Source organism: Streptomyces sp. FIT100 (genome assembly GCF_024584805.1).
Taxonomy (GTDB): Bacteria; Actinomycetota; Actinomycetes; order Streptomycetales; family Streptomycetaceae; genus Streptomyces.
On sequence record NZ_CP075715.1, the window covers coordinates 1,897,318 to 2,011,634 of the forward strand.

The 114,317-nt window shown below is 72.1% G+C and carries 100 protein-coding genes, 3 pseudogenes and 2 riboswitches (1 of these 105 running past the window's edge); of the genes and pseudogenes, 44 read left to right on the forward strand and 59 right to left on the reverse strand.

Annotated elements, in window-relative coordinates:
* The 3 genes in view from KK483_RS08215 to rsmH are tightly spaced (at most 51 nt apart) and all read right to left on the reverse strand, a layout consistent with a single transcriptional unit that may run on beyond the window.
* Positions 1-1,791, reverse strand: the 5' portion of a protein-coding gene (locus tag KK483_RS08215; RefSeq protein WP_262004549.1) for a penicillin-binding protein 2. Its footprint begins 189 nt before the window's first position; only the first 1,791 of its 1,980 coding nucleotides appear in the window; the start codon lies at positions 1,789-1,791; its stop codon lies beyond the left edge, outside the window.
* 4 nt (positions 1,792-1,795) lie between these two features.
* On the reverse strand, positions 1,796-2,317 hold the full coding sequence (locus tag KK483_RS08220) for a cell division protein FtsL (RefSeq protein ID WP_399013665.1): 522 nt from the start codon (positions 2,315-2,317) through the stop codon (positions 1,796-1,798).
* A gap of 51 nt (positions 2,318-2,368) precedes the next feature.
* A complete protein-coding gene (rsmH, locus tag KK483_RS08225; protein WP_262004550.1) occupies positions 2,369-3,322 on the reverse strand; it encodes a 16S rRNA (cytosine(1402)-N(4))-methyltransferase RsmH in 954 nt (317 codons plus the stop codon).
* 323 nt (positions 3,323-3,645) lie between these two features.
* On the opposite strand from rsmH, the gene KK483_RS08230 reads away from it, so the two are divergent.
* From KK483_RS08230 to KK483_RS08245, 4 genes are all read left to right on the forward strand, one after another.
* Positions 3,646-4,206 (forward strand): carbonic anhydrase, encoded by a 561-nt coding sequence (locus KK483_RS08230; RefSeq protein ID WP_262004551.1) that lies wholly within the window; start codon positions 3,646-3,648, stop codon positions 4,204-4,206.
* Positions 4,207-4,404: 198 nt separating this feature from the next.
* Positions 4,405-5,457: a MoxR family ATPase gene (locus KK483_RS08235; RefSeq protein WP_262004552.1), complete on the forward strand. Its 1,053-nt coding sequence runs from the start codon at positions 4,405-4,407 to the stop codon at positions 5,455-5,457.
* Complete coding sequence (locus tag KK483_RS08240) at positions 5,457-6,812, forward strand: DUF58 domain-containing protein (RefSeq protein WP_262004553.1); 1,356 nt, start codon at positions 5,457-5,459, stop codon at positions 6,810-6,812. The genes KK483_RS08235 and KK483_RS08240 overlap by 1 nt, the downstream gene beginning before the upstream one ends.
* Positions 6,809-9,340 carry a DUF3488 and transglutaminase-like domain-containing protein gene (locus KK483_RS08245; protein WP_262004554.1) on the forward strand — a complete coding sequence of 844 codons (2,532 nt, stop codon included), beginning with the start codon at positions 6,809-6,811 and terminating at the stop codon, positions 9,338-9,340. Before KK483_RS08240 ends, KK483_RS08245 begins: the two co-directional genes overlap by 4 nt.
* A 572-nt stretch (positions 9,341-9,912) precedes the next feature.
* Here the strand turns inward: KK483_RS08245 and KK483_RS08250 are convergent.
* The 3 genes from KK483_RS08250 to KK483_RS08260 form a co-directional block, all read right to left on the reverse strand.
* Entirely contained in the window at positions 9,913-10,305 is a 393-nt protein-coding gene (locus tag KK483_RS08250; protein ID WP_262004555.1) for a DUF3040 domain-containing protein, read from the reverse strand.
* A 304-nt stretch (positions 10,306-10,609) separates the two neighbouring features.
* Positions 10,610-11,398 (reverse strand): methyltransferase, encoded by a 789-nt coding sequence (locus tag KK483_RS08255; RefSeq protein WP_262004556.1) that lies wholly within the window; start codon positions 11,396-11,398, stop codon positions 10,610-10,612.
* 126 nt (positions 11,399-11,524) lie between these two features.
* Positions 11,525-12,133: an SAV_6107 family HEPN domain-containing protein gene (locus tag KK483_RS08260; protein WP_262004557.1), complete on the reverse strand. Its 609-nt coding sequence runs from the start codon at positions 12,131-12,133 to the stop codon at positions 11,525-11,527.
* A gap of 163 nt (positions 12,134-12,296) precedes the next feature.
* On the opposite strand from KK483_RS08260, the gene KK483_RS08265 reads away from it, so the two are divergent.
* The 7 genes from KK483_RS08265 to KK483_RS08295 all read left to right on the forward strand — a co-directional run bounded on the left by KK483_RS08265 (position 12,297) and on the right by KK483_RS08295 (position 20,713).
* Complete coding sequence (locus tag KK483_RS08265) at positions 12,297-13,124, forward strand: PP2C family protein-serine/threonine phosphatase (protein WP_262004558.1); 828 nt, start codon at positions 12,297-12,299, stop codon at positions 13,122-13,124.
* 63 nt (positions 13,125-13,187) lie between these two features.
* The gene (locus KK483_RS08270) at positions 13,188-14,153 is read left to right on the forward strand and encodes an MASE1 domain-containing protein (RefSeq protein WP_262004559.1); all 966 of its coding nucleotides are present in this window, start codon (positions 13,188-13,190) and stop codon (positions 14,151-14,153) included.
* A 125-nt stretch (positions 14,154-14,278) separates the two neighbouring features.
* Positions 14,279-15,439, forward strand: a complete 1,161-nt coding sequence (locus KK483_RS35465; RefSeq protein WP_399013673.1) for an ATP-binding cassette domain-containing protein — start codon at positions 14,279-14,281, stop codon at positions 15,437-15,439.
* Positions 15,411-17,498 (forward strand): YhgE/Pip domain-containing protein, encoded by a 2,088-nt coding sequence (locus KK483_RS08280; RefSeq protein WP_262004560.1) that lies wholly within the window; start codon positions 15,411-15,413, stop codon positions 17,496-17,498. The genes KK483_RS35465 and KK483_RS08280 overlap by 29 nt, the downstream gene beginning before the upstream one ends.
* 52 nt (positions 17,499-17,550) lie before the next feature.
* Positions 17,551-18,159 carry a TetR/AcrR family transcriptional regulator gene (locus KK483_RS08285; RefSeq protein ID WP_242334557.1) on the forward strand — a complete coding sequence of 203 codons (609 nt, stop codon included), beginning with the start codon at positions 17,551-17,553 and terminating at the stop codon, positions 18,157-18,159.
* 394 nt (positions 18,160-18,553) lie between these two features.
* Entirely contained in the window at positions 18,554-19,171 is a 618-nt protein-coding gene (locus tag KK483_RS08290) for a DUF4126 domain-containing protein (protein ID WP_262004561.1), read from the forward strand.
* A 60-nt stretch (positions 19,172-19,231) separates the two neighbouring features.
* Positions 19,232-20,713 (forward strand): NAD(P)/FAD-dependent oxidoreductase, encoded by a 1,482-nt coding sequence (locus KK483_RS08295; protein WP_262004562.1) that lies wholly within the window; start codon positions 19,232-19,234, stop codon positions 20,711-20,713.
* A 91-nt stretch (positions 20,714-20,804) separates the two neighbouring features.
* Here the strand turns inward: KK483_RS08295 and KK483_RS08300 are convergent, their stop codons facing one another.
* The 6 genes from KK483_RS08300 to KK483_RS08325 form a co-directional block, all read right to left on the reverse strand.
* Positions 20,805-21,713, reverse strand: a complete 909-nt coding sequence (locus tag KK483_RS08300) for a hypothetical protein (RefSeq protein WP_262004563.1) — start codon at positions 21,711-21,713, stop codon at positions 20,805-20,807.
* 51 nt (positions 21,714-21,764) lie between these two features.
* Positions 21,765-22,682, reverse strand: a complete 918-nt coding sequence (gene metF, locus KK483_RS08305; RefSeq protein WP_262004564.1) for a methylenetetrahydrofolate reductase [NAD(P)H] — start codon at positions 22,680-22,682, stop codon at positions 21,765-21,767.
* Positions 22,683-22,757: 75 nt separating this feature from the next.
* On the reverse strand, positions 22,758-23,408 hold the full coding sequence (gene thiE, locus KK483_RS08310) for a thiamine phosphate synthase (RefSeq protein ID WP_262004565.1): 651 nt from the start codon (positions 23,406-23,408) through the stop codon (positions 22,758-22,760).
* A 112-nt stretch (positions 23,409-23,520) separates the two neighbouring features.
* Positions 23,521-23,886 carry an Rv2175c family DNA-binding protein gene (locus KK483_RS08315; protein ID WP_262004566.1) on the reverse strand — a complete coding sequence of 122 codons (366 nt, stop codon included), beginning with the start codon at positions 23,884-23,886 and terminating at the stop codon, positions 23,521-23,523.
* A 228-nt stretch (positions 23,887-24,114) separates the two neighbouring features.
* The gene (locus tag KK483_RS08320) at positions 24,115-25,365 is read right to left on the reverse strand and encodes an NAD(P)/FAD-dependent oxidoreductase (RefSeq protein WP_262004567.1); all 1,251 of its coding nucleotides are present in this window, start codon (positions 25,363-25,365) and stop codon (positions 24,115-24,117) included.
* Between the two features lie 28 nt (positions 25,366-25,393).
* Complete coding sequence (locus KK483_RS08325; RefSeq protein ID WP_399013683.1) at positions 25,394-25,699, reverse strand: hypothetical protein; 306 nt, start codon at positions 25,697-25,699, stop codon at positions 25,394-25,396.
* Positions 25,700-25,813: 114 nt separating this feature from the next.
* Positions 25,814-25,927: riboswitch (TPP riboswitch) on the forward strand.
* Here KK483_RS08325 and thiO point away from each other — a divergent pair.
* The 6 genes from thiO (at position 25,925) to KK483_RS08355 (ending at position 31,786) form a co-directional block, all read left to right on the forward strand.
* Complete coding sequence (gene thiO, locus KK483_RS08330) at positions 25,925-27,220, forward strand: glycine oxidase ThiO (RefSeq protein ID WP_399013685.1); 1,296 nt, start codon at positions 25,925-25,927, stop codon at positions 27,218-27,220. Its footprint overlaps the riboswitch before it by 3 nt.
* Positions 27,217-27,441 carry a sulfur carrier protein ThiS gene (gene thiS, locus KK483_RS08335; protein WP_262004568.1) on the forward strand — a complete coding sequence of 75 codons (225 nt, stop codon included), beginning with the start codon at positions 27,217-27,219 and terminating at the stop codon, positions 27,439-27,441. The genes thiO and thiS overlap by 4 nt, the downstream gene beginning before the upstream one ends.
* Positions 27,442-27,449: 8 nt before the next feature.
* Positions 27,450-28,244 (forward strand): thiazole synthase, encoded by a 795-nt coding sequence (locus tag KK483_RS08340; protein WP_262004569.1) that lies wholly within the window; start codon positions 27,450-27,452, stop codon positions 28,242-28,244.
* Positions 28,245-28,403: 159 nt separating this feature from the next.
* Positions 28,404-30,320: a Stk1 family PASTA domain-containing Ser/Thr kinase gene (gene pknB, locus KK483_RS08345; protein ID WP_262004570.1), complete on the forward strand. Its 1,917-nt coding sequence runs from the start codon at positions 28,404-28,406 to the stop codon at positions 30,318-30,320.
* A 9-nt stretch (positions 30,321-30,329) separates the two neighbouring features.
* The gene (locus KK483_RS08350; RefSeq protein ID WP_262004571.1) at positions 30,330-31,184 is read left to right on the forward strand and encodes a deoxyribonuclease IV; all 855 of its coding nucleotides are present in this window, start codon (positions 30,330-30,332) and stop codon (positions 31,182-31,184) included.
* Between the two features lie 89 nt (positions 31,185-31,273).
* Positions 31,274-31,786, forward strand: a complete 513-nt coding sequence (locus tag KK483_RS08355) for a DUF4396 domain-containing protein (protein WP_262004572.1) — start codon at positions 31,274-31,276, stop codon at positions 31,784-31,786.
* A 27-nt stretch (positions 31,787-31,813) separates the two neighbouring features.
* Here the strand turns inward: KK483_RS08355 and KK483_RS08360 are convergent, their stop codons facing one another.
* Positions 31,814-32,446: a sulfite oxidase-like oxidoreductase gene (locus KK483_RS08360; RefSeq protein WP_262004573.1), complete on the reverse strand. Its 633-nt coding sequence runs from the start codon at positions 32,444-32,446 to the stop codon at positions 31,814-31,816.
* A gap of 155 nt (positions 32,447-32,601) precedes the next feature.
* On the opposite strand from KK483_RS08360, the gene bfr reads away from it, so the two are divergent.
* Positions 32,602-33,084 (forward strand): bacterioferritin, encoded by a 483-nt coding sequence (bfr, locus tag KK483_RS08365; RefSeq protein WP_242334603.1) that lies wholly within the window; start codon positions 32,602-32,604, stop codon positions 33,082-33,084.
* A 64-nt stretch (positions 33,085-33,148) separates the two neighbouring features.
* Here the strand turns inward: bfr and KK483_RS08370 are convergent, their stop codons facing one another.
* Together KK483_RS08370 and KK483_RS08375 are read right to left on the reverse strand one after the other, a co-directional pair.
* Positions 33,149-33,469 (reverse strand): bacterioferritin-associated ferredoxin, encoded by a 321-nt coding sequence (locus KK483_RS08370; protein ID WP_399013691.1) that lies wholly within the window; start codon positions 33,467-33,469, stop codon positions 33,149-33,151.
* Positions 33,470-33,617: 148 nt separating this feature from the next.
* Positions 33,618-34,970 (reverse strand): class II 3-deoxy-7-phosphoheptulonate synthase, encoded by a 1,353-nt coding sequence (locus tag KK483_RS08375; protein WP_262004575.1) that lies wholly within the window; start codon positions 34,968-34,970, stop codon positions 33,618-33,620.
* A 108-nt stretch (positions 34,971-35,078) separates the two neighbouring features.
* Here KK483_RS08375 and KK483_RS35470 point away from each other — a divergent pair, with 108 nt between their 5' ends.
* Together KK483_RS35470 and KK483_RS08380 are read left to right on the forward strand one after the other, a co-directional pair.
* A complete protein-coding gene (locus tag KK483_RS35470) occupies positions 35,079-35,135 on the forward strand; it encodes a trp operon leader peptide (RefSeq protein WP_078513512.1) in 57 nt (18 codons plus the stop codon).
* Between the two features lie 105 nt (positions 35,136-35,240).
* Positions 35,241-37,220 (forward strand): anthranilate synthase family protein, encoded by a 1,980-nt coding sequence (locus KK483_RS08380; protein ID WP_262004576.1) that lies wholly within the window; start codon positions 35,241-35,243, stop codon positions 37,218-37,220.
* A 57-nt stretch (positions 37,221-37,277) separates the two neighbouring features.
* On the opposite strand, the gene KK483_RS08385 is transcribed toward KK483_RS08380, so the two are convergent.
* The 4 genes from KK483_RS08385 to KK483_RS08400 form a co-directional block, all read right to left on the reverse strand.
* Positions 37,278-38,306, reverse strand: a complete 1,029-nt coding sequence (locus KK483_RS08385) for a 6-phosphofructokinase (RefSeq protein ID WP_262004577.1) — start codon at positions 38,304-38,306, stop codon at positions 37,278-37,280.
* 137 nt (positions 38,307-38,443) lie between these two features.
* Positions 38,444-39,115, reverse strand: a complete 672-nt coding sequence (locus KK483_RS08390) for a response regulator transcription factor (RefSeq protein WP_262004578.1) — start codon at positions 39,113-39,115, stop codon at positions 38,444-38,446.
* A complete protein-coding gene (macS, locus tag KK483_RS08395; RefSeq protein WP_262004579.1) occupies positions 39,116-40,351 on the reverse strand; it encodes a MacS family sensor histidine kinase in 1,236 nt (411 codons plus the stop codon).
* Between the two features lie 80 nt (positions 40,352-40,431).
* Positions 40,432-41,148 carry a 1-acyl-sn-glycerol-3-phosphate acyltransferase gene (locus tag KK483_RS08400; RefSeq protein WP_262009400.1) on the reverse strand — a complete coding sequence of 239 codons (717 nt, stop codon included), beginning with the start codon at positions 41,146-41,148 and terminating at the stop codon, positions 40,432-40,434.
* Between the two features lie 172 nt (positions 41,149-41,320).
* Between KK483_RS08400 and KK483_RS08405 the strand changes: the two genes are divergently transcribed.
* Positions 41,321-42,100, forward strand: a complete 780-nt coding sequence (locus KK483_RS08405; protein ID WP_262004580.1) for a carboxylesterase — start codon at positions 41,321-41,323, stop codon at positions 42,098-42,100.
* The gene (locus KK483_RS08410) at positions 42,093-42,743 is read left to right on the forward strand and encodes a hypothetical protein (RefSeq protein WP_262004581.1); all 651 of its coding nucleotides are present in this window, start codon (positions 42,093-42,095) and stop codon (positions 42,741-42,743) included. Before KK483_RS08405 ends, KK483_RS08410 begins: the two co-directional genes overlap by 8 nt.
* Positions 42,744-42,766: 23 nt before the next feature.
* Here the strand turns inward: KK483_RS08410 and KK483_RS08415 are convergent, their stop codons facing one another.
* From KK483_RS08415 to KK483_RS08440, 6 genes are all read right to left on the reverse strand, one after another.
* Complete coding sequence (locus KK483_RS08415; protein ID WP_262004582.1) at positions 42,767-43,519, reverse strand: endonuclease/exonuclease/phosphatase family protein; 753 nt, start codon at positions 43,517-43,519, stop codon at positions 42,767-42,769.
* Positions 43,520-43,678: 159 nt separating this feature from the next.
* Complete coding sequence (locus KK483_RS08420) at positions 43,679-44,620, reverse strand: ROK family glucokinase (protein ID WP_242334633.1); 942 nt, start codon at positions 44,618-44,620, stop codon at positions 43,679-43,681.
* A 61-nt stretch (positions 44,621-44,681) separates the two neighbouring features.
* On the reverse strand, positions 44,682-45,125 hold the full coding sequence (locus tag KK483_RS08425; protein WP_262004583.1) for a DUF5304 domain-containing protein: 444 nt from the start codon (positions 45,123-45,125) through the stop codon (positions 44,682-44,684).
* A gap of 61 nt (positions 45,126-45,186) precedes the next feature.
* Positions 45,187-46,353, reverse strand: a complete 1,167-nt coding sequence (locus tag KK483_RS08430) for an ArsA family ATPase (protein WP_262004584.1) — start codon at positions 46,351-46,353, stop codon at positions 45,187-45,189.
* Between the two features lie 11 nt (positions 46,354-46,364).
* Entirely contained in the window at positions 46,365-46,823 is a 459-nt protein-coding gene (locus KK483_RS08435; protein ID WP_262004585.1) for an SRPBCC family protein, read from the reverse strand.
* A 63-nt stretch (positions 46,824-46,886) separates the two neighbouring features.
* Positions 46,887-47,648: a metallophosphoesterase gene (locus KK483_RS08440; protein WP_262004586.1), complete on the reverse strand. Its 762-nt coding sequence runs from the start codon at positions 47,646-47,648 to the stop codon at positions 46,887-46,889.
* A gap of 237 nt (positions 47,649-47,885) precedes the next feature.
* Here KK483_RS08440 and KK483_RS08445 point away from each other — a divergent pair, with 237 nt between their 5' ends.
* Positions 47,886-49,682, forward strand: coding sequence for a long-chain fatty acid--CoA ligase (locus KK483_RS08445; RefSeq protein ID WP_262004587.1), 1,797 nt, complete (start codon positions 47,886-47,888; stop codon positions 49,680-49,682).
* Here KK483_RS08445 and KK483_RS08450 read toward each other — a convergent pair.
* Complete coding sequence (locus KK483_RS08450; RefSeq protein ID WP_262004588.1) at positions 49,670-51,295, reverse strand: GMC oxidoreductase; 1,626 nt, start codon at positions 51,293-51,295, stop codon at positions 49,670-49,672. The genes KK483_RS08445 and KK483_RS08450 overlap by 13 nt on opposite strands.
* A 422-nt stretch (positions 51,296-51,717) precedes the next feature.
* On the opposite strand from KK483_RS08450, the gene KK483_RS08455 reads away from it, so the two are divergent.
* Positions 51,718-52,131, forward strand: coding sequence for a hypothetical protein (locus KK483_RS08455; protein WP_262004590.1), 414 nt, complete (start codon positions 51,718-51,720; stop codon positions 52,129-52,131).
* A gap of 193 nt (positions 52,132-52,324) precedes the next feature.
* Here the strand turns inward: KK483_RS08455 and KK483_RS08460 are convergent.
* A pseudogene (locus KK483_RS08460) lies at positions 52,325-52,507 on the reverse strand (transposase); the annotation flags it as partial.
* A 95-nt stretch (positions 52,508-52,602) separates the two neighbouring features.
* Complete coding sequence (locus KK483_RS08465) at positions 52,603-53,748, reverse strand: glycosyltransferase family 4 protein (RefSeq protein WP_262004591.1); 1,146 nt, start codon at positions 53,746-53,748, stop codon at positions 52,603-52,605.
* A 50-nt stretch (positions 53,749-53,798) separates the two neighbouring features.
* On the opposite strand from KK483_RS08465, the gene KK483_RS08470 reads away from it, so the two are divergent.
* On the forward strand, positions 53,799-55,031 hold the full coding sequence (locus KK483_RS08470) for a glycosyltransferase 87 family protein (RefSeq protein WP_262004592.1): 1,233 nt from the start codon (positions 53,799-53,801) through the stop codon (positions 55,029-55,031).
* A 57-nt stretch (positions 55,032-55,088) separates the two neighbouring features.
* Here KK483_RS08470 and KK483_RS08475 read toward each other — a convergent pair whose 3' ends face one another.
* The 5 genes from KK483_RS08475 to KK483_RS08495 all read right to left on the reverse strand — a co-directional run bounded on the left by KK483_RS08475 (position 55,089) and on the right by KK483_RS08495 (position 60,680).
* Positions 55,089-56,306, reverse strand: a complete 1,218-nt coding sequence (locus KK483_RS08475; RefSeq protein WP_262004593.1) for a hypothetical protein — start codon at positions 56,304-56,306, stop codon at positions 55,089-55,091.
* Between the two features lie 53 nt (positions 56,307-56,359).
* Complete coding sequence (locus KK483_RS08480; RefSeq protein ID WP_399013702.1) at positions 56,360-57,424, reverse strand: NlpC/P60 family protein; 1,065 nt, start codon at positions 57,422-57,424, stop codon at positions 56,360-56,362.
* Positions 57,425-57,658: 234 nt separating this feature from the next.
* Positions 57,659-58,687, reverse strand: coding sequence for a C40 family peptidase (locus KK483_RS08485; RefSeq protein ID WP_262004595.1), 1,029 nt, complete (start codon positions 58,685-58,687; stop codon positions 57,659-57,661).
* 343 nt (positions 58,688-59,030) lie between these two features.
* Positions 59,031-60,392 carry an NYN domain-containing protein gene (locus tag KK483_RS08490; protein WP_262004596.1) on the reverse strand — a complete coding sequence of 454 codons (1,362 nt, stop codon included), beginning with the start codon at positions 60,390-60,392 and terminating at the stop codon, positions 59,031-59,033.
* Positions 60,393-60,437: 45 nt separating this feature from the next.
* Positions 60,438-60,680 (reverse strand): hypothetical protein, encoded by a 243-nt coding sequence (locus KK483_RS08495; RefSeq protein WP_262009401.1) that lies wholly within the window; start codon positions 60,678-60,680, stop codon positions 60,438-60,440.
* A gap of 121 nt (positions 60,681-60,801) precedes the next feature.
* On the opposite strand from KK483_RS08495, the gene KK483_RS08500 reads away from it, so the two are divergent.
* Together KK483_RS08500 and KK483_RS08505 are read left to right on the forward strand one after the other, a co-directional pair.
* Entirely contained in the window at positions 60,802-61,506 is a 705-nt protein-coding gene (locus tag KK483_RS08500; RefSeq protein ID WP_262004597.1) for a rhomboid family intramembrane serine protease, read from the forward strand.
* Positions 61,503-61,784 carry an Lrp/AsnC family transcriptional regulator gene (locus tag KK483_RS08505; protein ID WP_242334674.1) on the forward strand — a complete coding sequence of 94 codons (282 nt, stop codon included), beginning with the start codon at positions 61,503-61,505 and terminating at the stop codon, positions 61,782-61,784. The genes KK483_RS08500 and KK483_RS08505 overlap by 4 nt, the downstream gene beginning before the upstream one ends.
* Here KK483_RS08505 and KK483_RS08510 read toward each other — a convergent pair.
* The 7 genes from KK483_RS08510 to KK483_RS08540 form a co-directional block, all read right to left on the reverse strand.
* Entirely contained in the window at positions 61,781-61,978 is a 198-nt protein-coding gene (locus tag KK483_RS08510) for a hypothetical protein (RefSeq protein WP_262004598.1), read from the reverse strand. The two genes, KK483_RS08505 and KK483_RS08510, sit on opposite strands and share 4 nt — an antisense overlap.
* Positions 61,979-62,022: 44 nt before the next feature.
* Positions 62,023-63,462: an aminotransferase class V-fold PLP-dependent enzyme gene (locus tag KK483_RS08515; RefSeq protein WP_262004599.1), complete on the reverse strand. Its 1,440-nt coding sequence runs from the start codon at positions 63,460-63,462 to the stop codon at positions 62,023-62,025.
* 197 nt (positions 63,463-63,659) lie between these two features.
* Positions 63,660-63,777, reverse strand: a riboswitch (SAM riboswitch).
* 317 nt (positions 63,778-64,094) lie between these two features.
* Positions 64,095-65,159 carry an anthranilate phosphoribosyltransferase gene (gene trpD, locus KK483_RS08520; RefSeq protein ID WP_262004600.1) on the reverse strand — a complete coding sequence of 355 codons (1,065 nt, stop codon included), beginning with the start codon at positions 65,157-65,159 and terminating at the stop codon, positions 64,095-64,097.
* Between the two features lie 124 nt (positions 65,160-65,283).
* Positions 65,284-66,909: a cytochrome bc complex cytochrome b subunit gene (locus KK483_RS08525; protein ID WP_262004601.1), complete on the reverse strand. Its 1,626-nt coding sequence runs from the start codon at positions 66,907-66,909 to the stop codon at positions 65,284-65,286.
* Positions 66,906-67,958, reverse strand: a complete 1,053-nt coding sequence (locus tag KK483_RS08530) for a ubiquinol-cytochrome c reductase iron-sulfur subunit (RefSeq protein WP_262004602.1) — start codon at positions 67,956-67,958, stop codon at positions 66,906-66,908. Before KK483_RS08530 ends, KK483_RS08525 begins: the two co-directional genes overlap by 4 nt.
* A complete protein-coding gene (locus KK483_RS08535; protein ID WP_262004603.1) occupies positions 67,955-68,764 on the reverse strand; it encodes a c-type cytochrome in 810 nt (269 codons plus the stop codon). Before KK483_RS08535 ends, KK483_RS08530 begins: the two co-directional genes overlap by 4 nt.
* A 64-nt stretch (positions 68,765-68,828) precedes the next feature.
* Positions 68,829-69,449, reverse strand: coding sequence for a heme-copper oxidase subunit III (locus KK483_RS08540; RefSeq protein ID WP_242334695.1), 621 nt, complete (start codon positions 69,447-69,449; stop codon positions 68,829-68,831).
* A gap of 191 nt (positions 69,450-69,640) precedes the next feature.
* On the opposite strand from KK483_RS08540, the gene KK483_RS08545 reads away from it, so the two are divergent.
* Positions 69,641-70,042 (forward strand): hypothetical protein, encoded by a 402-nt coding sequence (locus KK483_RS08545; RefSeq protein WP_262004604.1) that lies wholly within the window; start codon positions 69,641-69,643, stop codon positions 70,040-70,042.
* Positions 70,043-70,072: 30 nt separating this feature from the next.
* On the opposite strand, the gene KK483_RS08550 is transcribed toward KK483_RS08545, so the two are convergent.
* The 4 genes from KK483_RS08550 to coxB all read right to left on the reverse strand — a co-directional run bounded on the left by KK483_RS08550 (position 70,073) and on the right by coxB (position 74,558).
* Entirely contained in the window at positions 70,073-71,320 is a 1,248-nt protein-coding gene (locus KK483_RS08550) for an Ig-like domain-containing protein (RefSeq protein ID WP_262004605.1), read from the reverse strand.
* A 120-nt stretch (positions 71,321-71,440) separates the two neighbouring features.
* Positions 71,441-71,839, reverse strand: coding sequence for a cytochrome c oxidase subunit 4 (locus KK483_RS08555; RefSeq protein ID WP_262004606.1), 399 nt, complete (start codon positions 71,837-71,839; stop codon positions 71,441-71,443).
* Complete coding sequence (gene ctaD / locus KK483_RS08560) at positions 71,836-73,566, reverse strand: cytochrome c oxidase subunit I (protein ID WP_262004607.1); 1,731 nt, start codon at positions 73,564-73,566, stop codon at positions 71,836-71,838. Before ctaD ends, KK483_RS08555 begins: the two co-directional genes overlap by 4 nt.
* Positions 73,563-74,558 carry a cytochrome c oxidase subunit II gene (gene coxB / locus KK483_RS08565; RefSeq protein WP_399013713.1) on the reverse strand — a complete coding sequence of 332 codons (996 nt, stop codon included), beginning with the start codon at positions 74,556-74,558 and terminating at the stop codon, positions 73,563-73,565. Before coxB ends, ctaD begins: the two co-directional genes overlap by 4 nt.
* A gap of 369 nt (positions 74,559-74,927) precedes the next feature.
* On the opposite strand from coxB, the gene KK483_RS08570 reads away from it, so the two are divergent.
* Positions 74,928-76,310 carry a cysteine desulfurase/sulfurtransferase TusA family protein gene (locus KK483_RS08570; protein ID WP_262004608.1) on the forward strand — a complete coding sequence of 461 codons (1,383 nt, stop codon included), beginning with the start codon at positions 74,928-74,930 and terminating at the stop codon, positions 76,308-76,310.
* Between the two features lie 66 nt (positions 76,311-76,376).
* On the opposite strand, the gene KK483_RS08575 is transcribed toward KK483_RS08570, so the two are convergent.
* Positions 76,377-77,351, reverse strand: coding sequence for a carbohydrate kinase family protein (locus KK483_RS08575; RefSeq protein WP_262004609.1), 975 nt, complete (start codon positions 77,349-77,351; stop codon positions 76,377-76,379).
* Between the two features lie 139 nt (positions 77,352-77,490).
* Here KK483_RS08575 and KK483_RS08580 point away from each other — a divergent pair, with 139 nt between their 5' ends.
* Positions 77,491-77,703, forward strand: a complete 213-nt coding sequence (locus KK483_RS08580; protein ID WP_262004610.1) for a hypothetical protein — start codon at positions 77,491-77,493, stop codon at positions 77,701-77,703.
* 82 nt (positions 77,704-77,785) lie between these two features.
* The gene (locus KK483_RS08585; RefSeq protein ID WP_262004611.1) at positions 77,786-79,237 is read left to right on the forward strand and encodes a hypothetical protein; all 1,452 of its coding nucleotides are present in this window, start codon (positions 77,786-77,788) and stop codon (positions 79,235-79,237) included.
* A 596-nt stretch (positions 79,238-79,833) separates the two neighbouring features.
* Here the strand turns inward: KK483_RS08585 and KK483_RS08590 are convergent.
* Entirely contained in the window at positions 79,834-80,190 is a 357-nt protein-coding gene (locus tag KK483_RS08590) for an iron-sulfur cluster assembly accessory protein (protein ID WP_262004612.1), read from the reverse strand.
* A 263-nt stretch (positions 80,191-80,453) separates the two neighbouring features.
* Here KK483_RS08590 and nadA point away from each other — a divergent pair, with 263 nt between their 5' ends.
* Complete coding sequence (gene nadA, locus KK483_RS08595; protein ID WP_262004613.1) at positions 80,454-81,632, forward strand: quinolinate synthase NadA; 1,179 nt, start codon at positions 80,454-80,456, stop codon at positions 81,630-81,632.
* A gap of 157 nt (positions 81,633-81,789) precedes the next feature.
* Here nadA and KK483_RS08600 read toward each other — a convergent pair whose 3' ends face one another.
* The 5 genes from KK483_RS08600 to KK483_RS08620 all read right to left on the reverse strand — a co-directional run bounded on the left by KK483_RS08600 (position 81,790) and on the right by KK483_RS08620 (position 88,322).
* Entirely contained in the window at positions 81,790-84,993 is a 3,204-nt protein-coding gene (locus KK483_RS08600; protein ID WP_262004614.1) for an efflux RND transporter permease subunit, read from the reverse strand.
* A gap of 149 nt (positions 84,994-85,142) precedes the next feature.
* The gene (locus KK483_RS08605; RefSeq protein ID WP_262004615.1) at positions 85,143-85,841 is read right to left on the reverse strand and encodes a response regulator transcription factor; all 699 of its coding nucleotides are present in this window, start codon (positions 85,839-85,841) and stop codon (positions 85,143-85,145) included.
* A complete protein-coding gene (locus tag KK483_RS08610) occupies positions 85,838-87,088 on the reverse strand; it encodes a sensor histidine kinase (protein ID WP_399013719.1) in 1,251 nt (416 codons plus the stop codon). The genes KK483_RS08605 and KK483_RS08610 overlap by 4 nt, the downstream gene beginning before the upstream one ends.
* Positions 87,089-87,230: 142 nt before the next feature.
* A complete protein-coding gene (locus KK483_RS08615; protein WP_262004617.1) occupies positions 87,231-87,509 on the reverse strand; it encodes a PspA-associated protein PspAA in 279 nt (92 codons plus the stop codon).
* Positions 87,510-87,536: 27 nt separating this feature from the next.
* Positions 87,537-88,322 (reverse strand): PspA/IM30 family protein, encoded by a 786-nt coding sequence (locus KK483_RS08620; RefSeq protein WP_262004618.1) that lies wholly within the window; start codon positions 88,320-88,322, stop codon positions 87,537-87,539.
* 403 nt (positions 88,323-88,725) lie between these two features.
* Between KK483_RS08620 and KK483_RS08625 the strand changes: the two genes are divergently transcribed.
* Positions 88,726-89,325: a DUF3043 domain-containing protein gene (locus tag KK483_RS08625; RefSeq protein WP_262004619.1), complete on the forward strand. Its 600-nt coding sequence runs from the start codon at positions 88,726-88,728 to the stop codon at positions 89,323-89,325.
* An 89-nt stretch (positions 89,326-89,414) separates the two neighbouring features.
* Positions 89,415-90,122, forward strand: a complete 708-nt coding sequence (locus KK483_RS08630; protein ID WP_262004620.1) for a bifunctional 2-polyprenyl-6-hydroxyphenol methylase/3-demethylubiquinol 3-O-methyltransferase UbiG — start codon at positions 89,415-89,417, stop codon at positions 90,120-90,122.
* A gap of 137 nt (positions 90,123-90,259) precedes the next feature.
* On the opposite strand, the gene KK483_RS08635 is transcribed toward KK483_RS08630, so the two are convergent.
* Positions 90,260-90,469 (reverse strand): hypothetical protein, encoded by a 210-nt coding sequence (locus KK483_RS08635; protein ID WP_262004621.1) that lies wholly within the window; start codon positions 90,467-90,469, stop codon positions 90,260-90,262.
* Positions 90,470-90,571: 102 nt separating this feature from the next.
* Between KK483_RS08635 and KK483_RS08640 the strand changes: the two genes are divergently transcribed.
* The 3 genes and pseudogenes from KK483_RS08640 to KK483_RS08650 form a co-directional block, all read left to right on the forward strand.
* On the forward strand, positions 90,572-91,771 hold the full coding sequence (locus tag KK483_RS08640; protein ID WP_262004622.1) for a bifunctional adenosylcobinamide kinase/adenosylcobinamide-phosphate guanylyltransferase: 1,200 nt from the start codon (positions 90,572-90,574) through the stop codon (positions 91,769-91,771).
* Between the two features lie 143 nt (positions 91,772-91,914).
* A complete protein-coding gene (gene cobT / locus KK483_RS08645) occupies positions 91,915-93,075 on the forward strand; it encodes a nicotinate-nucleotide--dimethylbenzimidazole phosphoribosyltransferase (RefSeq protein WP_262004623.1) in 1,161 nt (386 codons plus the stop codon).
* Between the two features lie 116 nt (positions 93,076-93,191).
* Positions 93,192-93,821 (forward strand): annotated as a pseudogene (locus tag KK483_RS08650) (hypothetical protein); the annotation flags it as partial.
* Between the two features lie 35 nt (positions 93,822-93,856).
* On the opposite strand, the gene KK483_RS35290 reads toward KK483_RS08650, so the two are convergent.
* Positions 93,857-94,624: a hypothetical protein gene (locus tag KK483_RS35290; protein WP_313878538.1), complete on the reverse strand. Its 768-nt coding sequence runs from the start codon at positions 94,622-94,624 to the stop codon at positions 93,857-93,859.
* Between the two features lie 59 nt (positions 94,625-94,683).
* Between KK483_RS35290 and KK483_RS08655 the strand changes: the two genes are divergently transcribed.
* Positions 94,684-95,487, forward strand: a complete 804-nt coding sequence (locus tag KK483_RS08655) for an adenosylcobinamide-GDP ribazoletransferase (protein ID WP_399015997.1) — start codon at positions 94,684-94,686, stop codon at positions 95,485-95,487.
* Between the two features lie 67 nt (positions 95,488-95,554).
* On the opposite strand, the pseudogene fusA reads toward KK483_RS08655, so the two are convergent.
* From fusA to KK483_RS08680, 5 genes and pseudogenes are all read right to left on the reverse strand, one after another.
* A pseudogene (fusA, locus tag KK483_RS08660) lies at positions 95,555-96,148 on the reverse strand (elongation factor G); the annotation flags it as partial.
* A 221-nt stretch (positions 96,149-96,369) separates the two neighbouring features.
* Positions 96,370-97,158 carry an endo alpha-1,4 polygalactosaminidase gene (locus tag KK483_RS08665; RefSeq protein ID WP_262004626.1) on the reverse strand — a complete coding sequence of 263 codons (789 nt, stop codon included), beginning with the start codon at positions 97,156-97,158 and terminating at the stop codon, positions 96,370-96,372.
* A 13-nt stretch (positions 97,159-97,171) separates the two neighbouring features.
* Positions 97,172-98,785 carry a hypothetical protein gene (locus tag KK483_RS08670; RefSeq protein WP_262004627.1) on the reverse strand — a complete coding sequence of 538 codons (1,614 nt, stop codon included), beginning with the start codon at positions 98,783-98,785 and terminating at the stop codon, positions 97,172-97,174.
* Positions 98,782-100,332, reverse strand: a complete 1,551-nt coding sequence (gene pelF, locus KK483_RS08675; protein ID WP_262004628.1) for a GT4 family glycosyltransferase PelF — start codon at positions 100,330-100,332, stop codon at positions 98,782-98,784. The genes KK483_RS08670 and pelF overlap by 4 nt, the downstream gene beginning before the upstream one ends.
* Positions 100,333-100,400: 68 nt before the next feature.
* Complete coding sequence (locus tag KK483_RS08680) at positions 100,401-102,605, reverse strand: hypothetical protein (RefSeq protein WP_262004629.1); 2,205 nt, start codon at positions 102,603-102,605, stop codon at positions 100,401-100,403.
* Between the two features lie 304 nt (positions 102,606-102,909).
* Between KK483_RS08680 and KK483_RS08685 the strand changes: the two genes are divergently transcribed.
* The 6 genes from KK483_RS08685 (at position 102,910) to KK483_RS08710 (ending at position 113,379) form a co-directional block, all read left to right on the forward strand.
* Positions 102,910-104,490: a leucyl aminopeptidase gene (locus KK483_RS08685; protein WP_262004630.1), complete on the forward strand. Its 1,581-nt coding sequence runs from the start codon at positions 102,910-102,912 to the stop codon at positions 104,488-104,490.
* A gap of 462 nt (positions 104,491-104,952) precedes the next feature.
* The gene (gene lpdA / locus KK483_RS08690) at positions 104,953-106,341 is read left to right on the forward strand and encodes a dihydrolipoyl dehydrogenase (protein ID WP_262004631.1); all 1,389 of its coding nucleotides are present in this window, start codon (positions 104,953-104,955) and stop codon (positions 106,339-106,341) included.
* A gap of 100 nt (positions 106,342-106,441) precedes the next feature.
* Positions 106,442-108,232 carry a 2-oxoglutarate dehydrogenase, E2 component, dihydrolipoamide succinyltransferase gene (gene sucB / locus KK483_RS08695; RefSeq protein WP_262004632.1) on the forward strand — a complete coding sequence of 597 codons (1,791 nt, stop codon included), beginning with the start codon at positions 106,442-106,444 and terminating at the stop codon, positions 108,230-108,232.
* A 109-nt stretch (positions 108,233-108,341) separates the two neighbouring features.
* Positions 108,342-108,965 carry a GntR family transcriptional regulator gene (locus KK483_RS08700; protein WP_262004633.1) on the forward strand — a complete coding sequence of 208 codons (624 nt, stop codon included), beginning with the start codon at positions 108,342-108,344 and terminating at the stop codon, positions 108,963-108,965.
* Between the two features lie 635 nt (positions 108,966-109,600).
* On the forward strand, positions 109,601-112,294 hold the full coding sequence (gene aceE, locus KK483_RS08705; protein ID WP_262004634.1) for a pyruvate dehydrogenase (acetyl-transferring), homodimeric type: 2,694 nt from the start codon (positions 109,601-109,603) through the stop codon (positions 112,292-112,294).
* Positions 112,295-112,410: 116 nt separating this feature from the next.
* Entirely contained in the window at positions 112,411-113,379 is a 969-nt protein-coding gene (locus KK483_RS08710; RefSeq protein WP_262004636.1) for a YafY family protein, read from the forward strand.
* Here the strand turns inward: KK483_RS08710 and KK483_RS08715 are convergent.
* Positions 113,370-114,290: an SDR family oxidoreductase gene (locus KK483_RS08715; RefSeq protein ID WP_262004637.1), complete on the reverse strand. Its 921-nt coding sequence runs from the start codon at positions 114,288-114,290 to the stop codon at positions 113,370-113,372. The genes KK483_RS08710 and KK483_RS08715 overlap by 10 nt on opposite strands.
* Between the last annotated feature and the right edge of the window lie 27 nt (positions 114,291-114,317).

Here is a 114,317-nt window from a genome sequence, read left to right on the forward strand (position 1 = left end):
AGCGAAGCCCGCGAAGGACGCGGTGTAGCCCTTGTAGCGGCCCAGCTCCGGGTCGACCCTGTTGGCCGTACCGGTCTTGCCCGCGACCCGGTAGCCGGGGATCTGCGCCTTGGTGCCGGTGCCCTCCACGTCGCCGACGACGGACTCCAGCATCGTGCCGAGGGTCCTGGCGGTCTTCTCGCTGACGACCCGGGTCTGCTCGGGCGCGGGGGCGGGGGTGAAGCGGCCGTCGGGGCCCTTGGTGCCGCGGACCAGGGTGGGTTCGACCCGTACGCCGCCGTTGGCGATGGTCGAGTAGACGGACGCCGCCTGCATGGCGTTGAGCGACAGGCCCTGGCCGAAGGGGATCGTGTACTGCTGCGAGGTCGACCAGTCCTGCGGTTTGGCCAGCAGGCCGGGCGACTCTCCCGGGTAGCCGAGACCGGTCGGGCTGCCGATGCCGAACTTCCGCAGATACGAGTGGAGGACCTTGTTGGCCTCCGCCTGGGTCCTGCCGAGCTGCCCGGTGGCCAGGATCGTGCCGATGTTGCTGGACTTGGCCAGCACGCCGTTGAGCGTCAGGTACCAGGTCGGGTGGTCGATGTCGTCCTTGAAGAGCCGGTCGCCGCGGTGCAGCCGGTTGGGGACGGTCACATGGGTGGCGGGCGTCGCCGCCTCCTCCTCCAGGACGGCGGCCATGGACATGACCTTGCTGGTGGAGCCGGGCTCGTAGACGTCCTGGAGGGCCGCGTTGCCCATGGCCGCGGAGTCGGCCCGGGAGATGTCGTTCGGGTCGAAGCCCGGGGCGTTGGCCATGGCGAGGACCTCGCCGGTCCTGGCGTTCTGGACGATCACGTAGCCGCGGTCGGCCCTGGACTTCTCGACCTGGGACGCGATCGCCTGCTGGGCGGCCCACTGGATGTCGCGGTCGATGGTCAGCTCGATGTCCGAGCCGGGGACGGCGGGGACCTCACGGGCCGTGGCGGTCGGGACGCGGCGGCCGCCGGACTGGGCGTAGGTGATCTCGCCGTCCTCGCCCGCGAGCTCCTGGTCGAGCATGGATTCGAGACCGCCGGCGCCGCGTCCGTCGGCGTTGACGTAACCCAGTATCCCGGCGGCGAGATCGCCGTTCGGGTAGACCCGCTTGCTGCTGGTCTCCTGGAAGACGCCCGCGAGGACGTTGGCACCGGGGCCGCCCCTGGCCTTGTCGGTCGTGGCCTTCTCGGCGAAGACGTTCTTGAGGTCCTTGATCTGGTTCCAGACCTGCGGGGTCTGGCGGCGGGCCAGGACGGTGTAGCGGGACTTGGGCGTCTTGAGCTTGTTCGCGAGCTCCGCCGCGTCCTTGCCGAGGATCGGCGCGAGCAGCGCCGCGGCCTGCTCGGGGGCGTCCGGCGCCTTGCTGTCGGCGGGGGTGAACATCTTGGGGTCGGCGATGACGTCGTACGCGTCGACGCTGGTGGCGAGCGAGATCCCGGAGCGGTCGGTGATCTCGCCGCGCTCGGCGGCCAGCTTGTGGCGCATGTAACGGTTCTTCTCGGCCATCGCGGTGTACGTGCTCGCGTCGACGGCCTGCACCTGGAGCAGCCGTACGACGAAGGCCAGCATGGTGAGCGTGAGCGCCAGGCTGACGAGCCGCAGCCGCGGGCGCGGGCTGCCGAGCCGGATCCGGCGGGGGCCGGAGGCCGGGCGCGGGCGGGCCGCAGGGCGCTGCACGGGCCGGCCGCGGCCGGGCTGGCGGCCGCGGTCCCCATGGGGGCCGACGGGGCGCGCGGGCCCGGGGACCCGGCGGCGCGGTGGTTCCTTGGGGGGCACTGCGTCACCTGCCGGGGGTCGTGGGGGGCTGCGGCGCAACGGATGTCGTGGGCGCGGCGGGCGTGGCGGGCGTGGCCTGCGCCGCGGGTGAAACGGGCGGGGTGGTCGCGGGCGGGGTGGTGGCAGGCGGGGTGGTGGCGGGCGGCGGCGACGGCAGGGCGGTGGCCTTGCCCGGCACGCCCTGGACCGTCCCGTCGGGGCCGAGGAACGCGGGGTTGCCGCCCGGCACCATGCCCAGCTCGCGGGCGCGCCGCTGGAGCGCGTCGGGGGCGGAGCGCTGGTCCACGTCCCGCTGGAGCTCCTGCTCCTGGTCGGTGAGCTCGGTGGTGTTCTTCCTCAGCTCGCTCAGCTTGAACGAGCCCTCGTTGAGGGAGGAGTTGAGCAGCAGCAGGGTGATCAGTCCGCCGCCCAGCAGGACGACGACGAGCAGGACGAAGGGCGTACGGGCGGCGGTGCTGGGCCCCGACGGCATCAGCCGCGCGAGTCGTGCGGCGCGTCCCCTGAGCTGTCCCGCGGCCTTCCTCACCACACGCCCTCCCTCAACCGGTCGCTGTCGCCCGCACGTGCGCGGCGGCGGTCACTGCTCGTCCTCGCGGATCCGCTGGGCGCCGCGCAGCCGCGCCGGAGCCGCCCTGCGGTTCTCGGCGACCTCGTCCTCCGTGGGGAGCTCGGCGCCGCGGGTCAGCAGCTTCAGCCGCGGCTGGTAGCGCTCGGGCACGACCGGCAGGCCGGGCGGGGCCGTGTTGGCCGCGCCCGCCGCGAAGACCTGCTTGACCAGCCGGTCCTCCAGCGAGTGGTAGGAGAGGACCGCGATCCGGCCGCCGACGGCGAGGGCCTTCACGGCGGCCGGGATCGCCCGCTCCAGGACCGTCAGTTCGCCGTTGACCTCGATGCGCAGGGCCTGGAAGGTGCGCTTGGCGGGGTTTCCGCCGGTGCGCTTGGCGGCCTGCGGCAGGGCGTCGCGGATCAGCTCGACGAGCCGGGCGCTGTTGCTGAAGGGCTCCTTGTCCCGCTCCCGTACGATCGCCGCCACGATCCGCTTGGCCTGCTTCTCCTCGCCGTACGCGCGCAGGATCCGCACCAGCTCACCGGCCGGATAGGTGTTGAGCACCTCCGCGGCGCTGATCCCGGTCGTCTGGTCCATGCGCATGTCGAGCGGGGCGTCCTGGGCGTACGCGAAGCCGCGGTCGGCCTCGTCGAGCTGCATGGAGGAGACGCCGAGGTCGAAGAGGACGCCCTGGACGCGCGGCAGCGCGAGCCGGTCGAGGACCTCGGGGAGCTCGTCGTAGACGGCGTGCACGAGAGTGGCTCGGTCACCGAAGGGGGCGAGCCGCTCGCCGGAGAGCCGCAGCGCCTCCTTGTCGCGGTCGAGCGCGACGAGACGCACCTCGGGAAAGCGGGTGAGCAGGGCCTCGCTGTGCCCGCCGAGGCCGAGGGTGCAGTCGACGACGACGGATCCGGGCTGCTCCAGGGCGGGTGCCAGCAGGTCCAGGCACCGCTGGAGCATCACCGGGACGTGTCGCTGGCTCAATGCGCCCTCTCAGGTCCGGCGCGGGCGGGGGCCGGACCGTGCGTATGCCGTCGCCGTGCCACTGCCGCACACGCGGGAAATCATGGAAATGTGCAGGATGTGTCCGTGAACTCCGCGTCACTCTAGTCCACCGGCCTGGCCGGTCAATCAACCGACTGGCGCGTCGTACGGGCGGACCGGCGGCACGGCCGCGATCAGCACACCTCACCCGAACGGGCCCGGCGGGCTCACGCCTGTGGGTTACCTCACAACAAGCCTCATTGACGTTCTTTGTCCGCTCTCACAGCGAGCCCCGGACGGTCGTGGCCATTACCGTCGTATCCATGTCGACCTCCGCGCACCTTCCCGCCGAAGCGCACGTCCCCGCAGACGCCGCCCTGGAGGGCGGCACCGTCACCGACCGGCTCGTCGAGGCGAACGAGCGGTACGCCGCGGGGTTCAGGGACCCCGGCATGGACGCACGGCCCGTGCTCCGGGTCGCGGTGGTGGCGTGCATGGACGCCCGCCTCGACCTGCACGCCGCGCTCGGCCTCGAACTGGGCGACTGCCACACGATCCGCAACGCGGGCGGCGTGGTCACCGACGACGTGATCCGCTCGCTCACGATCAGCCAGCGCGCGCTCGGGACCCGCAGCGTGATACTCATCCACCACACCAACTGCGGTCTGGAGAGTCTCACCGAGGACTTCCGCCACGAGCTGGAGGACGAGGTGGGGCAGCGGCCGGCCTGGGCGGTGGAGGCGTTCCGCGATGTCGACCAGGACGTACGGCAGTCGATGCAGCGGGTGCGTACATCGCCGTTCCTGCTCCACAGGGAAGACGTCCGTGGTTTCGTCTTCGATGTCACCAGCGGTCTGCTGCGCGAGATCGATCCCGCCGCGTAGGCGCGAATGACGGCAACCGCAGACATATCGCACCCTGTGGCGTCGAGTTATCCACAGCCGAGTGACACGAAGCGGTAACGGCAACAAGAATGCGGGTGTGACACCTCTGCGGAACCGACCGGAGGGGGTGTCCGTGTTTCGGGGTGGGCCGTGCCGCAGGCAGTGCACCGGCCCATGGAACGGGCCGAGGAGGGCCGGGTGACGACCTATGACGATCGAGCGAGCCTCACAGATCTGACCACCACAGCGGAGCGCGTCCGCAGGTCGGTCGAGGGTGTGATCGAGGGCAAGCCTGAGGTCGTACGGCTTTCGCTGACCGTGCTGCTCGCCGAGGGGCATCTGCTCATCGAGGATGTGCCGGGTGTGGGCAAGACGATGCTGGCCAAGGCGCTGGCGCGGTCCATCGACTGCTCGGTGCGCCGCATCCAGTTCACGCCCGACCTGCTGCCGTCGGACATCACCGGTGTGTCGATCTACGACCAGCAGCGGCGGGACTTCGAGTTCAAGCCGGGCGCGATCTTCGCGCAGATAGTGATCGGCGACGAGATCAACCGTGCGTCGCCGAAGACCCAGTCCGCGCTGCTGGAGTCGATGGAGGAGCGGCAGGTCACCATCGACGGGCAGACCTACGAGCTGCCCCACCCCTTCATGGTGGTCGCCACGCAGAACCCGGTGGAGATGGAGGGCACGTATCCGCTGCCGGAGGCACAGCGCGACCGCTTCATGGCCCGTGTCTCGATGGGGTATCCGACCCCGGAGGCCGAGCTGCAGATGCTCGACGTGCACGGCGCGGTCTCGCCGCTCGACGACCTCCAGCCGGTGGCACACGCCCATGACATCGTGAAGCTGATCGACGCGGTGCGCACGGTCCATGTCGCCGAGTCCGTGCGGCGGTACGCGGTGGAGCTGGTCTCCGCCACGCGCAACCACCCGGATCTGCGCCTGGGCGCCTCACCGCGCGCCACACTGCACCTGCTGCGCGCCGCCAAGGCGTCGGCCGCGCTGTCCGGCCGGGAGTACGCGCTGCCGGACGATGTGCAGTCGCTCGCCGCGCCGGTGCTCGCACACCGGCTGCTGCCCACCGCCCAGGCCCAGCTGAACCGCCGCACCGCCGAGCAGGTCGTGCTGGAGATCCTCCAGCGCATCCCCGTGCCCACCTCGGGCACCGACAGCAGCTACGGCACCGCGGCGCACCGGCAGATGCCCGGCGGCCCGGTCTACGGCCAGCGGCCCGGCACCCGGCGGTTGTGATGGCGGCCGGGAGCCCTGCCGCCGGCGGTGAGGAGAACGGCGGCCTGCGGGCGGCTCTCGGCGGGCTGACCACACGCGGCCGCTCCTTCGTGGCGGCCGGTCTGGCGGCGGCTGTGTGCGCGTATGTGCTGGGGCAGCGGGATCTGCTCCGGGTCGGGCTGCTGCTCGGTGTGCTGCCGCTGATCTGCGTGGCCGTGCTCTACCGCACGCGGTACCGGGTGGCGGCCAGCAGGCGGCTGTCGCCGTCGCGGGTGCCCGCCGGGTCCGAGGCCCGGGTGCATCTGCGGATGGACAACGTGTCGCGGATGCCGACCGGCCTGCTCATGCTCCAGGACCATGTGCCGTACGTGCTGGGGCCCCGGCCCCGGTTCGTGCTCGACCGGGTGGAGCCGGGCGGCCGCCGCGAAGTGTCCTACCGGGTCCGCTCCGATCTGCGCGGGCGCTATCCGCTCGGGCCGTTGCAGCTGCGGCTCAGCGATCCGTTCGGGCTGTGCGAGCTGACCCGCTCGTTCAGCGCGTACGACACGCTGACCGTCATCCCGCGCACCGAGCCGCTGCCGCCGGTGCGGCTCGCGGGCGAGTCCTCGGGGTACGGGGAGGGGCGGCAGCGCTCGCTGGCGCTTGCCGGCGACGACGACGTCATTCCGCGCACCTACCGGCAGGGTGACGAGCTGCGCCGGGTGCACTGGCGCTCCACCGCGCGCTACGGCGAGCTGATGGTGCGCCGCGAGGAGCAGCCCCAGCGGGCCAGGTGCACGGTGCTGCTCGACACCCGCCGGATCGCCTACCAGGGCGCCGGCCCCGACTCCGCCTTCGAGTGGGCGGTGTCGGCGGCGGCCTCCGTGCTGGTGCACATGCTGGAGCGGGGTTTCGCGGTGCGGCTGCTGACGGACACGGGCAGTTCGGTGCCCAGCCCGGGAGCCGAGGGATTCGCCGGGTCCACGCAGGATTCCGCGGACTCCGCGGGGCTGATGATGGACACCCTCGCCGTCGTCGACCACTCGGACGGCGCGGGCCTCTCGCGCGCGTACGACGTGCTGCGCGGCGGCAACGAGGGACTGCTGATCGCCTTCGTCGGCGATCTCGACGAGGAACAGGCGGCGGTCGCCGCCCGGATGCGCCAGCGCAGCGGCGGTGCGGTCGCCTTCGTCCTGGACAGCGGTCAGTGGGTGACGAGCGGCGCCGTGGCCGGCGCGGTCGAGGAGCGGCTGCGGCGGCTGCGCGAGGCCGGGTGGACGGCGGTGGCCGTGCCGCCGGGCGCGGCGCTTGCCGAGCTGTGGCGGCAGGCGGCCCATGAGCGGGCCGACGCCGCCCCGGCGGGCGGTACGGACGGCTTCTCTGGGGGATGGTCATGAGCGGTAGCGCAAGGCTGGCTCTGTGCGCCTACGCCGCCACGCTGATGGCGGCCGGCGCGCTCCAGCCGCTGGTCGATCCGGCGACCTGGATCGTGCAGGCCGCGTTCCTCGTGGCGGTGGTGAGCGGGGTGGGCGCGGGGACCCGTAGGGTGCCGCTGGCCCGGCCGCTCACGGTGACCGCGCAGGCCGTCGTCGCGCTGCTGCTGCTCACCCTGGTCTTCGCCCGCGAGCACGCCGTCATCGGCCTGCTGCCGGGTCCGGACGCCTTCGCGCACTTCGGGGAGCTGCTGACCTCGGGCGCCGATGACGTCGGGCGCTATGCGATACCGGCGCCCGCCACCGACGGTATCCGGCTGATGCTGATCGGCGGGGTGATGCTGATCGGGCTGGCGGTGGATGCGCTCGCGGTGACCTTCCGCAGCGCCGCCCCCGCGGGCCTGCCGCTGCTGGCGCTGTACTCGGTGGCGGCGGCGCTGTACGACGGCGGGACGGACTGGCTCTGGTTCCTGCTGGCCGCCACGGGCTATCTGCTGCTCCTGCTGGCCGAGGGCCGGGACCGGCTGTCGCAGTGGGGCCGTGTCTTCGGCGGTGCGCCGCGGACGCCGGGCAGGGCCACGGCCGGGCTGGACACCGGCGGCGGCGCGGCGCAGGCGCCGGTGCGCATGGGCCGGCGGATCGGGGCCCTCGCCCTGGCCGTCGCGGTGCTCCTTCCGGCGCCCGCGCTGGGCAGCGGGCTGCTCGCCGGATCGGGCAGCGGTGCGGGCCCGGGCGGTGGGAGCGGCGGCACGATCGACGCGGTGAACCCGGTCGTGACGCTGCAGGACACCCTCAACCAGCCGGAAGCGCGCGAGTGGCTGAAGTACAAGACCAACGCGGACGACACCGGCGACCTGTATCTGCGGATCATGGCGCTGGACCAGTTCGACGGCGGCTCCTGGAAGTTCTCGGTGCGGCCGGTCACGGGCGTTCCTGAGGAGCTCCCGCGGCCCGACGGGCTGGGCGACGCGGCGAGCACGACCGAGATCAGGACGAACGTCTCGGCCGCCGGTTCCTACCGGCAGGGCTGGCTCCCCATGCCGTATCCGACGACCCGGGTGACCATCGGCGGCAAGTGGCGCTTCGACCCGGCCCGGCGGACGATCATCGGCGACGGCGGGCAGACGACGAGCGGTGTGCAGTACTCGGTCACCAGCCTCCTGGTGAATCCGACCCGTGAGCAGCTCGCCCGTGCCCCCAAGCCCCCGGCCGCGCTGCTGCGGGAGTACACGCAGGTGCCCGATTCCCTCCCGGCCGATGTGCGGTCCACGGCGGCCCGGGTGACCAAGGGCGCGACGAACGACTACGAGCGGGCGGCCAAGCTGGAGGAGTGGTTCGCTGTCGGCGGCGGCTTCACCTACAGCACCACCGTGAAGTCGGGCGGGGGTGTGGAGGGCATATCCCGGTTCCTGAAGGACAAAGAGGGCTTCTGCGTCCACTTCTCGTTCTCGATGGCGGCGATGGCCCGGGCGCTGGGGATACCGGCGCGGGTGGCGGTCGGCTTCACCCCGGGCACGGCGACGGCGGGCGGCGCGATGTCGGTGACCAACCGTGATGCGCATGCCTGGCCGGAGCTGTACTTCGAGGGCGTCGGATGGACCCGGTTCGAGCCGACCCCGACCCGGGGCTCCCGCCCCGACTACACCCGGGAGCAGACGCCGTCCGGCACCGCGACCAGCCCTGTGGAGCCGGGCGAGAGCGCCTCGGCGGAGGCGTCGGCCGCTCCGTCGGACGAGCCCAGCTGCTCTGCGCAGGACCAGCGGGCGGGCGACTGCGGGGCTGCCGCCCCGCGGGACGTGCTGCCGCCCGAGGACCCAGGTCCTTCGCTGCAGGCGGTGGCGGGAATCGTCCTCCTCGTGCTGGCGCTGCCGGCCGTGCTCCTGCTGCCACTGCTGTGGCGGCTGCGGGTACGGGTGCGGCGGCTGGGCTCGGACCGGCATGTCCCCCGTGCGGCACAGGGATCGGGACCGGGACGGGGACCCGGGCCTGGATCGGGACCCGGGCCGGGATCGGGACCGGAGGCGGAAGGGGCCGCTGCCGGCTCCCCCGGCACGGGGCAGGCGTCCGCGCCGGCGCTGGCCGCATGGCAGGAGGTCTCCGACTCCGCCTGGGACTACGGCATCCTGCCGGACGACTCACAGACCCCGCGCAAGGCGGCCGCCCGGATCGTGCGGCTCGGACAGCTGGAGGGCGCACCCGCCGATTCGGTGCACCGGGTCGCCCACGCGCTGGAACAGGTGCTGTATGCACCGGAGCCCCGGCCGGCCGCGGGCCTCGCCGAGGAGGTCCAGCAGGTCCGCAGGGGCCTGGCCGCGAACGCGACCCGCGCGGCCCGGCTGCGCGCCCTCCTGCTCCCGCGGTCGTCGGCACGGGTCCTGTGGGCCCTCTCGGACCGCTGGACCGCACTCACCTCCCGCTGGGCAGCGACGAGGGCCCAGGCCCTGTCCCAGCTGACGGTCCAGCTGCGGAGGCTCTCGCGCCAACGCGGCTGACGGCCGAAAGCCGGTCACCCCAGGCCATGGGCCCGGGTGACCGGCCCCGGGCCGGGGCGCGGGCGCGCGGCTCGGGTCGCGGATCCGACTCGGGAGTGCGGATGCCCGGCACGGGAGTGCGGGCCCGGCTTGGAAGTGCGGATGCCCGGCACGGGAGTGCGGGCCCGGCTTGGAAGTGCGGATGCCCAGCACGGGAGTGCGGGCCCGGCTTGAGCGTGCGAGCCGTCCTGGAAGTGCGGGTGCCTGGCACGGGCCTGCGGCCCCGGCTTGAGCGTGCGAGCCGGCCTGGAAGTGCGGGTGCCTGGCACGGGCCTGCGGGCCCGGCTTGAGCGTGCGAGCCAGCCTGGAAGTGCGGGTGCCCGGCTCGGGCCCGCACCGGCTTGGAAGTGCGGATGCCCGGCACCGGCCTGCGGGCCCGGCTCGGCCGTGCGGGCGTCCGGCTCACCGGTGTGGGCGGCGATCAGGGCGGGGCCCGGGGATCGGGGCCGGTCAGGGTCGGTCGGCCGCAACGCGAAAGGGGTGACCGCTGAGACGCGGTCACCCCTCACTCGGGTCTGCTGGATGTCGGAGGCTCAGTGGCCACCCTGCTCGTCGCGGCGGCGCTGCCACCGCTGCTCGATCCGGTCCATCATCGACCGGCGCTGTTTGGGCCGATGGCGCGTGGCCTGTGCCCCGGGGTTTTGCTCACCCGGCTTGGGCGCCTTGCGCCAGCCGGTGACCGCGAGGACCGCACAGCCGAGCATGACGAGGAACCCCACCACGCTGATCCAGATCTGCTGGGCGACCATTCCGGCCATGAGGAGCGCGATACCCACCAGGAAGCCGGCGACCGCCTGGTATACCCGTCGCCGGGTGTACGTACGCAGCCCGCTTCCCTCGAGCGCTGTCGCGAACTTGGGATCTTCGGCGTACAGCGCTCGCTCCATCTGCTCGAGCATTCGCTGCTCGTGCTCCGAGAGCGGCACGGAGTCCTCCTAGTCGTCGGTCGCTGGGGGCGACCGGTATGCGGCCCTTTCAGGATAGGCAGGGATTCGCCCCCGTGAAACCCGCCCTCCGCCCGATTCGATGTTCCGGGCCGCCATGCCGGATCGACTGCTGAGGCGTTGATTCCCCAACCGCCTGTCCGTCATGCCGGATGGTGTCCCCCGATCATACGGCGCGAAGGCTCCGTGCGGGTGGTCTGTGACGTACTCCGTCTGCGGCTGCGCCCCTGATCAGCGACGCGCCGGCCGCAACTCGACCGCGCCCCGGCCCTCTCCCGGCCGTCGTTCAGCCGCGCTTCCCGCCCAGGACGTGGAGCTGGGTCGCGACCGAGTGGAACGAGGGCAGCTCGGCGGCGGCCGCCTCCAGCTTGAGAAGGGCGTCGAGCGCGCCGGGCTCGGTGTCCACCAGGACGCCGGGAACCAGGTCGGCGAAGACCCGCACGCCGTGAACGGCGCCGACCTCCAGGCCCGCCGAGGAGACGAGCTCGGTGAGCTGATCCGCCGTGAAGCGGCGGGGCACCGGGTCGCCCTCGCCCCACCGTCCCGCCGGGTCGCCCAGCGCATGGCGGGCCTCGGTGAAGTGCCCGGCGAGCGCGCGGGCCAGCACGGCGCCGCCGAGCCCGGCGGCGAGCAGGCTCAGTGATCCGCCGGGGCGCAGCGCCTCCCCGACGTTGTGCACGCCCTCGGCCGGATCGTCCACGTACTCGAGAACGCCGTGGCAGAGCACGATGTCGAAGCCCTCGCGGTCCACGACGTCGAAGAGGCCGTGGACATCGCCCTGGACACCGCTGACCCGGTCGGCGACGCCGGCCTCGGCGGCGCGGCGCTCCAGCGCGAACAGCGCGTTGGGGCTCGGGTCGACCACGGTGACGCGGTGGCCGAGACGGGCGGCGGGCACCGCGAACTTGCCGGAGCCGCCGCCGGTGTCGAGGATGTCGAGCGCGTCTTTCCCGGTCGCCTTGATCCGGCGGTCGACGGCGTCCTGGAGGACGTCCCAGACCACGGCGGTACGGAGGGACGCCCGGGAGGGAGTGCCCTCGGGGCGAAGCCGTTGAGGGCGCGTCTGGTCCGGCACGGCAGTTGACTCCTCAGCGCGGTGCCGCCCCGGCGGGGCCGGGGCGTGATCGGTGCGGGCTCGCTCCACGCTTGGGTGCGAGCTCGCTCCACCCTATTGCCTCGTCGCCTCCGCCGGGCGCACCGGTCAGCCCACGGCGCCTCCCGCCCCTGGCCGTTCGGCGGCAGGCCGTCCGGCACCGGGCCCGGAGGGTGCCGCTCCGGTCCCCTGCTGCGGCCTGGGCTGCGGCAGCACCGGCTGGAGCACCAGCATCCGCTCGACCAGACGCAGGAACATGGCCGCGTCGCGCAGCAGATCGTCGGCGTCCCGGGCGCTGGCCGCCCCCTGGATGCCCGCCTCGGCGCGTGCCCTGCGCCGGGCGCCGGAGGCGAACAGCGCGCTCCACTCGGTCAGTTCGGGTGCCGTCTCGGGAAGCACCTCCCAGGCGGACCGTATGCGCGCCCGCCTGCGAGGGCTGGTCTCGGGCCGGCCGCGGACGGCGAGCACCGCCGCGGCGGTGCGCAGCGCGGCGAGATGGGCGGTGGCGTACCGCTCGTTGGACGAGTCCAGGGTGGCGGCCTCTTCAAGGCCGGCGCGGGCCTGGGTGAGCAGATCGAGGGCGGCGGGCGGCGCCGACGAACGGCGCAGCACGGGGTGGACATCGCTCGCGGGACCGCCCTGCGAGGGACCGGGCAGTGAGGGGGCAGGACCGTCTGTGCCGAGCCGGTGTGCGGCAGCGGCGTAGGAGCGGGCCATGACGAACCTCCTGTCGTCGTGTGACGGCGCTGGGGCCGTATGTGCCCATCGTGGGGGGTACCACTGACAATCAACTGCGACCTGCGCTTTTGCCCGTGAAGGGTGGGATCGGCCCCCGACGGCTAAGGTGAGTCCAGAGCACCTGGGAACCCTCGGAGCGGTCATGCGTGAACATCGCACCGACCCGCCCGACGACGCGCAGCAACTTCTGGTCACCCTCGGGCGGCTCGTCGACCAGGCCCTGGAACGGATCAAGCTGCAGCAGGCCCGGGTGGAGCTGGCCATGGCCCTCCAGCGCCATATGCTCCCACCCGAACTGCCGGAGCTCCCCGGCGTGCGCATCGCGGCCAAGTACGCCCCCTCACGGGACGGGCTGGCCGTGGGCGGCGACTGGTACGACGCCTTCCTGATGCTGGACGGGTCGCTCGGGCTCGCGATCGGGGACGTGCAGGGGCACGACGTGGAGGCCGTCGCGTTCATGGGGCAGGTCCGCACCAGTCTGCGGGCGCTCGCCGAAGCGACGAGCGACCCCCGGGAGGTGCTCGGCCGCGCCAACGACCTGCTGATCTCGATGGGCTTCGGCCTCTTCGCGACCTGCTGCTTCCTCCGTTACGACCCGGCCGGCCGCGATCTCACCGTGGCCCGGGCCGGCCATGTGCCGATGGTCTGGGCCACGGCCTGCGGGCGTTCCGGCATCGCCCTGGACCTGGGCGGCCCGCCGCTGGGCATCATGCCGGGCGAGCGCTACCCGGTGACCCATCGCCGGCTGACGGAGGCCGGGGTCCTCGTCCTGGTGACCGACGGGGTCGTGGAAGGGCCCACGTTTCCGATGGAGGCCGGTCTCACGGAGGTGCTCCGGCTGGTGCGGGCGGGCTTCGACGCCGACCCCGACGTGCTGGCATCGGCGGTCATCAAGGTGGCGGACCTGACCGGTCACCGCGACGATGCCGCCGTGCTCGTCGCCCGGTACGACGGTCCGTCGCACGACTGAGCGGCGACACGTCGCGGATCGTCTGCGCTCGCCGTGCCCGGCCGGGCGGCGCAGACTGCTGTGGTGCGCAACGAGGAGATCCGGGGGTACGGCTCCGCGGCGCTGCGGATCCTCGCCGTCGCCGCCGTGTACTACGGATCAGCCGAACTCGGGCTCCTGCTGCAGCTGGTGCGCGGACAGGTCACCCCGCTGTGGCCGCCGACCGGAGTGGCCCTGGCCGCCCTGCTCGTCCTCGGACTGCGGATCTGGCCCGGCATCGCGCTCGGGGCGCTTCTGGTCAACCTGCCGATCGGTCCGTCGCTCCCCGCCGTGCTCGCCATCACCGCCGGCAACACGCTGGCTCCGGTGTGCGCGTATCTCATGCTCCGCCGGGCGGGCTTCCGCACCGAGCTGGACCGGCTGCGGGACGGACTGGCGCTGGTCTTCCTCGGCGCGCTTGCGGGCATGCTGATCAGCTCGACCGTCGGCACCGGTGTGCTGGTGCTCGCCGGGGCGGTGGAGGGCGGCGACTTCTGGCCGACCTGGTCGGTGTGGTGGACCGGTGACGCGATGGGCGTACTCGTGGTCACGCCGTTGCTGCTGGTCCTGCGCAGGATCCGGTGGCCGCGGGGGGCCGGTGCGGGCCGCTGGGCGGAGGCGGTGGCGCTGCTGGTGAGCACGCTCCTCGTGATGCTGCTGGCGACGACCGCCAGCGCGACCCTGCTCTTCCTGGCCTTCCCCGTGCTGATCTGGGCGGCTTTCCGCTTCCGCCTGGCGGGGGCCGCGCCGTGCGCGCTGGCGGTGTCGACGATGGCCATCCTCGCCGCGGCCCACGGGCGCGGCCCGTTCGCGGGCCAGGACCTGTTCTCCAGCATGGTCACGCTCCAGGCGTTCAACGGCTCCACCGCGCTGACGGCGCTGCTGCTCTCGGCGGTCATCACGGAGCGGAACGCCACCCACGAGGAGATCAAGCGCGTCTGTGCACGGCTCGAGGAGATCGTGGCCGACATCGAGCCGCGCGACGGGGACGACCGACCGGCGGGCGGCTGAACGGCGTCTGAACGACCCCTTGCCGGGCAACGGTCGGCGGCCGACCCCGAATTGGCGCCGCTCACCCGCACGAGGTAGCTTTTGCACTGACCAGTCAGTTCAATTTCTGAGGGGGTGCGGGGTACGTGGACACGCACGGGGCGGCCGTCACCGCCGCCGGCTTCGGGCTCAAGGGCCCGCGGGGCTGGGCGTTCCGGGGGGTGGACGTCGTCGCCGGGCCCGGTTCACTGATCGCGATCGAGGGCCCGTCCGGCTCGGGCCGCACCTGCCTGCTGCTCGCGCTCACCGGGCGGATGAAGCCGTCGGAGGGGCATGCGGAGGCCGGTGGACTGCGGCTGCCGCGCAAGATGGCGGCGGTGCGCCGCATCAGCGCGCTCGGCCCGGTGCCCGGCGTCAGCGAGCTCGATCCGTCGTTCACGGTCACCGAGCATCTGCACGAGCGGGCGCTGCTCCAGCGCCGGTTCGACGGCTCGCTGCGTGCGCTGCTGCGGCCGCGGGGCGAGCGGGGGGCGTCCGCCCGGACCCGTATCGAGGAGGCTCTGGAGACGGCCGGCCTCGATCCGGACTCCCTGCCGAAAGCAGGGCGGACGGCCGTACGGGACCTGGAGCGGCTGGAGGCACTGCGCCTCTCCGTCGCCCTCGGGCTCATCGGACGGCCGCGGCTGCTGGCCGTCGACGACACCGACCTCAAGCTCTCCGCCACTGACCGGGCGGAGGCGTGGGAGCTGCTGCGCCGAGTCACCGCGACGGGCACGACCGTGCTCGCGGTGTGCAGTGAGGCTCCCGAGGACGCGGTCGTGATCCGTACGGGGACGACGGGGACGACGGGGACGACGGGGACGAGCGGGGCCGCCGGGAGGAACGCGTCGGGCGCGCCCGGCGCGGCGGCCCCGCCCCACTCCGCGGGCGTGCCGGCCGGCACGCCCGCGGAGTCAGGCACCGACACGGGCCCTGAAGACGGACCCGAGGCCGAAGCCGAACCCGAAGCGGAGCCCGAGGCCGACTCCGAAGCCGGGCCGCAGGCCGGGCCCGCGGCCGAAGCCGACGCCGGGCCCGAGGCCGACTCCGATCCGGAGCCCGAGCCGGCGGCCGATCCGGAGCCCGAAGCCGACGCCGCGGTGCCCGAGCCGGCGGCCGATCCGGAGCCCGAAGCCGACGCCGCGGTGCCCGAGCTCGACTCCGACTCCCATCCGGTGCCCGAGCCCGACGACCACACCGGTTCCCAGAACGATTCCGAGACCGAGGAGGGGGCGGCCGATGCGCTCGCCGAAACTGGCCGCGCTTGAGCTCAAGCGTTTCGGCAGGGGCAGGCTGCCCCGCGCCGCGCTCGCCGCGATCCTGCTGCTGCCGCTGCTCTACGGCGCCCTGTACCTGTGGTCCTTCTGGGACCCGTACGGCCGCCTCGACCGCATCCCGGTCGCCCTCGTCAACGACGACAAGGGCGCCACCGCCTCCGGCAAGAAGATCAGCGCGGGCGACGAGATCACGGAGGGCCTGCGCGACAGCGAGGTCTTCCAGTGGCACGAGGTGAGCACCGAGGACGCCCGCGCGGGCGTCGAGGACGGCACGTACTACCTCTCGCTGACCATGCCCGAGGACTTCAGCGAGCGCATCGCCTCCAGCTCCGGCGACGCCCCGCAGACCGGCGCGCTGGAGGTACGGACGAACGACGCGAACAACTACATCGTCGGGCAGATCTCCCGGACGGTCTTCTCCGAGGTGCGCACCGCCGCCTCCAAGGACGCCTCCCGGTCCTTCCTGGACCGGATCTTCATCTCGTTCTCCGACATCCACGACGCCACGGCGAAGGCCGCCAAGGGCGCCGACGACCTCAAGGGCGGCATCGGCAAGGCCAAGAAGGGCTCCGAGGACCTCGCCGACGGCCTCAAGAACGCCAAGGACGGCAGCGGCAGGCTCGCGGGCGGCATCACCCGGCTCAACACGGCGGCTGGGGAGCTGGAGACGGGCGCGGCCAAGGTCGCGGCGGGCACCCAGAAGCTGGCCGACCAGGTCAACGGGATCGCGGAAGGCATCCGTCCGTTCTTCCGTGACAACGGCAGGACGATCGGCGACACCGCCCGCCTGGTCGAGGACCTCTCACGGACGACACGGGGCAATCTCGACCTCCTCGTGGAGCATGCGCCGGGCGCGGCCACGAGGGCGCGCGAGTCCGCCGACGAGCTGGCCGCGATCCACAAGGACCGCTGCGAGAACACGCTCCTGCCCGATCCGGCGTACTGCCCCGCCCTGGAGCGCGCCGTGACGAACGCCGCCGACGCCGCCGAGATCGCCGAGGACGTCAACGCGCTCGTCCAGGACAACCACGGCGACCTGGAGCAGCTCGGCACCCACCTCGACACGCTCCAGGAGCAGGCCAAGAGCGTCGCCGCCCGCTCCCCGCACCTCGCCGAGGACCTGGAGTCGGCCGTCGCCGAGGTCAACCGGCTGAACTCCGGCGCCCACAAGGTCGCCACGGGTGCCGACCGGATCCACTCCGGGCTGACCGGCGCCAAGACCGGCTCCACCGATCTCGACTCCGGTGTCGGCCGGCTGGAGACCGGCGCGAACGACCTCGACGGCGGCATGTTCAAGCTCGTCGACGGCTCCAGCGAACTCGCCGGCGGCCTCAACTCCGGCGTCGACAGGATCCCCGACTACGACAAGGACGAGCGCGACCGGCGTACGGACGTCATGGCCGACCCGGTCCAACTCGCCTCCCAGTCGCTGCACAAGGCGCCCAACTACGGCACCGGCTTCGCGCCGTACTTCATCCCGCTCTCCCTCTGGGTCGGCGCGATGGTGGCGTACATGCTGATCCAGCCGCTCAACCGGCGCGCGCTCGCGGCCGGTGCGTCCGCCTGGCGGATCGCGCTCGCCGGCTGGCTGCCGGTGTCCGCCATCGGTCTGCTCCAGGTCGCCGCGCTGATGTCGGTGCTCCACTGGGGCCTCGGCCTGGAGATGGCCCGCGCGGCCGGGACCGTCGGCTTCCTGGCGCTGGTGGTGTGCTGCTTCGCCGCGATCATCCAGTGGCTCAACGCCCGCTTCGGGGCGGCGGGACGGATCCTCGTGCTCGCGGTGCTCATGCTCCAGCTGACCTCGGCGGGCGGCACCTATCCCGTCCAGACCAGTCCGGCGTTCTTCAACGCCGTTCACCCCTTCCTGCCGATGAGCTACGTCGTCGAGGCGCTGCGCCGGCTGATCACGGGCGGCGGCGTCGGCCCGGTCTGGCAGGCGGTCGCGGTGCTGCTGGCCTTCACCGCCGGTGCGCTCGCGCTCACCGCCGTGTCGGCGCGGCGCAAGCAGGTGTGGACGCTCGACCGCCTCCACCCGGAGCTGAGCCTGTGAGCTCCGCCGGGCGCCACCGGACCCGGGACGGGGACCTGTGAGAATCGACGCCATGAACACCAGCAGCACCCGGAGACAGGCGACGCGCGCCAAGCTCTACGAGGCGGCCGTCACCCTCATCGCCGAGCAGGGTTTCTCGGCGACCACCGTGGACGAGATCGCCGAGCGTGCCGGAGTCGCCAAGGGCACGGTCTACTACAACTTCAAGAGCAAGACCGAGCTCTTCGAGGAGCTGCTGCGGTTCGGCGTCGGGCTGCTGACCGACTCGCTGCAGGCCGCCGCCGACGAGACCGAGGAGCGCGGCGGCAGCAAGGTCGAGGCGCTGGACGCGATGATCAGGGCAGGTCTGGTCTTCATCGACCGCTACCCCGCCTTCACGCAGCTGTACGTCGCCGAGCTGTGGCGCACCAACCGGGCGTGGCAGTCCACGCTCATGGTGGTCCGTCAGCAGGCGGTCGCCGTGGTCGAAACGGTCCTGCGGGAGGCCGTCGAACGGGGCGAGCTGAGCGAGGAGATCGACATTCCGCTGACCGCCGCGGCGCTCGTCGGCATGGTGCTGGTCGCGGCGCTCGACTGGCAGGCGTTCCAGCGTGAGCGGTCGATCGACGACGTGCACGCGGCGCTGTCGCGGCTGCTGCACGGACGCGTGAGCGGCCGCTAGGCCCTGTCCACCGCAGGTCCTGTCCACCGCGCGGACAGGCGCGGACGCGTACGAAAAGTGCCGGTCCGGCGAAGCTCGATCCCCCCGAGCTTCGCCGGACCGGCGTTTTCCCCCGTTCCCCGTTCCCCCGTTCCCTGTGTCCCCCGCTCCCCCGTTGCCCTGTACCACCGTTCCCCCGGGCCCGGGCAACCCCCGTTCGGCCGGTGCGCCGCGCCGTTCCGCCGCCCCGTGCCGGCGGTGCCGGCACAGCGCCCCTTCCGTGGTCTCCACTCTTTCGTCCACGCAGGTGGGAGCCCATCCGCGTACCTACTCATCTCCTCAGGTAGGTACGGATACTCAGACGCCCGTGCTCAACCCCACCCGCTGCCGGCGCGGGCTGGTTACGATCGCGTCCGTGTCCGTACTCCCCCTGGTCTTCACGAGCGGCTGGGCCAGCGGCATCAACGCGTACGCGGTGGTCCTGCTCCTCGGCCTCTTCGGCGCGACCGGGCTCAGCGACGAGGTGCCCGAGGGGCTGCAGCGTCCCGACGTCCTGATCGCCGCCGGAGTGCTGTTCCTGTGCGAGGCGGTGGCGGACAAGATCCCGTACGTGGACTCGGCCTGGGACTCGGTCCACACGGTGATCCGCCCGGTGGCGGGCGCGGTGGTGGCGGCGCTGCTGGCCGGGGAGAGCGGTTCGCTGCCGGAGCTCGCGGCGGGCGCGGTCGGCGGGTCCACGGCGCTGATGAGCCATCTGGTGAAGGCCGGCACGCGGATGGCGATCAACACCTCCCCGGAGCCGTTCAGCAATGTCGCGATGAGCACGGCCGAGGATCTCGGCGTCGCCGGGATCCTCACGTTCGCGATGTTCCATCCGCTGGCGGCGGCGGTCATCGCCGCGACGCTGCTCGTCCTCGGGCTCGTGACACTGGTCTTCCTCGCCTCCCGGATCCGGCGCTTCCTGCGGCGCAGGGCGCAGCGCCGGGAGGAGAGACGCGTGGCGGCGGAGCTGCCGGGGCCGCCGCCCCCGTGACCGCTGCCCGCGTGACCGCCGCCCCCGTGACTGTCAGTGGGGGCCGATACAGTCCCTGACATGGCACGGATTGCGGTGATCGGCGCCGGCATGGGCGCCATGGCGGCTGCTGCCCGGCTGGCCGTGGCAGGCCATCGGGTGACGGTGTACGAGCGCTCGGCGACGTTCGGCGGCGCGGTGGGCGGCTTCGAGCGGGACGGGTTCGCGTTCGACACCGGCCCCGGTCTGCTGCATGTGCCGGCCGTCTACCGGGATCTGTTCCTCAAGACCGGCAAGGAGCCGCTGGAGAGCCGGGTCGCGATGGGCCAGGTCGACCCCGCGAGCCGGCATCTCTTCGCGGACGGCACCGACGTGTCGCTGCCGAACGCCTCGCGCGGGGGCGTCGTCGCCGCGCTGGACGCGGCGCTCGGCGCCGGCACAGGCGAGCGCTGGGGCGGCTTCCTGGGGCGGGCCAGGGACGCCTGGGACCGTTCCCGCAGGCCGCTGCTGGAGGAGCCGCTGTGGCCGAACTGGCAGGTGCTCGGCCGCGAGCCGTATCCGGCGCTCCGGCAGCGCCGGATGCTGCGCACGCGCCAGGCGCGCACGCTGGCCGAGGTGGGCGCCTGGGAGCTGGCGGATCCCCGGCTCGCGGCCCTGCTCGACGCGTGCGCGCTGGCGTACGGACTGGATCCGCGGCACGCCCCGGCGAGCGCCGCCCTGCTCCCGTACATGGAGCAGACGTTCGGCAGTTGGTACGTCCGGGGCGGGATGCGGGCGCTCGCCCGGGCGGTGTACGAGCGCTGTCTGGAGCGCAAGGTGGAGTTCGTCTTCGGCGCCGAGGTGGCGGGCGTCGTCGAGAAGGACGGCCGGGCGGCGGGACTGGAGCTCGCCGGCGGCCGGGTGGTGGACGCGGACCGGGTGGTGGCGGGCGCCGGCACATCCGGTCTCGGCGGCCTCCGTCCCTGGCAGGAGGGCGGTGTGCGGCCCGGGGCGCAGGAGGCTCCCGGACGGTTCACGCTTCTGCTGGCGCTGCGCGGCGCCCGTCCCCAGGGCACGGCCCACCGCACCGTGGTGCACTCCCCCGGCACGGCCGCCGAGGCGGCCGCGGTCTTCGGCGGGGCGCTCGCCGAGCACCCGACGGTCACCCTGCTGCGACCGGACGATCCGACGACCCGGCCCGACGACGCCCATGAGGCGGTCACGCTCACCGCTACGGTCGCCCCGTCCGGGGGGCCCTCCGGCCTCGACTGGACGGACGCGGCGCTGCGCGAGCGCTGCGCGGAGACGCTCGTCGCCGCCGCCCGGCCGGTGATCCCGGACATACGTGAGCGGCTGCTGTGGAGCGAGGTCCTCACCCCGGCCGAGACGGGGCGGGTGCATCCGCCGGCGCTCGCCGGGGACGGGGGCCGGTATCTGCGCCCGTCGAACAGCACCCGGCTCCCGGGGCTGTATCTCGTGGGCGGCTGGGCGCATCCGGGCGGCGGGCTGGCCCACGCGGGCATGTCGGGCGCGCTGGTGGCCGGGCTGATCGTGGAGGGCGAGGACTTCCGCGGCTCTCAGTGAGCCCGCGGCAGGCCCCGCGTCGAGCCCCCGTCGCGCCCCCGTCGCGCCCCCGTCGCGAGCCGACGGTAAGGCCCCGCGGTGGGACCGCGCCTCAGTAGCGGTACGGCTGGCCGTTGTAGCCGTTGCCGTACGCGTTGGGGTCGTAGCCGCCGTTCTCGTGGTCGTACGACGCGGGCTGCTGCGGTGGCATGGGCGGCATCGGCGGGGTCTGCTGGTCGCCGTCGCGCTGCTGCGGCACCCACACTCCGCCGGGCGGCGTCTCGTTGTAGCCCTGCTGAGTGGCGTAGGGGTCGCTGTACTGCTGCTGGCCGCCGTAGCTGTCGTAGCCCTCGTAGGAGCCGTAGCCCTGGCTGCCGATGTACGGGTCGGAGTAGGCCGCGTACTGCTGCTGGCCCGTGCCGTAGTCGTACTGGGCGGCGTAGGCGTCCTGCGCCTGGGCCGCGGTCGGCTGCTCGTACGGGGAGGAGTAGCCGTCGTACCCGCCGTACAGGTACTGGTCCTGTGCGGGGGCGCCGTTCGCCGCCGCGGCGTAGGCGGCGTCGTCGTAGATGCCGTACTGGCCGGTGTCGTCGGGCATGGGCACCGGCTCGTAGACCGCCGAGGTTCCGGCCGCCGACGGCCCGGCCCGCCCGGCGCCGTCGTCCTCGCCCTCATGGGGCTCGTAGGCGAGGTCCGACACCTCCAGTGTGGGCTCGCGCATCTCGGCGGGGCCGTCGCCGGACTTGCGGCGGCGGCTGGACCCCGGGCTGCCGCCGAGCGCCCAGCCGGTGGAGAAGCCCCGCCGGAAGGAGAGGGTGACGTACGTCTGCCCGATCGCGAAGCCGGTCGCGCCGATCGCGATCACGACCACGTTCGGCATCAGCACACCGAGGACGACGCCCAGGAATCCGGCGAACGCGAGCAGCCGCCAGCGCAGCCGCGCCTTGTACTGCAGCAGCACTTCCCCGAGCAGCCACAGCGCGACGATGCCGAACGCGATGTAGAGCACCGTCCAGCCCATGTCCCGCCCCTCTCATCGGCCGCCGCCGGGGGTTGTGGCGGGTGTGGCCGGTCAAGTCTGCTCGTGCAGTCCGAGATTCTCGTAGATTTCAAGCGTCGCCGTGGAGTTGTTGAGCGTAATGAAGTGCAACCCGGGGACACCCTCGGACAGCAGCCGTGCGCAGAACTCCGTCGCGAACTCGATGCCCATGGAGCGTACAGCGGCGGGATCGCCGGCGACCGAGCGGATCCGTTCTTCGAGGGCGGCCGGGAAGGACGCGTTGCTCAGCTGACTGAACCGTTCGATCTGCCGGACGCTGGTGACGGGCATGACCTCGGGGATGATCGGCGTCGCACAGCCGACCTCGGCGACCCGGTCGCGCAGCCGCAGATAGTCCTCCGGATCGAAGAACATCTGGGTGATCGCGTAGTCGGCACCGGCGCGGCATTTGTCCACGAAGTACCGGATGTCGTTGTCCCAGTCGGTCGACCGGGGGTGCATCTCGGGGAAGGCGGCGACGCCGACGCAGAAGTCGCCGGACTCCTTGATCAGCCTGACCAGGTCGGCGGCGTAGGTCACGCCGTCGGGGTGCTTGACCCACTCGCCCATCGGGTCGCCGGGCGGGTCACCGCGCAGCGCCAGGATGTTCCTGATCCCGGCGTCGGCGAACTGTCCGATCATGTTGCGCAACTGGGCCACGGAGTGGTCGACGGCGGTGAGGTGCGCCACCGGCGTCAGGGTGGTGTCGGCGGCGATCTGCTGGGTCGCCTTGACGGTGCCCGCGCGGGTGGACCCGCCGGCGCCGTAGGTCACGGAGACGAAGTTCGGACCCACCGCCTCGACGCGGCGCAGCGCGTTCCACAGGTTCCGCTCGCCCTTCTCGGTCTTGGGCGCCCAGAACTCGAAGGAGTACGACGTCTTGCCGGTCGCCAGCAGGTCGCGCACGGTGCGTGCGCGATCTGTCCTGGTGGAAGCTGTGCCGAGGGCCATACTCGCAGGTTAGCCAGGGCACCGGGGGGACCCAACCAACGTCCACGTATCGGACACCGACTGTTCGCTTTTGGCCTATTCCGCGCGGGCCCGTATCCGCTTGCCGAGACCGGCCGCCGCCGCGGCCGGGTCGTCCGCCTCCGTGATCGCCCGGACGACGACGACCCGCCGGGCCCCGGCGTCCAGCACCTGGTCGAGGTTGCCGGCGTCGATGCCGCCGATGGCGAACCAGGGGCGCTCCTGCGGGAGCGAGGCCGCGTACCGCACGAGGTCGAGCCCCGGGGCGTGCCGGCCCGGCTTGGTGGGCGTGGGCCAGCAGGGGCCGGTGCAGTAGTAGTCCACCCCGGGCTCCACGGCGGCCGCGGCCGCCTCGGCCTCGGTGTGCGTGGAGCGGCCGACGAGCACGTCGGAGCCGAGGATCGCCCGTGCGGCCGGGACCGGCAGGTCGCCCTGGCCCAGGTGCAGCACGTCGGCGCCGATGGCGTGGGCGACATCGGCCCGGTCGTTCACGGCGAGCAGCGTGCCGTGGCGGCGGCAGGCGTCGGCGAGGACCGCGAGGTGCTCCAGCTCCTCGGCGGCCTCCATGCCCTTGTCGCGCAGCTGCACGATGTCGACCCCGGAGGAGAGCACGGCGTCCAGGAACTCGGGGAGATCCCCCTGGCGCCTGCGGGCGTCCGTGCACAGATAGAGCCGGGCGTCGGACAGGCGTGCGCGCAGCGTGGACATGAAGTGCTCCCCCGTGTGGGCAGGTCGGGCGGTGCGCGGACCGGCGCCGTCCCGGGCAGGGACCCACAGCCGCTCCGCACACCGCATCCCTGTGGTGTGTCGTGTGGTGACGTCAGACAGCGAGCGCCTGGGCCCGGCGCTTCACCTCCGTACCGCGATTCTCGCCGAGCGCCTCCACGGGGGTGCCCGGCAGGGTCGGGTCCGGCGTGAAGAGCCACTCCAGCATCTCTTCGTCGGTGAAGCCGTCGTCCCTCAGGAGCGTCAGGGTCCCGGAGAGGCCCTTGACCACCTTGCCGCCCTTGATGAAGGCGGCGGGCACCTGAAGCGTCCGGTTCTCACCCCGGCGCACGGCGATCAGCTGGCCCTCCTTGACCAGCTGCCGCACGCGCGTCACCTCGACATCGAGCTTTTCCGCGATGTCCGGCAGGTGGAGCCAGGCGGGGACGAGAGCATCGGTCTTTGCGTCAATCTCGGTCACGGGACAAGCCTGCCATCCCGGACTGACAGTCGGTAGCCGGACCCGGGGCCTGTCGTTCGGATGCCGGGCGGACAGGGGACGGCCAGGGGAAGGACAGGGGGTGGACAGAGGGGGACAGCGGGGTGGACAGGGGGGTGGACAGGGGGGTGGATTCGGGGCGGATCAGGGGTGGATTCGGGGCGGGCGCCGGACGGATCCGCGAGTCCGGCGAGTTCCCGACGACAGTGCCTAGGCAGCGGCCGCCTTCAGGGGGACCGACGGGTCCGCGGCGCGTTCCGGGTCGAGCCGGGCGCCGGCCTCGATGAGCTTGCGCCCCTGGGCCAGGTCCCGGGGCCTGCCGACGGCCAGCAGCGCGACCAGCACCCCGTCGCGCAGCCACAGGACCGACCAGCCGGAGCCGGCCGCCGGGTCGCCGCGCCGCACGAGCGTCCCGGCGCCCTCGTGGTGGCCCGCGTACTGCACGAAGCGGCCGAACTGCTCGGACCAGAAGTACGGCACCGGGTCGTAGACCGCTGGGACGGCGGGCGGCTGTCCGGCCTCGCCCGCGACGACGTCCGCGGCGACGGTGCGCGGGCCCTGGAGCGCGTTGTCCCAGTGGTGCACGAGGAGCCGTTCCCCGTAGCGGCGGGAGGGGAAGGAGGCGCAGTCCCCGACCGCGTACACATCGGGCAGCGAGGTGCGCAGCCGCTCGTCCGCGGTGATGGAGCCGTCGGGGCCGAGGACGATGTCCGAGCCGGCGAGCCAGCCCGTGGCGGGGCGCGCGCCGATGCCGACGACGACGGCCCCGGCGCGCAGCCTGCGCCCGTCCGCCAGGACGACCGTGCCGGGCTCGGCGCCCGCGACGCGGGCGTTGGTGAGGAGCCGGGCGCCGGACTCGGCGTACCAGTCGGCCATCGGCGCGGCGACCTCGGCGGGCAGGGCGCCCGCCAGCGGGCGGTCGGCGGCCTCGACGACGGTGACCTCGCAGCCGGCCTCGCGGGCGGCCGTGGCGAACTCCGCGCCGATCCAGCCGGCGCCCACGACCACGATGTCGTGCTTGTTCTCGAGCACCGGACGCAGCCGCTCCGCGTCGTCGAGCGTGCGCAGCAGATGGACGCCCGGGACGCCCTCGGTGCCGGGGAGCGCGATGGGCTCCGCGCCGGTGGCGATGACGAGGACGTCATACGGAACGGGCCCGTCCGGCGTGTCGAGCTCATGGGCGCCGGGACGCACCCCGCTGACCTCGCGGCCGAGCTGGAGGTCGACCGCCAGCGCCTCGAAGTCGACGTCGAGGGCGGAGCCCTCCGCGGTGCCGAGCAGGACGGCCTTGGAGAGCGGCGGCCGGTCGTACGGCTGGTGCGGCTCGGCGCCGATCAGGGTGACGGTGCCGGTGAAGCCCTGTTCGCGCAGGGCGACGGCGGTCTGTACGCCGGCCATGCCCGCGCCGACGATGACGACCCTGCTGCGGCCGTGGCCGCTCGGCGTTGTCTGCTCGCTCACGCGGCCACCCTAACCACGTGATGATCCGTCAGGAAGGCAGCTGTTCGACCACGCTCGTGCCGCGGCCCGCCTGCGACTCCCATTCCCAGGTCTCCTCCAGCCGCACCCGCCCGTCGGGCAGCTCGGTGACGGTGGAGACGCAGTGGCCGGAAGAAGTCGTTCCGTCCTGCTTCAGCTGGACGTAGCGGAAGTCGGTCCTGTCGCCGTCGCGCGTGCCGACGAGATACCCGCGGACCACGTCGCCGCCCGCGTAGTCGGCCCAGATCCGGCCGCCCTCCTCGTGGTACGCGAACCGGGTGCGCGTACCGACCTGGCCTGGCGCCTGGTCGGCCACCGGGGCGATGGGGGTCCCCCCAGCCGAAGGCGAGGGGGAAAGTCCGTCGGCGAGCGGGCCACAGCGCGGGCTCCCTTACTGCGAGTTGGGGGCGGGGGTTAGGCTGGCCACCGTACTGCTACTCGCGGGAGCCCGGACGCAGCGGGCTGAGAGGGAGGCTGGAGCGGCCTCCGACCGTACGAACCTGATCCGGGTCATGCCGGCGAAGGGAGGGGCTGAGCGCCCATGCATTCACGTACGTCAACGGAGTCACGTGCGCCTTCAGGGCCGTCGTCCTCACGACCGTCCCCACGTTCGTCGTCCTCAGGGCCGTCGCCCTCGGGGCCGTCGTCCTCAGGGCGGTCGTCCTCAGGACCGTCGTCGGACGTCCTCGTCATCGGAGGCGGCATCATCGGCCTCGTCACGGCCTGGCGGGCGGCCCGGCGCGGGCTGAGCGTGGCGCTCGCCGACCCCGCGCCGGGCGGCGGGGCCGCACAGGTGGCGGCGGGCATGCTGGCCGCCGTCACGGAGCTCCACTACGGCGAGGAGACGCTCCTCGCCCTCAATCTCGCCTCCGTGCGCCGCTACCCCGAGTTCGTCGCCGAGCTGGAGGAGGCGAGCGGCCTGGAGACGGGCTACCGCCGCTGCGGCACCCTCGCCGTCGCGCTCGACACGGACGACCGGGCGGCCCTGCGCGAGCTGCACGCGCTCCAGAGCCGCTGCGGGCTGGACTCGGAGTGGCTCACGGGCCGGGAGTGCCGGCGCCTGGAGCCGATGCTCGCGCCCGGTGTGCGGGGCGGGCTGCGGGTGGACGGCGACCACCAGATCGATCCGCGACGGCTGGCGACGGCGCTGGTCGTGGCCTGCGAGCGGGCCGGCGTGGTCTTCCACCGCGACTGGGCGGAGAGGCTGTCGGTGGTACGGGACCGGGCGGCCGGGGCCGTGCTCGCCGGGGGCCGTGAGGTGGCGGCCGAGCAGGTGGTGCTCGCCGGCGGCAGCCTGAGCGGCCGGCTGCACGGTGTACCGGAGCAGGTACTTCCGCCGGTACGCCCGGTGAAGGGGCAGGTGCTGCGGCTGACGGTGCCCGCGCAGTACGCCCCCTTCCTGTCACGGACGGTGCGGGCCGTGGTGCGCGGCAGCCACGTCTATCTCGTGCCGCGCGAGAGCGGGGAGCTGGTCGTGGGCGCGACGAGCGAGGAGCTCGGCTGGGACACGACGGTCACGGCGGGCGGCGTCTACCAGCTGCTGCGTGACGCGCACGAGCTGGTGCCGGGCCTCACCGAGCTGCCGCTGACCGAGACGGGGGCCGGGCTGCGGCCCGCGTCACCGGACAACGCCCCGCTGCTCGGGCCTACGGAGCTGCCCGGACTGCTGCTGGCCACCGGGCACTACCGCAACGGCGTCCTGCTCACCCCGGTGACCGGCGAGGTGATGGCGGACCTCCTGGCCACCGGCGAGGTACCGGACGAGGCCCGCCCCTTCGCCCCCGGCCGCTTCTCCTCCCGCCATTTCTCCGCCGCACGCCAGGAGGTGTCCGCATGACGGTGTCCGTGAACGACGGGGTGACCGTGTCCGTGAACGGAGAGCCGCGTGACGTCGCGGCGGGTACGACGCTGGACGCGCTGGTCGCGACGCTGACCGGGGCCCCGTCCGGGGTGGCGGCCGCGCTGAACGAGACGGTGGTCCCGCGAGGCGAATGGTCCGCGACGCCGCTCCGCGAGGGCGACCGGGTCGAGGTGCTGACCGCGGTGCAGGGAGGATGACCACAGCCATGGCGGATGACCGTTTTGTCCTCGGCGGGGTGGAGTTCTCGTCGCGTCTGATCATGGGGACGGGCGGGGCGCCGAGCCTCGACGTACTGGAGCGCTCGCTGGTGGCGAGCGGCACCGAACTGACGACGGTGGCGATGCGCCGCCTCGACCCGACGGTGCAGGGTTCCGTCCTGTCGGTGCTGAACCGGCTGGGCATCCAGGCCCTGCCGAACACGGCGGGCTGCTTCACGGCCGGCGAGGCCGTGCTGACCGCCCGGCTCGCGCGCGAGGCGCTCGGGACGCACTGGATCAAGCTGGAGGTCGTCGCGGACGAGCGCACGCTACTGCCGGACCCGATCGAGCTGCTCGACGCGGCGGAGGTGCTGGTCGACGACGGCTTCACGGTGCTGCCGTACACGAACGACGACCCCGTGCTGGCGCGGAAGCTGGAGGAGGTGGGATGTGCGGCGATCATGCCGCTGGGCTCGCCGATCGGCTCCGGCCTCGGGATCCGCAACCCGCACAACTTCCAGCTGATCGCCGAGCAGGCGAACGTCCCGGTGATCCTCGACGCGGGGGCCGGAACGGCGTCGGACGCGGCGCTGGCGATGGAGCTGGGGTGCGCGGCCGTGATGCTCGCCTCGGCGGTGACCCGCGCGCAGGAGCCCGTGCTCATGGCCGAGGCGATGCGTCACGCGGTGGAGGCGGGCCGGCTGGCGTACCGGGCGGGCCGCATTCCCCGCCGCCATTTCGCGGAGGCGTCCTCCCCCACCGAGGGCCGCGCGTCCCTGGACCCGGAGCGCCCGGCGTTCTGAGCCGTCCGGACCCGCCCCGGCACGCCCCCGGACCTGTCCCAGAGCCCCCTCCCCGGACCCGTCCCAGAGCCCCCTCCGAGTCACAGGTGCGCTGCAGTACGGCGGCCCGCTTGTCCGGAGGGGGCGGGAAGGCGCGGCGCGGCTCGTAGACTCGCCTGCGTGGATACGACCCTTAAGGACCCCCTCGTCGGGCAGCTGCTCGACGGCCGCTACCGCATCGACGCACGCATTGCCGTCGGCGGAATGGCCACGGTCTACCGGGCCGTGGACACCCGGCTCGACCGGGTCCTCGCCCTCAAGGTGATGCACCCGGCGCTCGCGACGGACGCGTCGTTCGTGGAGCGGTTCATCCGGGAGGCGAGGTCCGTCGCGCGGCTTTCGCACCCCAATGTGGTGGGGGTCTACGACCAGGGCGCCCAGGGCCCTTACGTGTACCTGGCGATGGAGTACGTCGCCGGCTGCACCCTCCGCGACGTGCTGCGCGAGCGCGGCGCGCTCCAGCCCCGGGCCGCGCTCGACATCCTGGAGCCGGTGCTCGCCGCGCTCGGTGCGGCCCACCGGGCCGGCTTCGTGCACCGGGACATGAAGCCGGAGAATGTGCTGATCGGGGACGACGGCCGGGTGAAGGTCGCCGACTTCGGGCTGGTGCGGGCCGTGGGATCCGTCACCAGCACCACGGGCTCGGTCCTCGGCACCGTGTCGTACCTCGCACCCGAGCAGATCGAGTCCGGCACCGCCGACACCCGCGCCGACGTCTACGCCTGCGGGGTCGTCCTGTACGAGATGCTGACCGGTGCCAAGCCGCACACGGGCGGCACCCCCGCGCAGGTGCTCTACCAGCACCTGCACGAGGACGTGCCGGCGCCGTCCGGTGCCGTTCCCGGCCTCGCGGCGGAGCTGGACGAGCTGGTCGCGGGTGCTACGGCACGCGCCCCCGAGCTCCGCCCCGACGACGCCGTCGCGCTGCTCGCGCAGGTCCGAGCGGCCCGCGCGGCCCTCGGCGACGAGCAGCTCGACGCCGTACCGCCGCAGGCGAGGACCGCGGACCGGCGCGACGGGGCGGAGGACCGCACGAGCGTGCTGCCCCGGACGCTGCCCTCCCCGCAGGAGGAGGCCGTCCACCGGACCAGCCGGCTGGAGATGCCGCCGGCCGGTGCGCACCGGCCGCGCGCGCCGCGCCCGCGCGGGCCCCGGCGCGGCGTGATCGCCGCGGTCGTCGCCGCACTGGTGCTGCTCACCACCGGCGCCGGTGTCTGGTACATCAACTCGGGACAGTTCACCCGTGTCCCCGCCGTCCTCGGCCAGACCGAGGCCGTGGCCACGAAGCGCCTCACCGACGCCGGGCTGGAGGTCGAGCAGACCACCAAGGGCTTCAGCGACGTCTACGACCGCGGCACGGTCATGGACGTCGACCCCGACCCGGGGAAGCGCATCAGGGACAACGGCTCGGTGACGCTCGTGATCTCCCGCGGCCCCGAGATCGTCAGGGTCCCGAAGCTCGCGGGCCTGTCGCTCACCGAGGCGAGGGCCGCTCTGCGCAACGCGGGCCTGGCACCGGGTGTGATCACCAAGGAGTTCAGCGAGGACGTCCCGCGGGGCACGGTCACGGGTTCGGACCCGGCCGCCGGGACCGACCGCCGCGCGGACTCCGCGGTCGCGCTCGTCGTCAGCAAGGGCGCCCCCGTCGACGTACCCGATGTGAGCGGTGAGTCCGTCGAGGACGCCACGAGCACCCTGGAGGAGGCCGGGCTGAAGGTCGCCGTCACCCCCGGCCGTGTCCACTCCCCGCAGGCGGCGGGCACCGTCGCCACGCAGTCCCCTGCCGAGGGCGGGCAGGCGGCCGAGGGCGACACGGTCACGCTCACCCTCTCCAAGGGCCCGCGCATGATCGACGTACCGGACGTCACCGGCCGGCCGGTGGCGGAGGCGCGCCAGGAGCTGGAGAAGGCGGGCTTCGAGGTCAAGGTCGAGCGCGCCTTCCCGTTCCTCGGCAACACGGTCGAGAGCCAGTCCGTCGAGGGCGGCGAGCAGGCCCCCGAGGGCAGCACGATCACCGTCAAGACCAAGGGGATCTAGGTGCCCGCGATGCGCAGCCCCGTCGGCGCCCACGTTCCCGTGGCCGGCGGCCTCGCCAGGACCGGTCTGCCGTACGCCCGCGCGGTCGGCGCCGAGACCGTCCAGGTCTTCGTCGCCAATCCGCGCGGCTGGGCGACGCCCGCCGGGAACCCGGCCCAGGACGAGCTGTTCCGGGAGGCGTGCGCGGCCGAGGGGATGCCGGTGTACGTCCACGCCCCGTACCTGATCAACTTCGGCTCGCACACCCCGGCGACCGCCGAGCGGTCCGTGGAGTCGATGCGGCATTCGCTGCGGCGGGGCCGGGAGATCGGCGCGCTGGGCGTGGTGGTGCACACGGGGTCGGCGACGGGCGGCCGCTCGCGCGCGGTGGCGCTCGCACAGGTGCGGGAGCTGGTGCTGCCGCTGCTGGACGAGCTGACCCATGACGACGACCCGTACCTGCTGCTGGAGTCGACGGCCGGGCAGGGGTTCTCGCTCTGCTCGCGCGCCGAGGACCTGGGGCCCTACTTCGAGGTCCTGGACGCCCACCCCCGGCTGGGGGTCTGCCTGGACACCTGCCACATCTTCGCGGCCGGGCACGACCTGGCTGCGGACGGCGGTGTGAAGGAGACCCTCGATCTGCTGGTGGAGACCGTCGGCGAAGGCCGGCTGAAGCTGATCCACGCGAACGACTCCCACGATGTGGCCGGCGCGCACAAGGACCGTCACGCGAACATCGGGGCAGGTCACATAGGTGCGGAGCCGTTCCGGGAGCTGATGGCCCATCCGGCGGCCGCGGGCGTGCCGCTGATCATCGAGACTCCGGGCGGCAAGGACGGGGACGTGGCGGACATCGCGCTGCTCAAGACGCTCCGCGAGGGATAGGAACACCGGACGCGCACATCCGGGAATACCCCAGGGGGGTATCTGGTTCCCCTGGAGTCAGGTACCGCAACCCGACCAAGGGGCCTCCCATGCAGCACGAGACACACGCGCACCACACCGAACGCGTCGGCCACGTCGGCCACGCAGGTCACGCAGGTCACGCAGGCGGAGCGGCTTGGTCCACTGCCGCGAGGGCCACCCTCCACTGCCTCACCGGCTGTGCCATCGGCGAGGTCCTCGGCATGGTCATCGGGACCGCCCTCGGCTGGGGCAACACCCCGACCATGATCCTCGCCATCGCCCTGGCGTTCCTCTTCGGCTACTCGCTGACGATCTCGCCCGTGCTGCGCGCCGGGCTGCCCCTGAAGGCGGCCGTCGGCGTCGCCCTCGCCGCCGACACCGTCTCCATCGTGGTGATGGAGACCGTCGACAACGGCGTACTGCTGCTGGTGCCCGGCGCGATGGACGCCCATCTCACCGACGCCCTGTTCTGGGGCGCCCTGGCCGCCGCGTTCCTCATCGCGTTCCTGGTCACCACACCGGTCAACAAGTGGCTGATCGGCCGAGGCAAGGGCCATGCGGTGGTCCACCGGTACCACTGACGGGGACGACCGACGGAGCCCCGGGCCCTAGAACTCGGGGCCGTCCCCCGGCCCCTCCTGGTAGGAATAGCGCTGCTCCCGCCAGGGGTCGCCGAGGTTGTGGTACCCCCGCTCCTCCCAGAAGCCCCGGCGGTCGGCGGTCATGTACTCCACGCCCCGCACCCACTTCGGCCCCTTCCAGGCGTACAGGTGCGGTACGACGAGCCGCAGCGGGAAGCCGTGCTCGGCGGTGAGGAGCTCACCGTCCTTGTGGGTGGCGAAGATCGTGCGCTCGGAGAGGAAGTCGGCAAGCCGCAGATTGGCACTGAAGCCGTACTCGGCCCAGACCATGACATGGGTGGCGGACGGCGCCGGCGGGGCGAGCTCGACCACTGTCCGGGCCGGCACCCCGCCCCATTCGGCCCCCAGCATGCTGAATTTCGTCACGCAGTGCAGGTCGGCGACGACCGTGGCGAACGGCAGGGCCGAGAACTCCTCGTGGTTCCAGCAGCGCTTGTCCCCGTCGGCGGTCGCACCGAAGACCCGGAACTCCCAGCGGTCAGGCTTGAACTTGGGGACGGGCCCGTAGTGGGTGACGGGCCAGCCTCGCTGCAGCCGCTGCCCCGGAGGAAGCCCGGACTGCTCTGACTCGCGACATTCCCGGCTCTCCGGCTGACCCATGCCTTCCATGGTGACAGACCAGGAGGGGTGGTCATGACCAGGTCTGGGCCGATTCGGGCAACTCCTACTAAGGAGGCACTTACTGGACGGCCTTCGATCACGGTGCGAGGATGCGCGCACCTGCCCGAGTCACACGCGCGGAAGGAGCCTCTGCGATGCAGGGCGACCCCGAGGTCATCGAGTTCCTCAATGAGCAGCTGACTGCCGAATTGACCGCGATCAACCAGTACTTCCTGCACGCGAAGATGCAGGAGAACTACGGCTGGACGAAGCTCGCCAAGTACACCCGGGCGGAGTCCTTCGACGAGATGCGGCATGCGGAGGTCCTGACCGACCGGATCATCTTCCTGGAGGGCCTGCCGAACTACCAGCGGCTCTTCCACGTCCGGATCGGGCAGACGGTCACGGAGATGTTCCAGGCCGACCGGCAGGTCGAGGTCGAGGCGATCGACCGCCTGAAGCGCGGCATCGAGGTCATGCGGAACAAGGGCGACATCACGTCCGCGAACATCTTCGAGTCGATCCTGGCGGACGAGGAGCATCACATCGACTATCTCGACACCCAGCTGGAGCTGGTCGAGAAGCTCGGTGAAGCGCTCTACATCGCCCAGCTGATCGAGCAGCCGGAAAGCAGCTGACGCGACAGCCGACGCGGCGGCCGAGGCGGAACGGCGCTTCGGGTGCGGCGCTCCGGGTGCGGTCCTAGGCGGCTTCCCCGAGCGCGGCGACCTGACGCTCGGCAACCTGACGCTCGGCGACCTGACGCTCGGCGACCTGACGCCCGGCATCCGCCTCGCTCTCGGCCTCCGCCGCGAGCGCGGGCATACCCTGCTCCAGCAGCTCACGGCGCGGGCAGCTGCCCCTGCCGAGAATCCCCTGGATGCGGCGGACGCACGAACCGCAGTCGGTGCCGGCCTTGGACACCGAGGCGATCTGGCGGGGAGTGCAGGCACCCGCCTCCGCGTGCTCCTTGACCTGCTTCTCCGTGATGCCGAAGCACGAGCAGACGTACACGCGGTTCACCTCCCGGCGGGATCGATCGATTGTGCCCGTCCCGTTTGATCGGTGAGGCAAACCTAACCTTACCCGCCGCCCGGGTGACCCGAAACCCCCGATACGACGGTGGGGCGCGGATCACATCGATCCGCGCCCCACCCTCACAGCGACGTCGTCACTGGTCGCGGTACATCTCCGCCACCAGGAACGCCAGGTCCAGCGACTGGCTCCGGTTCAGCCGGGGGTCGCAGGCCGTCTCGTACCGCTGGTGCAGATCGTCGACGAAGATCTCGTCGCCGCCGCCCACGCACTCGGTGACATCGTCACCGGTGAGCTCGACATGGATGCCGCCCGGGTGGGTGCCCAGCGCCTTGTGGACCTCGAAGAAGCCCTTGACCTCGTCGAGCACGTCGTCGAAGCGGCGCGTCTTGTGTCCGGAGGCCGCCTCGAAGGTGTTGCCGTGCATCGGGTCGGTCACCCAGGCCACCGTGGCACCGGACGCCGTGACCTTCTCGACCAGCTCCGGAAGCCGGTCGCGGACCTTGTCGGCGCCCATGCGGACGACGAAGGTCAGCCGGCCGGGCTCGCGGTCCGGGTCGAGCCGCTCGATGTACTCGAGCGCCTCCTCCGCGCTGGTCGTCGGGCCGAGCTTGATCCCGATCGGGTTGCGGATCTTCGAGGCGAACTCGATGTGGGCGTGGTCCAGCTGACGGGTGCGCTCGCCGATCCACACCATGTGCGCCGACACGTCGTACAGCCGGCCGGTACGCGAGTCCACGCGGGTCAGCGCCGACTCGTAGTCGAGCAGCAGCGCCTCGTGCGAGGAGTAGAACTCGACGGTCTTGAACTCCTCCGGGTCGGCCCCGCAGGCGTGCATGAAGTTCAGCGCGTTGTCGATCTCGCGCGCGAGCTGCTCGTACCGCTGCCCGGACGGGGACGACCTCACGAAGTCCTGGTTCCAGGCGTGCACCTGGCGCAGGTCGGCGTAGCCGCCGGTGGTGAAGGCGCGCACCAGGTTCAGCGTCGAGGCGGATGCGTGGTACATCCGCTTCAGCCGCTCGGGGTCCGGGACCCGGGCCTCCTCGGTGAACTCGAAGCCGTTCACCGAGTCGCCGCGGTACGTCGGCAGGGTCACGCCGTCGCGGGTCTCGGTCGGCTTGGAGCGCGGCTTGGAGTACTGGCCGGCGATCCGGCCGACCTTCACGACCGGCACGGACGCCGCGTACGTGAGCACCGCGCCCATCTGGAGCAGGGTCTTGAGCTTGTTCCTGATGTGATCCGCCGACACGGCGTCGAAGGCCTCGGCGCAGTCGCCGCCCTGGAGAAGGAACGCCTCTCCCTTGGCGACGGAGGCCATCCGGGCGCGCAGCTGGTCGCACTCGCCCGCGAAGACGAGCGGCGGATACGACTCGAGGTCCGCGATCACATCGCGCAGAGCCTCGGCATCGGGGTACTCGGGCTGCTGCGCCGCGGGCAGGTTTCGCCAGGTGTTGCCACCGGTAGCGGTGGTCTTAGCGTTCACGGTCACGACCACCACATTACGGGGTCCGCCGGGTGTCTCCGCCCGCTGCCCAGTCCATGAGACGCCGCACGGACACCGTCTCGGTCCATCCGCGGATGCGTTAGGGTCGGTGCCATGTTCGCGCAGACGACCCAGAACTGGTGGTGGACCGCTCATCCGGCGGCCCACTGACCGATCAACGCGCGCACACTGATCGCAAGGCCGCCCGAGGGGCGGCCTTTTTCGTACCCGTGGCCGTTCCTCTCCCCCGATTCCCGGCTGGAAGGAACCCCACTGATGGACATCATCAGCAGACTGCTCGGTGCCGGTGCCGACGCCGACACCCGGCCCTTCGCCCTGCTGCGCAGGCGCACCCCGGGCCGCGACCACGACACCGTCGAGGTCCTGGTCGGCAGCGTCCACGAGGCGGAGCGGCTCGCGGACATCCCGGTCGCCGAAGGCAGGCCGTCGCTCGCGCTCGTGCCGTTCCGGCAGATCAGGGAGCGCGGCTTCGACGTACACGACGACGGCACGCCGCTGTCGGTCCTGGTCGCCGACGAGTCGTACGAGCTTTCGGTGGCCGAGGCGCTGGACCGCCTTCCCGCCCATGAGGTGCGCGTCGAGGGCGGCGGCTTCGACGTCGGGGACGAGGAGTACGCGCAGATCGTCCGGCGGGTCGTCGAGGACGAGATCGGCCGGGGAGAGGGGGCGAACTTCGTCATCCGGCGGACCTTCACCGGCACGGTGCCCGGCTTCGGCCGGGCCGACGCGCTCGCACTCTTCCGGCGGCTGCTCGCCGCCGAGCGCGGCGCGTACTGGACGTTCGTCGTGCACACCGGGGACCGGAAAGAGCCCGAAGGGCCTTCGGCGGAAGGGCGGCGGCGGGAGCCGGGCGGGCGCACGCTCGTCGGGGCGAGCCCGGAGGTGCATGTGCGGATGTCGGGCGGCACGGTGGTGATGAACCCCATCAGCGGCACGTACCGCTATCCGCCGGGCGGTCCCTCACCCGAGGGTCTGCTGGACTTCCTCGCCGACCGCAAGGAGACCGACGAGCTCTCCATGGTCGTCGACGAGGAGCTGAAGATGATGTGCACGGTCGGCGACATGGGCGGGGTGGTGGTCGGGCCTCGGCTCAAGGAGATGGCGCACCTGGCGCACACCGAGTACGAGCTGCGCGGGCGCTCCTCGCTCGATGTGCGCGAGGTGCTGCGCGAGACCATGTTCGCGGCGACCGTCACCGGATCTCCGGTGCAGAACGCCTGCCGGGTCATCGAGCGGTACGAGCCCCTCGGGCGGGACGGTGCGGGCCGCGGCTACTACGCCGGCGCGCTGGCCCTGCTCGGGCACGACGCCGGCGGTGCGCAGACGCTGGACTCGCCGATCCTGATCCGTACGGCCGACATCTCGGCCACGGGCGAGGTGCGTGTCCCAGTCGGCGCCACGCTGGTCCGGCACTCGGACCCGCTCTCCGAGGTCGCCGAGACGCACGCCAAGGCGGCTGGTGTGCTGGCCGCGCTGGGGGTGCGTCCCGGGCGGCCGGACGAGGACTCCGTACCGGCGCCGCTGGCCGACGACCCGCGGGTGCGGGCGGCACTGGACGCGCGCCGGGCGGCTCTGGCGCCGTTCTGGCTGAGGATGCAGTCCCGGCCGCAGGAGATCACGGGGCACGCGCTGGTGGTGGACGGCGAGGACACGTTCACGGCGATGCTCGCGCACCTGCTGCGAGGCGCGGGCCTGGAGGTGACCGTGCGCCGCTACGACGAGCCCGGCCTGCGGGAGACGGCGCTCGCGCACGAGGGGCCGGTGGTGCTCGGCCCCGGACCGGGCGACCCCTCGGACCCCGCCGACCCGAAGATGCGCCTGCTGCGCTCGCTGGCGGCGGAGCTGCTGGGCGCGCACCGGGGCGGGCTGCTGGGGGTGTGCCTGGGCCATGAGCTGATCGCGGCGGAGCTGGGGCTGCCGATCGCCCGCAAGGAGACGCCGTTCCAGGGCGCGCAGGTGCGGGTCGACCTCTTCGGGCGGGAGGAGACGGTCGGGTTCTACAACAGCTTCACGGCGGTGTGCGACGAGGAGACGGCGGCGGCACTGGGGGCACGGGGCGTGGAGGTCGCGCGGGACATGGAGGTCGCGCGGGACGCGTCGACGCGTGAGGTCCATGCGGTGCGGGGGCCGGGCTTCGCGGGGATCCAGTTCCACCCGGAGTCGGTGCTGACGCTGCGGGGGCCGGAGATCGTGCGGGCGCTGCTGGCGGGGGTGGTGCGCCAGCCGGCGGCGTGACCGGCGGCGCCGGACGGGCTCATGAGGGGCCCGTCCGGCGACGGGAGACGGCCGGCGTCAGCCGAAGAAGACGCCGACCTCCTCGTACAGCGACGGATCCACCGTCTTGAGCTTCGACGTCGCGTCGGCGATCGGCACCCGCACGATGTCGGTGCCGCGGAGCGCGACCATCTTCCCGTAGTCGCGGTCGCGCACCGCGTCGATCGCGTGGAGGCCGAAGCGGGTGGCGAGCCAGCGGTCGAAGGCGCTGGGGGTGCCGCCGCGCTGGACGTGGCCCAGGACCGTCGTCCTGGCCTCCTTGCCCGTGCGCCTCTCGATCTCCTTGGCCAGCCACTCCCCGACGCCCGAGAGCCGGACGTGCCCGAAGGAGTCGAGGCTGCCGTCCTTGAGGACCATGTCGCCGTCCTTGGGCATGGCCCCCTCCGCGACCACGACGATCGGCGCGTACGAGGCGCGGAAGCGCGAGGTGACCCAGGCGCACACCTGGTCGACGTCGAAGCGCTGCTCCGGGATGAGGATGACGTTCGCCCCGCCGGCCAGCCCCGAGTGGAGGGCGATCCAGCCGGCGTGACGGCCCATCACCTCGACGACGAGAACCCGCATGTGCGACTCGGCGGTGGTGTGCAGCCGGTCGATGGCCTCGGTCGCGATGCCGACGGCGGTGTCGAAGCCGAAGGTGTAGTCCGTGGCGGAGAGGTCGTTGTCGATGGTCTTGGGCACGCCCACGCAGTTGACGCCGTACTCGCCGGCGAGCCGGGCCGCGACACCGAGGGTGTCCTCGCCGCCGATCGCGATGAGCGCCTCCACTTCGAGCTTGGCGAGGTTCTCCTTGATGCGGCGGATGCCGTTCTCCTGCTTGAGGGGGTTGGTGCGCGAGGAGCCGAGGATCGTGCCGCCGCGCGGGAGGATGCCGCGCACCGCGGGGATGTCCAGGCGCACGGTGTCGCCCTCCAACGGCCCGCGCCAGCCGTCCCGGAAGCCGGTGAACTCGTAGCCGTACTCCTGGACACCCTTGCGGACGATGCCGCGGATGACCGCATTCAGGCCGGGGCAGTCGCCGCCCCCGGTCAGTACTCCGACCCGCATGGAAGTTCCCTTCGCCGTCGGTGGTGACATATGGGAGCCACGCTAGTAGTGACCCACGTCACTCCGGGACGGTACGAAAGGTGAATTCCGGTACGGCGACCGTCTGTTGTAGCCCGGTGATTCACTCCAACGAGTGGTCAGGCGTCGTCAAGGCCGCGTTCTATCGCGTACCGGACGAGCTCCACGCGGTTGTGCAGCTGGAGTTTGCCCAGCGTGTTCTGCACATGGTTCTGCACGGTGCGGTGGGAGATGACGAGACGCTCCGCGATCTGCTTGTACGAGAGCCCCTTGGCGACCAGCCGCAGCACCTCCGTCTCGCGCTCGGTCAGTTGCGGCACCTTCGGCTCGTCGGGCCCGGCCGCGGGCGCGGGGTCGGCGGCCAGCCTGCGGTACTCGCCGAGGACCAGTCCGGCCAGTCCCGGCGTGAACACCGGGTCTCCGGCGGCGGTCCGCCGCACCGCGTCGATCAGCTCCTCCGTGCTGGCCGACTTGAGCAGATAGCCCGTCGCACCCGACTTCACCGCCTCCAGGACGTCGGCGTGCTCACCGCTCGCGGAGAGGACGAGCACGCGCAGCGCGGGGTTCGCCCCCACGAGCTCCTTGCAGACCTGGACACCGGGCTTGGCCGGCAGGTTGAGGTCGAGGACGAGCACATCGGGGCCCGCGGCCGGGGCGCGGCGCACCGCCTGCTCCCCGTCACCGGCCGTGGCGACCACGTCGAAGCCGGACTCGGCCAGATCGCGGGCGACGGCGTCCCGCCACATCGGGTGGTCGTCGACCACCATCACCTTGATCGGCTGCTCGCTCATCTATCTGCCCGCCTTCCCCCGGGTCCCCCGCGGGACCTTCAGTTCCACTTCCGTGCCCTGGCCCGGCACCGAGATCAGCTCGGCCGTGCCTCCGATGTCCCGCAGCCTGCCGCGGATGGAGAGGGCGACACCCAGCCGCCCCTCCCCCTCGGCCTGGGCGAGCCGCCCCTCCGGGATCCCCGGACCGTCGTCCCGCACCGTCACGATCACCTCGTGCGGCCAGTCCTCGACCAGGATCCACGCCTGAGCGCCGTCACCGGCATGCCTGCGGACATTGTCCAGGGCGGCACCGACAGCCGCCGCGAGCTCCTTCGCCGCATGGGGCGCGAGGGGCACCGGGGCGCCCGGCTCGGACAGCGTGACCCTGGATCCGGCGTACGCCGCGAGGAGGGAGCGCAGATCGCACGGGCCGCCGTCGCCCGGCTCCCCGGCCACCTCGGGTGAGTCGGGCACCTCGACGACGCGGACGACCGCGCCCTGCGTCTCGTCCTCGGAGACGCGCGAGGCGGGCACCAGTCCTCCGGCGACCAGGGTGCGCAGGGCCACCTCCTGCTCGCCCGCCATCCTGCCCAGCTCGGCCGCCTCCCCGCCGAGCGCGGTGCCGCGCCGCTGCACCATCGCCAGCACCTGGAGCACGCTGTCGTGGATGTCGCGGGCGAGCCGCTCCCGTTCGCGGGTGGCCGCCTCGATCTCCAGGGCGCGGGCCAGGGTGCGTTCGGAGGCGCGGGCGACCTCGACCACGTAGCCGATGGCGATGGAGGCGACCCAGACCAGCAGCACGTTGTGGAAGGTGTCCCGGCTCGGCTCGCCGCGCTCGATGATGTTGGCGACGGCGACGAGGGAGGAGGCGAAGCCGGCCCAGCGCCAGCCGCCCTTGATCGCGTACGCGAGGACCGAGCCCGCGGTCCATATCGACGGCAGCGTCGGGCCGTCGATCTGCTGGGCGTGGGCGTCGGCGAGCGGTGTGAGCAGGATGCCGGTGAGGGCGACGGTGAGGTCGGCGACGAGGAAGCGCTTGGTGCAGGCCGCCGCGTTCGCCACCCTGGGAAGCGTGGCGAACGTCCATACGGCCAGGAAGAGCAGAAAGCCGACGGCCACCCAGGGGCGCTCGAACTTGTCGCGGGCGAAGACGAAGAGGAGGACCGCGTAGCCCATCGTCAGTACCCGGTACGCGGTCAGCGCGCGCCACAGCGGCTGCTCGACCGACATGCGTACGACACGCTCGCGCCTGGCCATGATCCCCCGATCCCCCTTTTTTTGCGGCTCTGTTCGCCTCCGGGACGCCTGAGTCGCTGCCGACGCCGCGCCCCTTCGGCTCACTCGCCGGGTCCGCCGGCCTCCTTCGCGGCCTTGGCCGCCTTCTCCGCGTCCGCGATCTGGCGCTTCGCGGCGGTCGCGTAGATGTCCACGTACTCCTGCCCCGACAGCTTCATGATCTCGTACATGACCTCGTCGGTCACCGAGCGCAGGATGAAGCGGTCGTGCTCCATTCCGTGGTAGCGGCTGAAGTCGAGCGGCTTGCCGATCTTGATCCCCGGGCGCATCAGCTTGGGGACGACCTTGCCGGGCGGCTGGATCTTCTCGGTGTCGATCATCGCGACCGGGATGACGGGCGCGCCCGTCGCCAGCGCCACCCGCGCGAGGCCGCCGGGCTTGCCCCGGTAGAGCCGGCCGTCGGGCGAGCGGGTGCCCTCGGGGTAGATGCCGAACAGCTCGCCGCGCCTGATGACCTCGATACCGCTCCTGACGGCCGCCTCGCCGGCGCCGCGCGCCCCGGAGCGGTCCACCGGCAGCTGGCCGACGCCCTTGAAGAAGGCGGCCGTGAGCTTGCCCTTGACCCCGGGGGACGTGAAGTACTCGGCCTTCGCGATGAAGGTGACCTTGCGGTCCAGGACGGCGGGCAGGAAGAAGGAGTCGGAGAACGAGAGATGGTTGCTCGCGAGGATCGCCGGCCCCTCGGCGGGGATGTTCTCGAGGCCCTCCACCCAGGGCCTGAAGGCGAGTTTCAGCGACCCTCCGATCGAGAACTTCATTGCGCCGTAGATCAACTCGAGTGCCTTCCCTGGTGTCCGTCGGAAAGACCTTAACCCGTGGCGGGCCTGGGCTCCCGCCCCCGGGCCGCCACGGCCCTGGTCGGTGTCAGTCCCGTCGCGTACGGTGAAGGCACCTTCCGATCCTTTCGATCCTCATGAACAGGAGACCCCGGTGCCGGTCCTTCCTGGAGCCGAGCCGTACCGCCACGAGGGCGGCGAGGTCGGCGTGCTTCTCTGTCACGGATTCACCGGCTCCCCCCAGTCGCTGCGCCCGTGGGCGGAGTACCTGGCGGAGCGCGGGCTGACCGTGTCGCTCCCGCTGCTGCCCGGGCACGGCACCCGCTGGCAGGACATGGCGATCACCGGCTGGCAGGACTGGTACGCGGAGGTGGACCGGGAGCTGCGGACGCTCACGGAGCGGTGCAGCCAGGTCTTCGTCTTCGGGCTCTCCATGGGTGGTGCGCTGACCCTGCGGCTCGCGGCCAAGCACGGCGACGCGATCAGCGGCATCGTGCTGGTCAACCCGGCGAACAAGGTGCACGGCCTCGCGGCGCACGCCCTTCCGGTGGCCCGGCACTTCGTGCGTACGACGAAGGGGCTGGCGAACGACATCGCCAAGGAGGGCGAGGACGAGGTCGGCTACGACCGGGTGCCGCTGCACGCCGCGCACTCGCTGCGGAATTTCCTCCGGCTGGTCGACGGTGAGCTGCCGCAGGTCACCCAGCCGATCGTGCTGCTGCACAGCCCGCAGGACCATGTGGTCCCGCCGGCGGACTCGGCCCGGATCCTCGGCCGGGTCTCGTCGTCGGACGTCCAGGAGATCCTGCTGGAACAGAGCTACCACGTGGCGACGTTGGACCACGATGCGGAGCGGATTTTCGACGAGAGTCACGCGTTCATCGGCCGCCTCGCTCCGAGCGTCGGGATGAAGGGAAGCACGACCGGTGGCTGAGCAGCACGACGCGGACCGGGACGACCGGGACCGGGATCCGCAGCCGATCGACGAGGAAGCCGCCTGGGCGGCCATCGTCGCGGGGTACGGCGAGGAGCCGGCCGACCCTCCGGGTGCGAAGCCGTTCAAGTCGGTGGAGGACCTGGCCGGTCTGAGCAGGCAGGTGAAGAACGACTCCCCGCCGAAGGCCGGCGACGCCCCTGACGAGGACGGCGACAGGGCGGACGGGGACACGGACGGGGACCAGGACGGTGCCGGCCGCCCCGGCCCGGAGCGGCCGCTGGGCAGCTCGGTGGTCTTCGCCCCCGGCGTCGGCGTCGGCGTGGGCGGCGGCGGCCCTCGGGACTACGAGGTCGCGGAGGCGGGCGAGGACGACCTCGACGAGACCGACGAGGGCCACTTCGTGCCGCCCGAGCCGCCGCCGCTGCCGGAGGCCGACACGACCGCGAAGTTCGCCTGGCTCGCGGTCATCGGCGGCCCGGTGCTGCTGCTGCTCGCGGTGCTGCTCCAGTGGGACATGACGTGGTGGCTCACCACGCTCGGCGTCGGCGGCTTCCTCGGCGGCTTCGCCACTCTGGTGGCGCGGATGTCGCACGGGGACGACGAGGACGACGACGATCCGGGCCGGGGCGCTGTCGTCTGAGACCCCGGGTGCCCTGCCCGGGCTCAGCTCGCGGGGACTCTGAGGGCGGCCAGGACCGGGAGATGGTCCGTGGCCGCCCTCAGGTCCCCGTCCCTGACACCCGTGAGGCCGATCGGCACCCCGCAGCCGAGGACTTCGACGCCCTTGGTCGCGAAGACCGCGTCGATCCGCTGATGGGGGTCGGCGGGGGTGGAGGTGTACTCACCGCCCCAGGGGCGCACGGCCCAGCAGTCCTGCAGCTCGGCGGCGAGGCGCCGGAAGCCGCGGCCGTCGGGCCGGTCGTTGATGTCGCCCGCGGCGATCGCGTGCGGCACGTCCATCGCGGCGAGCCTGTCGAGCACCATGCCCGCCTGGGCGTACCGCTCGTCGCTCTGGAGGCTCAGATGACAGCTGAGCAGGCCGAGCCGGGCGCCTCCGATGCGTACGACGGCGGTCGCGAAGCCGCGGCGGTGCAGGCCGGGGGTGAGCGGAAGCAGCACGTCCTCCGTACGTTCCACGGTCGTGCGCAGTGAGCTGAGCAGCAGCGGCCCCGCGGCGGTGGCGCCGCCGCTCAGCACGACGAGCTCGCTCTTGGCTGCGAGGCGGGCGGCGTGCTTGCGCCAGCGGAAGAAGCGGGGCGCTTCCTGGACGAAGACGAGGTCGGGGCGGCAGGCGCGGATCACACGGGCGAGGGCGTCCTCGTCGTCGCGCATCGAGCGGATGTTGTAGCTGAGCACGCGGATGACGGCGGAACCGTCGGGTGCGGTGCGGGAGTTGGGCAGCGGTGGCGTCGCCATGCGCTTCAAGATAACCGGCCGGGGCCTGTCGCCCCGCGTCAATCGCCGGGCGGGCTCCCTCGGAGCCGCCCGGCGATCGGGGACGGGGGCACCGGCCCCCGGGAGGCCGGTGCAGGTGACCGGCCCCGGGAGGCCGGTGCAGGCGGGTGCGGTGGGGCGTCAGCCCTGCCGGGCCAGGTCGGCCGCGCCGACGAGCCCCGCCTTGCCGCCCAGCTGTGCGGCGAGGACCTGGGCGTGGGGGCGCCACTGGGCACCGATCAGCCAGCGGCGGAAGGACTTGCGGATCGGGTCGAGGACGAGCTCGCCCTCGTCCGAGACACCACCGCCGACGATGAACGCGGACGGGTCGAAGAGGGAGGCGAGGTCGGCGAGGCCGGCGCCGGCCCAGCGGGCCAGTTCGCGGAAGGAGTCGACGGCGACCTTGTCGCCCTCGCGGGCCGCGGCGCTGATGTGCTTGCCCTCGATCCCTTCGGGGGTGCCGTCGCCGAGGGCGAGCAGGATCTCCGCGTTCTCGGGGGTGGCCATCGCACGCTGGCGTGCGTACCGGACGAGGGCGCGGCCCGAGGCGTACTGCTCCCAGCAGCCCTGGCTGCCGCAGCCGCAGAGCAGTCCGTCGGGGACGACCCGGATGTGCCCGAACTCGGCGGCGACGCCGAAGCGTCCCCGCCGCAGCTTGTTGCCGATGATGATGCCGCCGCCCAGGCCCGTGCCGAGGGTGATGCAGATGACGTCGTCGTGGCCCTGGCCCGCGCCGAAGCGGTACTCGCCCCACGCCGCCGCGTTCGCGTCGTTCTCCACGACGACGGGGAGGCCGACGCGCTGTTCGACCTTGTCCTTCAGCGGCTCGTGGCGCCAGTTGATGTTCGGCGCGAACAGGACGGTGGCACGCTTGTCGTCGACGTATCCGGCGGCGCCGATGCCGACCGCCTCGATGTCGTGCCCCTTACCGGCTGCGGTGACGGCGGCGCAGATCGCCTCCACGATCGCGTCGGCGGTCGGCGGAGTGGGCACCGTGTGCTTCTCGAGAATCGTGCCCTCTTCGTCGACCACGCCGGCCGCGATCTTGGTGCCGCCGATGTCGACGCCGATGGTGAGTCCCATGTGTCCCTCAGTTTTCGGTCGAGCCCCGCTAAGGCCAACCGTACCCGAGCGGCTGACGGCGTCAGTCCAGGTCGATCTTCTCGCTCGGCCCTTCGCCGCCGCCGTCACGGCCGTCCCGCCCGTCGCGGGGAGCCGGCTCGTCGCGCGTCCAGCGGCGCTCGTGGCCCTCGACGGCCGAACGGTAGGCGGCCAGCAGTTCGTTGCCCGCGGCCGCGAGGTGGTCGAAGACCTGCGGATTGCGCTCGATGACCGGCTCGACAGCCGATCTGGCCTGGCTGATCAACTGTTGTACCGCGCCCTGCGTCGCCGCGCCGAACAGCGGGTTCTGCAGCGAGGAGACCTTCTCGGCGACCGCGTCCACCAGCTTGCGCAGCTCCTCGGCCGCGGAGCCGGTCTGCGTGCCGTACCGCTCGCGGCGGCGGGCCCGCTCGGCCTCCAGGTCCTCGGCGCACGCCTCCGCCCAGGCATCGGCGTCGACGGCGGGACGCTCGGTGGCATCGCTCATGACGTACTCCTGGAGAACGTGACTTCGTACTGTCGACGGTACCGGAACGGGGCGTGGCCGTTCAGCGGGTCCGTGGCCAAAGGGCGGGGTCGGGGGTGAAGCGGACGCCCAGCACCCCGTCGGTGAGCCCCGCGCCGGAGACGGTGCAGCGGCGCAGCGCGGAGGGCAGCGGAACGATACGCCGGAACGGGCCCGCGGTGAGGACGAGTTCGTCCCCGCGGCGCACCAGGTGGAGCTCCTCCTTGACGGCCCCGGGCAGCGGCAGCTGCCAGACCAGGGTGCCCTCGTCGCCGGCCGGTCCCTCGACCACTCCCCACGGCTCCCGGGGCGCCGGGGGCCCCACGGGCAGGTCCAGGGCGGCCAGGTCGTCGAGCCCCCGAGGGTCCCGGCCCAGGTGCGCCGCCTCGCGTACGGCGGCGGTCCGCGCCCACTCCTCGTGCCAGCCCCGCAGCGCCTTGTCCTGCTGGGCCTGGAGTCCCGCGAGCCAGGGGTCGCCGGACACGACCGGGAGGACCCGGTTGGCCACGAGCGTGTCCACGTCCGCCCGGTACAGCGCGAGGCCGAGCCGGGCGGTGCGCAGCGCGTCCTCACCCGCGGGCCCGGGCTCGGCGACGAGCCGGACGGTGGTGTTCCGGTCCTCGATCAGTCCCTGGACGGCGGCGAGCTCCGCCTCCCAGCGCGCGGCCGTGTCGTACAGCCACTGCGCGGGCATCGGTACGCCGGCGAGCTGGGCCAGGACCGGGCGCAGCGCGCGGGCGGCCTGCCGCTCGGCCGGGACGAGCCGGCGCAGATAGCGGCGGAGCTGCTCCGGGAGGCCGAGCAGGGCGATGGCGTCAGGGACCGGGGGCAGGTCGACGACGAGCACGTCCCACCCCCCGGCCGCGGCGTCCCGCAGCGCGCGCAGCAGCGCGGACTGCTCGCTGCCGGGCAGTTCGGTGAGCTCTTCGTCCTCCAGTCCGCGGGCGCCGAGGAGGTCCAGCAGCGCGCTCCCGCGCTCCTGGAAGGCGAGCAGCTCGGAGCGGAAGTGGGCGCCGGGATCGGTCCGGACCGCCCACAGTCCGTCGGTGACCGGCCGCGGCTCGGTCCCGACGGCGGTCCCGAGGACGCCGCCCGCCTCGCCCGAGAGCAGCAGGGTCCGCCTGCCGCGCCGCGCCTCGGCGAGCGCGGTGGCCGCGGCGACGGTCGTACGGCCCGAGCCTCCGGGCCCGGTGACGAGAACGGTGCGCATCAAGGGCGGGGTCAGCCCTGCGCGCCGGCCGCGCCGGACTCGACGCGCTTCTTCAGGCCGGCGAGGGCGCGGTCGATGATGACCTTCTCGGCCTTGCGCTTGATCATCCCGAGCATCGGGATCTTGACGTCGACGGTCAGCTGGTAGGTGACCTCGGTGTGCTCGCCGCCGGCGACGGGCGCCAGCGTGTACGAACCGTCCAGGGTGCGCAGCATCTGGGACTTGACCAGCGTCCAGGAGACCTGGTTGTCGCCGGACCAGGTGTAGGCGAGGGTGTGGTCGTCCTTGATCGCCCCGGCGTCGAGGACGAGCCTGACCTGGACCGCGCGGCCCTGGTCGTCCTTCTCCAGGACCTCGGTCTCCTGCACCTCGCCCGTCCACTCCGGGTAGCGCGCGAAGTCGGAGATGACGCCCATGACCTCGGCGGGCGGCGCGTCGATGGTGATGCTCGAGCTGGTGTGTTCCGCCATCGCCGTGGCTCCTCTTCTGCGCTCCGGAGGGTTGCGGTGTGCAATCTATCGCGAGCGCGAGGGTCACCATTCCAGGGCCCATGGCCTGCCCGTCGCGGCGAAGTGCCCCACGTTCACGCACTCGGTCGCGCCGATCCGCATGCGCCGGGTCAGCGGCTGGTGGACGTGGCCGAAGAGGGCGTACCGCGGCCGGGTCCTCCTGATGGCGTCGAGCAGGGCGCGGCTGCCGCGTTCGAACCGGCGGGGGACGGTGTCGTAGGTCAGCTCCGGCACGTCGGGCGGGATGTGCGAGCAGAGCACGTCGACCTCGCCGAGCGCCTCGACCTTGGCGGCGTACTCCTCGTCGGAGATCTCGTACGGGGTGCGCATCGGGGTGCGCAGTCCCCCGCCGACGAAGCCGAAGACGCGCCCGTCGAGCTCGATGCGCTCGCCGTCGAGGACGGTGGTGCCGGGGCGCGCGTACTCCGGCCAGAGGGAGGGGATGTCGACGTTTCCGTAGGTGGCGTACGTCGGCGTCGGGAAGGCGGCGAACATCTCGGCGTACTGCCGGCGCACCGCGGAGAGGATCGCGGCGTCCCGGTCGAGCCCGGCCCACAGCCGCTGCCCGAGGGCGCGGGCCTCCTCGTAGCGGCGGGCGGTGCGCAGTTCCACGATCCGGTCGGCGTTCTCGACGCCGAAGAGGTCGGGGAAGATGCCGCGCGAGTGGTCGGCGTAGTCGAGGAAGAGCACAAGGTCACCGAGGCAGACCAGGGCGTCGGCCCCGTCGCCCGCTCTGGCCAGATCCCTGGTGTTCCCGTGTACGTCGCTGACCACATGAACTCGCATGCCGATCACCCTAGGGTCGTCGCGGATGGGTGGGTAGAGGGGGCCGGACCTGCGGTTACTTCCGCGTCGTCGGCGGGGTGGACTAGGGTGCGCGAAGCAGCGCCGCACCGGTGTGACGCAGAGAACATCTGGCCGGGAACCCCTATCCGGAACCGTGTACTGATGGGTAACGTCCGGGCAGTCCCCGGTGCGTTCACACAGAGCCGTGGCGCCGGCGCCCGATGAGGAGCAGCAGTCTTGCGCGAGTTCAGCCTTCCGGCCCTGTACGAGGTCCCCACGGACGGCAACCTGACGGATCTCATCCACCGCAATGCGACGCAGCACCCCGATACGGCCGTCATGGGCAGAAAGGTGGCGGGTGTCTGGGCCGACGTCACCGCCGCCCGGTTCCTGGCCGAGGTGCGCGCTGCCGCCAAGGGCCTGATCGCGGCCGGGGTCCGGCCCGGTGACCGGGTCGGCCTGATGTCCCGCACCCGCTACGAGTGGGTGCAGCTGGACTTCGCGATCTGGTGCGCCGGCGCGGTGACCGTGCCGGTGTACGAGACCAGCTCCCCCGAGCAGGTGCAGTGGATCCTCGGCGACTCCGGCGCCGTCGCGGTGATCGTCGAGAGCGAGGCGCACGCCTCCGCCGTCGAATCCGTGCGGGACGGGCTGCCCGCCCTGCGGCACGTCTGGCAGCTGGAGAAGGGCGCGGTCGACGAGCTGACCGCGGCCGGCGCGGAGGTCTCCGACGAGACGGTCGACGAGCGCAGCGCGGTCGCCAAGGCCGACGACCCGGCCACCATCGTCTACACCTCGGGCACGACCGGCCGCCCCAAGGGCTGTGTGCTCACCCACCGCGCGTTCTTCGCGGAGTGCGGCAACCTGGTCGAGCGGCTCAAACCGCTCTTCCGCACCGGCGACAGCTCCGTGCTGCTCTTCCTGCCGGCCGCCCATGTCTTCGGGCGCATGGTCGAGATCGCGTCCGTGATGGCGCCGATCAGGCTCGGCTGCGTGCCGGACATCAAGAACCTCACCGATGAACTCGCCTCGTTCCGGCCGACGCTGATCCTCGGCGTGCCGCGCGTCTTCGAGAAGGTCTACAACTCGGCGCGGGCGAAGGCCCAGGCGGACGGCAAGGGCAAGATCTTCGACAAGGCCGCGAGCACGGCGATCGCGTACAGCCGCGCCATCGGCACCCCCCAGGGCGCCCCGCTCGGCCTGAGGCTCAAGCACAGGCTCTTCGACAAGCTGGTCTACAGCAAGCTGCGTGCGGTGCTCGGCGGCCGCGGCGAGTTCGCGGTCTCCGGCGGCGCGCCACTGGGCGAGCGGCTCGGCCACTTCTTCCGCGGTATCGGCTTCACGGTGCTCGAGGGGTACGGCCTCACGGAGTCCTGCGCGGCGACGGCGTTCAACCCCTGGGACCGGCAGAAGATCGGCACGGTCGGGCAGCCGCTGCCGGGTTCGGTGGTGCGGATCGCCGACGACGGCGAGGTGCTGCTGCACGGCGAGCACATCTTCACCGGCTACTGGAACAACGAGGCGGCGACGGCCGAGGCGCTGGCCGACGGCTGGTTCCACACCGGTGACATCGGCACGCTCGACGAGGACGGCTATCTCGCGATCACGGGCCGGAAGAAGGAGATCCTGGTGACGGCGGGCGGCAAGAACGTCGCCCCGGCGGTCATCGAGGACCGTATCCGCGCCCATGCGCTGGTCGCGGAGTGCATGGTGGTGGGCGACGGGCGGCCGTTCGTGGGCGCGCTGGTCACCATCGACGAGGAGTTCCTGGCCCGCTGGGCCGCCGACAACGGCAAGCCGGCCGGTTCGACGGCAGCTTCGCTGCGCGACGACCCGGAGCTGCTGGCGGAGGTCCAGCGGGCGGTGGACGAGGGCAATGCCGCGGTTTCCAAGGCGGAATCGGTGCGGAAGTTCAGGATTCTCGCCTCCCAGTTCACTGAGGAGGCCGGCCACATCACGCCGTCGCTGAAGCTGAAGCGGAATGTGGTGGCCAAGGACTTCGCCGACGAGATCGAGGCGATCTACCGGGCATAGTCCTCGGCGAGGACCCGCTCGATGTTGCGCTCGGCGAGCGCGGTGATGGTGACGAACGGATTGACGCCGATGGAGCCCGGGACGAGGGCTCCATCGGTGACGTACACCCCTGGGGCGCCGCTCACACGCCCGTAGGCGTCGGTGGCCCGGCCGAGGACGCAGCCGCCGAGCGGGTGGTACGTGAAGTCGTCGGCGAAGGTCCTGTTGCCGCCGAAGAGGTCGTACCGGTAGATCGTGGCGTTCCTGAGGTTGATGCGGTCGAAGAGCTTCTTCGCCGCGTCGACGGAGACCTGGCTCTGCGCCTGGGTCCAGTCGAGCCGTGCCGAGTCGGTGGCGGCGTCGTAGCGGAAGGTACCGCGTTCCGGGTTTCTGGTGATGGCCAGATAGAGGCTGATCCAGTGCTCGAAGCCCATCGGCAGCGGGGCGATCTCGGCGAAGACCGGGTTGGCGGTGTTGGACCAGTCGTCGATGCCCATGACCGGCATGGTCGACTGGTTGGCGCCGACGGTGTCCCACACATGGTTGGCGCGGGCGGTCATGACGTTGCCGTTGGTGCCCCAGCCGGTGCCGACGTCGGCGCTGAGGTCGGGCAGGGCACCCGACTCGCGTGCGCGCAGCAGCAGTTCGGTGGTGCCGAGGCTGCCGGCGCCGAGGAACAGACGCGTGCAGCCGATCTCGCGGGTGGCGACGACCGTCCCGGTGGGATCGATCCGGTCGGCGGTGACGACGTACGTCCCGTCGGGCTGTCTTCGGATCGCGCGGGCCCGGTGGAGGGTCTCGATGGTGACGTTGCCGGTGCCGAGCGCCGCGGCGAGGTACGTCCTGTCGAGGCTGCGCTTCCCGTGGTTGTTGCCGTAGATCACCTCGCCGGCGAGCGCGGACTTCACGGCCTGCCCGGCGGCTTCACGCTCCATGTACCCGAAGTCGTACACGTTGGGTACGAAGGTGGTCCGCAGGCCGGTGTTGTCGGCGTGCTTGCGCGAGATCCGGGTGAAGCGGTACCAGTCGGTGGACTCGAACCACGCCGGATTCACGGTGTTGACGCCCAGCATCTGACGGGCGCGCGGGAAGTAGGTGTCGTACATGGCGGCCGCGTCGACGGTCGGCAGCATCTCCGAGAAGTACGCGCGCTGCGGGGTGACGGCCATGCCGCCGTTGACGAGTGATCCGCCGCCGACACCGCGCCCCACGTACACGGACATGTGGTCGAAGCGGACGCGGTCGAGGACGCCGGGGTACGGGCTGATGTCCCTGTTGACGACGTCGAGCCAGAGGAACTGCGCGAGCGGCGCCTCGGTGCGGGTGCGGAACCACATGGAGCGGTGGTCGGGTGTGCCCGTGGCGCAGAACAGCTTTCCGTCGGACCCCGGGGTGTCCCAGAGCTGCCCCATCTCCAGTACGAGGGTGGGGACACCGGCCTCGCCGAGGCGAAGGGCGGTGACGGCGGCGCCGTAGCCGGAGCCGATGACGAGGGCGGGGGTGCGGTCGGTGGCCTGCGCGGCCTGTGTCGCGGCCTGGGCCGGGCTCAGGGTGATGCGCGTGAGGCCGAGCGCGGCGGCGGTCTGGAAGGCGCCGAGACCCAGGAGGTGACGGCGCGTCAGATTTGGTGTCATGCGCGCAGCATGGGCGGATTATCGGATTCCGCCTATCCGTTGCGCGGGCCCATTGTGCGCGGGCCGGTGGCCGACAGGGCAGGGCCGTGTCTCAGGAATGGGCGCCGTCCAACCCCACGGCGGGGTGCGCGGCATCCGGCGCGAGCCATCGCAAGACGGAAGAGCGGCACTCCAGTACTCGGTCGGCCAAAATGGCTGGTTTTTTGCTGCGACCCGTCTTTGCGTACCCGTTGGGCGATGCAGCGAAACGGCGCAATGATGCATTGAGGGGATGCGTAATTCCTGGCCGATTACCCGCCAATAACGCTTTGCTTCCCTCGGGTCGCCCTCGACTATAGGAATACGGCCGGACGTATGCCCATCATAAGAGTATCCGCAGGGACTGAATTGCAGCCCTGCAACGATGGGACAGGAGATCACGCATGGCCGAAGAAGTCGTGGCCACATTCGATGGTCCGCTGAATTCGTTCTCCATAAATCTCGCGCTCAGTAACGCGACCAGCTCTGAGGTTCAATCGGTGGGTATCAGCGGCCGCACCGCCAAGTTCCCTGTCACCTGGGACAGCATGGGCACCTTCGGGGGCCCCGCGACGCTCACGAGCACCGTCGGCGTGGACACCGAGGTCGTCATCGCGAATTTCGCCGGGTTCTCGCCCGGAGAACAGGTGTCGTTCGCCGGAATCGATCCCGATTTCACCGGCGCACCGTCGGCCGGCGTAAGGGTCCTCGACATGGCCGGAACTCGGGTTTTCGCGCAGTTCGCGGACGGCACCACCGGTTTCGGTGAGTTCGAGGCGACCACCGCGGGAACACTCCGAGCGGTCATCACGAAGTAGCCGAGCGGGCGAGAGGGCGAGGGGGAACCTCCCCCTCGGCCTTTCTGGTGAGCATTCACCTGTCGAATGCCCCTCGGCCGCTGGAAAGCAAAGGAATCCGGGGGCCGGACACGATTGCTGCGGAAGCCGCGGCTGCCCGTGCTAGGACACGGTCCTGGCCAAGGGCTGTCCCGTAGATGATCGACAGCATGCTGGTCTTCATGCGGGCGAAGGCGTGCTCGACGCGGGCGCGGACCTTGCGGTGGGAGGTGTTGCGTTCCTCTTTCCAGGCCGGGAGTTCGGCCGGGCCGCGTTCGCGGCGGTGCGGGATGACCAGGCCGGTGCCCCGGTAGCCGCCGTCCGCGATCACCGTGGTCCTGCCGACGGCGTCCTTCGCGGCGACTCCGACACCCCGAAGAGCGGGGCCAGTTGGCGCGGAGCCGGGTTGGTGCGGAGTCGGGTTGGTGCGCCAGTACGCGGCGACCTGGCGCATCACACGAACAGCTCCCGCAGCCGGTCCGCCAGGAGGTCCCAGCGCCAGCGGTCCTCCACCCAGGCACGGCCCCGCTCGCCCATCCGCCCGCGCAGCTCCGCGTCCTCCAGCAGCGCCACGATCCGCTCCGCCGACTCCCCCGGCACACCGCCCCGCACGACCCAGCCCGTCTCGCCGTCGAGCACGGCGTCCGGCGCACCGCCGGAATCGCCCGCCACGACCGGCAGGCCCGTCGCGGACGCCTCCAGATAGACGATGCCGAGGCCCTCCACGTCGAGACCGCCGCGCCGGGTGCGGCACGGCATGGCGAAGACGTCGCCTGCGCCGTAGTGCGCGGGCAGTTCCTCCCACGGGACCGCGCCCGTGAAGCGGACCGACCCGGCGACGCCCGTCGACTCCGCGAGCCTGCGCAGCTCGCCCTCGTACGGGCCGCCGCCGACGATCAGCAGCACCGCGTCCGGCACCTTCGCCAGGATCGCGGGCATGGCCCGGATCAGCGTGTCCTGGCCCTTGCGCGGCACCAGCCGGGAGACGCAGACGACGACGGGGCGGTCGGCGAGCCCGAGCCGTTCCCGTACGGCGTCCCCGCCCGAGCCGGGGTGGAAGGTCTTCTCGTCGACGCCGGGCGGCAGTTGCACCATCCGCCCCGCCGCCTGGGGCGTCAGCGCCGCGGCGATCCGCGAGCGCGTGTACTCGCCGAGATACGTGATCGTGTCCGTGCCCTCGCCGATCCGGCGCAGCAGCTGCCGGGACGCGGGCAGCTGCGCCCAACCCGCCTCGTGCCCGTGCGTCGTGGCGACGATCCGGCGCGCCCCCGCCCTGCGCAGCGCGGGCGCCATCAGCCCGAGCGGCGCGGCGGCCCCGAACCACACCGACGTACAGCCGTGCTCGCGCAGCAGCCCGGCGGCCCGCCGGGTGACCCGAGGGGTGGGCAGCAGCATGGTCGTACGGTCCCTGACCACCGTGAAAGGCTGCTCGGCGTCGAAATCTGCCGTGGCCTGCACACCCTCACGGCTACGCTTCCAGGTGGAGGCGTAGACGACGATCTGCTCCGGGTCCAGGCGCAGCGCCATGTTGTGGAGGAACGCCTGGATGCCGCCGGGCCTCGGCGGAAAGTCGTTGGTCACGATGAGGGTCTTGTCCATTGCCGCCGACAGTACCAACGGCGGAGAGCGGGAAACGGCATGAGGTGGTCATGAAGGGCGCGGCCCGCACAGCTCTGCCCGTCGCGGTCTGGGTCCTCACCAGGATCCTGCTGCTGCTCTGGGTCCTGAAGGTCCTGTTCGTCGCGGGACCGGACGTGACCAGCGATGTCGCGGGGATCTACCAGGGCTGGAACGGGGTGCTGAGGACCGGCACGTACCCGATGGACGACGTCACCTGGCAGTACCCGCCCGCCGCCGCGCTCGCGATCCTCTCCCCCGGCCTGCTGCCGTTCCTCGGCTATGTGCACGCCTTCTTCGTCCTCGTCTGCGTCTGCGACGCGGCGGTGCTCGGACTGCTGCTGTACGCGGGCAGACGGCCCGGCAAGTCCCTGAGGGGGGTCTGGGTCTGGGTGGCGGGGGTGCCGCTGCTCGGGCCGACGGCCTACGCCCGCTACGACCTGATGGTGACGGCGGTGGCGGTCGCGGCCCTGCTCGCGGCGGCCCGCCGACCGCGGCTCGCGGGCGCGCTGGTCGCCTTCGGGGCGCTGCTGAAGGTCTGGCCCGCACTGCTGCTGGCGGGGATGCGCAGCCGCCGCTCCTGGCTCGCCGCGGCGGTCACGGGCGGCGCGCTGCTGCTGCTCTTCACCGCGGCGATGCCCGGGGCGCTGGCCTTCCTGACCTTCCAGCGCGACCGGGGCACGGAGGTCGAGTCGCTCGGTGCGCTGGTCTTCCACATCGCACGCCACCACGGCTGGGACGGGCAGGTGCTGCTGAACTACGGCTCGGTCGAGTTCCTGGGCCCGTACGTCCCGCTGGTGAGCGGCATCGCGCTGGGTCTGTCGGTGCTCGGGTTCGGCTGGCTGCTGGTGTGGCGGCTGCGGGCGCGCGACTTCGGGGCGAGCACCCCGGCGGACACCGCGCTGACGGCGGTGCTGCTCTTCACGACCACGAGCCGGGTGATCAGCCCGCAGTACATGATCTGGCTGGTCGGTCTGGCCGCGGTCTGCCTCGCCTTCCGGTCGAGCCGGATGGCGCTGCCGGCGTGCCTGGTGCTGCTTGCCACCGGGGTCACGTACCTGGAGTTCCCCATCTGGTTCGCGGACGTCGTGGGGAGCACCTCGTTCGGCATCGCGCTGCTGGTGCTGCGCAACGGTCTGCTGGTGGCGGCGACGCTGCTGGCCTGCCACCGCCTGTGGACGAGCACGGTCCCGGCCGCCCGGCGCCGGCACGGACGGGCCGTGCCCGCCCGGCCGATGCCGGACAGGGAGCTCCTGGACAGCTGACGGCCCGCGCGGGCCGTCCGGCCCTCTGCTCGCTGCCTGCCTGCCTGCTTGCCTGCCTCAGCCCAGCCGTGCCCGTACGTACGCGCTCCACGCCGCTGTGAAGGCGTCCGGCGTCGTGTCAAGGACGTCGTGCAGGGCCTTCGCCGGGCCGTCCTCCCCGGCCGCGCGGTAGAAGTCCGTCAGGGCCCGCGTCCCCCATCGCTCCGCGATCAGCTCGCAGGCCAGCCAGCCGCCCTCGTACGCGCGCCCGAGCGCCTCGCCGTCCGAGCCGAAGCGGAAGTCCTCGTCGGCCGGGAGCCGGGACGGTGCGGAGCCGGCGCGGACCGCGCGGGCCAGTTCGGGGGCGGCCTGGGCGGCGGTGCGGCCCGTGCCCCGGTAGGCGGCCCAGTCGGCGAAGCCCTCCGAGAGCCACAGCGGGGTGGCCTCGGAGGTGGCCGCGCGGGTGGCCACATGGGTGGTCTCGTGGGTGAGCACGATCCGGCGGCCGAACTCGCCCAGCTCCGCGTACGCCTCCGGGTTCACGATCACCCGGTCCGCCGGCACGGCCCCGCTCGCCCCGGCCTCTCCCGTGGTGACCGCCGCGATCCCCCGGTAGCCCGCCGCGGGCGCGCCCAGCAGCCGCCCCATCGCGTCCAGCGTCCCCGGCACCAGGACCACCACGCGCGACGCCCACCGCCCCGGCCAGGCGGCGGAGACCGCCGGCACGGCCCGGTCGGCGTCCGCCGCGATCCGCCGGAGCAGGTCGCGGTCCTGGCCGACGCCGAGGACCAGACTGCGGGCGCCGCGTACGGCGTCCACGTCGCCCTGCTGCCACAGCTGCTCGGCGCCGCCGCGGCCCGCGCGGTCGGCGGTGACGTACCAGCGGCCGTCGCGCTCGGCCAGCTCCAGGACGCGGGCGGAGGTCACGGGGGCGCTGTCGTAGCCCTCGATCCGGTACCGCAGCTCGGCCTCGGCGGTGGCCCGGCCGCCGGAGCGCTGCACCCCGGTCAGCCGGTACTCCCACGAGCTCAGCGGCACGTCCGCGAGGCTCGCGAACTCCGCGCGCCCCGCGGCCCGCAGCCCGCCGTCCAGCGCGGCGACGTACGCGTCCGCGTCCCGGCCGAGCACCGCCGCGGCACGGGCGTCCAGGGTGCGCTGGATGTCCCGGGACGTGGTGTCGGGCGGCGCGGCGGTCCCGGCGCACCCGGACAGCACGAGCAGGGCGGCGGCGGCGAGACCGCCGGCCGCCGTCCTCGTCCCGGCACGTATCCCCGCGCCACGTCGCCGACCAGCCACCCTGCCGATCGTATGCGAGGCGGAAGGGCGGACCGAAAGGCCGGGCAAGCCCGTCAGGGCCGGGTCACGGAGGCGATCGGCATCATCCCCACGGGGTCGTAGCGCACCGAGGCCCCGGGATAGGGCGCGTGCACGACCTGCCCGTTGCCGACGTACATCGCGATGTGGCTGGCGTCGGAGCGGTAGGTCACGAGGTCGCCCGGCCGGGCCTCGGCGAGCGAGACCTGCCGCCCGGCGTAGCGCTGGGCCTGGGAGGTCCGCGGCAGCCCGACGCCCGCCCGCGCGTACGACCACTGGGTGAGCCCTGAGCAGTCGAAGCCGTCCGGCCCGTTGGCGCCCCAGACGTAGGGCCTGCCGACCGCGCTCGTGGCCGCCGCCACCGCGGCCGCCGCCCGTGCCGAGGAGGGGCCGGGGCCGCCTGCCAGGTCCGGCAGGATGCGGTCGCGGCCGGAGCGGGAGGCCCGGTCGTAGGCGTCGCGCTCACCGGGCGGAAGGGCCTCAAGCAGCCGCTTGGCCGCCGCCAGCTTCCCCTCGACGGACCGCTTGTGGCGGGCGACGGCGGCCCGGGTGAGCTCCAGCTCGGCCAGCTTGCGTGCGGCCTCCGTACGTTCCTGCCCGAGGACCCGCTGCACGCGCCGCAGATCGCGCAGGGTGGCGGCCTGGCGCTCGCCGATCCGGCCGAGGAGCGTGGCCTTCTCCAGGTAGGTGTCCGGGGTCGCGGAGAGCAGCAGCTCCAGCGCGGGGTCCATGCCGCCCGAGCGGTACTGCGCGCCGGCCACCGAACCGAGCGCCTCCCGCATCCGGTTGACGGCCTCCTGCTCGCGCGCCGCCCGGTCCTGTACGGCGGTCACCTCCTCGCGCAGCCGGTCCGCGCGCTCGTCGGCCTGGTTGTACCGCTCGGTGGCCTTCTCGGCCGCCTCGTACAGCCGGTCGACCATCGCGCGCGTGGCGCCGGGGGCCGCGGGGTTGTCGAGCGGGTCGGCACCGGCCGGTGCCGACCCGAGCGCGGCGGCCGTGGTGGCCACCGCTGCCGACAGGAGGGTGACCCGGGCACCGCGGTGGAAACCGGACCAACATGTGGAACCGGCCGATGGTGAGGGTCGGCGATGGGACGCCACAGGAGCCGCACTCCCTTCCGCTGGAAGCAACGACCTGTCAGCCATTGCGCGGCAGAGAGTAACCATGCGGCTACCTGGCGGCCAAAATCCTTACCGGGCACGGACAGTGACGCCCCACCGGAGACCACAAGGTCATCGGCGGGGCGTACCGTCGGCGGATGGTCGCGCGATTCCCCCGGATGGGCGTCAGTCGACGTCCCTGGGCAGGTCCCGGGGCGCGGGGCGCGGGTGGCGTCAGACGCGGACGCCGAACTGGAAGGTGCCCATGTAGTCCATCGACTCGTACCGGACCACGGCACCCGGCTTCGGCGCGTGCAGGATCTGGTTGTTGCCCGCGTACAGGCCCACGTGGGAAAGGCCGTTGAAGAAGACGAGGTCGCCCGGCTTGAGCTGACTGCGGCCGATCTTCACGCCGTCGTTCTGCTGGGTGTACGTGGTGCGGCTGAGGCTCACGCCGGCCTGGCGGTAGGCCCACTGCGTGAGGCCGGAGCAGTCGTACGAGTTGGGGCCCTCGGCGCCGGAGACGTACGGCTTGCCCTGCTGGGTGGCGGCGGCGTTGAGGGCGGCGGCGCCGCGCTGCGAGGCGGGCACCTCGTTGCCGAGGTCCACGCGGTCGCCGGCGGCACGGCTGGCGCGGAGCTCCTCCTCCTGCATCTTCGCGCGCTCCGCGGCGGTCAGCGTGTTGAGGAGCTTCTGCGCCTCGGCGAGCTTGCCCTGGAACGCCTTCTTCTTCTCGCCGAGCGTCTTGCGCACGTCCTCGAGGTCGGCGAGCTTCTTCGTCGCCTCGGCGCGCTGCTGGGCCAGAGTGCGCTGCTTGGCCTGGATGTTCTCCAGGGCGTCGGTCTGCTTGGCGCTCAGCTGGTCGATCGCGGACGCCTTGTCGAGGTAGGTGTCCGGGTCGGAGGAGAGGAAGAGCTGGAGCGCGGGGTCGATACCGCCGGAGCGGTACTGGGCGCTGGCCACCGAACCCAGGCTGTCGCGCAGGGTGTTGACCTCGTCCTGGCCGCGGGCCACGTTGTCCTGGATCGCGTCGACCTGCTTCTGGAGCTTGGTCTGCTGCTCCTTGGCCCCGTTGTACTCCTCGGTGGCCTTCTCCGCCTCGTGGTAGAGCGCGTCGACCTTCGCCTTGACCTCGTCCTTGCTCGGCTTGGCCGGAGCGGCGTTGGCGGCCTGGGCGGAAAGAGCGACGGCCGCGGCGGCGGTCGCGGTGAGCACGGTCACACGGGTGCGGCTCGGCTGCTTGGGACGACGGTGGGACGCCACGAAGGCGAGCTCCTTCTTCCTCGAGCCGCCTGCCGGGCAGTGGGGGGGTTGGTTCCCCGGCTCCGCGCACGCTCAGCTCCCCGGCAAGAACGGGGCCGAACTGCACGAAATAGGCGGTTCCTTCACTGTCATCCCGGATGGATGATCAACCGTGCGAAGGTTCGAGGCCTGACCCTAGTGACCTTCCTGTGATCAGTTCAAATCCTCATGAGAAAAAACTGTCGCACGAAGCACATTCTTTACGTTCATCACACGCGTAGTAGCGGCCACTTGACGGTACGTTCCGTGAAATCGGGCATTACGCCCAGCAATTAGCAAGACGGAAGAGTGGCGCGAGTCCTGCCTAGACGCGCGAAAGCCGCTTGAGCAACATCACCGACGCGACCGGCCTGGCACCGGCCTTCGCGACGCCGTCGGCGACCTCGCGGTCGGTGGAGACCACGATGACGGGCCGGCCGGGCGGCTCGGCCCGCACCAGCTGGCGGATGAGCTCGTCCGCGGTCACACCCGGCTTGGAGAACAGCACCCGCACACCGCGCGGCGGGGCGAGCAGCACGGGCGCGGCGAGCTCCGCCCCGTCGAAGACACAGGTGATCTCGGCGCCGGTCTGCGCGGCGAGCATCGCCAGCCCCCCGAGCAGCCGCAGCCGCTGCTTCTCCAGCGGCATCGTCGGATAGCCCGACTTCGTGACGTTGTAGCCGTCGACCACGAGATGCGCCTGGGGCAGCGCGAGCAACTGGTCGAGCAGCGCCGGGTCCGTCTCGGACAGGGCGCGCGCCGCGATGTCCTTCGGCGACATACGGCCCGGCTCGACCGCGTCGACGGTGTCGGCGGGATGCACGGACGCGGGCGGCAGGGCCAGCTCCCGGCGCAGCCCCTGGGCCGCGTCCAACACCGTGTCCAGCAGCAGCCGCACCCGCATGTCCTCGATCGAGCGGCCCTCACGGGCGGCCCTGCGGCTCGCCTCGACGGCCGACTCGGCCTCGCCGAGCCGCGCCCTGAGCCGCCGGGCCTCGCTCTCGGCCGCGGACACCTGGGCATGGGCCTCCGCCCGCACCGACTCGGTCTCGGCGGTGCTGCGGCGCACCGCCGCCTCACCGCGTTTCACATCGCTCTGGGCGCTGCGCAACTTGCGGTGAAGCGATTCGGCTTCCTTGCGGGCGGCGTCCAGTTCGGCCCGCAGCCGCTCGGTCTCGGCCCTCGTCTGCGTCCTGAGCCGGTCGACCTCCTCGCGCAGCCGCTCCAGCTCGCGCCGTGACTCCTCGTCGACGCGCTCGGCGTGCGCGCGCAGAGCCTCCTCGCCCGCCGCGGCCACCAGCTTCACCCAGCCGACGGGGCGCAGTACATAGGCGGCCGCGGCCACGTCGACGGGGTCGGCCGCCGGCGGCGGCGCACCGGACTCCAGCGCCCCGGCCAGCTCCGGCTGCGCCTCGCGCAGCCGCTCGCCGATGCGCTGGCGGAAGACCGGATCGGTCTCCAGCGCGGCCGCCATGGCGTTGCCGGCGAACCTGGCCCGGCGAGACGGGGTGAACCGGGCGTACTGGCGCAGCTGGGCGGGCAGGTCGCCGATGGTCAGCCCGCCGAACGCGTCCGACACGAGGGCGACGACCCGGCGCCGTACGTCTTCGGGCAGCGGGTGGTCGAGCGCCTCGGCGGCGCCGCCGGCCGCACCGGCCGGCCCCGCGCCGCTGTCAGGCTGCTCCACAGTCCGTCACCCCTACTGTCCTGGTCCCGGTCCGCGCGACTCCCGTCAGGAACCGGCGTCCGGCCTGTCCACCAACTCGATCTGATCCACCGCGTTGCACCAGCGGCACCGGACCGACTCGATGGTCTCACTGACCACCTCGCGCTCCTCCACCGTGGGTTCTCCGGCCAGGTCCAGATGGACGTACTCGACGACCTTGGACGAACGGGTCACATCGAAGCGGGTGAGATTCCCGCAGAGCGTGCAGCGCCACCTGGTGGTGGCGGTGGGCGCGGGCACCGTCGTCATCATGCCGTCCTCGACTCTCGACCGGTCGGGTGTACTGCCCGCAACCCTACGACCTCGGGGGCACGCCGGGACACGGCGAGGCGGTCCGTCCCGATCGGTCCCGGTACGCCATGCTCTGTTGGTGATCGATCGGCGGACCGGACCCGTGGTGACCTATGCGGCGATCGGGCTGTGCTGTCTGCTCTTCGTCATCGGTCCGGTTTCCGGGTTCAACCCCTCGTACGGCACCGGGGACACCCTGCTCACCGGAACGGTTTCCTACTTCGAACGCTGGGGCGTCATCCCCGACGAACTGATGCACGCCGGACCACGCGCGCTCCTCACCCCGTTGACAGCACTCTTCGTGCACGGCAGCTGGCTGCATCTGCTCGGCAACATGCTGTTCCTCTATGTCTTCGGCGCGATGGCCGAGGAACGGATGGGGCACCTGCAGTTCGCCCTCTTCTACATCGGCTGCGGCTATCTCGCGCTCCTCGCCTACGCGGCGGCCAACGCGGAGTCCGCGCAGACGCTGGTGGGCGCGTCGGGGGCGATCTCCGGGGTGCTCGGGGCGTTCCTGCGGCTCTTCCCGCAGGCGCGGGTGACGAGCCTCTACCCCTTCCTGTTCTTCCTGCCGCTGCGCTTCCCCGCGTGGATCGTGCTGGTCTTCTGGTTCGGGCTGCAGTGGCTGGCGGAGGCGCAGAGCACCTCGTCGGGGCCGGGGGTGGCCTATCTGGCGCATCTGGTGGGCTTCGGGCTCGGCTTCCTCTTCGCGTGGGCCCGCTTCCGGACGGGGACTAGAGTGAAAGCCCAAGCCAGGGCCACCCAGGGAGACAGCCAGCCGTGATCACCGCGATCGTGCTCATCAAGACCAGCGTGGACCGCATCCCGGAGATCGCCGAGTCGATCGCCGCGCTGGACAGCGTCAGCGAGGTCTTCTCGGTCACCGGGACGTACGACCTCATCGCGATGGTCCGCGTCGCCAGGCACGACGACCTCGCGGACGTCATCCCCGGCAGCATCAGCAAGATCCCGGGCGTGGAGGCGACCGACACGCACGTGGCGTTCCGTACGTACTCGCAGCACGACCTGGAGGCGGCGTTCGCGATCGGCCTGGACGCCTAGGCACTGTCCCGGGCGCGGGCGCTCGCACACCGACTCGCCACCACCCTCGCCACGGTCGTCGCGGTCGTCGCGGTCGTCGCGGTCGTCGCGGTCGTCGCGGTCGTCGCGGTCGTCGCGGTCGTCGCGGTCGTCGCGGTCGTCGCGGTCGTCGCGGTCGTCGCGGTCGTCGCGGTCGTCGCGAATGCCCTCGGCATCGCGACGACCGGCTACGTACGATCCCGCTCGGGACCCGGCTGCCTCAGACCGCCGGCACGCACCTGCCGTCCTCCGTGCGATAGGTCCACTTCGCGCCGTCCCGCACGAGCTCCTTCACGGCCCGCACGAACCGCTCGACGTGCTCGTCCGGCGTACCGGCCCCGAAACTGACCCGGATCGCGTTCAGCGAACGCTCGCCCGACTCGGCCTCCGGGGCGCCGCATTCGCCCTGGTCGGCCGGGTCGCTGCCGAGCAGCGTGCGGACCAGCGGGTGCGCGCAGAAGAGTCCGTCGCGGACGCCGATGCCGTACTCGGCCGAGAGCGCGGCGGCGAAGTGGGAGCTGTTCCAGCCGTCCACGACGAACGAGAGGACACCGACGCGCGGCGCGTCCTCCCCGAAGAGCGACAGCAGACGCACCTCGGGCACCTCGGCGAGGCCCTCGCGGACCCGGGCGACGAGGTACTGCTCGCGCGCGACCAGCGCCTCGAACCCGGCCTCCTTCAGCGCCTTGCAGGCGGAGGCGATGGAGTAGACGCCGATGACGTTCGGCGAGCCGGCTTCGTGGCGGGCGGCGGTGGTGTGCCATTCCACGTCCACGCCGCCGTCCGTGCGCCGCGCGACCTTGCGCGAGGCGCCGCCCCCGGCGAGGTACGGCTCGGCCTCCCGCAGCCAGTCGGCCCGCCCGGCGAGCACACCGGAGCCGAACGGTGCGTACAGCTTGTGCCCGGAGAACGCGACCCAGTCGACGTCCAACTCCCGTACGGAGACCGGGTGGTGCGGGGCGAGCTGTGCCGCGTCGAGGACGATGCGGGCGCCGTGGGCATGCGCCGCGGCGGCGAGCTCACGTACCGGCCAGAGCTCGCCGGTGACGTTGGAGGCGCCGGTCACGCAGACCAGCGCCGGCCCGTACGGGTCTCGCCCGGCGAGCGCCGACTCCAGGGTGCGCACCGCCTCGCCGGGCGTGCGCGGGGCGTTCAGGTAGGTCACCCGCGCGCCCCTCCAGGGCAGCAGCGAGGCGTGGTGCTCGGTCTCGAAGACGAAGACCTCGCAGTCGGCGGGGACGACCTGGGCGAGGAGGTTGAGCGAGTCCGTCGTCGAGCGGGTGAAGACGACCTGGTCGTCGACGCGGCAGTCGAGGAACTCGTGGACGGTCGCCCGGCTGCTCTCGAACAGGTCCGTGGACAGCTGCGAGAGGTACCCGGCGCCGCGGTGGACGCTGCCGTAGTAGGGGGCGTACGCGGCGACGTCGTCCCACACGCGCTGGAGGGCGGGGGCGCTGGCGGCGTAGTCGAGGGCGGCGTAGGTGACTTCGCCGCCGGTGACGAGGGGCACGGTGACGTCCCGGCCGAGCACCGGGAGCGGGGCGGCGCAGCAGGGGTCGGTGGACTCGGCGGTCCCGACCGCGGTCTCAACTGCGGTGGCGGCGACGGGAATCGTGGCGGTGACGACGGTGGCGGCGACGGTGTGCGGGCGCACGGACATGGCGGTATCTCCTGGCGAATGAAGGCTGGGGGTGCCTCCCAGGCGCAGCTCTCGGGGAGGCTGTGAACAACCCGCACGGGGGGGGCGCGCAACGGCCGCATCGCGTACGGGGTGGGGAAGGGGGGCCGACAGCCCCTAGCGCATTCGCTTGCTCACGAGAGAGCTCCCTTGAGGACCAGGACCCCAGGGATTCGAGGGGTCCGCGCTTGCCGCAGACCTCGCTGCCTGCGGCCTGGTCTTCACCCGGGGCACCCCGCCACGGACGGAGGGTTGCCGGACAGCGGGCCGGGGCCGTAATCGCTGTCACTCATGACCTTGGAAAGCATCCTGCCATACGTTCCGGAACGCGCAAGGCGCAGTCCGTCATCCGGACTGCGCCCCGCGTCACAGCACTAGGTCGTGTCTGACACATGGCGCCGTCCGCCCGCAGGGCGGGGTGCGCGACGTCCGGTGCGTGCAATCGCAAGGCGGAGCATCAACCTCGTACTGGACGTACTCGGATGACTCCGACAACACAGCGTGGGGGCACCTCCCGTGCCCGAAGGGCTACGGGGGTGGGGGCACCTCCCAGGCGCGAGCTCTGGGGGAGCGTGCCGGACGCCGCGCACCAGGCGGGATTTGTCAGACACGGCCTAGCGATTGCTCGCCGCCACCCAGCGGTCCAGAGCGCGCTTCGCCGCGCCCGAGTCGATGGACTCCGCCGCCTGCGCCATTCCGGACCTGAGCCGGTCGACCAGGTCGCCCTCGCCGTCCCCCAGCGCGGCGAGCGCGGCCGCCGAGTTCAGCAGCACCGCGTCCCGCACCGGTCCGGCCTCACCGGCGAGGAGCCTGCGGGCCACATCCGCGTTGTACGAGGCGTCCGCGCCGCGCAGCGCCTCCACCGGGACCAGCTCGATACCGACGTCCCGCGGGTCGAAGGACTCCTCGCGCACCGCGCCGTCGCGCACCACCCACACCCGGGAGGTGGCGGTCGTGGTCAGCTCGTCGAGTCCGTCGTCCCCGCGGAAGACCAGCGCGCTGGAGCCGCGCTCGGCCAGCACCCCGGCCATGATGGGCGCCATCCTGGCGTCGGCGACACCAGTGGCCTGCGCCTTGACCCGGGCGGGATTGGTGAGCGGGCCCAGGAAATTGAACGTCGTACGGATGCCGAGTTCCTTGCGCGCCGCCGCCACGTGCCGAAGGGCGGGGTGGAACTTCACGGCGAAGCAGAAGGTGATCCCCGCTTCCTCCGCGACCTCCGCGACCCGCTGCGGCGTCAGCTCCAGATTGACGCCGAGCTTCTCCAGGACGTCGGAGGCGCCGCTCGCGCTGGACGCCGCACGGTTGCCGTGCTTGACGACCTTCGCACCGGTGCCGGCGACGACGATCGCCGACATGGTCGAGATGTTGACGGTCTTGGCGCCGTCGCCGCCCGTCCCCACGATGTCGACGGTCTTCCCCGGCACCTCGATCGTCCTGGCGTGCTCGTACATCGTCCGTACGAGCCCGGCGATCTCCTCGACGGTCTCCCCCTTGGCGCGCAGGGCGACGGCGAATCCCGCGATCTGCGCGTCGGTGGCCTCGCCCCGCAGGATCCGGTCCATCGCCCAGGCGGTGGCGTCCGCGCTCTGGTCGCGTCCGTACAGCAGGGAGTCCAGTACCGCGGGCCAGGAACGGCCCGCCGCGGTAGTGCCTCCTGCGGGGGTCACAGCGCTCATGGTCGCTCCTGGTTCCGTACGTATGGGATGCCTCCACCCTATCGACCCCCGGGGACGGCGAAGAGCCCCGTCCGGCGAATGGACGGGGCTCCAGCCGTGGCGATTCAGCTCATCGCGACCGGGATCAGTGGTGGCCGTGGCCGCTCGTGATCTCCTGGTACTCCTCCGCCGTCGGCTTCGGGATCTGGTTCCCCTCGCCGAAGTAGCCCTTGCTGAGCTTGGACCGGAGCTTCTCTCCGAGCTTGACCTTGCGTTCGACACCGTGCTCGTCGACCGTCGGGCCGATCTCGACCGGCTGGTACTGCTCGTGCGCCGTGAGCTTGAACCGGTCGCCCTGGCTGAGCGGCTCGTGGATCTCGACGAACTCACCGTGCGGCAGCCGCTTGATGATGCCGGACTCGCGCCCGTGCAGCACCTTGTCATGGTCGCGCCGCTGCAGACCCAGGCAGATCCGCTTGGTGGCGATGAACGCGATGACGGGGCCCGCGATGGCGAAGATCCGGACGAACCAGGTGATCGAGTTGATCGACAGATGGAAGTGGGTCGCCCAGAGGTCGTTTCCACCACCGATCAGCATGATCATGTAGAAGGTCACCCACGCGACACCGAACGCGGTACGGGTCGGCGCGTTGCGCGGCCGGTCCGCGATGTGGTGCTCCCGCTTGTCGCCGGTGATCCAGGCTTCGATGAACGGGTACGCCGCCAGCAGCGCGAGCACGACACCGAAGAGCACCAGCGGGATGAACACGCCCAGGACCAGGGTGTGGCCCCAGAGGTTGATCTCCCAGCCCGGCATGAAGCGGATCAGACCCTCGGCGAAGCCCATGTACCAGTCGGGCTGGGCGCCGGTGGACACATGGTCCGGCCGGTAGGGGCCCATCGCCCAGATCGGGTTGATCTGCGCGATGGCGGCGATGACCGCGATGACACCGAAGACCAGGAAGAAGAAGCCGCCGGCCTTGGCCATGTAGATCGGCAGCAGCGGCATGCCGACGACGTTCTTGTTGGTCCGGCCGGGGCCCGCGAACTGCGTGTGCTTGTGGAAGAAGACCAGGATCAGGTGCGCCACCAGCAGACCGAGCATGATGCCCGGCAGCAGCAGGATGTGGATCGAGTAGAACCGGGCGACGAAGTCGCCGCCGGGGAACTCGCCGCCGAACAGGAACATCGAGATGTACGTGCCGACGATCGGCGTGGACAGGATCGCGCCCTGCGTAAAGCGGACACCGGTGCCGGAGAGCAGGTCGTCCGGGAGCGAGTAGCCGGTGAAACCGGTGAACATGCCGAGGACGAACAGCAGGAAGCCGAACAGCCAGTTGACCTCGCGCGGCTTGCGGAAGGCGCCGGTGAAGAAGACGCGCATCATGTGCACGAACATCGCCGCGAGGAAGATCAGGGCCGCCCAGTGGTGGATCTGCCGGATCAGCAGACCACCGCGGACGTCGAAGCTGATGTCCAGCGTGGAGGCGTACGCCTCCGACATCAGGACGCCCTGCATCGGGACGTACGTGCCGTGGTACTCCACCTCGTTCATCGACGGGTGGAAGAACAGCGTCAGGTACACACCCGTGAGGATGATGATGATGAAGCTGTAGAGCGCGACCTCACCCAGCATGAAGGACCAGTGGTCCGGGAAGATCTTGCGCATGTTGGCCTTGGCCAGGGAGTAGACCCCGAGCCGGCCGTCAGCCCAGTCGGCGATCCGCTCGCCGGCGGGCGCCTTGCGCCTGTTGTCGTCGTTGGTGCTCATCCGCGCTCCCAGAAGGCAGGGCCGACAGGCTCCGCGAAGTCGCCGAGCGCCTCGAGGAAGCCCTCGTCATTCACGCCGATCCGCAGCTGCGGCAGGGCGTGTCCGGCCGGGCCGAAGATGACGCGGGCGCCGTCGGAGAGGTCGAAGGTGGACTGGTGGCACGGGCAGAGGACGTGGTGCGTCTGCTGCTCGTACAGGGAGATCGGGCATCCGACGTGGGTGCAGATCTTCGAGTACGCCACGATGCCGTCGTGCGACCAGGAGAGCTCGCGCTTGTCCTTGATCTCGTCCGGCTGGATCCGGACGATCATCAGGGCGGCCTTCGCGATCTCCGTCTGGAAGCTGTGGTCGTGCTCGTTCAGGCCCTCGGGCATGGCGAAGGTCAGCGAACCGACGGCGATGTCCTCGGGACGGAGCGGCTCGTTCGTGTTCATGTTGATGAGCTGCTTGCCCTTGGCCCACAGCGTGTGGCGCAGCTTCTCCTCGGGCAGCGGCCCGAGGTCGCGCAGCAGCATCACACCGGAGAGCGGGACCATGGCGAGCGCGCCGAACATGGTGTTGCGGAGCAGCTTGCGGCGGCCGAAGCCGGACTCCTCGGCACCGGCCGCGAAGTCGGCCATGACCTTGGCGCGGACCTCGGGCTCGGCCGCGATCGGGTGGCGCTCGTCGGCGATCTCCACGTCGGACATCAGGGTGCGGGCCCAGTGGACCGCGCCCGCGCCGATGCAGAACAGCGCGACGCCGAGCGTCATACCGAGCGCGAAGTTCAGCGCGCTCACATGGCCGAACGGCCAGATGTAGACGATCTTGTCGACCGGGAAGATCACGTACGAGGCGATGAAGCCGATCGTGGCCAGCATCGACAGCGTGAACATGAAGGCGACGGCGCGCTCGGAGCGCTTGGCGGCCCGCTCGTCGATGTCCTGGATACGCGGCTTGTGCGGCGGCAGCCCGGGGTCCGCGAACGGATCCTCCTTGACGGCTACCGCTCCGCGCTCGTGCTCCTGCTCTGCCGGCAGGGACTCTTCTGGAATGTCTTGGCTACTCATGACTTCTTGGCCTTAGCGGTGTGGGCCGCGACCCAGATGGCGACTGCGATCAGGGCGCCCAGACCGAAGATCCAGGCGAAGAGACCTTCGGTGACGGGACCGAGGCTGCCCAGGCTCAGTCCGCCGGGGTTCTCCGTGTCCTCGCCGTTGACGGTCTTGATGTACGCGATGATGTCCCTCTTCTCCTGCTCCGGCATGGTGCCGTCGCCGAAGGAGGGCATGTTCTGCGGGCCGGTCTGCATGGCCTCGTAGATGTGCTTGTCGCTCACGCCTTCGAGGTTCGGCGCGTACTTGCCGTGCGTGAGGGCGCCGCCCTCGCCGGTGAAGTTGTGGCACTGGGCGCAGTTGTTGCGGAAGAGCTCGCCACCGTTGGCGATGTCGGCGCCTTCCAGGCTGTACTGCTTCTCGGTCGGCGTGACCGGGCCCGGCCCGAGCGAGGCGATGTACGCCGCGAGCTGGTCGATCTCGGCCTGCGAGTAGATGTTCTTCTTCTTCGGCACCTGGGCGCCCGGCTGCTGTGCGGGCATACGGCCGGTGCCGACCTGGAAGTCCACGGCGGCCGAGCCGACGCCGATCAGGGACGGACCGTCGGAGGTGCCCTGACCGCCGGTTCCGTGGCAGCTGGCGCAGCCGACGGTGTAGAGCTTCTTGCCCTCCTCGATGGCGAGGGACTGGGCGGTTTCATCGGCCTGTGCCTTGTCCGCGGGTGCGAACGCGGCATACAGCCCCCCGGTGGCCGCCAGCGCGAGGAGTAGGACGACGACCGCCGCCAGCGGATGGCGTCGTCGTGCGGAGAGCTTTTTCACGGATTACCCCGGTGTCAGGATCTTCTGCGTCGATGCTTCTGGAATGGTGCGGGTACGGGCCCGGCTACTTGATCATGTAGATCGTGGCGAAGAGGCCGATCCAGACGACATCGACGAAGTGCCAGTAGTAGGACACGACGATGGCGGCGGTTGCCTGCTCGTGGGTGAACCTCCGGGCCGCGTACGTCCTGCCGAGAACGAGCAGGAAGGCGATGAGACCGCCCGTCACGTGCAGACCGTGGAAGCCGGTGGTCAGGTAGAAGACCGAGCCGTAGGGGTCGGACGAGAGCGAGAGGCCCTCGTGCTTGACCAGCTCGGTGTACTCGAACACCTGGCCGCCGATGAAGATCGCACCCATCACGAACGTGATCACGAACCAGGTACGCAGCTTCTTCACATCACCGCGCTCGGCGGCGAAGACGCCGAGCTGGCAGGTGAGGGAGGAGAGCACCAGGATCGTGGTGTTGGTGGCCGAGAACGGGAAGTTCAGGGCCGAAGCCTGCTCTGCCCAGTACTCGGCACCCATCACCGATCGCAGGGTGAAGTACATCGCGAAGAGGGCCGCGAAGAACATCAGCTCGGAACTCAGCCAGATGATGGTTCCGACGCTGGTGAGGTTCGGCCGATTGACCGACGGGTGCGCGTGCCCGGTTTCTACTGTCGTTGCTGTCGCCACGACCGACATTATGTCGGTCGCTTATCCAGCCCTCACTCCCGGGGGTGCCGTTCGGTGTGTCCGTACCCCGTGTCCAGCCCGAACGGCCCATCGAAAGCGTTGCCTTTGCCGTGCCGAACCGGTGCTGACATCGCGTCGGGAGGGGTAGCATCCGGCGCATCGGTGCACCCCGCAGTTCTCCTTGACGAACCGGAGGAACAATGCAGTCGACCGCCACGGTGCTGGTGTACAGCGACAACGCCAACACCCGCGAACAGGTGCGGCTCGCCACGGGCCGCCGCCCGGCCGCCGACGTTCCCCCGGTCGAGTTCATCGAGTGCGCGACGCTGCCCGCGGTCCTCTCGGAGCTGGACAAGGGCGGCATCGACGTCTGCGTACTGGACGGCGAGGCGGTCCCGGCCGGCGGCATGGGCGTCTGCCGGCAGATCAAGGACGAGATCTTCCGCTGCCCGCCGGTGCTGGTGCTCATGGGACGCCCGCAGGACGCCTGGCTGGCCACCTGGAGCCGGGCGGACGCGGCGGTGACGCTCCCGGTCGAGCCGGTGGAGTTCGCGGAGGCTCTGGCCGCCCTGATCCGCACCCGCCTGGGCGCCAACCACTGAGGCCGACGGGGGCGCCGGCCTCCGCGCCGCTCACACCCTGGGCAGGAGCCGTACCGTCTCGGGGGCGCCGTCGCCTCCGACGGCCGGCAGCGAGCTGCCGGTCAGCCACTTGTCCCAGGACAGGTTCCAGTCGCCGAATCCGTTGCCGAACGGATCCATCGTGCTGCCCAGGCTGTTGACGACCTTGACTATGTCGCCCTCGCGCACGGTGTTGAAGAACCATTCGGCGTTGCCGGTCGACATCCCGGTGCAGCCGTGGCTGACGTTGGCCCAGCCCTGGGAGCCCGCGGACCAGGGCGCCGCGTGGACGTACTCACCGCTCCAGGTGACGCGTGTCGCGTAGTAGACGGGCAGGTCGTACGATTCGGAGCTGCCCTCGGGTATGCCGATGCTGGTACCGCGCATGCGGACGAAGTACTCCTTGCCGAGCACGACCTTGACGCCGTTGCGGGTGGAGAAGCCCGGCTTGCCGGTGGTCACCGGAATGGTGTTGATCACGTCTCCGTTGCGCAGCACCGTCATCTGGTGCGTGGCGGCATCCGTTATGGCCTCTATTCGGTCGCCTATGGACAGCTTGAGGGGCTTCACGGCGCCCCCGTACAGCCTGTCGCCGATCCTGACGCCCTCCAGGGTGCTGACCACCTCCACGGTGGCGCCCGCGGGCCAGTACTCCATCGGGCGGTAGTGCAGCTTCTTGTCGTCCACCCAGTGCCAGGAGCCGTCCACCCGCGGGCTGGACCGCACGGTCAGCGAGCGCTCTATGGCGGCCCTGGCCGCGGCGTCCGTCACCGGGGCGCTGAGCTCGGCGGTGAGCGGCTGGCCCACGCCGTAGGTGCCGGCCTTGGGGCCCAGTTCGACGCCTATGTGGTGCTGTGCCGCCGCCGTCTCGAAAGTCTGGGTACGGATCCCGGGGGCGCCCTTGCCGTCCTCCGTGGCGACCTTGACGGTGTAGCGCGTACCGGCGGCAAGAGGGCCCGTGGAGCGCCATCTGCTGCCGTCGGCGGTGAGTTCGCCCGCCAGATACCGGCCGGACGTGTCCACGGCCGTGACATCCGTGATGCGGCCTTCCTTGCCCTTGGCGATGACTTCCAGGGGTTTGTCGAGGGCGGCCTTCGCGCTCCCGGAAGGCGCGTTGAGGGAGACCTGCTTCGCCGCGTCGTACGGCCTCGCCGACAGCGGGTGGCTCGCCGGGCCGTCACAAGCGGCCGTCGCCGCCGCGAGGGACATGACCAGTACGGTGCAGCTGGCTATGGCGCGCTTGCGCGGTATGTCGTTCATGAGTACACGCTATGGACAACGCCCTCCGGCGTCGCGCCGGGTGACTGCAAACGAGGGGCCCGGAGCTCACCCTTTCGGGTCAGCGTCCGGGCCCCTGCGCCGTGCTGAGCGGTGTGCTCGTTACTGGTTCTGGTTCTCGCCGCGGTAGTACTCGAAGACCCAGCCCCAGACGCCGACCAGGATCAGCGGGGCCGAGAAGTACAGCAGCCACCAGCCGATCGCGATCGCGAGGAAGGCCAGGGCGCCGCCGATGGCCAGCGACAGCGGCTGCCAGCTGTGCGGGGAGAAGAAGCCGACCTCACCGGCCTCGTCCGCGACGTCGGCCTCCTTGTCGTCCTGCGCCATGGCGTCGACACGCCTGGCCGTGAAGGCCAGGTAGTAGCCGATCATGACCGCGAGTCCGAACGCCAGGAAGAGCGCCGTCGTACCGGCCGGCTCCTTCGACCACACGCCGTAGAGCACGGCCATGGCCAGGATGAAGACGCTCAGCCAGAGGAACATCTTGCCCTGGATCTTCACTTGCCGGCCTCCTTGTCACCGGTGATGGCACCGTGACCGGCGTGCTCGAGCTGGTCGAGGGCCGCGATCTCCGGGTGGTGCAGATCGAACGCCGGGGATTCGGAGCGGATCCTCGGCAGGGTGAGGAAGTTATGGCGCGGCGGCGGGCACGAAGTCGCCCATTCGAGTGAACGGCCGTAACCCCACGGGTCGTCGACCTCGACCTTCTTGCCGTACTTGGCGGTCTTCCACACGTTGTAGAGGAACGGCAGGATCGACAGGCCCAGCAGGAACGAGCTGATCGTGGAGATGGTGTTCAGGGCGGTGAAGCCGTCGGCCGCGAGATAGTCCGCGTACCGCCGCGGCATGCCCTCGGCCCCCAGCCAGTGCTGGACGAGGAAGGTGCCGTGGAAGCCGATGAACAGCGTCCAGAAGGTGATCTTGCCGAGCCGCTCGTCCAGCATCTTGCCGGTGAACTTCGGCCACCAGAAGTGGAATCCGGCGAACATCGCGAAGACCACGGTGCCGAAGACGACGTAGTGGAAGTGCGCGACAACGAAGTACGAGTCGGAGACGTGGAAGTCCATCGGGGGCGAGGCCAGGATGACGCCGGTCAGACCACCGAAGGTGAAGGTGATCAGGAAGCCGATCGTCCAGAGCATCGGGTTCTCGAAGGACAACGACCCCTTCCACATGGTGCCGATCCAGTTGAAGAACTTCACACCGGTCGGTACCGCGATCAGGAAGGTCATGAAGGAGAAGAACGGCAGTAGCACCCCGCCGGTGACGTACATGTGGTGGGCCCACACGGTCACGGACAGACCGGCGATCGCGATGGTCGCCGCGATCAGGCCGATGTAACCGAACATCGGCTTGCGGCTGAAGACCGGAATGATCTCCGAGACGATGCCGAAGAACGGCAGGGCGATGATGTACACCTCTGGATGGCCGAAGAACCAGAAGAGGTGTTGCCACAACAAGGCGCCGCCGTTGGCGGAGTCGAAGATGTGGGCGCCGAACTTGCGGTCCGCCTCCAGGGCGAACAGCGCCGCGGCCAGCACCGGGAAGGCCAGCAGGACCAGCACACCGGTGAGCAGCACGTTCCAGGTGAAGATCGGCATGCGGAACATCGTCATGCCGGGCGCGCGCATGCAGATGATCGTGGTGATGAAGTTGACCGAACCGAGGATCGTGCCGAAGCCGGAGAAGGCCAGACCCATGATCCACATGTCGGCGCCGACACCCGGCGAACGGACCGCGTCCGACAGCGGGGAGTAGGCGAACCAGCCGAAGTCGGCCGCACCTTGCGGGGTGAGGAAGCCGGCCACCGCGATGATCGAGCCGAAGAGGTACAGCCAGTACGCGAACATGTTCAGCCGCGGGAACGCCACGTCGGGCGCGCCGATCTGCAGCGGCATGATCCAGTTCGCGAATCCGGCGAACAGCGGCGTCGCGAACATCAGCAGCATGATCGTGCCGTGCATCGTGAACGCCTGGTTGAACTGCTCGTTCGACATGATCTGCGTGCCGGGCCGGGCCAGCTCGGCGCGCATGAACAGCGCCAGGAGTCCGCCGATGCAGAAGAAGACGAACGACGTGACCAGGTAGAGCGTACCGATGGTCTTGTGGTCGGTGGTGGTCAGCCACTTCACCACCACACTGCCGGGCTGCCTGCGCCGGACCGGGATCTCGTTCTCGTACGAGTCTTCAGCCGTCGCGGCACCCTGAGGTTCGTTGAGGATGCTCACAGTTGGTTCTTCTCCGCATTCCGGGCCGGGTCCGACTGCTGAATGCCCGACGGGATGAAGCCGGTCTGCCCCTTCTCGGCGAGCTCCTTCAGGTACTGCTGGTAGCGCTCCGGGGAGACGACCTTCACGTTGAAGAGCATCCGGGAGTGGTCGACACCGCAGAGTTCGGCGCACTTGCCGAGGAAGGTGCCCTCCTGGGAAGGCGTCACCTCGAAGACGTTGGTGTGACCGGGGATGACGTCCTGCTTGAAGAGGAAGGGGACGACCCAGAAGGAGTGGATGACATCACGGGAGGTCAGGATGAACCGGACCTTCTGGCCCTTCGGCAGCCACAGGGTCGGACCGGGGTTCCCCGTCTGCGGGTTCCTGTCACCCGGGATGCCGGCGTCGTAGACGCCCTCGGCACCCGCCGGGAAGTCGTTGTTGTACTGGTCCGGAATCGCGTTCAGTTCCTTCTGGGCCTGAGCGTCGCCGGTGGCGGGGTTGCCGTCCACGTCCTCGAGGTAGTTGAAGCCCCAGCTCCACTGGTAGCCGACCACGTTGATGGTGTGGGCCGGCTTGTCGGAGAGGGCGAGGAGCTTCGACTCATCCCGCGCGGTGAAGTAGAAGAGCACCGAGACGATGATGAGCGGAACCACGGTGTACAGCGCCTCGATGGGCATGTTGTACCGCGTCTGCGGGGGAACCTCGATCTTGGTGCGGCTGCGCCTGTGGAAGATGACGCTCCACAGGATCAGACCCCATACCAGCACGCCCACGGCGAGGGCGGCCGCCCAGGAGCCCTGCCAGAGGGAGAGGATCCGCGGAGCCTCTTCCGTGACGGGGGTGGGCATACCAAGGCGGGGGAAGTCCTTGTATGTGCAACCGGTGGCGGTTGCCAGGATCAGGCCCGCAGTCAGCACCTGCGGCAGCTTCCGCCGCATCGGGCGCCGCGACGTGGGGGTACCACCCGCGCCTTGGCTGCGGGGGAGGTCGGAGCCGTTGGGACTCACGTAGCGCCTTCCCGAGAGTCTCGCCCGCGCGGCCGGCTGCGGCCGTCTCGCTGGTCGGTCGCCGGCCCTGACGCGGGCAGGGGTTTGGATGTTTATGCGGACCAAACCCTACTGGACGCAATTTGGGGTCGCGCGGGGAGGGTGCCCAACGCGCCGCCGGACGACCCGAAGGGGTGGACTCACCTGTTCTGAGCGCTCGGTTCGCCTCCAGGGCGCTCAGTCCCTGTCGACGGTCGATCGTGCTCGGTCCTTCGTTCCTCAGGACCTGTGCGCGTTCTCCCTTTCGACAGCGACGCCCCCCTTCGGCTCACTCGCCGCAGGCGCGTCCGGAGTGAGGTCGGCTCCGACCGGCCGCGTTAGCGTGGCAGCGTGCCCTACTTCGACGCCGCTTCGTCCGCTCCGCTCCATCCGGTCGCCCGGCAGGCCCTCCAGGCCGCCCTCGACGAGGGCTGGGCCGATCCCGCCCGGCTCTACCGCGAGGGACGGCGCGCGCGGATGCTCCTGGACGCGGCGCGGGAGACGGCTGCGGCGGCCGTGGGGTGCCGCCCGGACGAGCTCGTTTTCACCTCTTCGGGCACCCGCGCCGTCCACGCGGGCATCGCCGGCGCGATGGCGGGCCGTCGGCGCGTCGGCGGCCATCTCGTCGTCTCCGCGGTGGAGCACTCGGCGGTGCTGCACGCGGCGGAGGGCCTCGCGGCCACCGAGGTGCCGGTGGCCCGCACCGGCGCGGTCGACCCGGCCGCCTTCGGCGCGGCACTGCGCGACGACACGGCGCTGGCCTGCCTCCAGTCCGCCAACCACGAGGTGGGCACGGAGCAGCCGGTCGCCGAGGTCGCCGCCGTGTGCCGAACGACAGGGGTGCCGCTGCTCGTCGACGCGGCGCAGTCGCTGGCGTGGGGCCCGGTCGACGGTGACTGGTCCCTGCTGGCGGCGAGCGCCCACAAATGGGGCGGACCGGCAGGGGTCGGACTGCTCGTCGTGCGCAAAGGCGTCCGATTCTCGTCCCAAGGCCCGGCGGACGAACGGGAGTCGGGGCGCGCGCCCGGCTTCGAGAACATCCCGGCGATCGTGGCGGCGGCGGCGTCGCTGCGGGCCGTACGGGACGAGGCGTCGGCCGAGTCCGCCCGGCTGCGGGGGCTGGTGGACCGGATCCGGACCCGGGTCCCGGAGCTGGTGCCGGATGTCGAGGTGGTCGGCGACCCGGTGCGGCGGCTGCCGCATCTCGTCACCTTCTCCTGTCTCTATGTCGACGGGGAGACAGTGCTGCACGAGCTGGACCGTGCCGGGTTCTCCGTCTCGTCGGGTTCGTCGTGCACAAGCTCGACGCTGACCCCGAGCCATGTGCTGCGGGCGATGGGGGTGCTGAGCGAGGGCAATGTGCGCGTGTCGCTGCCGCTGGGCACGTCGGAGGCGGAGGTGGACCGCTTCCTGGAGGTCCTGCCGGGGGTCGTCGCCGACGTCCGCCGCCGCCTCGACGCACCGGCGCCCGCCGTGCCCGCAGTGCCCGCAGTGCCCTCCCCCGCGCCCGGCTCCCTCGTCGTGGACTCCCTGGGCAAGCGCTGCCCCATCCCCGTGATCGAGCTGGCGAAGGTCATCGGGGATGTGCCGGTGGGCGGCACGGTGACGGTGCTGTCCGACGACGAGGCGGCGCGGCTGGACATCCCGGCCTGGTGCGAGATGCGGGACCAGGAGTACGTGGGGGAACAGCCCGCGGAGCGGGGCACGGCGTACGTGGTGCGGCGGCGCGGCTGAAACGCCGGCAGAACCTCCGCACGGTGCAGGGTGGGGCTCTGCACCGAGGCGGAGCCCCCGCGGCCGCTACGCCAGGTGGGCCCTGACCTCGGAGGCCGCGTCGTCGCCGTACGCCTTCGTGAAGCGCTCCATGAAGTGGGCGCGGCGCAGCGTGTACTCCTGGGTGCCCAGGGTCTCGATGACCAGGGTCGCCAGCATGCAGCCGACCTGCGCCGCACGCTCCAGGCCCACGCCCCAGGACAGGCCGGAGAGGAAGCCCGCGCGGAAGGCGTCGCCGACGCCGGTCGGGTCGACCTTGGAGTCCTCCTCGGGGCAGCCGACCTCGATACCCGGCTCGCCTGCGCGCTCGATGCGCACACCGCGGGAGCCGAGCGTGGTGACGCGGTGGCCGACGCGGGAGAGGATCTCCTCGTCCGTGAAGCCGGTCTTGGACTCGATGAGCCCCTTCTCGTACTCGTTGGAGAAGAGGTAGGTCGCCCCGTCCAGCAGTATCCGGATCTCGTCCCCGCTCATGCGCGCGATCTGCTGCGAGAAGTCCGCCGCGAACGGGATCCCCCGCGAACGGCACTCCTCGGTGTGGCGCAGCATCGCCTCGGGGTCGTCGGCGCCGATCAGCACCAGGTCGAGACCGCCGATCCGGTCCGCGACCGACTTCAGCTCGATCTGGCGGGCCTCGCTCATCGCGCCCGTGTAGAAGGAGCCGATCTGGTTGTGGTCGGCGTCGGTGGTGCAGACGAAGCGCGCGGTGTGGAGCACCTCGGAGATCCGGACGGACGCGGTGTCCACCCCGTGCCGGTCCAGCCAGGCCCGGTACTCGTCGAAGTCGGAGCCGGCCGCGCCGACCAGGATCGGGGCGGTGCCGAGCTGCCCCATGCCGAAGCAGATGTTGGCGCCGACGCCGCCCCTGCGCACGTCGAGGTTGTCGACCAGGAAGGAGAGGGAGACCGTGTGCAGCTGGTCCGCGACCAGCTGGTCGGAGAAGCGGCCGGGGAAGGTCATGAGGTGGTCGGTGGCGATGGAGCCGGTGACTGCGATGCGCACGGCGAGCTGCTCCTGGTCCTGGGGGAGGCGGCGAGCGTTGACAGTTAACGCTACCGGTTTTCGTGCGCCATCTCGTAGGGCGAGAAACTACCCGATAGTAGGGCTTTTTCCGCCACTCAGCCGTGCGTACGGTGCCCCTATGCCGAACCACAGATTCCCGCGTGACCTGCGGGAGACCGAGACCGACACCAGCCTCGCCCAGTTGTGCGGGGACAGCGCACGCATGGCCCCGCACTGGGCGGTGCCGCCGGTCGCCGTGGCCACGCCGGTGCCGCCGTCCTCGATCCACGGCGTGGTGGTGTCCCGCGCCTCGGCGCGGCTGGTCGGCTCGATGCCCGAGTACGGCGACTGACTCCCACGGGAAACGGGAACCGCGCGCTCCCCCGGCCCGTCACAGGGGTGTCCCCCGTCACGGGTCCCCAAGGAGCGATGCGGTGAACAGCACGGAGCGGCCCCCCACGACCACGGCCGACGACGGACCGCGCAGGCGGCGTTCCCGGCTGGCCGTCGCCTCGGTGGCCGCGGCGGTCCTGCTCGCCGGGGGCGGTGGTGCGTACTGGGCCACGTCCGCCTCCGACGGCGACAGCGGTACGGCGCCGGGTGCCGGGCGCACCGCCCCTCCCCCGCTGGCCCTGGACGGCGCCGCCGAGACCGGCCCGCCCCCCGGGATCGCGCCGGGCGAGCCCGACCCGGCCGGTGTGCGGTACCGGACCGCGGTCGAGCTGCCGGACGGCCCGGAGTCGGCCCCCGTGTACCGGGCGGGCGGCACGGTCGCCGCGGCCGACGTCACCCGGCTGGCCGCGGCCCTGGGGGTGCCGGGCACCCCGCGCGCCGTCGGCGACGTCTGGAAGATCGGCGCCGACAAGGACTCCGGGGGCCCGATGCTCCAGGTGAACCGGGCGGCCCCGGGCACCTGGACGTTCGCCCGGTTCGGCCCGACACCGAAGGGCGACGACTGCACCAGGGTGAAGCCCTGCCCTGGCGGCGGGGTGCCGCCCACCGACACGAGCGGCGAGTCCGTCCACCCTCCGGTGGGCGAGGAGGCCGCGAAGAAGGCCGCCGCTCCCGTGCTCGCGGCGGTGGGTCAGGGCGACGCCCGGCTCGACGCGACGCAGACGCTGGACGCACTCCGGGTCGTGAACGCGGATCCGCTGGTCGGCGGGTTGCCGACGTACGGCTGGACGACCGGGATCACCGTCGGGGCGGACGGCCAGGTGGTCGGCGGCAGCGGTCAGCTGGCGAAGCCGGTGAAGGGCGCGGAGTATCCGGTGACCGGCGCGAAGGAGACCCTGGAGCGGCTCAACGGCGAGCAGCTCGCCAAGCCCTCGATCGGCGGCTGCGCGACGCCCGTCCCGGCTGATGAACCGGCCGCGCCGTGCGAGCCGAAGCGCGGCCCGGCCCCGACGGTGACGGTCAGCGGGGCGGTCTTCGGGCTCGCGGTGCACTCGGAGGCGGGCCGGCCCGCGCTCGTACCGTCCTGGCTCTTCGAGGTCGCCCCGGAGGGTGGCGCCCGGCCGTACACGATCACGCACCCGGCCGTGGCGCCCGAGTTCCTCAAGCCGGCGGCCACGTCACCGCCGAAGCCGACGCCGCAGCCGTCGGGGCTGCCGGAGACGACCGACCGCCAGGTCGAGTCGTACGCCGTGTCGGCCGACGGCCGGACGCTGACCCTGCGCTTCTGGGGCGGGGTGTGCAGCGACTACGCGGGTGCCGCGGAGGAGAGCGCCGGCGAGGTGCGGGTACGGATCGTCGAGACGCGGCAGGATCCGGACCGGGTCTGCATCATGATCGCGAAGGAGCTCACCGAGAAGGTCGTCCTGGACCGCCCGCTGGGCGACCGGAAGGTCCTCGACGCGGTGAGCAGCCAGGCGGTCCCGCGCCGCTAGGTCGTGTCTGACAAATGGCGCCGTCCGCCCGCAGGGCGGGGTGCGCGGCGTCCGGTGCGTGCCATCGCAAGGCGGAGGATCATCCTCGTACTGGACGTACTCGGATGACTCCGACAACGCAGCGTGGGGGCACCTCCCGTGCCCGAAGGGCTACGGGGGTGGGGGCACCTCCCAGGCGCGAGCTCTGGGGGAGCGTGCCGGACGCCGCGCGCCAGGCGGGATTTGTCAGACACGGCCTAGTGCGGTGACCGGAAAGGTTCGCCGGCACACCGGTACGAGCGGCGATCCTCCGCCTGGCGATGCACCGCACCGGACGCCGTGAGCGACTCGGCGGACCTTCGGTCACAGCGCCAGGGGAGCGTCTTCGCAGCAGCGCCGTCCGCCCGAAAGCGGTCCGGCCGAAGGGCTACGTCGCAGGGCGTGCGGGACGCCGCCGGGCATGGCCCGGGGCCTGCCCTGCCGAACAGCGCCGTCCGCCCGCGGGGCGGGGCACGCCGTGTCCGGTGCGTGGCTCGCGCCCGGACGCCCGGACGCGCGGAAGGGCGGCGGCCCCGGTGGTCCGGTGGCCGCCGCCCTTCCGGCGTACGGATGACGGCTCAGCTGAAGGAGTCGCCGCAGGCGCAGGAGCCCGTCGCGTTCGGGTTGTCGATCGTGAAGCCCTGCTTCTCGATCGTGTCCACGAAGTCGATCGAGGCGCCGCCCAGGTACGGGGCGCTCATACGGTCGGTGACGACCTTGACGCCGCCGAAGTCCTTGACGACATCGCCGTCGAGCGAGCGCTCGTCGAAGAACAGCTGGTAGCGCAGGCCTGAGCAGCCGCCGGGCTGAACGGCGACGCGCAGCGCCAGGTCCTCTCGGCCTTCCTGGTCCAGCAGGGCCTTGACCTTGGCCGCGGCGGCGTCGGACAGGAGGATGCCGTCGTTCGCGGTGGTGGTCTCGTCCGATACGGACATCTGCTTCTCTCCCGGGTTGTACGGAGACTGCTTGCCGACGGTTCAACCGGCGGGGTCCCCGATTCATTCCGGGCGAGCCCCAGTCTTTCCCCTTCATGCTCGCACACGCGATCCCGTCAAGGCACCAGCCCGTGAACAGCCGCGGTCGGGAATTGCGTCACATCGACGCTATCGCCATCGTCAAAGTGACGTGAAGCGGTTATGATAGATAGCGTCAAAGAGACGAAAAGTGCTCTGTGAGATGAAGAGAAAGGGTGTGTGACGTGACCACCGCCCAACCCCTGGATGTCGAGCCGACGCCGCTCGCCCTGCTGCTGCTCGGCCGCGAGGCAGACCCGAAGAGCGAGCGCGGTGTCGAGTGCCCCGGAGACCTCCCCTCCCCGTCCGACCCGGACCTGGTGGCGCGCGCCCGCACGGCGAAGGAGAAGCTCGGCAGCAAGGTCTTCGTGCTGGGCCACCACTACCAGCGCGACGAGGTCATCCAGTTCGCGGACGTCACCGGCGACTCCTTCAAGCTCGCCAAGGACGCGGCGGCGCGTCCCGAGGCCGAGTACATCGTCTTCTGCGGCGTGCACTTCATGGCCGAGTCGGCGGACATCCTGACCTCCGACGACCAGAAGGTCGTGCTGCCGGACCTCGCGGCCGGCTGCTCCATGGCCGACATGGCCACCGCCGAGCAGGTCGCCGAGTGCTGGGACGTCCTCGCGGACGCGGGCATCACGGACGTCACCGTCCCCGTCTCGTACATGAACTCCTCCGCCGACATCAAGGCGTTCACCGGCAAGCACGGCGGCACGATCTGTACGTCGTCGAACGCCAAGCGCGCGCTGGACTGGGCCTTCGAGCAGGGTGAGAAGGTCCTCTTCCTGCCGGACCAGCACCTGGGGCGGAACACCGCGGTCCGCGAGATGGGCATGACCCTGGACGACTGCGTCGTCTACAACCCGCACAAGCCGAACGGCGGGCTCACCGCCGAGCAGCTGCGCGCGGCGAAGATGATCCTGTGGCGGGGCCACTGCTCCGTGCACGGCCGCTTCTCGCTGGACTCGGTGAACGACGTGCGCGAGCGCATCCCCGGTGTGAACGTGCTGGTGCACCCGGAGTGCAAGCACGAGGTCGTCGCCGCGGCGGACCACGTGGGCTCGACGGAGCACATCATCAAGACCCTGGAGGCGGCTCCGGCCGGCTCGAAGTGGGCGATCGGCACCGAGCTGAACCTGGTGAAGCGGCTGGCGGACCGCTTCGCCCCCGAGGGCAAGGAAGTCGTCTTCCTCGACCGGACGGTCTGCTTCTGCTCGACGATGAACCGCATCGACCTGCCGCATCTGGTGTGGGCGCTCGAATCCCTCGCGGAGGGGAACCTGGTGAACCGGATCCAGGTCGACCGCGAGACGGAGAGCTTCGCCAAGCTCGCCCTCGAGCGCATGCTGGCCCTCCCCTGACGGGGACCGCGCCCCGTTCCCCTCGACGCCCCCGGCCACTCGTGGCCGGGGGCGTCGGCCGTTGACGGCGACCGTCCGCCGGAAGGGCGGCCGGGAACGGCAGCCGCCCGGCACCGGGTGGACCGGTACCGGGCGGCTCGCCGAAGGCGCTACGCGCTTACGCGTTGACCGGCTGCGGGTCGGTGTCCTCCGTGGACTCCGAGGACTCCGGGGCCGACGGGGCCGACGGGGCCGACGGGGCCGACGGGGCCGACGGGGCCGAGGACCCCGACTTCCGTGCCCGCTTGGCCTCGCGCTTCGCGCGGCGGCGCTCCTTGCGGAGCTCCACCATCGCGTACAGCGTCGGCACCAGCAGCAGCGTCAGCAGCGTCGACGTCACCAGACCGCCGATCACGACCACGGCCAGCGGCTGGGCGATGAAGCCGCCCTCACCCGTGACGCCGAGCGCCATCGGCAGCAGCGCGAAGATCGTCGCGAGCGCCGTCATCAGGATGGGACGGAGCCGGTGCCTGCCGCCCTCGACGACCGCCTCGACCACGCCCAGGCCCTGTGCCCGGTACTGGTTGATGAGGTCGATCAGCACGATCGCGTTCGTGACCACGATGCCGATGAGCATCAGCATGCCGATCATCGCCGGGACACCCATCGGCGTGCCGGTCAGGACCAGCAGACCGATCGCGCCCGTCGCCGCGAACGGGATGGAGACCAGCAGGATCAGCGGCTGCACCAGCGAGCGGAACGTGGCGACCAGCAGCATGAAGACGATCGCGATCGCCGCCAGCATGGCCAGGGCCAGCGAGCCGAACGCCTCCTCCTGGTCCTGTCCGACGCCGCCGATGGCGGCGCTCGCCCCCTCCGGCAGGTCCAGCGCGTTGATCTTCGTCTGGAGCTCCGCGCTCACCGCTCCAGTGTTGTCGCTGGTCGGCTTCGCCGAGATCGTCGCGGCGCGCGCGCCGTCGATCCGGGTCATCGAGACCGGGCCGGGGACCAGCTTCACCTCGGCGATGTCACCGAGCTTGACCGGACCGAGCGGCAGCTTCTTCAGCTCGGCCATCGTCGTCGCCGGCTTGGCCGAGGTGATGACGACATCGCGCTCGGAGTCGTCGAGGATCGCCTTGGCCGCCGGCGTGCCGCGCACGGCCTGGGCCACCGCGGCGCCCAGAGACGCGTCGTTGAAGCCGGCGTCGGCCGCCTTCGCGTTGGCCTTGACGGAGATCCGCGGCACGGACTGCGACAGGTCGCTCTGGACGTCGGTGACGTCGTCGAGCTTCGCGACCTCGTCCCGGACCTGCTCGGACGCCTTGGCCAGGGTGTCCGCGTCGGCGGCCTTCACCACGACGCTGAGGTCCTGGCTGCCGAAGCCGTCGCCCGCCGCGATCGTCGTGTCGCCGATGCCGTCGAGCTTGCCCAGCTCCTCGTCGATGTGGGCGCGGGTCTTCTCGTACGACGCCGAGTCCTTCAGCGTCAGCTGGTACGACGCCTGGTTGGCGCCGGTGCCGCCGCCGAAGGCCGCCATGAAGCCGGAGGAGCCGACGGTGACCTGGTAGTCCTTGATCTCGTCGATCCCCGCGAGGACCTGCTCGATCTTCTTCGCGGAGGCGTCGGCCGCCTCCAGGCTGGTGCCCGGCTTCAGCTCCTGCTTGATCGACATGACCTCCTGCTCGCCCTGGTCGAAGAAGTTCGTCTTCAGGAGCGGGGCCATGCCGAAGGTGCCGAGGAGGACGCCGATCGCGAGGACGACGCTGGTGAGGCGGCGGCGGGTCGCGAAGCGCAGCACCGGGACGTACATCCGCTGGAGCGGGCTGCGCGCCTCCTTCTCCTCCGCCTTGCGGCGCGCCTCGTCCGGGTCGATGCCCCGCACGGCCTTCGGCGCGCGCAGGAACCAGTACGACAGGACCGGGACGACCGTCAGCGACACGAGCAGCGAGGCCAGCAGCGCCGCGGTGACCGTCAGCGAGAACGAGCCGAACAGCTCGCCGACCATGCCGCCGACCAGACCGATCGGCAGGAAGACGGCGACCGTGGTCAGCGTGGACGAGGTGACGGCGCCCGCCACCTCGCGTACGGCGGTGAGGATCGCGGCCTCGCGCTCCTCGCCGTAGCCGAGGTGGCGCTTGATGTTCTCCAGGACCACGATCGAGTCGTCGACGACCCGGCCGATGGCGATGGTGAGCGCGCCCAGGGTCAGCATGTTGAGCGACAGGTCACGGGTCCACAGCACGATCAGGGCGAGGACGACGGAGAGCGGAATGGAGACCGCCGTGACGAGCGTCGAGCGGATCGAGGCCAGGAAGACCAGGATGATCACGACGGCGAAGAGCAGACCGAGCGCGCCCTCGGTCGTCAGACCGGAGATCGACTTGGAGACGGCCGGGCCCTGGTCGGAGACGACGGAGAGCTCGGCGCCGGAGCCCAGGTCCTTGCGGAGGTCGGGCAGCTTCTCCTTGACCGCGTCGGAGATGGCGACGGCGCTGCCGTCCTTGTCCATCGTGGCCATGACGGCGAGGCTGGGCTTGCCGTTGGTACGGGTGATGGAGACGCGCTGCGACTCCTCCTGCTTCACCGTGGCGACGTCGCCGAGGCGGACCGCCTTGGCGGGCTTGCCACCGGCCGCGGACGCGGGCGCGATGCGCAGGTCCTCGATCTGCTTCAGCGAGGTGAAGCCGCCGCCGACCTGGACGGTGCGGCTGCTGCCCGACTCGGAGAAGGAGCCGGCGGGGACGGTCGCGCCGCCCGCCCTGAGCGCCTCGGCGAGGGCCATGGTGTTCAGCCCGGCCTTGGCGAGCTTCTTGTCGTCCGGGGTGACGGAGACCTGGAGGTCCTGGACGCCGTCGACGGTGACCTGACCGACGCCCTCGATGTCCTCGAGGGCCGGGACGACGGTGCGCTCCAGCTGGTCGGCGAGCGCCTGCTGGTCCTTGTCGGAGCTGACGGCGAGGACGACGGTCGGGATGTCGTCGGTGGAACCGGCGATGACCTGCGGGTCCACGTCGTCGGGGAGCTGGACTCGGGCGCGGTTCACGGCCTGCTGGACGTCGGCGACGAGCTGCTTGGTGCCCTCGTCCCCGTAGTCGAACGTGGCCATGATCACGGCGTTGCCCTCGCTCGCCGTGGAGGTGATGCCCGTGATGCCGTCGACGGCCTTGATGGTGTTCTCGAGCGGTTCGACGACCTGCTTCTCGACCACATCGGGGGACGCACCCTGGTAGGGGGCCAGCACCGACACCATCGGCAGTTCGATGGAGGGCAGCAGTTGCTGCTTGAGCTGCGGGATGGCGATCGCTCCGAAGAGGATCGCGACGATCGACATCAGCCCGATCAGGGCCCGTTGCGCGAGGCTGAATCTGGACAGCCAGGACATGGGGTCTCTCTTCTGTGGCTTACGCAGGAGGCGGGCAGGGTCAGGTGCCCGCTTTATACGATCAGCCATCCGCAAGGGTGAATCCGTAGGCCCGAGGTCCGAATCCTTATCCGGGACATACTCCGCCTGGAGTACGGCCGGGTGGAGACTCACTCCACCCTTGGGCGTACCAGGCCCGATTCGTACGCAATGACCACCAATTGCGCACGGTCCCGGGCGCCGAGTTTGGCCATCGCCCGGTTGACATGGGTCTTGACAGTGAGCGGGCTGACCTCCAGCCGCTCGGCGATCTCGTCGTTGGAGTGGCCGCCGGCGACGAGGACGAGCACCTCGCGCTCGCGGCCGGTCAGGGCGGAGAGCCGGTCCGAGTACGCCCCCTCGTCCCCCTCGCCGGCGCCGATCCCGTCCGAATTCCCGCCCTGCGCAAGGAACTTCGCGATCAGCCCCTTGGTCGCGACGGGCGACAGCAGCGCCTCGCCGGCCGCGGCGATACGGATGGCACTGAGCAGTTCGTCCGGCTCCGCGCCCTTGCCGAGAAAGCCGGAGGCCCCGGCGCGCAGTGACTGGACGACGTACTCGTCCACCTCGAAGGTCGTCAGCATCACCACCCGTACGGCGGAGAGCGCCGGGTCCGCGCTGATCATGCGGGTGGCGGCAAGGCCGTCCGTACCGGGCATCCGGATGTCCATCAGGACGACGTCGGCCCGCTCCGAGCGGGCGAGGGCGACGGCCTGCGCACCGTCGGCCGCCTCCCCGACGACCTCCATGTCGGGCTCGGAGTCCACGAGCACCTTGAAGGCACTGCGGAGCAGCGCCTGGTCGTCGGCGAGCAGCACCCTGATCGTCATGCGTCCTCGTCCTCGTCGGGGCGGGTCTTGAGCGGCAGTATCGCCTGCACCCGGAAGCCCCCGCCGTACCGGGGCCCGGCGCTGAGGGTGCCGCCGAGCGCCGAGACGCGTTCGCGCATGCCGAGCAGGCCGTGGCCGCCGCTGTCCGTGTCGGGCACGGCCGCGGGCACCCCGTTGTCCAGGACCGTGACCTCCATGGTGCGCCCCACCCGTACGACGCTCACCTCTGCCTTGGCGTCCGGCCCCGCGTGCTTCTGCACATTGGTCAGCGACTCCTGGATGATCCGGTACGCGGCGAGGTCGACGGCGGCGGGCCGCTCGGAGTCCCGGTCGGTGCGGGCCAGCTCGACCGGCAGGCCGGCGTGGCGGAAGGTGTCGAGCAGCTCGTCGAGCCCGGCGAGGCCGGGGGCCGGCTCGGTCGGGGCCTCCGGGTCGCCGGACTGGCGGAGCAGACCGACGGTCGCACGCAGCTCGTTCAGCGCCGACCGGCTCGCCGCGCGGACGTGCGAGAGCGCCTCCTTGGCCTGGTCGGGGCGCTTGTCCATGACGTGCGCCGCGACCCCCGCCTGGACGTTGACCAGGGCGATGTGGTGCGCCACCACGTCATGGAGGTCGCGGGCGATCCGCAGCCGCTCCTCGGCGACGCGGCGCCGGGCCTCCTCGTCCCGGGTGCGCTCGGCGCGCTCGGCACGCTCCCGTATGGCGTCGATGAAGGCGCGCCGGCTGCGCACGGCGTCGCCCGCCGCGGCCGCCATGCCGGTCCACGCGAAGATGCCCAGGTTCTCCTGGCTGTACCAGGGGGCCGAGCCGAAGAGCATCGCCGTGCCGGTGAGCACGGTCATGGTGAGCAGGCCGACCCGCCAGGTGGTCGGCCGGTCGGTGCGCGAGGCGACCGTGTACAGGGCGATCACCGCGGACATCGCGACCGGCGCGGGCGGGTCGCCCGTCACGTACCCCACGACGGACAGCGCGCCGGTGGCGGCGAGGACGGGCACGGGGCGGCGCCGCCGGAAGACCAGGACCCCGGCGGCGAGCAGCATGAGCAGGACGCTGCCCGCGTCCGGCGTCCGCGTGAAGAAGGCGGGCCGTCCGTGGGGGCCGTTCGGGTCGGCGAAGGAGGCGGTGACCATGCACACGAGCACGGCGAACGCGAGCGCGGCGTCGAGCGCGAGCGGGTGCTCACGCAGCCAGCGCCACGGGTGCGTGAACCGGTCGAGGCCGGCCGGAGGAGCGGTCACGACAAGCAACGGTACGGGGTCCCGGCCACACCAGGGGTCCGCCTGTGGACAGCCGGGAGCCGCACCCCGGAACCTGTAGGGCCTCCGGCCGGTGCCCTCGAATCGCTGGAGGGGCCGGGATGCCCCGGCCCCTCCAGCGGTCGACGTGTGCTCAGCCCGGGATGAGGCCGTCGTCGCTGAGCATGTCGCGGACCTCGTCCAGCGTCGCCTCCGGCGACGGAAGGATCAGCTCCGAGGGCTCCAGCGAGTCGTCCGGCATCATCGCCCCGCAGTGCCGCACGGCATCGAGCAGGGCGCACAGCGTGCGGCGGAAGCCGTCCTTGTCACCCGACTCCATCTCGGCGAGCAGCTCGTCGTCCAGCCTGTTCAGCTCGACGAAGTGGCTGTCGTCCACCCTCCACTGGCCCTCCCCCATGATCCGTACGATCATGACGCGCCGTCCTTTGCGCTCGCCGGGCTACTGCTTGTCGAACCTGTGCTGGCCCTGGCCCTGCGCCTGGTCCTGCGCCGCGCCGTTGCCGCCCTCGATCGCCTGCTGCTGCGCCCCGCTGCCTCCCGCCAGCTCGGCCTTCATGCGCTGGAGCTCCAGCTCGACGTCCGTGCCGCCGGAGATCCGGTCCAGCTCGGCGGCGATGTCGTCCTTCGCCATGCCGGTCGGGTCGTCCAGGGCGCCGGAGGCCAGCAGCTCGTCGATCGCGCCCGCACGCGCCTGGAGCTGCGCGGTCTTGTCCTCGGCGCGCTGGATCGCCAGGCCGACGTCGCCCATCTCCTCGGAGATGCCGGAGAACGCCTCGCCGATCCGCGTCTGCGCCTGGGCGGCCGTGTACGTGGCCTTGATCGTCTCCTTCTTCGTACGGAAGGCGTCGACCTTGGCCTGGAGCCGCTGGGCGGCGAGCGTGAGCTTCTCCTCCTCGCCCTGCAACGTCTGGTGCTGCGTCTCCAGGTCGGTGACCTGCTGCTGGAGCGCGGCACGGCGGGACAGCGCCTCGCGCGCCAGGTCCTCGCGGCCGAGCGCCAGCGCCTTGCGGCCCTGGTCCTCCAGCTTCGTGGACTGGCCCTGGAGCTGGTTCAGCTGCAGCTCCAGGCGCTTGCGCGACGTGGCCACGTCGGCGACGCCGCGGCGTACCTTCTGGAGCAGCTCCAGCTGCTTCTGGTACGAGTAATCGAGGGTCTCGCGCGGATCCTCGGCCCGGTCAAGGGCCTTGTTTGCCTTCGCGCGGAAGATCATCCCCATACGCTTCATGACACCGCTCATGGGCTTCGCGCGCCCCCTTCTGACGGACTCAGCTCCAGCTACTCCAGGACCCACAGTAGAGGCCCTGCATCCATTACCGCACTGTTCGAGCGCGGATGCGCTCCTCCCCAAGAACGAGCTGCTGACGGCTCCGCTCCAGCCCAGGGAGTAGGTGACCGTCGGGGAAACCGGACACCGCACTCCGCCGCCGTCTGTTACGCGCCCGTTCTGCGTCGGTTCCCGGTCGGTTCTGTCGCCGTTTCTGCGGACATCTGCCCCGTACGACGCTCGCCGCTGCCGGATCGTTCCCCCGGGAGCCGGGATCCATTCCCGCCCGTCTCCGACCAGCGCCCCCCGACAAAGAGGGACCTCCGGCCCCGCACCTCCTCGTCACCCCGTACCCTTGGGCTTTGTGTTCCGTAGCCGTTCCAAGGATGAGAAGGCCCCCACCGACAAGGTGACGGCGGACCTCTCCAAGCATCCCCGCGACCCCGAGGCCCCCAAGGGCCGCCCGACTCCGAAGCGGAGTGAGGCCCAGACGCAGCGCCGCCGTGCGCAGTCGTCGGCGCCCACCGACCGCAAGGACGCCATGCGCCGCCAGCGCGAGGCGCGCCGTGCCGACCTGGCCAAGCAGCGCGAGGCCCTGGCCGGCGGCGACGAGCGCTACCTCCCGGCCCGCGACAAGGGTCCGGTGCGCCGCTTCGTGCGCGACTTCGTCGACTCGCGCTTCTGCATCGCGGAGTTCTTCCTGCCGCTCGCCGTGGTGATCCTGGTGCTCTCCATGATCCGCGTGCCCCAGCTGCAGAACATCGCGCTGCTGCTGTGGCTCGGCGTCATCGTGATGATCGTGATCGACTCGATCGGCATCTGGATCCGCCTGAAGAAGCAGCTCAACGAGCGCTTCCCGAACGAGCAGAAGCGCGGCGCCGTGGCCTACGGCCTCATGCGTACGCTCCAGATGCGCCGACTGCGGCTGCCGAAGCCCCGGGTCAAGCGCGGAGAGCGGCCCTGAGCGCGGACGTCGTCGCCGGTTTCGGCGGTGGCGCGCCGGCCTGGCTGAAGGGCCTGGGGGGACTGCGCAACACCGTCCGGCAGGAGCTCGTGGCACGCCAGCTCGACGAGCAGATAGCCGGCCGCTTCCCCGTGGGGCAGCGGCTGCGTGTCCTCGACGTCGGCATGGGCCAGGGCACCCAAGCGCTGCGCCTGGCGCGGGCCGGGCACACCGTGACGGGCCTGGAGTCCGACCCGGAGATGCTGAAGGCGGCCCGTGAGGCGCTGACGGCCGAGCCCGCAGGCATCCGGGAGCGGTTCCGCACGATCGAGGGGGACGGCCGCGACACCGGGGTGCACTTCCTGCCCGGCTCGTTCGACGTGGTGCTGTGCCACGGGGTGCTGATGTACGTCGAGGACCCTGACGCGATGCTGGCCGGCCTGGCCCGGATGCTGGCACCCGGCGGTCTGCTCTCGCTGCTCGTACGGAACGCGGACGCGCTCGCCATGCGGCCCGGCCTCGCCGGAGACTGGCCCGCGGCGCTGACGGCCTTCGACACGGACGCGTACACGAACCGGCTCGGACTGCCCGTGCGCGCCGACCGGCTGACGGATCTGACAGCGACCCTCTCGGGCATCGCGGCGCCGCTGCACGCCTGGTACGGCGTGCGGGTCTTCACGGACAACGTGCCGAACGAGGCGGAGCTGCCGGCCGCGGACGCGCTGGAGCGGCTGCTCGCGGCGGAGGACCGCGCGGGCCGCGCGGATCCGTACCGCGCGGTGGCGGCGCTGCTGCATCTCTGCGGAGTGCGGGGCTAGGCGCGGGGGCGGGGCTCGGCCCCGTCGTCCCGGGCTCGCGGAGCCCTGGGAGAGCGGCAGATGTACGCGGATCCGCGCGTGCCGGGGCCGGTGGGGCGGGCCGGCGGCAGATGCCGGCCCACCCCCGGGGGATGTGCTCAGACCTCTTCCGCGTGCAGGCTCATCGGCCCGTAGATCTTGCTGCCGTCCTCGAAGAGGTGCACCTGGTCCGCGCCGCCCTCCAGCAGGTCCTTCCAGACCTCGCCGATCCAGGACTCGGCGTCGCCCTGAGTGCTGAACTCCTCCGGCTCCACGGCCGGCTGGACCTCCGTCCCGTCGGACTTCTCGAACCGCCACGTCCACGCCATGTGCGCCTCCCCGGTGTCGGGTCCCACCAGCTGATCGGTTTGCTGCTGCCCGCAGCGTAGCCGGGCGCGCACCGGCAGCGGCGACGCGGGAGGATCGTTCCTGTGGAAGTGACTCTGCTCGGCACCGGGGCCCCCAGCGGGCTCCCCCGCCCCGACTGCCCCTGTGCCGTCTGCGCCGCCGCCCGCGGACCGCAGGCGCGCGCCGCGACCGCGCTGCTGGTGGACGGGGCGCTGCTGCTCGATCTGACGCCCGGGGCCGCGCTTGCCGCCGCACGTGCGGGGCGCTCACTCGTCGGCGTACGGCAGGTGCTGCTGACGCATCCGCACAACGGGCCCGCGATGGAGCTGCCCGCGGGACTGCCGACGGCGGGGCGGGTGCCGGACGGACAGGAGTTGACGCTGATCAGCGGGCACCGGGTGCGGGCGGTGTCGATGGACTCGCCGGGTACGGGGTACGAGGTGGCGTCGCCGGACGGCGAACGGCTGCTGTACCTGCCGCCCGGCGGCGCGCCGGCGGGGATGGCGGAGGGCGGGGCGCCGCCGTACGACATGGTCGTCGCCGATGTCGTCGGGCGGCCGGACGGGCTCGCCCGGCTGCGGGCCGCGGGGGCGGTCGGCCCGACGACGGATGTCGTCGCGGTCCACATCGACCACGAGGTCCCGCCCGGCGCGGAGCTGGAGCGGCGGCTCGCGGCGGCGGGGGCGCGGACGGTGCCGGACGGCACGACGCTCTACGTGGGCGAGTACCACGCGGTCCCCGACGTGCCGCGCCGCACGCTGATCACCGGAGGGGCCCGGTCGGGCAAGTCGCTGGAGGCCGAGCGCCGGCTGGAGTCGTTCCCCGACGTGCTGTACGTGGCGACCAGCGGCACCCGGGCCGACGACCCGGAGTGGGCGGCGCGGGTCCAGGCCCACCGCGAGCGCAGGCCGGGCTCGTGGCGGACGGTCGAGACGTGCGATCTCGTCCCGCTGCTGGGGCAGGAAGGGCCACCGGTCCTGATCGACTGCCTGGCGCTGTGGCTGACGGACACGATGGACCAGGTGGGCGCGTGGGAGGACGAGCAGTGGGAGTCCACGGGCCGCGGGGCGCTGCACCGCCGCACCGCCGACCTCGTCGCCGCGGTGCGGGCCACGCGCCGGACCGTGGTCGCGGTCACGAACGAGGTCGGGTCCGGGATCGTGCCCGCGACGGCTTCGGGGCGGCGCTTCCGTGACGAACTGGGGCGGCTGAACGCGGCGTTCGCGGGCGAGTGCGAGCACGTCCTGCTGGTCGTGGCGGGGCAGGCGCTGCCGCTGCGGTGAGGGACCCGGGGCGGGTCCGCCGCTCGCCGGGCCGGGTCGGCCCGGCGTCGGAGGCCGGTGTTCCGTGGGCCCTCCGGGCGCGGGCCTGACGTGCGGTGGGACCGCCGGGTGAGGCAGGGGCCGGGGCCGGTACTGTTCGGCGAATGAGCTCGCTGAATCTCGACGACTTCTCCGATCTGATCGAGCGCCCCGACAGTGGCGTGCGGCGCGATGCCGAGGAACGCCGCGAGCGCTTGGCCGTGCCGCCCGGCGCGCTCGGGCGGCTGGACGAGCTCGGGGAGTGGCTGTCGGCCGCCCAGGGCGCGGTGCCGGTGCGGCCGGTGGAGCAGCCGCGGGTGGTGCTGTTCGCCGGTGACCACGGCGTCGCCGAGCTGGGCGTGTCGGGCAGGCCCGCGGGGTCCGCGCACCAGCTGGTGCGGGCCGTGCTGGACGGCGCGAGCCCCCTCGCCGTGCTGGCCCGGCGGATGGACGTGCCCGTCCGGATCGTCGACGCGGGGCTGGACTGCGACCCGGAGCTGCTGCCGGCGGAGGTCGTACGCCACCGTGTGCGGCGCGGCAGCGGACGTATCGACGTCGAGGACGCCCTCACCGCCGAGGAGGCCGAGCAGGCCGTACGCCTCGGCATGGCGATCGCCGACGAGGAGGCGGACTCCGGCACCGATCTCGTCGTCCTCGGTGACCTGAGCGTCGGCGGCACCACGGCCGCCGCCGCCCTGATCGCCGCGCTGTGCGGGACGGACGCCTCGGTCGTGACCGGCCGTGGCGGCGTGGGCATCGACGATCTGGCGTGGATGCGCAAGTGCGCGGCGATCCGCGACGCGCTGCGCCGCGCCCGCCCCGTCCTGGGCGACCAGCTCCAGCTGCTCACGGTGGTCGGCGGCGCGGATCTCGCGGCGACGACGGGCTTCCTGCTCCAGGCCGCGGTGCGCAGGCTGCCGGTGATCCTGGACGGGGTCGTGTCGGCGGCCTGTGCGCTCGTCGCGCAGCGTGCCGCGTTCCGCGCGCCCGACTGGTGGCTGGCGGGCCAGGTGAGCGGTGAGCCGGCGCAGGCCAAGGCGCTGGACCGGATGGCGCTCAACCCGCTGCTGGACCACGGTGTCACGGTCGGCGAGGGCACCGGGGCGCTGCTCGCCCTCCCCCTCGTGCAGGCGTCCGCGGCGTTCGCGGCCGAACTGCCCGAGCTCCGGGCCGACGCCGAGCCCGAGCCCGACGCCGACGCGGTCGCCGGGGCCGAACCGGGCGCCGACGCCGAAACGGTCGCCGGGACCGATTCGGGCGCCGGGGCCGACACCGCCGGCGACTGACGCGACCGGGATCACCCGGCTCCCACTCAACTTCACGCCCCCCAGGCCGGTCTTCGAACGCGGCGTGCGCGTGCCGACGCGCCGTCGCACACCGACGATCCGGGGGAGCCGCGTTCATGCAGCCGGTGAATGGACGCGCGCGGACCTTCGCGCGCCGTGAGTGGGGGCCGCTGCTCGCGGACGTACGGGCGGCGCTCACGGCGCGGACGTGGCGGGCGGTCCCCGTGACGCTCGCCGCCGTCTGCCTCACCGGGCTCTTCCAGCTCGTCCAGAACCGGTCGTGGGGCTACGGACCGGTCCAGGCCATCGGCTCGGTACGCGCCGAGGACCCGCTCGGGCTCGCCCTCCTGCGCACACCGCTCTCCCTCTTCGTACCGGCGCTCGACCTGCCGGTGTGGGGCGCCCTCGCCCAGATCCTGATCGTGTTCGGGATCGCCGAGATCTGCCTGGGGCGGGCGCGGATGCTGCTGGTCGCGTACATGGCGACGCTGGCCGGCACGACGTACGCGCGGATCGGGGTCGCGCTCGGCCCTGACGGGCCGCTGGGTCTCCCGGCGGCGGACGCGCACATCGTGGACACCGGCCCGTCGGCGGCGGTCGTCGGCCTCGCGGTCGTCGTCTGCTGCCGCTACCGGGCGTGGCTGACGATGGGCCTGATGATCGCCGCGATGGTCGTCGAAGTGATCGTCAAGTGCAATCTCGCGGGCAAGGAGCATCTGGCGGCGATCGCCGCGGTGCTCCTCGTGTACGCGGCCGCGGCGGCGTACCGGACGGCGGCCGCTCAGTGGTGGTCGGCCCCGCCCGAGGGCAGCCGGTTCGGGGCGCCGCCGATCAGGTCCTCGACCTTGCGGCGCGGCCCGCTCCAGCGCTTGTCGTGGCGGAAGGCCCGCAGCATCGCCCGGGCGCGGGAGCGGGGGCGGGTGCGGTAGACGCGCTTGGCCCAGGGTGAACCGGGCCGGGCCAGCCGCAGGGCGCCGATGATCGCCACGAACGGGACGAGCATGCCGATGAGCGCCATGCGCAGCTTGCCCTTGAAGAGCGTGATCAGGACGAAGCCGAAGTTGACGGCGAGGAAGAGCAGAAGGACCCGGCGGTCGTCCCGCTCGTCCGCGGTCAGGTCGTTGACGCCCAGCGGCGCGAAGCCGCCGAGGGTCAGGAGCAGCAGGGCCGTGGTGAGCACGACGACCTCGACACTCTGACGGCCGGCCTCGGTCCAGTAGACGTCGTCGAGATGGAGGATGAGCGCGAACTCGTCGAGGACGAGTCCCGCGCCCACGCCGAAGATCACGGCGAAGGTGATGGTACCGGGCCCGCTGTTCTCGGCCGAGGCGATCGATCCGAAGCCGCCGATCACGATGAGGACGACTCCGGGCACCACATGGTGGATGTGCGTGCCTCCGGAACTGACGTTCCGGAAGGGGCCCTTGCCGGCCCGGATCAGCCGGGTGATCGTCCGGGTGACGAGGAAGGTCATGACGAACGAGGCCAGCGCGATGAGCAGCGGGAGCTTCCCGGGCTCCTCGATGTTGCGGTAGAACCAGTCACCCATGCCGCGCGCTCCCAGTTTGTCCGTAAAGCGCAATTTACCGTCGCGGCGCACCGACTACCCTGCGCGCAGTGAGCTCCTTCAAGACACCCGGTCCTGCGACCGGCATACGGTTCGCCTTCGGCACCCTCACCGTGCTGCCCGTACAGGTCACCCGCTGGGACCGCGACGCGGCGCGCGCCGGCATGCTGTGCGCGCCCCTCGCCGGTCTCGTCGTCGGCCTCTGCGCGGCGGCCGCCGGCGGAGCGCTGCTCCTCCTGGGCGCGGGCCCGCTGCTCGCCGCGCTGGCCTCCGCCGCCGTACCGGCCGTGCTCACGCGCGGGCTCCATCTCGACGGACTCGCCGACACGGCGGACGGACTGGGCAGCGGCAAGCCCGCCGAGGACGCGCTGCGGATCATGAAGCAGTCGGACATCGGCCCGTTCGGCGTCATCACCCTGGTCTTCGTGCTGCTCACCCAGGTCGCCGCCGCGTACGAGCTGTACGGGAGCGGCGGCTGGGCGCGGGGCGCCGTCGCCGTGGCGCTCGCGGCCGTCGTCGCCCGCCTCGCGCTCACCCTCGCCTCCCGCACCGGTGTCCCCGCGGCCCGCCCCGACGGCCTGGGCGCGACGGTGGCCTCCACCGTGTCCCCCGCCGCGGCGGCGACCGCCACGCTCCTGACGCTGGCGGCGTGCGCCGGCGCGGGCGCGCTCTTCGGGCCGTACGCGGCGGCGCGGCACGCACTCGCCGCCGTGGCGGCGCTCGTCGCCGCCCACCTGCTGCTGCGCCACTGCGTGCGGCGCTTCGGCGGGGTGACGGGCGATGTGTTCGGCGCGGTGGCGGAGACCGCGGCGACGACGGCGCTCGTCGCGCTCACCCTGGGCTGACAGCCGCGAGGGGACGACGCGGCCGGTCCCCGCCCGCGTACGGACGGGGACCGGCCCCGGGGGCCGCCTACCGCACCTGCGTCCCGTCGGACACCGGAGCCGGCGCGGGGGCGTAACCGGCGGCCCGGGTGGTGAACGTCCCACGGCCCTGTGTCCGGCTGCGCAGCCGGGACGCGTAGCCGAACAGCTCGGCCAGCGGCACGGTCGCCGTGACCACCGTGGTACCGGCGCGCGCGGTGGAGCCCGAGACCCGGCCGCGCCGCGCCGCCAGGTCGCCGAACACCCCGCCCACGGCGTCGTCGGGCACCGTGACGGTGACCTCGGCCACCGGCTCCAGGATCCGCATGGTGCTCGCACGCAGCGCCTCCCGGAGGGCGAACCGGCCCGCCGTGCGGAACGCGAGCTCCGAGGAGTCCTTCGGATGGGTCGCCCCGTCGGTCAGGACGACCCGCACTCCGGTCACCGGGTGGCCACCGAGGGGTCCCTCGGCGAGGGCGTCCCGGCAGCCCGCCTCCACCGCACGCACGTACTCCTGCGGCACCCGTCCGCCGACGACCGCCGACCGGAAGACGAGGTCCTCCGTACGGCCGTCGGCGGCGGTCTCCAGCGCCTCCACGTCGAGGACGACATGGGCGAACTGCCCGGCGCCGCCGTCCTGTTTAAAAGACGGCTCAGGTGTGCGTCACGGGGTCCGGTGGCGGCCGCGCAGCCGGCACCGGGGGCGCGGGGACATCAGGATCACGTCGTACCGCGACGGGGGAACGACGACGGCAGTGCGGTCACGCACGGTCGGGCTCCCCTCGGGTGTCGAAACGTGGCGCCGTCGAGTCGGTGCGGCGCACGAAGCGAGTGTAGGGAGCCGGTCCGGGGCCGGGCACCGGATTATTCGCCGCCCTGACAGCTCTCGCGCCAGACCCCCAGCTCGTACTTCTTCAGCAGCGAACTCAGCCCCAGCCGCCGCGACTCGGGGCAGAAGCGGTCCGCCGGGAGATCGTACTCGGCGTGGAAGACGGCCTTCCCCGCCGCGACGAACGGTGTCAGCCGCTCGCATTCGGCGTACTGGGCGCACTGTTCGTTGACCGCGAAGTCGAACTCCCCCACCAGCTCCGGGATCTGGTCCAGATCGTTCTTCAGGCCGGCCGCCATGCCCCGCTCATGGACCAGCCGGGCGATCAGGCGGTTGTAGCGGAGCTGGTCGGCGGCGGTGAGGGGGAAGCCGGTGTCGTTGGCGTAGCCGTCCATGTTGTCCGGCTCGACCGCGTCGAAGCCCTTGTCCCGGCACATGTCGATCCGCTCGGCCATCAGCGGCTCCAGGACGTCCGTACGGCGGATGTCGAGCCAGCGTTCGCCCTCCCAGCCGTTGCCCTTGCCGAGCACGGCCCGGGGAAAGGCGTCCGCGTCCGGGCGGAAGTCCTCCCAGGCGCCGGTGGAGAGATAGCAGATGACCTTGCGGCCGCGCCGGTGCAGGTCGGCGACCGCGGACTCCGGGTGCTCGAAGCCGTCGATGTCGTAGACCGGTGCGTCGACGCCCGGGTCGAGGCGGCCGCTCAGCTGCCACTGCCAGTCCAGCCCCGGCGCCGGCCGCCAGCGGGGGCGCGGCGGGGCCGGATCGTCCGGGGCGGCGGTGCAGCCCGCGAGCAGCAGCAGTGTCAGGACCAGCAACAGCCTCATCTGCGGGGACTCCTCAGCGGTGGGAGGTGATGCGGCCCAGCAGAACACAGACCAGCACGGCGAGTACGGCGGCCGCCGCCCCGGGGACGGCGAGGGGAGCTGCGCCCGGGAGGAGTACGGCGGCGAGGGCGGCCGCACAGCAGACGGCGGCCGCGGCGCGCACCGCGCCGAACGCCTGGAGCAGCAGGCCGCTCCACAGCACGACCCCGAGCAGCAGCGCCTCGGCGAGCGCGGCGCCACCCGGTCCGCGGACGCCGTCACCGCGACTGCCACCGCCACCTCCACCGCCACTGCCACCACCGCCGCCGTCCGGCCAGACGAGCAGGACGGCCCCGACGAACAGCAGCAGGGCGCCCGACTGCCCGGCGAGACAGCGCGCCAGGGCGACCGCGACCGCCGCGCGGAAGCCGCGGGTCGTGGTGCTGGCCCGCATCCCGGCGAGGCTGTCCGTGCGGAAGCGGTGCAGGAGGTACTCGGCGGGGCCCATGGCGAGGCTCAGCGCGACGGCGAACGGCGGGGCGTCCAGGGCGACATGCAGCACGAGCACGCCGGTCCCGAGCCCGCACAGCCCGTACGGCACGGAAGCGCCGACCGACGGAGCGGCGGACCGGCGCCGGGTCGGCGCGGGGCTGCCGCCGGTGAGGCCCGCGGGCGGGTGGGGGTGCGACCGGCCTCCGGCCGGGCGTCTGCGCGTGGAGGGCTGGTCACCACCGTCGGCGGCGGACCGGTGGGCGGAGCTCCCCGTCCGAGGGGCGGTGGGAAGCCCGGCGGTGCGCCTTCGCACGGCGGCCGGCAGCCGTGGACCCAGCGCTCGGACGACCACGGCGGCGGGCCGCCACGGGAACGGCGGGGCGGGGGCGTACGGGGTCGCCCCCGCAGGGGATCGGCGCAGGTACCGGGTGGCCGGGCGGCGGCGTTGCCCCGCCACCCGCCACGGCAGACCCCGCGACCCGGCTCGCCCCGCCGGCGACCCCGCTCGCTCCGCTCGATCCATCGGCCCCGTTCGCCGGGCGCGCGACCAGGACGGCAGCCCGCGGTCGTGTGTCAGGACCAGCAGCGCCGTCGCCGCCGCGAGGTAGAGCGACTGGCCCGCGGCGAAGAGGAGGACCGGTGCGTCGCCGGCGCCGACGACCAGCGCCGGGGTCGTGCACAGCAGGACGCCCGCCGGTGCGCCCACCCGCAGCGTGCGCGCCGCCGCGGCGCGGTCGCCGAGGCCGAGCCAGGTGTAGGCGCGGTGGGCCAGGGCCTGGTTCCAGGCCCAGCCGGCCAGCGCCGAGGCGAGCAGCGGCGCGTACGCCGCCGGTGCGCCGAGGACGTAGCCGAGCCCGGGCAGCGCGAAGACCAGACCGCGCAGCAGGCAGGCGAGCAACGTGGGCCCGGCTCGTCCGGGGCCCGGCCCGGCCCCCGCCGGGCCGCCGCGCCCGTCGGCCCCGGCGGACTCCACGGGCACCGCGCGACGTGCGTACAGCTCCTCCGCCAGCGCGAACGAGTCCTCGTGCCCGTAGCGGACGCGTATCTGCTCGTCCGTCAGCCCGTCGGCCTCCAGCAGCGCGGCTATCTCGTCCGGATGCACCGCATCCGCGATGACGTCGTCCAGCCGTTCCGCCAGCTCGTCCACCGCGCTCACCACACGCTCCCGTCCGCCGCGAGCTCCCGGTACCAGGGGTCGCGCAGCTCCACCGTCCAGTCGTCGACCGTCCAACCGGACTCGGCGGGCCCGGCGGACCCGGCCGATGCCCGTTCGCCACCCGCGCCCCCGGCCAGCTCCCGGTAGATCGCGCGGAAGGCGTCCACCGAACGCCGCAGTGTGAAGCGGTCGATGACCCGCTGCCTGGCGCGGCGGCCGAGCTCCGCGCGGCGCTCGCCGTCCCGCAGCAGTTCGACGGCCGCCGCCGCCAGCGCCTCCGGCTCGCGCGGCGGCACGACGAGACCCGTGTCCCCGACGGCCTCCCGGACCCCGCCCACGTCCGTCGAGACGGTGGTCCGGCCGCAGGACATCGCCTCGATGACCGAGAAGGGGAACCCTTCGCTGATGCTGGAGAGCATCACCACGTGCCCGGCGGCGTAGGCACGCGCAACATCGCTGATCCGCCCCTCCCAGTGGATGCCGTGCGCGACGCCGAGTTCGGCGGCGAGCTTCTCCAGCCGGGTCCGGTACCACTCCCCGCCCTCGGGCGCCGCCCCGAACAACCGCAGCCGCAGCTCGGGCAGTTCGCTCCTGGCCAGGGCGTACGCCCGGATCAGCGTCTCCAGGTCCTTGATCGGGTCGATGCGTCCCGCCCAGCTCAGCGTGGGGACGCGGGGTTCGGCTCCGGCGTGCGGGAAGGCCCCGGGGTCGACGCCGTTGTAGACCGTGCGGATACGGTCCGCGTCGGCGCCTCCCCGCTCCTCCCAGCGGCGGTTGTACCGGTTGCAGGGGGTGATCAGATCGGCCCGCCGGTACCCCAGGGTGTTGAGCTGCCGGTAGAAGCCGAGCATCAGCGTCTTGACCGCACGGCGCTGGCCCGCGCCGCGGTAGCCGAGATAGCGCTCGCGCAGGTAGATGCCGTGCTCGGTGAGGAGAAAGGGCACACCGTCCAGGCGTTTCGCGGCGATCGCGGGGAGCGTGGCGAGGCCGCTGCTGACGGCGTGCGCGACGCTGTCCGCGGGCACGGGGACGGCGAGCGCGCGCAGCGCGTGTTCGAGGAGGTCGGTGGCGGTCAGGGCGTCGTGGGCGGTGGGGCGGGCCGCGGCGACCGGCAGATGCGGCATGGTCCATATCCACATCAGGGTGCGGACGGCGTCCTCGGTGCGCAGCGCGGCCGAGAGCCGGCCCGCGCGTGCCTCCAGCGCGAGCGCGTCGATGGCGTCGCCGAAGTCGCAGTGCGCGTCCGGGTCGAGGACGGAGAGCAGGAACCGCTCGTACGTGGCGAGGAAGCGGCGGCGGGCCGTCCTGCCGCGCGGCGCGCGCGGGCGGCCCGGGCGCGGCCCCCACAGCGGCACGGCGGTGTGGCCGTGCACGTTGGGCGGCAGCTCCCAGACGACGGGCTCGCGGCCGCTGCCGGTGAGGGCGGTCAGGGTGAAACCGACCTCGGGCATGCCGCGGACGAGCTGGTCGCACCAGGTGCTGACGCCGCCGTGGGCATGTGGATAGGTGCCTTCGGTGAGCATGGTGACATGACGTCCCTGGCTCATCGTGCTGGGTCCCCCTGCGATGGCGGAAGGCGCGGACGGGGCGCGGTGGACGTGACCGGGGGACGCGGTCAGAGGGCGGGCAGCCGCAGCGTCACCGCGGACTGGAGGAGCTCGGGACCGGTCCACGCCGAACGCTGCCCCGCGTACGCGCCGCCGAAGACGGCCGTGCCGAGCAGGAGTTGCTTGCGGGTGCCCTCGGGGGCGGTGACGGGCACGGAGACCCCGGACGGCGCCTGGACGGTGACCGTGGTGCCGATGCGGTACGCCGTGACCTTGCCGGCGTCGAGCGCCTTCTGCCAGGCGGCGCGGCGGCTCAGCTCCGTACCGACGTCGCGCTGGCGCGGGTTGACGAGCGGGGCGCTGTCGGCGAAGAGGGACCGGTAGTCGCCGAGGATCCGGTCGAGCACCGGGTAGAGGATGCGCTCCTCGGCCAGGTTGGACTGGTGGACGTAGTGCGGGCGCGGGTCGTTGGCGACGACGTGGCCGAGGGCGATCCGGGCCTCCTGCGGCACGATGTACTGCCCGTACCCGGTCGCCGGGTCCAGCGGCTCGTCCAGGCAGATGGAGGCCGGGTTGGTGGCGCAGATGCCGCTGCCGCCGTCGGCGAGGTCCGTGTAGATCCAGTTGTACTCGTCGGCCATCTCGGCGGCCGTGCCCACGTTGTAGTACACGTTCATCGGGTGGCGGGGCACGGTGAGCGCGCTGCCCACCGCGCGCTGCTGCGGCTCGCGGGAGTTGTCGGACGCGACCCACTTGACGCCGTTGTCGGCGAGCGCCGGGGCCAGGTTCGGATTGTCCGCCGACTGCTGCGGCAGGGTCCTCAGCCCCGAGTGCTCGCCGGTGACCAGCTCGCTCCGGTCCACCGGAAGGCCCTTGGCCACGGCCCAGTTGTGGTTGTCGCGGATCTGTGCGGAGATCTCGGACCGGCTCGTCCACCGGGTGTTGCCGGCCGCGTCCTTCGCGCACTGCCAGGGCACGACGGAGACGTCCTGGACGCAGCCGAGGAACGGGTGCGTGTAGGTGTGGTTGATCCACCGGAAGCGGGCCCGGTCGGCGATCAGCTGCGCGGTGAGCGCGTCCGTGCCGCCGTGCTCGGTCTTCCACTCCTCGCCGGCGCCCGCGTTGTGGACCATGTCGAGGGTGAAGCCGCGGGCCTGCTGCCACTGGGCGGCGTACTGCGCGTCCGCGGCGGTCATCCGGATGTCCGGGGTGGTCTGCCCGCCGCCGGGGCCCGCGCAGTCGATGTCGCCGGGGGTGCAGTTGCGCTCGGTGTCCCAGCGGGCGTCGGGCGCGAAGACGTCGTCGACGTGGACCGAGAAGTAGTTGCGGCTCTGGCCGAGGTGGACGCCCTGGGTGAGCCATTCGACGATGCCGCGCGCCAGCAGCCGGAACTGCCGCTGGTGCTGGTTGTACGCAAAGGTCACCACGAGCTCGCGGCGCCCGTCGTGCGCGTACTCGCCGAGCAGGCTGGCCCGGCCCGTGCCGCCGGGCACGGGGGCGTCGACGTAGCTGGTGAAGCCCTCGCGGGGGCGGGCAAGGTAGCCGTAGCTCTCGCCGCTGTCCGGTGCGTTGTCCTCGAAGGTGAGCGGCCCGTCGAGATAGCCGAAGGGCCCGGAGCGGCCGGCGGCGGTCACGGCGGCCGCGGCGCCGTCGAGGGTGCCGGACCAGCCGCCGTCGCTGGTGTAGTCGAGCCCGACGGCCGGGGACGCCCAGGTGTAGGCGTCGACCTGGCGGATGCCGAAGGTCTTCTCGTACGCGACGAGCGCCGCCTGCTCGGCGGCGCCCGCGGCGTCCGCCCCGAACGGCGCCTCGTTCGGCAGCACCACGCCCTGGAACCTGGCGCGCGGCCGGCCGCCGGCGGTGTCGCTCAGGAAGGCCGCGCCGATCCGCGGCCGGCCCGGGTCGGTCAGGTCGAGGACGCTGTACGGGACTCCGGTGCTGCGCAGCTCGGCGGTGACCGCGGCCACGGACGCGCCGCCGTCGTCGACGACGAGGACCCTCAGGTCGATCCGCGGCGCAGGATCGGCGGCCGCGGCGGTCGGCGTGGGCAGCACGGCGGTGGCGAGCAGCGCGGACGCGGCGAGCGCGACCGCGGCCCTGCCGCCGGCCCTGCCGGACCTCTGCCCGCGCGCTCCCCCGGCGCCCGGCCCGTTCGCACCCCGCTCCCGCGCGCCTTCACCCCTCGCGCCGCGCCCCTGCCCGAGACCACCCCCACCGGTGCCGGAACCCGCAGCCGTGCCCGTACCCGTACCCGTGCCGAATCCGTACGCCATCGCGCACCCCCCACCCCTCGACGGCCTCCCCCGCGGAGAAGGCGGGGAGGACCTGTGGAAATCATGCAAAGCAGCGACTTGCTCCCTTGCGTATTCGGGCCGAGTGTGACGTAGAACGGCGGGTCCGTCCGGTAAACGTGTCGGAGACACCACTGATGGGTGAACCGCCGCTGGCGTGAGCGAGCATCATGGGCGCGCGTAGGCTCGTTCCGGCGCTCCGACTCGCCCGATTTACGATGCGCTGGGCACGGCCGACCCCACCTCCTCGGTCGATGGAACTCAACGGAAGCGAGAAATCACCACCGTGACTGCTCTCACTCTCAGCACGGCCGGCGCCGCGACGCTGCGCGCCGACGCGATCGTCGTCGGCGTCGCAAAGGGCGCTGCGCCCAAGTCCGGGGGACTGGTCGTCGCCGCCGGCGCCGAGGCCGTGGACAAGGCGTTCGACGGAAAGCTCGCCACCGTCCTGGAGACCCTCGGCGCCTCCGGTGCCGAGGGCGAGGTGACCAAGCTGCCCGCGCCGTCGGGCCTGAAGGCCCCGGTCGTGGTGGCGGTCGGGCTCGGTCCCGCGCCGGAGAAGGACGAGGCGTACCGGGCGGAGTCGCTGCGGCGCGCCGCCGGTGCCGCCGCGCGGGCGCTGGCCGGCACGAAGAAGGCCGCGTTCGTGCTGCCGATCGAGGCGTCCGAGGACGCCGAGGCGATCGCCGAGGGCGCGCTGCTCGGCGCGTACGCCTTCACCGCCTACCAGGACGGCAACGGCGGCCTCGGCGGCAGCCCCAAGGACGGCAAGGCCGCCAAGGACGCCAACGGCGGCAACGGCAAGAAGCAGCCGCTGGCCGAGGTCGCCCTGGTCGGCGCCAAGCCGCGCGACAAGGCGTACAAGGCCGCGGCCGAGCGGGCGATCGCGCTCACCGAGGAGATCAACCGCGCCCGCGACCTGGTGAACACCCCGCCGAACGACCTCTACCCCGAGTCGTTCGCCGCCGTCGCCACGGCCGCCGGCAAGGAGCACGGCATCAAGGTGCAGGTGTTCGACGAGAAGGCGCTCGTCAAGGGCGGCTACGGCGGCATCCTCGGCGTCGGCCAGGGCGCGGCCAACGGCCCCCGCCTGGTCCGGCTCGGCTACACGCACCCCAAGGCGCAGAAGACCCTCGCCCTCGTCGGCAAGGGCATCACGTACGACTCGGGCGGCATCTCGCTGAAGCCGGCCGGCCACAACGAGACGATGAAGTGCGACATGAGCGGCGCCGCCGCGGTGTTCGCCACCGTCGTCACGGCCGCCCGGCTGGGCCTTGAGGTGAACGTCACCGGCTGGCTGGCGCTCGCCGAGAACATGCCGTCCGGCACCGCCACCCGCCCCGGTGACGTCCTGCGCATGTACAGCGGCACGACGGTCGAGGTGCTCAACACCGACGCCGAGGGCCGGCTCGTGCTCGCCGACGCGATCACCAAGGCGTCGGAGGAGAACCCGGACGCGATCGTGGACGTGGCGACCCTGACCGGCGCCATGGTGCTGGCGCTGGGCCACCGCCGGTTCGGGATCATGGCCAACGACGACGCGTTCCGCACCTCGATCCACGAGATCGCGGAGGAGGTCGGCGAAGACTCCTGGCCCATGCCGCTCCCGTCGGACCTGCGCAAGGGCATGGACTCGCCGACCGCCGACATCGCCAACATGGGCGAGCGGATGGGCGGCGGTCTGGTCGCCGGTCTGTTCCTGAAGGAGTTCGTCGGCGAGGACATCACCTGGGCCCACCTGGACATCGCGGGACCGGCCTTCAACGAGGGCGGCCCGTTCGGCTACACGCCGAAGGGCGGCACCGGCTCCGCGGTCCGCACTCTGGTGAAGCTCGCCGAGCGTACGGCCGCCGGCGACCTGGGCTGATCCGCGTGCCGGGTCCGGGGCGCCGCCCCGGACCCGGCCGACCGGCCGGCCACACCCTGACCGGCGGCTCCGCCACCTCGGCACGGGCATCCCGGCCACGTGGCGAGTGAGCCGAAGGGGCGCGCGGATGCCGAAAGGGAGAGCGCGCGGAGGTCCCGAGGGACGAGGGACCGAGCACGGTCGACCGTCGGCATACGCTGAAGCGCCCCGGAGGCGAACCGAGCCGCCGAAGGACGGTCGACCGTCGGCATACGCTGAAGCGCCCCGGAGGCGAACCGAGCCGCCGAAAGAAAGAGCCCCGCGTCCCGCCTTCCGTCGACAAGTGCGAAGATGGGTTCCCGGCAGGACAGGGCCCCCACCACAGGGCCGAAGATAAGCGGCCGAACACCAGCCGACCGGCCGGTCCACCCCCGAATGGGAAGGGGGGTCCGGCGCCCGGCGCACATGCATGGAGGACGTGACGTGGCGAACGACGCCAGCACCGTTTTCGACCTAGTGATCCTCGGCGGTGGCAGCGGCGGCTACGCCGCGGCACTGCGCGGAGCGCAGCTGGGCCTGGACGTCGCCCTGATCGAGAAGGACAAGGTCGGCGGCACCTGCCTGCACCGTGGATGCATCCCCACCAAGGCTCTGCTGCACGCGGGCGAGATCGCCGACCAGGCCCGCGAGAGCGAGCAGTTCGGTGTCAAGGCCACCTTCGAGGGCATCGACGTCCCGGCCGTCCACAAGTACAAGGACGAGGTGATCTCCGGGCTGTACAAGGGCCTGCAGGGTCTGATCGCCTCCCGCAAGGTCACGTACATCGAGGGCGAGGGCCGGCTGTCGTCGCCCACCTCCGTCGACGTCAACGGCCGCCGCGTCGAGGGCCGCCACGTTCTGCTCGCGACCGGCTCCGTGCCGAAGTCGCTGCCGGGTCTGACCATCGACGGCAACCGCATCATCTCCTCCGACCACGCGCTGGTCCTGGACCGTGTGCCGAAGTCCGCGATCGTGCTGGGCGGCGGCGTCATCGGCGTCGAGTTCGCCTCCGCGTGGAAGTCCTTCGGCACCGACATCACGATCATCGAGGCGATGAAGCACCTCGTCCCGGTCGAGGACGAGAACAGCTCGAAGCTTCTTGAGCGCGCCTTCCGCAAGCGCGGCATCAAGTTCAACCTCGGCACCTTCTTCGACAAGGCCGAGTACACCGAGGACGGTGTGCGGGTCACCCTCGCCGACGGCAAGACCTTCGAGGCCGAGGTGCTGCTGGTCGCCGTCGGCCGCGGCCCGGTCTCGCAGGGCCTGGGCTACGAGGAGCAGGGCGTCGCGATGGACCGCGGCTACGTGCTCGTCGACGAGTACATGCGGACCAACGTGCCGACGATCTCGGCCGTCGGCGACCTGGTCCCGACCCTCCAGCTCGCGCACGTCGGCTTCGCCGAGGGCATCCTGGTGGCGGAGCGGCTGGCCGGTCTGAAGACCGTCCCGATCGACTACGACGGCGTGCCGAAGGTGACGTACTGCCACCCCGAGGTCGCCTCCGTGGGCCTCTCCGAGGCCAAGGCCAAGGAGGTCTACGGCGCGGACAAGGTCGTCGCTCTGAAGTACAACCTCGCGGGCAACGGCAAGAGCAAGATCCTGAAGACCGCGGGCGAGATCAAGCTCGTCCAGGTCAAGGACGGTGCCGTGGTCGGCGTCCACATGGTCGGTGACCGTATGGGCGAGCAGGTCGGCGAGGCCCAGCTGATCTACAACTGGGAGGCTCTGCCGGCCGAGGTCGCGCAGCTCATCCACGCGCACCCGACGCAGAACGAGGCGCTCGGCGAGGCCCACCTGGCTCTGGCCGGCAAGCCGCTCCACTCCCACGACTGAGCTCAGTCAACGGGCGCGACGACGACCACTACCGCACTTCCCCTCGCTCAGCGCTTCGCGCGAGCTGGGGATACCCCACCGTAAGGAGCGAACCGAAACCATGCCGGTTTCCGTAACCCTTCCGGCGCTCGGCGAGAGCGTCACCGAGGGCACCGTCACCCGCTGGCTGAAGGCCGAGGGCGAGCGCGTCGAGGCCGACGAGCCGCTGCTCGAGGTGTCGACCGACAAGGTCGACACCGAGATCCCCGCGCCGGCCTCCGGTGTCCTGTACTCCATCAAGGTCGCCGAGGACGAGACCGTCGAGGTCGGCGCCGAGCTGGCCATCATCGACGACGGCACGGGCGCGCCTGCCGCCGCCCCGGCTCCGGCCGCCGCCGCCGAGGCTCCGGCGCCCGCGCCTGTGGCCGAGGCCCCCGCGGCTCCGGCCGCCCCCGCCGCCCCCGCCGCCCCCGCCGCCGCCGCGCCCGCCGCTCCGGCGGGCGGCGCCGAAGGCACCGACGTCGTGCTGCCCGCGCTGGGCGAGTCGGTCACCGAGGGCACCGTCACCCGCTGGCTGAAGCAGGTCGGCGAGTCCGTCGAGGCCGACGAGCCGCTGCTCGAGGTCTCCACGGACAAGGTCGACACCGAGATCCCGGCGCCCACCTCCGGTGTGCTGCTGGAGATCACGGTCGGCGAGGACGAGACCGCCGAGGTCGGCGCGAAGCTCGCCGTCATCGGCGCCCCGGGTGCCGCTCCGGCTGCCCCGGCCGCGCCCGCGGCTCCGGCTCCGGCCCCCGCCGCTGCGGCCCCGGCGCCCGCTGCCTCCGCCGCCCCGGCTCCGGCCGCTCCGGCTCCGGCGCCCGCGCCGGTCCAGGCCGCTCCCGCCCCGGTCGCGCCCGCGGCTCCCGCGGCTCCGGCTGCGGTCGCCCCCGCCGCCCCGGCGGTGTCCCCGGCCGCGCCGGTCGACGAGGGCGCGTACGTCACCCCGCTGGTGCGCAAGCTCGCCGCCGAGAGCGGTGTCGACCTGTCCACGGTCAAGGGCACCGGTGTCGGTGGCCGCATCCGCAAGCAGGACGTCATCGCCGCCGCCGAGGCCGCGAAGGCCGCCGCCGCTGCCCCGGCTCCGGCCGCCGCTGTGACTGCCGCCGGCCATGCCGCCGCGAAGAAGGCCCCGGCCCTCGAGGTGTCCCCGCTGCGCGGCCAGACCGTCAAGATGACCCGCATGCGCAAGGTCATCGGCGACAACATGATGAAGGCGCTGCACGGCCAGGCCCAGCTGTCCTCGGTCGTCGAGGTCGACATCACCAAGCTGATGAAGCTGCGCGCCCAGGCCAAGGACGCGTTCGCCGCCCGCGAGGGCGTCAAGCTGTCCCCGATGCCGTTCTTCGTGAAGGCCGCGGCCCAGGCGCTGAAGGCCCACCCGGTCGTCAACGCCCGGATCAACGAGGACGAGGGCACCATCACCTACTTCGATTCGGAGAACATCGGCATCGCCGTCGACTCCGAGAAGGGCCTGATGACCCCGGTCATCAAGGGTGCGGGCGACCTCAACCTGGCCGGTATCTCCAAGGCCACCGCCGAGCTGGCGGGCAAGGTCCGCGGCAACAAGATCACGCCGGACGAGCTGGCCGGCGCGACCTTCACGATCAGCAACACCGGTTCGCGCGGTGCGCTGTTCGACACGATCATCGTGCCGCCGAACCAGGTCGCGATCCTGGGCATCGGCGCGACGGTCAAGCGTCCCGCGGTCATCGAGACCGAGGAGGGCACGGTCATCGGCGTCCGCGACATGACGTACCTGACGCTCTCCTACGACCACCGTCTGGTGGACGGCGCCGACGCGGCCCGCTACCTGACCGCGGTCAAGGCGATCCTGGAGGCCGGCGAGTTCGAGGTCGAGCTCGGCCTCTGAACCACTCGGCTGTAACCAGCCTCACGAGCGGCGCCCCTGCCCGGGAGTACTCCCAGGTAGGGGCGCCGCCGTATTGTCTAGAGGTCTTCTCTTCGCGAAGGAGCGCTCCATGACCATGCCCGTCGTCCACTCGCTGCGCGATCAGATCCGCGAGCACATCGTGGAGGGCATCGTCAGTGGCCGCTGGAAGCCGGGCGAGCGGATCGTCGAGCGGCGCATCGCCACGGAGCTGGCCGTGAGCCAGACGCCGGTGCGGGAGGCGTTGCGCGAGCTGGAGTCGCTGCGGCTGATCGAGTCGGCGCCCAACAAGGGCGTACGGGTACGGAATCTGACGGCCGCCGACCTGGAGGAGAGCTATCCGGTCCGGGCCGGCCTTGAGCAGATCGCCGCCGAGCTGGCGGCGGAGCGGCTGGCCGCCGACTGCTCGGCGCTGGAGCCGCATGTGGCGGCGCTGTACGAGGCGGACGCCGCCGCCGACGGAACATCCCAGGTCCGCCACACGGTGGCCTTCCACCGGGAGCTGGTGAAGGCCGCGGGCAACGGGGTGCTGCTGCACACGTGGGAGGGGCTGGGGATCGAGGTCTTCACGGCGCTGTCGATCCGCTGGCTCGGTACGAAGCAGAAGTCCTACGCGGAGGAGCACGAGGCGCTGGTGGCGGCCTTCCGCCGCCGGGACCCCCAGATCGGTGCCCTGGTCAAGGCCCACGTCCTCGGCTGCGCGCCTCGCGCGTAGCGCGTCCGGCGGAGGTTGGCCGGGGTGCGGCGTTCGCCGGTGGGTGGCGGGGTGTGGCCCCTCCGGGCTCGACTCCTCGGGATCGGCGGCCTTACCTCTGTTGTGTTGGCGGCCGGTGCTCGCCGCCAACTCCTGCGGGGCCGACCCTGCACGGCCCCACCCCGAGGCGTCGATGCCGAGTGCGAGCCGTCGTCACTCGTGGTCCCGTGGCTGGGGCCGTCGGCCCACGTATTCAGCCCCTCCGGCGTTTGAGGCGCGGGGGTTCGGGGGCAGCGCCACCGAGGAACGGGGGTCTGGGGGCGCAGCCCCAGTTCGGGAAGGGGCGGGGTGGGGTGAAGGCCCCGCGCAGCGGCCAACCCCCGACCCCGTGCAACACCGCCCGGTGAGGGGCAAGCTCACTCGCCCGGGAACGGGGGCCTTGTGGGGCGGAGCCCCGCTCAGACGGCACGGCACCGGGTGCACGGATTCGCGGCACCCTGTGCCGACTTTGGCGATCTGGCAAAGTTTTTCGCTCAACACTTTGATCGATCATCGATCGTCAGCTTAGAGTCGACGACGGACTCACCAGTCCACGGCCCCGTCCTGCCAGACAAAGGCCCTTTCTCCACCCCCTCCCACTCCGGAAGGCGGCGATCATGACCGACCCCGCAGCCAGCAAGCTTCCGCGTCCGAGCGAGCTCGACCAGCTCCCGGACCGTGACGCCGAGGAGACCGCCGAATGGGCGGCCTCGCTCGACGCCGTCACGAAGGCTGCCGGCCCGCACCGCGCCGCGTACCTGATGCGGCGGACCCTCCAGCACGCCGAGGGTGTGTCCGGGCTCGATCTGCCCAAGCTTCTGGAGACGGACTACGTCAACACCATCCCCACCGCCTCCGAGCCCGCCCCGGCCGGTGACGAGGCGATGGAGCAGCGGATCACCGCCTGGAACCGGTGGAACGCCGCCGCGATGGTCACCCGCGGCTCCAAGTACGGCGTCGGCGGCCACATCGCCACCTTCGCCTCCGCGGCCTGGCTCTACGAGACCGGCTTCAACCACTTCTTCCGCGGCAAGGAGCAGGACGGCTCCGGCGACCAGCTCTACATCCAGGGCCACGCCTCCCCCGGTATCTACGCCCGTGCCTTCCTCGACGGCCGCCTCACCGAGGCGCACCTGGACAACTTCCGCCAGGAGTCCGGCGGCAACGGCCTGCCGTCGTACCCGCACCCGCGCCGGCTGCCCTGGCTCTGGGAGTTCCCGACGGTCTCGATGGGCCTCGGCCCGCTCTCGGCGATCTACCAGGCGCGCTTCAACCGCTATCTGACCAACCGCGGCATCAAGGACGTCTCCGCCTCGCACGTGTGGGCGTTCCTCGGCGACGGCGAGATGGACGAGCCGGAGTCGACCGCGGCGCTCGCCCTCGCGAGCCGCGAGGGCCTGGACAATCTGACCTTCGTCATCAACTGCAACCTGCAGCGCCTCGACGGCCCGGTCCGCGCCAACTTCAAGATCGTGCAGGAGCTGGAGGCCCAGTTCCGCGGCGCCGGCTGGAACGTCGTGAAGTCGCTCTGGGGCAACGCCTGGGACGAGCTGATCCAGCTCGACACCACGGGCGCCCTGGTCCGCCGCCTCCGCGAGGTCCCGGACGCGCAGGTCCAGACGTACCAGACCCGCGACGCCGCCTACATCCGCCAGGACTTCTTCGGCGCCGACCCCGCCCTCGTCGAGATGGCGAAGCTGCTCTCCGACGACAAGATCCTGGAGTGCTTCCACCTGTCCCGCGGTGGCCACGAGCCGCGCAAGGTGTACGCCGCGTACAAGGCAGCCCTGGAGTTCAAGGGCGCCCCGACGGTGATCCTGGCCCAGACGGTCAAGGGCTTCACGCTCGGCGAGGGCTTCGCGTCCAAGAACGCCAACCACCAGATGAAGAAGCTGACGGTGGACGAGTTCAAGGCGATGCGCGACCTGCTCGGTCTGCCGATCGCCGACTCGGCCTTCGCCGACGGCCAGGTGCCCTACGGCCACCCGGGTGCGGACTCCCCCGAGGTCCGCTACCTCCAGGAGCGCCGCGCGGCCCTCGGCGGCCCCGCCCCGGCCCGCCGGATGCACGCGGTCGCCCCGCTGCCCGCGCCCGCCGAGAAGGCGTTCGCCGCCTTCGACAAGGGCTCCGGCAGCCAGTCGGTCGCGACGACGATGGCGTTCGTCCGGCTGATGAAGGACCTGATCCGCGACAAGGAGACCGGCAGGCGCTGGGTCCCGATCGTCCCGGACGAGGCCCGCACCTTCGGCATGGAGAGCCTCTTCCCCTCGCTCGGCATCTACTCGCCGAAGGGCCAGACGTACGAGCCGGTCGACCGCGACCAGCTGATGTACTACCGCGAGGCCAAGGACGGCCAGATCCTCAACGAGGGCATCACCGAGGCCGGTTCGATGGCCGACTTCATCGCCGCGGCGTCGTCCTACGCGACGCACGGCGAGACGATGATCCCGTTCTACATCTTCTACTCGATGTTCGGCTGGCAGCGGACCGCCGACCAGATGTGGCAGCTCGCCGACCAGCTCGGCAAGGGCTTCCTCGTCGGCGCCACGGCCGGCCGTACGACCCTGACCGGTGAGGGCCTCCAGCACGCCGACGGGCACTCTCCGGTGATCGCGGCGACGAACCCGGCGGCGCTGACGTACGACCCGGCCTTCGCGTACGAGGTCGCGGCGATCGTCAAGGACGGTCTGCGCCGTATGTACGGCGAGGCCCGTCCGGACGAGGACCCGGACGTCTTCTACTACCTCACCGTCTACAACGAGCCGATGCCGCAGCCCGCGAAGCCGGAGGGCGTCGACGAGGGCATCGTCCGCGGTCTCTACCGCTTCAAGCGGGGCGAGGGCGCTGCGGGCGACCCGCGCATCCAGCTGCTCGCCTCGGGTACGGCGATCCACTGGGCGCTGGAGGCGCAGCAGCTGCTGGCCGCCGAGTGGGGCGTCACGGCCGACGTGTGGTCCGCGACCTCCTGGACCGAGCTGCGGCGCGACGCCCTGGAGGCCGACGAGGCGCTCCTGCGCGGCGAGTCCCGGGTGCCGTACGTACGCCAGGCGCTGGAGGGCGCCGAGGGCCCGGTGCTCGCGGTCAGCGACTACATGCGCCAGGTGCCGGACCAGATCGCCCAGTGGGTGGAGCAGGACTGGTCCTCGCTCGGTGCGGACGGCTTCGGCCTGTCGGACACCCGTGAGGCGGCCCGCCGCCACTTCGGCGTCGACGCCCGGTCGATCGTGGTCGCCGCCCTGGCCCAGCTCGCCCGCCGCGGCGAGGTCCCGGCCTCCGCGGTGAAGGACGCCCGCGAGCGCTACGGTCTCTGACCGAGGCCGCCGGAGGGGGCTCCGATCCGGAGCCCCCTCCGGCATGTCCGGGGGACACGGAGTCGGACGGGCCGCGCGGGGGCGCACGGGGTGCGCTCCCCGGGACAATGGCCCGCATGCGCGCTGCCCGGCTCATCAAGATGGTTCTGCTCCTCCAGTCACGGCCTTCGATGACCGCAGCCGAGCTCGCCCAGGAGCTCGAGGTCTCCGAGCGGACCATCACCCGGGACGCGCTCGCGCTGTCGGAGGCGGGCGTTCCGGTGTATGCGGACCGTGGGCGGGCCGGTGGGTACCGGCTGGTCGGCGGGTACCGGACCCGGCTGACCGGGCTGGCGAGGACCGAGGCGGAGGCGCTGTTCCTGTCCGGGCTGCCGCGCGCGCTGCGCGAAATGGGCCTGGAGGACGCCGCGTCGGCCGCGCGGCTCAAGGTGTCCGCCGCCCTGCTCCCGTCGCTGAAGGACGCCTCGCGGTCGGCGGCGCAGCGGTTCCATCTGGACGCCCCCGGCTGGTACCAGGAACCGGAGGCGCCCGCGCTCCTTCCCGCGGTCGCGGAGGCGGTGTGGGACGACCGGGTGGTCGCCGCGCGCTACCGGGACGCCGAGCGGGAGCTGGAGCCGTACGGGCTCGTCCTGAAGGCCGGGGTCTGGTATCTGTGCGCACGCGCCGATCGCAGGTCGTTCCGGGTCTACCGGATCGACCGGTTCGGCGCCGTCGCCCTCACCGACGAGCGCTTCGAGCGGGACGAGACCTTCGATCTGCCCGCCTTCTGGGAGGCGCGCGCCGCGCAGTTCGCCCGCTCGATCCTGCGCGCCGAGATCGTCGTACGGCTCTCCCCGGACGGCGCCGCCCGGCTCCCGTACGTCACCGACCGCGCCGCGGCCCGCGAGGCGCTGAAGTCCGCGGGCCCGCCGGACCGGCGCGGCCGGGTGACGCTCACGCTGCCGGTCGAGTCGGAGGAGGTGGCGTTCGATCAGCTCTTCGGTCTCGGAGCCGGGTTGGAGGTGCTGGAGCCCGCCGGCCTCCGCGCCCGCTTCGCGGAGGCCGCCGCCCGTATGCACGGCGTGTACGGGGAGGCTCAGCGGTAGGCGTCCGCCGGCGCGTCCTTGCCGCCGTACTCGACCTCCTCGAAGTACGCCCAGGCGTCCGGCCTGCTGCCGTCCACGTCGGTGAAGCCGTACGCCCTGGCGAGCTGTCCGCTGGAGAGCGACTGCCCGTTCCACCGCGCCCGCTCCGGGTCGGCGGCGACGGCGGCGACGGCCCGGCCCACGTACACGGGTGATTCGGAGATGGCGAAGTGCGGCCGCTCGGCGACCGCGTCCCGCCAGTTGTCCTCCCGTACGCCGAAGGCGTCCAGCATCTGCTCGGAGCGTAGGTAGCCGGGGGTGACGCAGACCGCGGTGCAGCCGGTGTCCTTCAGGTCCTCGCCGAGTGTGAAGGCCATCCGGATCGGGGCGTTCTTGGCGAGGTCGTAGTAGAAGTTCTCGCGGAAGCGCCGGTTGGACGCGGCCGTGCCGTCGGTGACCTCGACGACGAGGCCGCCGGGGTTGCGGACCAGCAGCGGCAGGGCGCAGCTGCTGGTGATGACGTGGCTGCGGACGCCGAGTTCCAGCATGCGCAGTCCGTCCGCCAGGTCGGTGTCCCACATCCTGGTGTTCCAGACGAGGAGGTGGTTGCCGCCCCAGACGTCGTTGACGAGGATGTCGAGCCGCCCGTGGTCGCGGTCGATCCGGGCGACCAGCGAGCGCACCTGCCCCACGTCCAGATGGTCGGCCGGCACGGCGATGCCCGTGCCGCCGGCTTCGGTGACGAGCTGCGCCGTCTCCTCGATCGTCTCCGTCGCCCTCCCGACCTCGCTGGTGTGTTCCTTCGTCGTACGCCCGGTCACATAGACCGTCGCGCCCGCCGCGCCCAGTTGGACGGCGATGGCGCGGCCCGCGCCCCGTGTCGCGCCCGCGACCAGCGCGATCTTCCCCTGCAGTGCCGTGTCGGTCGTCATGGTGCGAGAGTCGCACGCAAATGCGAC

Coding starts and splice junctions, on each gene's coding strand:
- KK483_RS08435 (WP_262004585.1), bottom strand. CDS start 46,823: ATGGCGGAACACACCAGCTCGAGCATCACCATCGACGCGCCGCCCGCC.
- KK483_RS08430 (WP_262004584.1), bottom strand. CDS start 46,353: ATGCGCACCGTTCTCGTCACCGGGCCCGGAGGCTCGGGCCGTACGACC.
- KK483_RS08710 (WP_262004636.1), top strand. CDS start 112,411: ATGCGCGCTGCCCGGCTCATCAAGATGGTTCTGCTCCTCCAGTCACGG.
- thiS (WP_262004568.1), top strand. CDS start 27,217: ATGACGGTGTCCGTGAACGACGGGGTGACCGTGTCCGTGAACGGAGAG.
- KK483_RS08455 (WP_262004590.1), top strand. CDS start 51,718: ATGGCCGAAGAAGTCGTGGCCACATTCGATGGTCCGCTGAATTCGTTC.
- KK483_RS08510 (WP_262004598.1), bottom strand. CDS start 61,978: ATGCCGAGGGCATTCGCGACGACCGCGACGACCGCGACGACCGCGACG.
- KK483_RS08425 (WP_262004583.1), bottom strand. CDS start 45,125: ATGAGCGATGCCACCGAGCGTCCCGCCGTCGACGCCGATGCCTGGGCG.
- KK483_RS08295 (WP_262004562.1), top strand. CDS start 19,232: ATGGCACGGATTGCGGTGATCGGCGCCGGCATGGGCGCCATGGCGGCT.
- KK483_RS08300 (WP_262004563.1), bottom strand. CDS start 21,713: ATGGGCTGGACGGTGCTCTACATCGCGTTCGGCATCGTCGCGCTGTGG.
- KK483_RS08525 (WP_262004601.1), bottom strand. CDS start 66,909: ATGAGCACCAACGACGACAACAGGCGCAAGGCGCCCGCCGGCGAGCGG.
- KK483_RS08495 (WP_262009401.1), bottom strand. CDS start 60,680: ATGACGACGGTGCCCGCGCCCACCGCCACCACCAGGTGGCGCTGCACG.
- KK483_RS08230 (WP_262004551.1), top strand. CDS start 3,646: ATGTCGACCTCCGCGCACCTTCCCGCCGAAGCGCACGTCCCCGCAGAC.
- KK483_RS08400 (WP_262009400.1), bottom strand. CDS start 41,148: ATGAAGTTCTCGATCGGAGGGTCGCTGAAACTCGCCTTCAGGCCCTGG.
- KK483_RS08470 (WP_262004592.1), top strand. CDS start 53,799: ATGAAGGGCGCGGCCCGCACAGCTCTGCCCGTCGCGGTCTGGGTCCTC.
- KK483_RS08280 (WP_262004560.1), top strand. CDS start 15,411: ATGCGCTCGCCGAAACTGGCCGCGCTTGAGCTCAAGCGTTTCGGCAGG.
- KK483_RS08265 (WP_262004558.1), top strand. CDS start 12,297: ATGCGTGAACATCGCACCGACCCGCCCGACGACGCGCAGCAACTTCTG.
- KK483_RS08450 (WP_262004588.1), bottom strand. CDS start 51,295: ATGACACCAAATCTGACGCGCCGTCACCTCCTGGGTCTCGGCGCCTTC.
- KK483_RS08385 (WP_262004577.1), bottom strand. CDS start 38,306: ATGCGGGTCGGAGTACTGACCGGGGGCGGCGACTGCCCCGGCCTGAAT.
- metF (WP_262004564.1), bottom strand. CDS start 22,682: ATGGCCCTCGGCACAGCTTCCACCAGGACAGATCGCGCACGCACCGTG.
- KK483_RS08540 (WP_242334695.1), bottom strand. CDS start 69,449: ATGTCGGTCGTGGCGACAGCAACGACAGTAGAAACCGGGCACGCGCAC.
- KK483_RS08530 (WP_262004602.1), bottom strand. CDS start 67,958: ATGAGTAGCCAAGACATTCCAGAAGAGTCCCTGCCGGCAGAGCAGGAG.
- KK483_RS08590 (WP_262004612.1), bottom strand. CDS start 80,190: ATGTCCGTATCGGACGAGACCACCACCGCGAACGACGGCATCCTCCTG.
- KK483_RS08340 (WP_262004569.1), top strand. CDS start 27,450: ATGGCGGATGACCGTTTTGTCCTCGGCGGGGTGGAGTTCTCGTCGCGT.
- KK483_RS08380 (WP_262004576.1), top strand. CDS start 35,241: ATGGACATCATCAGCAGACTGCTCGGTGCCGGTGCCGACGCCGACACC.
- thiE (WP_262004565.1), bottom strand. CDS start 23,408: ATGTCCACGCTGCGCGCACGCCTGTCCGACGCCCGGCTCTATCTGTGC.
- KK483_RS08665 (WP_262004626.1), bottom strand. CDS start 97,158: ATGAGGCTGTTGCTGGTCCTGACACTGCTGCTGCTCGCGGGCTGCACC.
- KK483_RS08240 (WP_262004553.1), top strand. CDS start 5,457: ATGGCGGCCGGGAGCCCTGCCGCCGGCGGTGAGGAGAACGGCGGCCTG.
- KK483_RS08285 (WP_242334557.1), top strand. CDS start 17,551: ATGAACACCAGCAGCACCCGGAGACAGGCGACGCGCGCCAAGCTCTAC.
- KK483_RS08700 (WP_262004633.1), top strand. CDS start 108,342: ATGACCATGCCCGTCGTCCACTCGCTGCGCGATCAGATCCGCGAGCAC.
- KK483_RS08550 (WP_262004605.1), bottom strand. CDS start 71,320: ATGAACGACATACCGCGCAAGCGCGCCATAGCCAGCTGCACCGTACTG.
- KK483_RS08715 (WP_262004637.1), bottom strand. CDS start 114,290: ATGACGACCGACACGGCACTGCAGGGGAAGATCGCGCTGGTCGCGGGC.
- KK483_RS08390 (WP_262004578.1), bottom strand. CDS start 39,115: ATGAGCGAGCAGCCGATCAAGGTGATGGTGGTCGACGACCACCCGATG.
- sucB (WP_262004632.1), top strand. CDS start 106,442: ATGCCGGTTTCCGTAACCCTTCCGGCGCTCGGCGAGAGCGTCACCGAG.
- KK483_RS08420 (WP_242334633.1), bottom strand. CDS start 44,620: ATGGGACTCACCATCGGCGTCGACATCGGCGGCACCAAGATCGCGGCC.
- KK483_RS08260 (WP_262004557.1), bottom strand. CDS start 12,133: ATGGCCCGCTCCTACGCCGCTGCCGCACACCGGCTCGGCACAGACGGT.
- KK483_RS08350 (WP_262004571.1), top strand. CDS start 30,330: ATGCGCAGCCCCGTCGGCGCCCACGTTCCCGTGGCCGGCGGCCTCGCC.
- pelF (WP_262004628.1), bottom strand. CDS start 100,332: ATGAGCCAGGGACGTCATGTCACCATGCTCACCGAAGGCACCTATCCA.
- aceE (WP_262004634.1), top strand. CDS start 109,601: ATGACCGACCCCGCAGCCAGCAAGCTTCCGCGTCCGAGCGAGCTCGAC.
- KK483_RS08415 (WP_262004582.1), bottom strand. CDS start 43,519: ATGGCGACGCCACCGCTGCCCAACTCCCGCACCGCACCCGACGGTTCC.
- KK483_RS08580 (WP_262004610.1), top strand. CDS start 77,491: ATGCCGAACCACAGATTCCCGCGTGACCTGCGGGAGACCGAGACCGAC.
- KK483_RS08605 (WP_262004615.1), bottom strand. CDS start 85,841: ATGACGATCAGGGTGCTGCTCGCCGACGACCAGGCGCTGCTCCGCAGT.
- KK483_RS08465 (WP_262004591.1), bottom strand. CDS start 53,748: ATGGACAAGACCCTCATCGTGACCAACGACTTTCCGCCGAGGCCCGGC.
- KK483_RS08600 (WP_262004614.1), bottom strand. CDS start 84,993: ATGTCCTGGCTGTCCAGATTCAGCCTCGCGCAACGGGCCCTGATCGGG.
- KK483_RS08615 (WP_262004617.1), bottom strand. CDS start 87,509: ATGATCGTACGGATCATGGGGGAGGGCCAGTGGAGGGTGGACGACAGC.
- cobT (WP_262004623.1), top strand. CDS start 91,915: ATGAGCTCGCTGAATCTCGACGACTTCTCCGATCTGATCGAGCGCCCC.
- macS (WP_262004579.1), bottom strand. CDS start 40,351: ATGGCCAGGCGCGAGCGTGTCGTACGCATGTCGGTCGAGCAGCCGCTG.
- KK483_RS08545 (WP_262004604.1), top strand. CDS start 69,641: ATGCAGTCGACCGCCACGGTGCTGGTGTACAGCGACAACGCCAACACC.
- KK483_RS08620 (WP_262004618.1), bottom strand. CDS start 88,322: ATGAAGCGTATGGGGATGATCTTCCGCGCGAAGGCAAACAAGGCCCTT.
- bfr (WP_242334603.1), top strand. CDS start 32,602: ATGCAGGGCGACCCCGAGGTCATCGAGTTCCTCAATGAGCAGCTGACT.
- KK483_RS08680 (WP_262004629.1), bottom strand. CDS start 102,605: ATGGCGTACGGATTCGGCACGGGTACGGGTACGGGCACGGCTGCGGGT.
- KK483_RS08245 (WP_262004554.1), top strand. CDS start 6,809: ATGAGCGGTAGCGCAAGGCTGGCTCTGTGCGCCTACGCCGCCACGCTG.
- KK483_RS08635 (WP_262004621.1), bottom strand. CDS start 90,469: ATGGCGTGGACGTGGCGGTTCGAGAAGTCCGACGGGACGGAGGTCCAG.
- KK483_RS08360 (WP_262004573.1), bottom strand. CDS start 32,446: ATGGGTCAGCCGGAGAGCCGGGAATGTCGCGAGTCAGAGCAGTCCGGG.
- KK483_RS08355 (WP_262004572.1), top strand. CDS start 31,274: ATGCAGCACGAGACACACGCGCACCACACCGAACGCGTCGGCCACGTC.
- trpD (WP_262004600.1), bottom strand. CDS start 65,159: ATGAGCGCTGTGACCCCCGCAGGAGGCACTACCGCGGCGGGCCGTTCC.
- KK483_RS08440 (WP_262004586.1), bottom strand. CDS start 47,648: ATGCGAGTTCATGTGGTCAGCGACGTACACGGGAACACCAGGGATCTG.
- KK483_RS35290 (WP_313878538.1), bottom strand. CDS start 94,624: ATGGGTGACTGGTTCTACCGCAACATCGAGGAGCCCGGGAAGCTCCCG.
- KK483_RS08515 (WP_262004599.1), bottom strand. CDS start 63,462: ATGTCCGTGCGCCCGCACACCGTCGCCGCCACCGTCGTCACCGCCACG.
- thiO (WP_399013685.1), top strand. CDS start 25,925: ATGCATTCACGTACGTCAACGGAGTCACGTGCGCCTTCAGGGCCGTCG.